Source organism: Neobacillus novalis NBRC 102450, from assembly GCF_001591805.1.
Lineage (GTDB): Bacteria > Bacillota > Bacilli > Bacillales > Cytobacillaceae > Neobacillus > Neobacillus novalis.
Genome location: NZ_BCVP01000011.1, coordinates 1 through 99,013, shown reverse-complemented (window position 1 = coordinate 99,013; position 99,013 = coordinate 1). Strand labels below are relative to the sequence as shown.

The following is a 99,013-nucleotide window of genomic DNA, read 5'->3' as shown; positions in this document are numbered from 1 at the left end:
TTCAATGATTTAAGTTCTGATAAGAAGAAAAAGGCACCCTGAGATTAAAAAATCTGGGCGCCTTTTTTTATTATTGATACATTTCAGCAACTTGTTTTTGAACATCTGCATTTTCAAGGTATTCATCATATGACATTTGCTTATCAACTAAGCCATTTGGTGTTATTTCAAACACGCGGTTGGCAATGGTTTGAATGAATTGATGGTCATGTGTAGCAAACAATAATGAGCCTTTAAAATTGATTAATCCATTATTGAGAGCAGTAATCGATTCTAAGTCAAGATGGTTTGTTGGTTCATCAAGTAGTAACACATTCGCGCCGTTTAGCATCATTTTGGAGAGCATGCAGCGAACTTTTTCTCCCCCTGAGAGGACGCTTGCTTTCTTTAACACTTCTTCCCCAGAGAAAAGCATTCTTCCTAAGAATCCCCTTAAGAAGCTTTCGCTATCATCCTTTGGAGAAAACTGGCGAAGCCAATCTACAAGGTTGAGCTCGCTGTTTTCGAAATACTCGGAGTTATCCTTAGGAAAATAAGCCTGTGTAGTGGTAATTCCCCATTTGAAAGTTCCGGCATCGGCTTCCATTTCACCCATTAGGATCTTGAAAAGTGTCGTCTTGGCAGCCTCATTGGTACCGACAAGCGCAATTTTGTCACCTTTATTCATTGTAAAACTAATATTATCAAGGACTTTTACACCGTCAATTGTTTTTGTTAACCCATCCACTCTTAATAAATCGTTTCCTATTTCACGATCTGGTGTAAATCCAACAAAAGGATACCGGCGTGAGGAAGGTCTTATATCATCAAGTGTTATTTTATCTAACAATTTCTTACGGGAAGTTGCTTGTTTTGACTTAGAAGCATTTGCGCTAAAGCGGGCAATAAAGGCTTGCAATTCCTTGATTTTTTCTTCTTTCTTTTTGTTCGCATCAGATGTCAGTCTTGTGGCTAACTGGCTTGATTCATACCAGAAATCATAGTTGCCGACATAGACTTGGATTTTTCCAAAGTCCAAATCAGCGATGTGCGTACAAACCTTATTTAGGAAATGACGATCATGGGAAACAACAATAACGGTATTTTCAAAGTTAATTAAGAAATCCTCAAGCCATTGAATGGCTTTAATGTCCAAGTGGTTTGTCGGCTCGTCGAGAAGCAGCACATCTGGTCTGCCGAATAATGCCTGGGCAAGCAAGACTTTCACTTTTTCTGAGCCGGAAAGGTCAGCCATTTTTTTATCGTGAAGGTCTTCGCCAATTCCAAGACCTTTTAATAGAATCGCAGCCTCTGGTTCAGCTTCCCAGCCATTTAATTCAGCAAACTCACCCTCAAGTTCGGCTGCTTTCATGCCATCTTCATCTGTAAAGTTTTCTTTCATGTAAATCGCGTCTTTTTCCTGCATGACTTCGTAAAGTCTTGTATGACCCATGATAACGGTTTTTAATACTTCAAATTCCTCATATTCAAAATGGTTCTGTTTTAAAACAGCCATTCGTTCATTCGGTCCAAGTTGTACTGTTCCGGTTTGCGCTTCGATTTCACCGGATAAAATTTTCAAAAAAGTTGATTTTCCGGCGCCATTTGCGCCGATAAGGCCGTAGCAGTTCCCGGGTGTAAATTTAATGTTTACATCTTCAAAAAGCTTTCGGTCTCCATATCGTAAACCTACGTTACTAACGGTAATCATATTTAAAACATCCTCCAAAAAACCATATTGCCATATATTATACCATGAAAATAGAAGAAGAGCGAATTCCTTAGTGAAGGATTAGATTTAGTAAGAAAAATTTTCTAAAAAAATTTTTCCATTTTCACACTTTATTCATAATTTTGGTGTAGAATTGTTTTTAAGAAGTCTTAAAGAGGGTGAAAAGTATGGCAAAAAAACAGCTTACTGAACTCGTTAACAAGTTAAAAAAAGCAGGTATCAAAGCGAGTCTAACCAAACCAAAGTCCAATTACCTTTTATCTTTACAGCAAATAAAAAAATTTCCTTCATCCGTGAATTGAATAAGAAAAATTGGTAATAAAAAGCGATTGATCCAAGGGACTAACCGCTTTTTTTTATTCACCTAATTTTCCCCATTATTTTGTTGTAGACCTCTTGTTTATTAAAGTCTTTTCCCATTGGAAATTTCGCGACAAATTTATTGTTTTGATCTACTAAATAAATAAAGGTGGAATGGACAAACTGCCCGTTTCCCGGGTCTTTGTATTGAAATTGCAAGGCATCCGTTACTTGGTTAATTTTGCTTTGGTCCTTTTTAATATTTTTCTTTTCCCCAGTTAAAAACATCCAATGATTGTCATTGTTAATTCCGAATCCTTGCATATAGCCTTGAAGAATCTCCGGGGTATCACGAAAGGGGTCAATGGTAATCGTGATAAATTCAATATCCTTACCGAAAACGCCGCTTTTTACTAAATCCTTTTTCAAGGCCACCATCTTTTGTGTGGTCGTTGGGCAAATGTCTGGACAATGGGTATAAATAAATTCAATTAGCTTTAATTTGGTCTTATCCTTACCAAAAATATAGCTATCGCCATTCTGGTTAATTAAGCTGACATTTGCTGGTATTGCCGCATTTGCATCCCGAATGAGAAAGAAAGAAATTCCTCCGGCAACCCCTAAGAACACGGCAAGACTGCAAATGAGATAGATTTTTTTCATTACTATCCCTCCTATCATTAAGATAAAGAAGTTTTTTAAAAAAAGATATGGATATTATGTGAACAAACATAATGCGTCTGATTTATCCTTCCTTTATACTTATTATTATTATTATTGGTTGTAATTTTGGGAAGACAGGTGTTTAACATGATTAGAAAGATAGGGAAATTTTCGATACAAATGGTAATTCTTATTGGTATTTATCAAATTGGCAATCTAACGGTACGGATTTTCCATTTGCCGATTCCTGGTAACGTCAGCGGAATTATTATTCTTTTCTTATTGCTTTGGCTACGTGTCATTCAGATTGACCATATAGAAATGGCAGCTGGCTGGCTGCTTAAGCATCTAGGCTTCTTTTTTATTCCGATTTCTGTAGGATTAATGACATTAGGGCCAGCTTTAATAAATAAAGGCCTATCATTACTTTTTGTTCTTATCGTCAGTGCTTTTATTGGAATTTTATCAGCAGGAAAAGCAACACAAGCTGTCATTATGAAAAAAGAAAAGGAAAAAGTGAATTATCATGATCACGCTTTATAGCATTCTCTTAACCGTATCTGTCTATCATCTTGCTCGTTTTTTAGCAGCGAAATATTCCTCTCCGTTAACAAGTCCGGTATTTATAAGCACGATCATCATCATTTTTATATTAGTTGCTTCAAATGTCTCTTTTGATGAATACATTCCTGCAAAAAACATCATGACCTATTTGCTTGGACCCGCAACGGTCGCACTAGCGGTTCCCATTTACAAAAATCGGCTTTTGTTTGCCAAATACTTTGGCGCAGCCATTATCGGAATATCAATCGGGATTGTGACCACGATAACATCGGCCATTCTAATAGCAAAATGCTTTCAATTTTCGAAACCATTTACGCTTGCTTTAACCGTAAAATCGGTTACCGTTCCGGTCGCAACAGAAATAGGGAAGATTATCCATGGCAATATTTCGTTAATTGCTGCCTACGTAATTATTACTGGAATGATTGGCGCGATGTTTGGGGCAAAGCTCCTGAACCTGATCAAGGTGGATCACCCATTTGCCAGGGGGCTGTCCATTGGTACGATTGCCCATGGCATTGGAACCGCTGAGGCTGTAAAAGAAGGGGAGGTACAAGGGGCAGTTGCGGGTGCGGCGATGGGAATTTCCGCTGTGATCACCTCGTTTATCATCCCGTATCTTATTCCTTTATTTTTTTAAACGAGGTTTACCTTTTAATATTGACAAATGGTTCCAAATATCATATTCTTTAGAAGAATTTAATTTTTCATGTAAGGGAGCATGTTTTATGTTAGGTGTCGTTCTTAACTAATCCAATCAATTGGATAGGTTCATTCCAGTTAACCTCGTTTTTTTTAATCTTTGTACGGGGGCTTATTTAGTCATGGAATGAAGTTAAGAACAATGGGCAAGCATAAGCATACATCTTTTTACCAATGTAGCTGTGTACACTCGTGTAGACAGTTTTTATTTTGGTTAAATTTGAGTATGAAAAATGAGTGAAACCACTCAGTATCCTTTAGCCGCAATGACATTGTTCATTGCGGCTATTTTTAATTTCAGGAGGAAAATAAAATGAACCAGCACACCATTAACACATTAGAATTCAATCAAATAAAAGAACAAATCGCACAATTTGCCTTAACAAAAGAAGGGAAAACAAAAATCGGGTGCCTGACACCTTCTACCAATAAAAGGCAAATAGAGGCTTGGCTTGATGAGGTTTCAGAGGCGGTTGAGATATTGAAAAAGAGTGCGAGTGTTCCTGTACATGGACTGGACGGGATGGGACAGCTGATAGGGAATATGAATAAAGGAGCTGTGCTTAGACCAGACCAGTTGACAAAGTTTTATGATTTTTTGGATTGCTGCGGCAAGATGCGCCGCTTTATGAAGGATAAAGTTTACTATGCTCCAAGAGTGTCTTCCTATATAGATGCAATTGATGAATTACCTGAGTTAGCAAATGAAATCATCCGCTGTATTCGAAATGGCAGAGTAGATGATTATGCGAGCAAGGAGCTATCAAAAATAAGAAAGCAAATAGCGATACTTGAGGAACGGCTGAAAGAAAAAACACTGCAACTGATTCGCTCGAATAAATATAAATCCTATCTGCAGGAAAATATAGTCAGCCAAAGAAATGGACGTTATGTTATTCCGATTAAGAAGGAATTTCGCAATAAACTAAAAGGAACGGTGTTAGATACTTCGGCTTCCGGTTCCACTCTGTTTATTGAGCCTGAAGAAATCGCCATTTACCAGGAACAGTTAACATGGTCCGTTGCCGATGAAGAAATCGAAGAGCAAAAGGTGTTGAGTTACTTAACCGGCTTAGTGGAGGAAAAGGAACAGCAGATCCACCTAGCAATGGAAACAATGATCCACTATGACTTCCTATTTGCAAAAGCAAAGTATTGTCGTTTTATTAATGGCTCTAAAGTGAGTATTAATGATACAGATGAAATTAACTTGATTCAAGCGAGGCATCCGCTTTTAGGAGAAAAAGCGGTGCCGTTGTCACTCCAGTTAGGTAGGGAGCTACAGGCATTAGTCATTACCGGTCCGAATACGGGCGGAAAAACGGTAACAATTAAAACTGTTGGTCTATTAACATTAATGGTTCAGTGCGGTCTTCATGTTCCTGCATCCGAAGAAAGTACCCTTTGTATCTTTGAGAAGATACTGGTGGATATCGGGGACGGACAGAGTATAGCTGAAAATTTAAGTACATTCAGTTCAAGGATTGTTAATATCATTGAAATCTTGCAGGACACTACTAACCGGACATTGGTTTTATTAGATGAACTAGGGTCTGGAACGGATCCCGGGGAAGGAATGGGACTGGCGACAGCGATACTGGAAACCCTTTATGAAAAAGGAGCGGCCATCCTGGCAACAACACATTATAGTGAGATTAAAGAGTTCGCCGAAATACATCACGGATTTATAAATGGTTCGATGGAATTTGATTTAAATACTCTTAGTCCAACCTATCGTTTGAATATAGGACGAGGTGGGGATAGTCAGGCGTTTGCTATCGCTCTAAAGCTTGGGATTCACCCGAAAATCATTGAGAGAGCCCATCAGATTACTTATAAGGAAGAGATGCAGTATACAACGGGAGTAACAGAAACTTGGCAATTGAAGGAATTAGATAAACAAGTGATGGTTAATAAATACAAGAACCGTAAAAGGGACACAAACAAAACCGAGATGAAAATGTCAATTTTTCAACAGGGTGATAATGTAAAAATCCCGTCAACAAATGAGTTTGGAATTGTTTATTCCGGTCCAGATACCGAAGGGAGTTATCTCGTCCAGATTAAAGGAGAGAAAGTTTCAATCAACCATAAAAGGATTACGCTATATATCGCGGCCAATGAGCTGTACCCTGACGATTATGATTTTGATATTATTTTCCAAACGAAAGAAAACCGCAAGAAAAGCAAACTTCTTTCCAAAGGACATGAGGAAAATATAACGATAGATTATAATGAATAAAAAAATGAAGGCTGGAACTTTTGTGAAGAAGTTCCAGCGCTTTATTATTTCTGTTTCATATAATTTTTAGCAATTAACGCTTTTACTTCATTATAGCTTAAACCAGACTGGCTGTTTAACCGTTTGACCTCTTCAATATCAGTTCCTACTACGGTATATCTTGTTTTAGCCGATAGGAAAGTATTAACTTTCCTATCAGGCATAAGTGCAACTACGCCTCTGTCTTCGCCTAACGGCTCGCCTAACGGCTCGCCTAACGGCGAGTTTTCTTTAATTTTCATTTTTAAATTCCTCCAAAGTTATAATCGTTTCCGGAAATGAAAAGGGACTTTTTGGACATACTATGAAAAAGGAGGCGGTTCTCATTTTTTATGGTAAACGTAAAGAAGAAGAAATTGAAGTAATACTGGTGGATACTGAAATCTATTCATGTATGGATCATTCGTGTATCGGTTGGATGAGAAAGGATTTTGTTGCGGACGACTTACTTTGCCCCATGTGCGGCAATGAAATGATGCAAGAAATAAGAGAGCTTCCGAAAATTTAACTACGGGATAATACAGAAGACTGTCACTGGAAAATGGACAGTCTCTTTTTTACCCCAAAAACCAAACTGCTATAGATTTTCGTTCTGCTGTCCAATTTCATCGCCTGCAATTATCGTGTTCGCTTCTTCAAGGAATTTATGTTCATCCACCGAATCCCCAGCAATATTTTTTAAATTAGGAAAAATAGCACCATTATTTATCGTCACTTGGGGTTCTCTTGGAGCAGTTGTTAAATACTCTTCCTTTTTCGCCATTCCCATCATCTCCTTTATTAAAGGTTTTGTTTCCAAAGCAAGGATTATCCCTGGCTAATCCTATCCAAAAAGGAAATAACGTGAAAAAACTCTCCATTACCTGGAGAGTTTTTTTCAAATATTACTCTTCTCTTTTCGATAAACAGCGATCGCATTCCATTAAATAACTTTCCGCTTGTTCCTCCATAATGTGCTGACCACATTCTGGACATTCTTTCTTTGGCAAATTTCTAAAAAATTCAACTGGACTCATTAACATAAAAAGCTCCCCCTTTATTAATACAGTTTATTTGAAGTGTCGTTGTTATAGTACAGTATAAACAAAAAACACAAAATTGTGTAGCCTTTTTTTGAAAAAACCGAAGAATTTTAAAAAATAAGACTTTTATCACAAAAACCAATAAAGGGTAATTTAAATGAATATTATTTTTAGGGCAAAATAAATTTGCCTTTCCTATTGATTTTATACTTCCATAACTTTCTTATTTACATTACAATCATAGTAGAAACAGATAAGGGAACGGGGGATGCTGGTTAATGAATGCATTGTTAGGAGCTTTTCATCCTTATTTTATTTTTATTGCTATTGGGTTAACCATCATGGCATCATATACAGCATTAGATATGTTTACCTTAATTAGAACATCCGACCAAAATAAACGGCTATTGTTCCTTGGTGGTACATTCTCAATGGGCATTGGAATATGGGTAATGAATTTTATGGGACTGATCTCCGCCGATACAGACCGATTTGCCAGCTATCACATACCACTAACGATTCTTTCCATTTTTATTGGGGTAGCTTTTACAGGAATGGCCTTTCTTTTGCTTTATGCTAAAACGATTCGATTTTACCATTTACTCGTCGGTAGTTTATTTCTAACGTTTGCCGTTATTGCGATTCAAGTAATTGGACTTTATGCGATGAACCTAAATGTAAAGTACAATCTACCTTTATTTACTTTTTCGGGGTTGTTAATCGCAGGGTCATTTTTATTTTCTTTATGGATTCTTTTTTCTTCAAAAAGCTACAATCAAAGTCATCAGGCTTGGTTAAAACCAATTAGTGCCATTATCATGTCGACCGCTATTGTCGAAGGACATTTCTTGTTAAAGCGGGCTACTGTAACAACAAGTGAAGTCCTAAATGGGTCAAACACAGAAAGTCCCTTTTTTATTTATTTAGTCCTAATTGTTTCAGTGTTAATTATTGGCGGACTCATTGTATCGAGTACTTTAATTAGTAAGCAGTTAGCGGCGACAGATACAAATTTAAAGGATATTAAGGCAGCGCTTGATGCGTCAACAATTGTTGCGATTACAGACCCTAGTGGAACAATCATCTATGTGAATGATAAATTTGAAGAGATTTCAAAGTATAAACAAGAAGAAATTATCGGTATGAATCATCGGATATTAAATTCAGGACATCATTCAAAGGAGTTCTTTAAGGATCTATGGAAAACGATCCAATCCGGAAAGATTTGGCGCGGAGAAATCCGTAATAAAGCAAAGGACGGCACATTCTATTGGGTTGATACCACGATTGTTCCTTTTTTGAATAAAAAAGGAAAACCAATCCAATATATTGCGATTCGGTCGGATATCTCTGACAGAAAAAGGGCAGAGGGGCATCTAAAGGAAACAATTAAAGAGAATAATGATATTAAATTTGCCCTTGATCAATCCTCGATCGTAGCCTTTACGGATGCAAGAGGGAAGATTACCAGTGTTAACGACAAGTTCTGTGAAATTTCCAAGTATAGCCGTGAAGAAATACTTGGAAAAGACCATAATATACTCAATTCAAGATACCACTCAAAAGACTTTTTCAAAAACCTTTGGAAGACGATTGGTGAGGGAAATGTATGGAAAGGTGAAATTAGAAATAAGGCAAAGGATGGGACGTATTATTGGGTGGACACAACAATTGTTCCCTTTTTAAATGAACAAGGAAGACCGTACCAATATTTAGCCATCCGTAATGATATTACAGAGCGGAAAAAAACAGAGGAGGTCCTGCACCGCCAGGATAAGCTTGCCGCCGTAGGGCAATTGGCAGCAGGTGTCGCCCATGAAATCCGCAATCCGCTTACCTCAATGAAAGGATATACAGAATTCTTACAGCTAGATGAAAAAGATCCGGAGCGGCAGGAGTTTTTGAATATCATTCTTGATGAAATTGAGCGGGTTAATACGATTGTTGAGGACTTTATGGTATTAGCAAAACCAAAGGCAGTCGAATTAGAAGAAAAGAATGTCATTCCTGTGATTCAAAATGTTGTTTCGCTGATTGAATTTGAAGCGCGCAAGAAGAATGTTCGCTTGTCATTTGACTGTGATCATGAAATTATCCAGATTGAATGTGATGAAAACCGCTTAAAGCAGGTTTTTCTAAATTTCATTAAAAACGGGATCGAAGCGATGCCAAATGGCGGGGATCTGCAGGTTAAAACATTTATTCACGATAATAATGTACAAATCTCGATTCAGGATTCAGGGGTTGGGATATCGAAGGAAAAATTGCAGAAGCTCGGGGAACCGTTTTTCACTACCAAGAAGAACGGGAACGGTTTAGGATTAATGGTTAGCTTCAAAATTATTGAAAGTCACAATGGTAAAGTATTTGTTGAAAGCGAGCCAAATAAAGGCACAACCTTTAATATTTTACTGCCGGCAAAAATTGCTTAAACGGAAATACCGTTTCACGGCACCACCTACTATTGAAATATAAATCATCCAAAGAACCTGACTAACTTAATAAAGGCGGTGTGAGCAGAGCTAAGCTTCACCTATTCAAAGAAAAAAATGTATATTTTCACATAGTTGGAATATGCAGATTCGTTTCTGCGGCGCTCCGCCCCTTTTCCTTAAAAAAACGAGAGATCTACTCTCGTTTTTTTTATATCCAAATTAATCCTTTTAAAAAAAGACAAAATATTTTCAAAAAAGGAATCTACAAAAGGAATAAATAGATTAATATGGTTATATAGGTATAAAAGTATTTTATGGGAGGGAACAAAGTGGCTGAAGCAAATTTTGTGAAAACAATCTGCGGATACTGTGGTACTGGGTGCGGCTTAGTCCTTGAAGTCCAGGATAATAAAATAATGAAAATCCGCGGGGATAAAGAAGCACCGGTGAACAAGGGACAAACATGTGTAAAGGGTGCATTTGCCTATGAATATGTCCATGCGAAAAATCGATTAACATCTCCACTTATTAGGACATCTGGTCAGCTAGTTGAAACAACATGGGAAGAAGCCTATCAATTCATTGCCAATAAATTATCCGCAGTTAAAACAACATGGGGTTCCAACGCGATAAGTATGTTTGCTTGTGCAAGAAGTACAAATGAATCCAACTTTATTACGCAAAAATTTATGAGAACGGTCATCCACAGCAATAATATTGATGGCTGTAACCGAACGTGACATGCTCCTAGCGTTGCCGGTCTGGCAACTGTTTTTGGAAGCGGTTTCCCTACTAATACTCTTGAAGATTTTGATAAGGCAGAAGTATTACTTCTAATGGGTTCAAATACGACAGAGGCACACCCAATTATCGCCAATCGTATGAAAAAGGCCGTAAAATCGGGTCTCAAAATCATTGTCATTGATCCAAGAAAAATTGATATGGTGAAAGTGGCCCATCGCCATTTACAAATCAATGTAGGCTCAGATATTGCGCTAATTAATGCATTCATTCACGTTATCATGAAGGAAGGCCTATACAATCAGGAATTTATCGAGCAATTTACAATCGACTTCGATAAATTAGCCAAACAAGTTGAGCCGTATACACCGGAAGCTGCAGCGGCAATAACCGGCTTAAAGGCGGAAGATATTATTGCAACAGCAAGGGAATATGCGAGTTCGAGCAGTTCAATGATCGCCTATACACTGGGTATTACCGAGCACCATTGTGGTGTGAACAATGTTTTTGATATTGCTAATTTAGCCTTATTAACTGGGAACATCGGGAAAGAAGGAACGGGGATTATGCCGCTTCGGGGACAAAATAATGTCCAAGGTGCAGGTGATATGGGCTGTTTACCAAACCAATTGGCAGGAGCAATGAGCCTAGCAAATGATGAATTCCGAGCTCGATATGAAAATGAATGGAAGGTAGAGCTGAATCCACAAGCTGGTGACACGCAAACCCGTACTTTTGATCGCTTAGAAATGGGCGAGTTAAAAGCTCTTTATATAATTGGCGAAAATCCGCTGCTTGCCGATGTTAATATGAATCATACGAAAAAGCTATTTGAAAAGCTCGATTTATTAATCGTCCAGGATATTTTTATGACGGAAACCGCGAAGATGGCCGATGTTGTTCTGCCTGCTCGTTCATGGGGAGAGGTGGAAGGAACGTATACCAACACGGATCGCAGAATCCAACGTGTTCGTAAAGCAATCGATGCACATCCTAATACAAAAGAAGACTGGGAAATCCTTTGTGATCTTTCTACAATGATGGGCTATCCAATGCACTATCATAATAGTGAGGAAATCTGGGATGAGGTTAGAAAGCTTGCCTGGGAGATGTATGGCGGCATTTCCTACGAGCGGCTTGAGAAAGAGTATAGCATCCATTACCCTTGCCCTGATGAAAGCCACCCAGGAACATTTATTATGCACGAAAGGTTCCATAACAAGCAGCCAATTGTGAAGAAGTCCCCATTTGTCCCTGTGGACTATACGGAACCATTAGAATTGCCAGATGCAGAGTATCCGTTTACATTAACAACTGGACGCCGCTATGAATCCTATAATACTCATACACAGACCCGCCACTATGCAGCAGGGGTCAAAGTGAAACAAACGGAGGAAACCGTCGATATCCATCCAGAAGATGCTGCTGTACTAGGTATTGCGAACGGAGATGTGGTACAGGTTCGTTCGCGAAGAGGGGAGCTTGAGGTGAAGGCAAAGGTTACAGAACAAGTGGTGCCTGGTCTTGTCTTTATGAGTTTCCATTGGAGTGAAACGCCTACGAATGTGTTAACCTTAAATGAATATGATCCTATTTCAGGGACTGCCGAGTATAAAGCCTGTGCAGTTGCGATTTCGAGGATATAAAAAATCTAAAGAATAGTGCAGGAAGGAAATTCCTGCACTATTCTTTTGTTCAAAGTATTTTGTTGCTTAGAAATATTATTGTAATATAATTGCCATTCTTGTAAATGAATTAACATCCATCTGTTCTTTGTTTCAGAAAAATCCATGTTATCATTGCTACAGTTAGCGTGAAATCATGGGAGGTAAGGAAATGATAAAAAAAATAAAAGCATTCATTGCTGTAGCTGCACTCTCAGGAACAGTAGGTGCTAATGTACAAGCTGCAGAGGTAACGGTGGAAAAAGGGGATACCCTCTGGGATCTTTCTCAAGAACATCATACTTCAGTGGAAAATATTCAAAAATGGAATCATCTTTCTTCAGCCCTTATTCATCCGGGAGATGTTTTAACAATTGCGACTGAAAAACAATATACTGTCGAGCAGGATGATACCTTGTCGGATGTGGCTGTGAAATATGAGGTTTCGGTTAATCAAATAAAAGAATGGAACAAATTAAATACAGACCTGATTCATCCAGGATTAAAGCTTGTCATCTATGATGAAATAGCTAATAATGCTAAAAACGCGGAGTCAGCACCAGTATCGAAAAAGAGCAATGCCAATCAAAGTGAAACTGGCCGTGATGAATCTTCTTCGCAACCAGCTGCCGCGACAAGTGAGAGCAAAAAACCCGCAGTAAAAGCGGCTGACAACGTTAGGGAATCTGCCGCAAGTGATAATAACAACTCAAAGGAAATTACTGTCAAAGCAACAGCTTATACAGCTTCCTGTGAAGGATGTTCCGGCACAACAGCAACGGGTGTTGATTTAAATGCTAACCCCGATGCAAAAGTCATTGCTGTGGACCCATCTGTCATCCCGTTAGGAAGTAAAGTATATGTCGAAGGTTACGGTACCGCTATCGCCGCCGATACAGGCGGAGCAATTAAAGGCAATCGAATTGATGTTTTTCTCCCTGAAAAACAAGACGCTTTAAATTGGGGTAATAAACACGTGACTGTAAAAATATTAAATAACTAATCAAAAAACCTGCCTAAACATTTAGGCAGGTTTTTTTGGTTAACCTTTTACGCTTGTTTTGCTAATGTTCTTGCAGCTGTTGCTTTTCGTTGGTAGAAGAACCAGTTAAGTCCAAAAGCAATTACATAGAACCCGATAAAGAAGTAAAATGCAGTAACTGGTGTACCAGTTGTTTTAACAGACCATCCGAAAAGCTTTGGAATGAAGAAGGAGCCGTATGCCGCGAATGCAGCTGAAAATCCGATTACAGGTGCTGCTTCTTTCGGAATAAAGATGTTTGGAATCATTTGGAATGTTGATCCAGAACCGATACCAGATGCAAGGAAAAGGACTAAGAAAGAAATTAAGAATCCGGCGAATTGTTTACCATTTAAGAAATAGATAACCCCTGCTGCTCCAATTCCCATGATCACTAAAACATATGCTGTTACCCTTGCGCCGCCTAGTTTGTCAGCCATCCAACCGCCGACTGGTCTTGCAGCAGCTGCCAATAAGGCGCCAAGAAACGCAAGTGAGATGTATTCAGGAAATTGAGATTTTAATAACAACGGGAATGCTGCAGAATAGCCAATGAATGATCCAAAGGTTGCCACATAAAGGGCAGTCATAATCCAAGTGTGTTTTCGTTTCACAATTACGAATTGATCTGCTACCGTTTGTTTTGCTCCTGGTACATTATCCATCTTAAACATAGCAAGGACCGTCATAATGATAATCGGAATGACCCAAATAAATGCTGCGTTTTGTAAATATACGGCCTGACCGTTTGCTAATACTTGTTTGCCGCCAACTAGTGCGAAAGTGCCTGAAGTAATAATTAATGGTGTGACGAATTGGACAACAGATACACCCATATTTCCTAACCCGCCGTTAATTCCTAAGGCTGTTCCTTTTTCTTTCTTAGGAAAGAAAAAGCTAATATTGGCTGAAGATGATGAAAAGTTACCGCCGCCAAGACCACAAAGTGCTGCCAGCAAAAGCATAATAGAGAATGGCGTATCTGGATTTTGAACGGCAAAACCGATTCCGATTGCTGGAATTGCTAAAACCGCTGTCGAGATTACTGTCCAGTTCTTACCGCCCATAGATCCGGCAGCAAAGGTATACACAAAGCGAAGTGTTGCCCCAACAAGACCTGGTACTGCTGCTAGGGTGAATAATTGTTCATCGGTAAAATGAAAACCGATATCGTTAAGTCTGATTGCCACCACTGACCAAATTTGCCAAACGATAAATGCGAGCATTAAAGATGGTACAGAGATCCATAGATTTCTTCTTGCGTGTTTTTTTCCTTCTGCGTTCCAGAACTTTTCATCTTCTGGATTCCAATAATTAATTCGGGCCATGATTGTTTCCCCCTATATGGTTTCTAATTTTAAATTAACAAGTTGCTGTTGTTTATGTTGTTACTATAATCCACATGGTAACATGATTTTTGTGACGTACGTCACAAAAATAGTGAAGGATTTGTGAATTCAAGTTAAATGACAAAAAGTTGTAATAATTATCTATTAATCAATAAAAAAGAGACCTTCTATGGGAGAAGATCTCTGGATTGATATTAATTTTTCTTTGAGTTTTCGGTCTCTTCGTTGAACATTCCAACATAATTTTTTGTTTCACCGGCGTCATCTTTGATGGCTGTAATCGTTAACCATTCTTTATATATTTCATTATTTTTGCGTTTATTCCAAATGTAGCCTTCCCACAATCCTGTTGACTTTAAACGATCCCACATTTTTTTATAAAAATCATTGTCATGTTCCCCAGATTGAAGAACACTTGGTGTTTTTCCGACTACTTCCTCCTGGCTAAACCCGGTTATTTTTGTGAATGCCGGGTTGACGCTTTGAATAATTCCATTGACGTCAGTAACGCAAATGCCGTCAACAGCATGGTTCACTATCTGAGCGGAAATATCGAGCTTATCTTGATAGTAAAGCCAAACAACGATAACAAGGCTTGCAAGTGAGAATTCAGATAGCGACATAAAACCAATCGCATAATGTCCAGTCCAATTAAAGAGTATCGTAAGTATGAGTGGCGGGAAAAAACCGCCAAGACCACCCATTGCGGCAACGATTCCATTGACAATCCCAGCTTGTTTTGAAAAATATAATGGAACTAGCTTAAAGATGGCCCCATTTCCAATCCCTGCGAAGAAGGCAACTAACAAACAACCGAAGGAATAAATCGGCAGCGATGGTGTGAACGAGAGCAGGAACCCTGCAAAGGTTAGGCTGAAAAATACTGCCATAAGAATAAGAAAAGGATTAATTTTATCACCAAGCCATCCGCCTACTGGCCTAAAAAAAGTAGCCAGGGCAATGAAACCTGCTGTTCTTAAGCCGGCGTCGACCTTATCTAATTCAAAATGATTAACTAAAAATGACGGCAGATAAATAGTGAACGCAACGAAAGAGCCAAATGTAATGAAATAAAATAAACTTAAAAACCAAAGTTTAGGATTTTTATAAACCTGTTTAAAGCTTGCCGAAAAGGAATTTTTTACTTTATGTTCTTTTTTGTCCCCAAATAGGAAATTTATAATCACAAAAATTAATACAACAATTAGATATATCTGTATCGTCGTTCTCCATCCAAAGGAATTAGCGAGTACTGGGGCAGAAAAGGATGTAATGGCTGTCCCGATATTACCTGCACCATAAATTCCATTAATAAAGCCGTGACGAGCTTTCGGATAATATTTCGGTAACGACGTGACCCCGATTGAAAAGACTGCCCCACCAATTCCTAGCAAGAATCCTCCTAGTATCAGCATGAAAATCGAATTTGCATAGCTAATAATGGCGATTGGCAGAAGCAAAATAATAAAACTAATCGTAAATAATATTCTGGCACCATAACGATTGGCCCAAAATCCAATTGGAATCCTGAGCAGTGAGCCAAGGATAACAGGCACTGCCGTCGCCCAGGCAATTTGCGTCGAAGAAAGGTTAATATCCTCTTTAATAAATGGCATTAGTGAAGAAATTAGTACCCAGACCATAAAGCCAGCTACAAGGCTTCCTGTTTGAATAAAAAGCTGTTTTGTTCCTTGATTCATTTTTATCCTCCTCAATTCCCATTCCCTCTAATTTCCTAACAAATCGTTATATAGATAGATATTGAATCATTATTAATTTACCCTTTTTTCTAGACTTGTGTCATAGCTCTTCGAAAAAAATCAGTAAATTGATCGATAACACATATGAAAAATTTTCCACGTAATATCATGATAATAATTTTTATTTATAGCTAGTTGAGTGGTATATTTTTCCTGTATTGACATTTCCCGTTATAGTATATCGAATTTTAACAAAAAGAGAAATAGAATGAAAGGAAAAAAGGGCCAGTCGAAAAAAAACCTAAATATTTAGGGTTTCTTTGGGAAAAGTAGAATAGACAAACCCTTTATTTAAGCATAAAATTATAGCCAAAATAATATGGGTTAGGAAGGAAATTATGCAGCGAAAAAAGTATTATCTAGATCCTCCTAAGATTCTAGTATTGGGATTTGCCGCGATTATTTTATTGGGCTGTTTATTATTAACTCTGCCAGTTTCAACTGTCAATGGACACGGGCTCTCATTCCTAAACGCCTTATTTACAGCCACATCGGCCACATGTGTTACAGGCCTTGTTGTCGTGGATACGGGTACTGCTTTTACGTTATTCGGCCAATTAGTTATCCTGTTTATGATTCAAATTGGCGGCCTTGGATTTATGACGTTCGCCACACTTTTTGCCTTTTTATTAGGAAAGAGAATTTCCTTAAAGGAAAGAATTTTGCTGCAGGAATCATTAAATAACCTATCAATGGAAGGAATTGTCCGGTTAGCTAGAAGGATATTAATTTTTACTGCTGTAATTGAATTTGTCGGGGCAGTCATTTTGGCTATTCGTTTTTCATATGAGATGCCTCTGGGGAAAGCAATTTATTTCGGAATTTTCCATTCAGTTTCAAATTTTAATAATGCGGGATTTGATCTGATAGGTCATTTTCAAAGCTTAACTACCTATGTCGATGACCCAACAGTTGTCTTAACAATTTGTGCCTTAATTACCCTCGGAGGAATTGGATTTATCGTCATGAATGAACTTTATGACTACCGACATTCTAAACGGTTATCCTTGCATACAAAAATTGTCTTGGTAACAAGTGGATTTTTGTTAATAGGCGGTACGATTGGAATCTTTTTATTAGAATTTTCTAATGAAAAAACATTAAAACCTTTAACTTTTTCAGGGAAAATACTCGGGGCGCTATTTCAATCCGTTGCAGCCAGAACTGATGGAGCCAATACGCTGAATCTAACCGATATGACCCAATCATCTTTATTGTTAATTGTGTTTTTAATGTTTGTCGGCGCTTCTCCTGGTTCGACTGGCGGCGGTATTAAAACAACTACCTTTACTACATTAATTGGAGCAGTTTGGTCGCAAATACGTGGAAAGGAAGATGTTATTTTTTATCGGCAGAGAATCGTTTATGAAACGATTTACAAAGCATTGACCGTAACTTTTAGTGCCTTGTTTCTTGTTATGACGATTACGCTGTTATTAACAATTACGGAGCGGGGGACCGATTTCTTAAGGCTTGTCTTTGAAGCAACGTCCGCATTTGGTACTGTTGGTTTATCAATGGACTTATCCCGCGAATTATCTCCTTTAGGAAAGGCACTTATAACGTTTACGATGTTCGCCGGCAGGGTGGGACCATTAACAATTGCCTATGCCGTCACCATTCGTAGAAATCCGGATTCATTCCGATACCCTAAGGGTAAAATAATGATTGGGTAGTTTTAACATCAAGGGGGCTCGATGAAAAAATGGCTAACCAATACGCAGTAATTGGTTTAGGTAGATTTGGGCTAAGTATTGCCAATAAGTTATTTGAATCTGGCCAGGAAGTACTTGGGGTGGATGTAAATGAGGAGCGGGTGGAAGAGTCGCATCCGTATGCAACCCATTCGATTATTGCAGATTCGACAGATGCTGAGGCATTAAAATCGATTGGGATCCGAAATTTTGATACTGTCATTGTGGCAATAGGAAATGATATCCAAGCGAGCATCCTTAGTGTTTTGCTTTTAAAGGAGCTAGGGGTTAAAAAGGTGATTGCCAAGGCACTAAACAAGCTTCATGGCCAAGTGTTAAAAAAAGTGGGGGCGGATTGGGTAGTTTTTCCGGAACGGGATATGGGCATTCGAGTTGCCCATCAGCTTTTATCACCCAATGTTTTGAATTTTATTGAGATATCAAAGAATTATAGTGTGGAGGAAGTGAAAATACCGGATCGGATGTTGAACAAAACCTTAAGGGAGATTGACTTGAGGGCTAAGTATAATTTGAGCGTTATTGCCATTCGCCATGGAGATGAAATTAATATTTCGCCGTCACCGGATAAAAAAATAGACCATGGGGACGTCCTGGTCGTGATAGGGGAGAATCGTGATCTCGAACGATTTGCAAATCTTAAATAAACTGAGAAAACCCTTTCTTCAAATAATGGCAGGGAAAGCTCCCTGCCTTCTACATATCTTCGTTTTCTTTTTCGATATCACTTGGCTGCGGCTGTTCCTTTGAAACAATACTCCCAAGCACCTCTCTGTTATAACTACTTGCATCTTTTCCCGCTCCCGGCGCTATATTGGCCATTGGAAGCTGTTCTAATTCTTTCCCTCTGGGCATTTTCCTCACTCCTTTTGCTTAACTTATCCAAACGAAGAATTAAAATTCATTTGGAAGTGCCAAAATGAAAGTGGTGTAACCGCCTTCTTCTATTATATATTCTTTTCATTTTAACGGTTGTAGGGATAATCAATTTCCACACCATTCATGGATCCGGGATCAGCTAGGACTTCAAGGCTGTTTAGATAATTTTCCAACTCCATTTGCAGTTCTTTTGGAGCCCCTGCCTTTAAATGCCAATTTCCAGGCTCATCAACAAAATATGGGCTCTTTGTAAATTCGGGTCTAATTCTCGGCATACTTTTAATCCCCTTTCAGGACATTTTTCTTCATTGCGGTTATCCAACCATCTTTCTTCCTATTATTAGTTTGTTCCATTTTTCTGTAAAAATAAGGCTAAATTCATATTGCATAGAAAAAGGTTCAGGTTTATGATAATTAGCAAATGAATAGTAGGTGAAACTTTTTCTTACTTTCGTCGTCTTATATTAATGATGATTGAAACTGGCTTGTCCACACATGACCCACACAAAAAATATGGCAGACTTGCCATCAAGAATTTTCATTTCTGTCGAATTAACTTGAATATTGACATAAATTATTGCTGTACATAAGACAGAAAATGGCATGATTTATGTTTTTATTTTCTATGAAAATGTGATATAGTAATTGAGGTTCGTTTACCGAAGCTTAATTGGTAAGTGAGAGGAGAATATAGAAATGAATAAACTAAAATTGCCTAAAAAATTAAACAATAGTCATATTACGTTTTTTGCAATTGCCGTAGTTTTATTTTGGATCAAGACCTATACGGCATATCAACTTGAATTTAAACTAGGAATTGATAATAGCCTGCAGAAATTTCTGCTTTTAATTAACCCATTGAGCTCTGCCCTATTCTTTTTTGGAATCGCCCTGCTGTTTAAGAAGCGTACAAAACTGGTCATGATTATCATAAATTTCTTTTTATCGTTCTTATTGTACGCAAATATAGCCTATTATCGTTTCTTTAATGATTTCATTACAGTACCAGTTTTAATGCAAACAAAGACTAATGCTGGTCAACTCGGAGATAGTGCCCTATCTTTAATGTCTCCGTTTGATATTTTATATTTTACCGATTTCCTTATTTTAATAGCATTAGCATTAACCGTTTTTAAGAAGGTTACGGTAACGAATAGAAAATCATTTAAAATTGTGCTTTTGTTTGCCATTACCACATTTTTATTTAATCTAGGTTTAGCAGAGAAGGATCGTCCACAGTTACTTTCGCGTTCCTTTGACCGAAATTACTTAGTTAAATATCTTGGTGCCTATAACTTTACGATTTATGATGCTATTCAAAACATAAAATCTTCAAGTCAGCGTGCTTTGGCTGACAGCAGTGATATTACCGATGTTGAGAACTATCGGAAAGCTAATTATGCTGCACCAAATTCAGAATACTTTGGTAAAGCAAAAGGGATGAATGTGATTTATGTATCAATGGAATCCTTCCAAACCTTTATGATTGACTATAAATTGCCTGACGGCCAGGAAGCAACACCGTTTTTAAATTCCTTGGCCCATGATAATAACACCTTTTATTTTGAAAACTTTTACCATCAAACAGGACAAGGGAAAACATCAGATGCTGAATTCTTAATGGAAAACTCTTTATATCCTATGGGTCAAGGTGCGGTATTCGTTAATAAGGCTCTGAACACCTTCCAAGCTGCACCGGCTATTTTAAAAGGCCATGGCTATAATTCTGCTGTATTCCATGGTAATATCAAAACGTTCTGGAACCGCAACGTGATGTATAAAGCTTTAGGCTATGATCAATTTTTTGATTCTGAATACTATAGCATGTCAGATGAAAATACAAAGAACTATGGAATGAAGGACAAACCATTCTTTAAAGAATCAATGCCGATGCTTGAAGGTTTGAAACAGCCTTTCTATACAAAGTTCATTTCATTATCGAACCACTTCCCATTTGCGATGGATCCGGGCGACACAGATTTTCCGGCCGGTGATTTCGGGGATACGGTGGTAAACCAATATTTCCAATCGGCCAATTACATGGATCAAGCATTTGAACAGTTTTTTAACGATTTAAAAGCTGATGGTTTATATGATAATACTGTGATTGTGATGTACGGTGATCATTACGGCATATCCGAGAACCATAATGAAGCAATGGCAAAAGTGCTTGGTGTTGACGAAATTACACCGGAAATCAATACGAAATTACAGCGCGTACCATTATTTATCCATGTTCCTGGTGTTAAAGGTGGCGTTCAAAAGCAAGTCGGCGGTGAAGTGGATGTCCGTCCAACGGTTCTTCATTTATTAGGTATTGATACCAAGGATTATATGGAGTTTGGTTCAGACCTTTTATCTAAGGATCACCGAAATTGGACTTTATTCCGAAATGGTGATTTTGTGTCTTCAGATGTCATTCAGATTAAAGATAAGTGCTACTCATCTGAGACAGGCGAATTACTGGAAAATGCTGAATCATGTAAGGATATTTCTGAAAAAGTGAATACTGAGCTTCAGATGTCCGATGAAATCGTCTATAAAGATTTGCTCCGTTTCTACAAACCAGAAGGGTATACACCTATTAATCCAGATAATTATAATTATTTAGGCCCTAAAGGAAGCAAAGGGGTAAAATCATCCGGAAATAATTAAAAACAGAGAGAAGATTTATTCTTCTCTCTTATTTTTTGATACATTAGGGGACTAGTACAGATAAAGAGGCGGAAGACGGCGGCTATCGAAAATCAAAGAGATGAAAAAAAGGCAGTGCTGAAATTTCAAGCACTGCCCCTTTTTTCGACTATTTTCTACTAAAGCCCTCTTCCTGCAAAAACGCTTCTGCTTCCCCGTATGTATCAAAGCTGGCATCGAGGTTTAATCCATAATAGATATTCCAGCTTTCATTTTCATTTATTAGTATTAGCTGATTGTTTTCACCGTCAATCCAGCGTTCTTCCGATGAATCTCCAATGATTGCTTCCTCAGATGCTGTTTTTTCAATTAGTGATAACCCTTCAATCGCAGATTGTAGTAATTTTCTTAGTTGGTCGGCGGAAAAATCACGGATATTTACCAAACCCTTTTCGTCCGTTTCATAGTCCCCTGACTTTCCAGCATAGACAAAGCCATTTCCATTCGGATGTAAATGATAAACAATATTTTTTTTATCCGAAATACTATTAGGGAATTGAAAATTTAAGCGGCCGAGGGAAACATTCTTTCTTTCTAATTCCGGGAACGATTCGATAATGGCTAATTTCTCATTAAATGTAAGCATAACTTCCTCCATCTTTAAATATCAACATTCTTATATCATACAGATTTTACCCTCAAACATACAACTTTATTTTTTTACAATGATTTTTTTAGAGAAAATCTTGAAAATATTTGACGTTAGTGTAAAATTACACTATAGAGGGAAAAACAGACAGTTGCTTAATAAATGCAAGGATCTGTTAACAATTAAAGGGTTGAATGTGGGGGGATATAATGGAGCCGAATAAAAGGGAAGCGAATAGACGGATTTTTAGGCAAGAGCTGTTTACCTTAAGAGAAGAAGGGTACCTATCTGAGGGTATTGTAGACACAGTCGCCAAGGCGCATCACCAGTACCATTTGGATTTAGTAGAAATAGAAGCGATTCCACTGCCAGCTGAAGCGAATGTACAAATCAAAATGGCGATACCTCCAGAACCGCCAAAAGTGAAAAAAACACTTACCCCGGAAGAGGTTCGTGAAAGGAACATTACGTGGTCGTTAAACATCGGAGTTATTTTTTTATTAATAGGCGGGTTATTCGTAGCTACAAGTAACTGGGAATCCATGACAAGCTACATGAAAAGCGGGTCGATTGCATTTGTAGCTCTATTATTTTACGGAATTTCAATGTTAACAAAGAAAGTATTGCATATCGATAAAACAGCCTTTGCCTTTATCGTCCTAGGAAGTTTATTTTTGCCGATTTTTATTCTTTCACTTGGATGGTTTGGCCTTTTAGGTTCGTATTTAGCGATAAACGGAGAAGGGCGTTACCTACTGGGGATGCTTGGCAGCTTTCTTCCAATGATTGTTTATTTTCTGTTTGCTAAAAACTTAAACTCGAGACTATTTGTCTGGTTTACCTTTGTTTCGCTATCTGCGGGGATGGCCTTTTTATTGGCAGGGCTGCACCTAAAGGTTGATTTCTTTTATCTGGGAATGACGGTATTTAATGCGGCGCTTATTTTTGGCTATCTTCAAGTAAGACAGAGGGAATCACTCAAATTATTTACAAAAGAATTTGTTCCGTATGTACAAATCAATTTGGTCCTTAGTACAATTTTCATGCTTTTTTTATACAACAACGAGGTGCTATACAGCTTTAACCTTTTATTGACTGCGGTTATATATTTATCGATGATGTATGTCAGCGGGCGAAAGGAATACCATTTTATTTTTAGTGTTATGCTTGTTTACGGAGCCTATCAGCTTATCGAGCATAGCTTCCTTAATTACTTTGGCGAGGTTGTCTACGCTTTAATCGGATTTGGAGTAGTATTTGTTCCAAGGTCGATGAATGGAAGATTTTCTCTCGATAAGGTTTTTCAATATACGAGTGCAGTGATCTCCGGATTCGCTTTTATTTATATTACCCTTGAAGGAATTCTGCTTCGAGCAGGCAATCCGTCGATTACCTTAATGCTGGCTTACTTTATCATTGCTGTAAACTTTATTTATCTATCCCATAACAGTCCAAACCGTCTGTTTACCTATTTGAGTTCGGTTTTTGCCGCTTCAGGCATCTATGAGGCTATTCTCTTACTGGTCAAACCAATTAATAGTATAAACTTTTCACTTACATTATTTTTGACTGGCTTTATCTTGTTTAGCGTGTTTGGGGTTGTACCATTAGCCAAATATTTAAGAATCGTTCAGAATAGTTCTAAGGACGTAGGAATCGCGATTATGGCCCTCGGACTTTTGGGTGCGGTTTCACACTTTCAATGGTGGGAAGCAGGGGTTATGCTTCTGCTCGTTACGATTATTGCCTTTTTGGTCATTAAAAGGGAAACAAGGAGCTATTATAAGGAAGCTGCCTTATGGGTCTTACCAAGTGCCCTAGGACTTTCCACTGCCGCTTTTGCTGAAGAAATGAATGTCAATTTCATTTACTACCGTGAAGAATTTGGTTATGCGATTAATTTTGCATCAGGGGCAATCCTCGTTCTAGTGACGAGCTTTGTCTGGAAAAAAGCAGGAGAAAGGGAATTGGAAAGGATTTCATTTTTTATATCCCAGGCATTATATACTTTGGCAATTTTCCATGCGCTAGTAAGCCCAATCAATCGATTGTGGGTTCAACCAATCGTATTGGCAGCCGGAATTGGGATGTATTACTATTTATATAAAAAGATTGGCACGAAATGGGTTCCATATCTTGTCAGTATCACAACCATGCTAGCCTATTTTTCATTGATTGATGCAATTAGGATGAAAATGCCATTTGGCGGCACAGTGGATTCATTAATTGCCACAACTAGTGCGATCGTGCTTCTGTTAACGGCGTTCTTTTGCCGGAAAAAAGATTCGGTTTTGGCCGATGCTTTTGCCTGGACAGGTCACAGTATATATCCAGCTGCCCTTGTGTTTACCTTGTTTGTTTATCATACTGACTCGATTTATAGTTTTATATTGGCATTGTTTGCTTATGGAATTAGTACAAAATTAGCCAATAAGGAATGGAAAATCAAAGTTTTCCTTTATGGAGGTTTTACAACTTTATTTTTTGCTGTTTCAACAGGAATCGATTATTTAAACATTCACTTTTCTGGACCGTATGAATTTCCAATCACAAGTGGTCTTATTCTGATGTTTGCACTTTTAGCCAAGAAGGAATTTAACAAACGGACAGCCTATTATATCGTACCATTTTCGATTATTGGAATTGGATCGATGCTATTGATTTATCCGTTTACATGGGTGCCGTACATGGTCATCTGTGGATATACTTTTGCTGTCCTGTTCTATTTGCATAAAATTAAATGGGATTTAGTAGGGCTTATTCCCTTATTCCTTACCTTTATGGCAACAGTTGTATTCTCGTACCAAAGTGAAATGGAAGCACTCCAAAAACTGCTTTTAGCTGGCGGGTTAGGAATACTGTTGGCCTTAATCGGACAGAGTGTTTATAAAAAACTGTTTCAAAGTGGAACAAAGCTTGCGGACATTAAAATAGATGGATATACTGGGGTCTCCTTCTTGTATTTTTGGCTGATGTACTTTTTTGAGCATCCGTCTATATGGAGTAAGGCGCTCCCAGGCGTTTTGATTGCTGTTTCTTTTTGGATGCAGAGAAAGCGAGTTCCCGTTAATCTTTCGGTCTTTATGTCTGTCCTTGGAGGCGCCTATTTATTACAGCCTTATTATTCAATTATTGCTAGGTTAAATATCCCGCCCTTGTGGGAAAGGGAAGTGCAAGTCCTTCCATTTGTTGGTTTGATTATTTTTATCAGAATCCTATTAAAAGGGCGGTATTCGAATATAACGAAAGCAATTCAATGGGGAGTCCTAGTTTGCGTTTCACTTGTCTTAATTCAAGATGGGTTAGCGAGCAATACTATTTATGATGCGGTTATCCTAGGGTCACTCTCCTTGTTATCGATGCTGGCGGGGATGTTCCTGCAAATAAAATCATACTTCTTCGTAGGGACCGGTGTGTTATTATTAAATGTTTTTCTGCAAACGAGACCCTATTGGGGACACATGCCATGGTGGTTCTATTTATTAGTTGCAGGTCTAATCTTAATTACCGTTGCCAGCTTCAATGAATGGAATAAGCAAAAGACATTGAAGGGAGAATCAACCTTTATCACTAAAATAAAGGAAAAGGTAATCGGCAAAATAAAACAGTGGGATTAATCTGCTTGAAATGGATGATAAACTATGGTATTAAAGTGTTAACTTAATGTTCGTCAAATGGAGGAGCCTGTCACCAAGGGGGAATTATGCCCTTTTGGTTTGACAGGCCTTTTTCTATTGTTTTGGGAAGAGTCTGTCAATGTTGTGACAGGCTCTTTTTAATTTTCTAAAAAGGGAATGGTGATTAGATGGAATTAATCTTTGAGTTAGCGATTATTTTATTTGCTTCTAAAATAGCAGGGGATATTAGTGTAAAGTTTGGCCAGCCCTCTGTTTTAGGGAAGCTCCTTGTAGGAATTATTTTTGGCCCAGCGGTTTTGGGGCTCGTTTCCGAAACGAAAACATTGGAAGAGCTAAGTCAAATTGGCGTTATACTGTTAATGTTTATTGCCGGTATGGAGACCGATTTAGATGAATTTAAACGCTCTGGGAAAGCATCGACACTCGTGGGCGTTAGTGGAATAGTCGTCCCGCTTTTTGTTGGATACTTAGCGGGAACCATGTTGAAAATGACGACAATTGAAGCGATATTTTTAGGACTGCTGCTGTCAGCTACTAGCGTAAGTATTTCCGTACAGGCGCTTAAAGAGCTTAATAAAATGCAGTCAAAAGAAGGGACGACCATTTTAGGAGCTGCGGTCATTGATGATGTGCTCGTCATTATTGCCTTAGCGTTTTTAATGAGCATGGCAGGCGGAGATGTAAATTTAAGTATGGTCATTATTGAAAAAGTACTCTTCTTTGGAGGTGCTATTTTAGTAGCTTGGAAGGTTGTGCCATGGGTCTTAAAGAAGTTTGCCCCGTTAAAGGTGACGGAATCGCTCCTATCATCTGCATTAATCATCTGTTTCCTTTTTGCCTATGTGGCTGAATTAACAGGTGTTGCTGCCATCATTGGTGCTTATATTGCCGGGGTAGCGATTAGTGTAACCAATTTTAAGCATGAAATAGTTGAAAAAGTAGAAACAATTGGTTATTCGATTTTCGTGCCGGTTTTCTTTACCTCTATCGGTGTGAAAGCAAGCTTCGCAGGTCTTTCGCAGCATTTAGGTCTTATTATTGGTCTTAGTATTCTAGCAATCTTAACCAAATTAATTGGTGCAGCAGCTGGGGCGAAAATGGCTCGCTTTTCGTGGAGAAACTCACTCGGAATTGGGGCGGCCATGGTTTCACGCGGAGAGGTTGCTTTAATTATTGCCACGATTGGATTAGAGACGAAGTTAATCAGTCCAGAACTATTTTCGATATTAGTCATCGTCGTTCTTGTAACCACGCTTGTTACTCCGCCGATGATGAAATACTTTTTTAAGCAGTCGAAAGTTCGAAAAGAAATGAAAAACACTGCTTAAAGATAGAAAAATCCAGCTGAGGTGGCTGGATTTTTCTTCTTATTAAGAAACCGATTTTTTTGGTTATTTTCTTAAAAACTACTTGTATTTATTGATTCTTTACTATTGATTTCCTTAAATACCCCCGTATTTACCATGAATAGTTCGAAATGTTTATTAAAGTGATATTCAACTAAAAAACTTAGGAGGTTAGAGAAGAGATGGGCATCGTTTTAATCGATATCGACAAATTACTTGAGGCGACAACAAATCTAACATCTGAGAAAAGCATTCATAATGTGAAAAAAGTTGAGATAGATCAATTACTCGAAAACACCCGTGATTGGTAAGATTCATATTTTTGTTCCTCCATTCATAATTTAATATACATGTATCAATGCCTTCTACTTGCTAGAAGGCATTTTTTTGGAAGAAGGGAGGTAATATGTTTCTTTTTAGGAGATTATGTCGCTTTAAAGCGGAAAAATATTTTTGCTATTTCTATTGCTTTTAAACCCAAAAAACACTAGAATAATTTTTAATATATTTAATTTTTAGAAAATTACTGCATTTGAAAAAATGAATAATAGTAGGGAGATGTTGGTTAATGAAGAAAAAAGTTCAAGCACTTTCAATTGCCTTGGCGGGGATGCTCTTGCTTGCCGGCTGCGGCAGTAAAGAATCAGTAGGGGGTTCAGAAAAGGGAGGAACTGATAAGGAGTTCAAGGTTGGAATAAGCCAGTATGCACCGCATCCGTCCTTAGATGCTGCGACAGAGGGCTTTAAGAAGGCTTTAAAAGACAAAGGAATTAAGGTAACATTTGATGATCAAAATGCACAAGGGGATCCGAACAACCCGCAAGTAATTGCCAAGAATTTTGTCGGCGACAAAGTAGACTTGATTTTTGCTAATGCAACCCCAAGTGCAACGGCTGCCTTAAATGCGACCAAGAAAATTCCGATTATCTTTACATCGGTGACAGACCCTGTTGGTGCTGGATTAGTAAAGGCTTTTGATAAACCAGGGGAAAATATTACCGGTACAACTGACAACCATCCTGAAGCTACCAAAAAGACGATTCATTTTATTACTGATGAAGTAAAAGCCAAAAAAATTGGTGTGATTTATAATTCCGGGGAACAAAATTCGGAAGTCCAAGTGAAAGAAGTGAAAAAATTAGCGGAAGAAAAAGGCGCTACTCTAGTCGAAGTTTCTGTTGCGAATACGTCAGAGGTTAAGCAGGCAGCCGAGTCACTAGTCGGTCGAGTCGATGCCATCTATATTCCAACCGATAATACTGTTGTTACCGCCCTTGATTCGGTCATTGCTGTAGCAAACAGCAAAAAAATTCCGCTTTTCGTCGGCGAGCTTGATTCGATGAAAAAAGGTGCCGTTGCGGCAAGTGGATTCAGCTATTTTGACCTCGGCTATCAATCCGGATTAATGGCCGCCGAGATTTTAACGGGGAAAAAGAAAGCTTCAGAAATTCCTGTGGAACTTCCAAGCAGCTTAAAGCTAGTCATCAATAAGGCAGCGGCTGAAGCACAAGGATTAAAAGTGAATGAGGAATGGGGCAAACTTGGCGAGTTTTATGATGGGAAATAATTAATAACTATTTCAAGGAGGGGCCAACTAAATGGTACACTCCTTGATTCTTACATAGGAATGAAATTTTGAAAGGATGATCTCAATGTTTACAGCCATATTTTCATCATTTGAAACAGGAATCATCTATGCGATTATGGCAATGGGCGTCTATCTTTCCTTTCGTATTCTGGATTTCCCAGATTTGACGGTGGATGGGAGTTTTGTAACAGGGGCTGCCATTTCAGCGATTATGATCGCGAGTGGGGTTAACCCTTTTATCGCAACAATCGTGGCCTTATTTGCTGGTTTTGCTGCAGGCTGTATAACAGGGCTTCTCCATACATTTGGAAGAATAAATAACTTGCTCTCCGGAATCTTAATGATGATTGCTCTCTACTCAATTAATTTAAGAATCATGAATCGCCCCAATATCTCGCTATTAAATACCGATACAGCATTTACTAAAATTAGCGGTTTTTTTGAGCGTACTGGAATGGATTCATTTTTCAATCGTTTTCTTTCAATGGTTGGTCTTGGTGATAGTCTTCCGGATACATGGGGCATTCTTATTTTTATGATTTTCGTCACCCTCGTTATCAAGTTCCTAACCGATCTGTTCTTACAAACGGAAATTGGTTTAGCAATCAGAGCGACCGGAGACAATAGGCGAATGATTCGCAGCCTTTCGGCTAATACAAACCTTCTTGTCATTCTTGGACTGGGGCTTTCCAACGCATTGGTTGCTTTCTCAGGCTCCCTTATTGCCCAGCAAGGCGGCTCCGCCGATGTCGGCATGGGAATCGGGATGATTATTATCGGCTTAGCATCAGTAATTATCGGTGAGGCCCTTTTCGGGACAAAAACCATTGCAAGAACCACGCTTGCTGTCATTGGCGGTTCGATTATTTACCGAATTGTCGTATCCATGGCCCTCCGGATTGATTTCTTGAAGCCGGGTGATATGAGGCTGATTACGGCAGTAATTGTCATTGTTGCTTTAACAACACCGAAAATGATTGAGCGATCGAAAGAGAAAAAGCGAAAAGCGCGGAGAAGGGCAGAACATCTATCTGCTATTCGTGCTTCTGCTACTGCTAAGGGGGACAAACATGCTGCACTTAAATCAGATTCATAAGATTTTTAATGAAGGGACACCTGATGAAAAAATCGCAATAGATCATGTTAACCTAACCCTTAAGCCCGGAGATTTTGTTACAATTATTGGCAGTAATGGCGCGGGAAAATCGACGTTAATGAATGTTATTTCCGGTGTTTTATTCCCTGATATTGGAGAGGTTCATATTGGTGAAAACAATGTTACCAATATGTCTGAGTTTAATCGCTCGAAAATGATAGGACGAGTCTTTCAAGACCCAATGGCCGGAACGGCTCCAAGTATGACGATTGAAGAAAATCTGGCGATGGCTTATTCCAGGAATAAATCTAGGACATTTCGAAAAGCAGTCACGAAAAAAAGACGCGATTTTTTCCGGGGCGTGCTTGAATCCTTGCATCTTGGTTTGGAAAACCGCCTTGGTGCAAAGGTCGGTTTATTATCGGGGGGAGAACGCCAGGCACTATCGTTATTGATGGCCACCTTCACGGAACCATCCATCCTTTTACTAGATGAACATACGGCAGCACTAGATCCATCAAGAGCAGAGTTGATAACCAATCTAACCAAAGAAATTGTTGATAAATACAAACTTACTACCTTAATGGTTACCCACAATATGCAGCAAGCTATCGACCTTGGGAATCGTTTAATTATGATGGATAAAGGTCAAGTTATTTTGGAGGTTGATGAGGATCATAAGCGGCAGCTGACGATTGAACGATTATTAGAAGAATTTAAACGAATTCGTGGTGTCCAAATGGTAAGCGACCGAGCGATTCTTTCGTAAAAATTTTTATCGGCTATAAATAGAAGGAATATTTTAGTGGAAAACATAATCCTTCCACCTATCGTAGAAACAACCTAGTCCTAGGTATGTTTCTTTTTTTATTTTCAGAAATAATTATTATGATGATAGAGTATTTCTTTACTGCCTAAAAGCGTTATTGCTTTACTTCCTGCTCTTGAGAGATTAAGAGCCTTCATTTAAGATTAATTCAGAATATTAATATTATTACAAATGGAGGTTTCTAGATGAAAGAACAAAGAGTAAGGGCAGATCAGCTTGTCGATGACTTTTTTCCAGTACGGGATGTGGATTATATTGAGATTTACACGGGGAATGCTAAGCAATCTTGTCATTATTTTTGCACCGCCTTTGGGTTTACGCCAGTTGCCTATTCAGGACTAGAAACAGGAAATCGTGAAACGGTCTCATATGTTCTTAAGCAGCGGAATATTCGTCTCGTGATTACAGGCTCCTATAACGAAGAAAGCCGGGTAGCTCAGTTTGTCAAGAAGCACGGGGACGGCGTAAAGGATGTAGCCCTGTTGGTCGAAGATGTAGACAAAGCATTCGAAGAGGCTGTAAATAGAGGAGCCATTGCCCATGTAGCCCCATTTGAAATGAGTGATGAAAAGGGAGTCGTTAAAAAAGCTGTTCTCGGTACATATGGCGACACAATCCATACGTTAATTGAACGCAAAAGTTATCAAGGGGCATTTCTACCAGGGTTTGAGCCATACTCAATCTATTTGCCAAATGAGGATGCCGGGTTAATCGGGATTGATCATGTGGTTGGTAATGTGGAGCGGATGGAAGAGTGGGTTGAATATTATTCGAAGGTAATGGGCTTTAAAGAAATGAAGCATTTCTCGGACAAGGATATTACTACAGAATACTCGGCCTTGATGTCAAAGGTCATGCATAACGGCGGACGCATCAAGTTCCCTATCAATGAACCGGCTGAGGGAAAACGGAAATCACAAATTCAGGAATTTTTGGAATTCTACAATGGTCCGGGCGTACAGCATCTGGCCATTTTAACCGAAGATATTGTCTCAACGGTTGCTGCTTTGAAGAAGAACGGTGTTGAATTTCTTAAAACCCCTAGTACCTATTACGAATCATTAGGTGAGCGGATAGGCGAAATAGACGAAGAAATTGAACAGCTTCGCGAATTAAATATTTTAGTTGACCGTGATGATGAAGGCTATTTATTGCAAATCTTTACCAAGCCGATTGTTGATCGTCCGACCGTTTTCATTGAAATCATTCAACGAAAAGGGGCTCGCGGTTTCGGAGAAGGAAACTTTAAGGCCTTATTCGAATCGATTGAGCGGGAGCAGGAAAAACGCGGAAACCTATAAGCGATCGAAAAGATAGAAAAGGTATAGTTAAAGGGGATAACTACCAAACAATAGCGGAAAAAGGGAGAAAAATTTCTCCCTTTTTTAAAAGGAAAAAAGGTGAACCAATGAAATTTGTTACATTTGAAAAAAATGATGGGACCATTAGGGCCGGGTTTCTGCTGGACCAAGCGCATGCAGTCGATATGTATGAAATGTCAGGTGGTGAGTTACCTGATAATTTAGTAGCCTTTCTTGATAACTGTGAAGTGAATTTAAAAAAAGCGGCATTAATGTCTCCAGCAAACAAGCAGCAAGGGGTTTACCCTTTGGATGAAATCCGTTTACTGGCTCCACTCCCTTTCCCCAGAAGCTTTCGTGATTTTTATGCCTTTGAGGAGCATGTGAAGACGGCAAGGGAAAACCGCGGTCTTGAGATGATACCTGAATGGTATGAAATTCCAGTCTTTTATTTCTCCAATCACCTTGCGATAAAGGGTCCTGGAGAAGAAATCATTAAGCCATTGGGATGTGACTGGCTTGATTATGAACTCGAAATCGCCTGCATCATTGGAAAGCAGGGAAGAAATATCCGGGCGGAAGATGTTGATGAGTATATTTTTGGCTATTGTATTTTGAACGACTGGAGTGCGAGAGACCTGCAGCGGAAGGAAATGAAGGTCGGGCTTGGCCCAGCAAAAGGAAAAGATTTTTCCACCTCGATTGGTCCATGGATTGTCACGAAAGATGAGCTGGAACCATTGAAGATGGGAAAGGGCTTTGATCTTTCCATGAAAGCGCGGGTTAACGGACAATTGCTTTCAACAGGAAATATGAGGGAGCTTTTTTATTCCTTTGGGGAGATGATTGAGCGGGCATCTGCAGGCGTTACCCTTTATCCTGGAGAGATGATAGGTTCTGGAACAGTCGGGACAGGATGCATCCTAGAGCTTGGCCAAGAAGTGCACCGCTGGCTTATGCCCGGGGATATCGTAGAGTTAGAAATAGATTGCCTTGGTGTATTACAGAATTCGATTACTGAAGGAACAGAGGTGAAATAATGTATTACCGGCAAATGGGAAAAGTCCCGCATAAACGTCATACGATGTTTAAAAAAGAGGATGGCGGTCTTTACCGAGAGCAGGTTATGGGAACACGAGGTTTTTCAGGCACCCAATCGATATTATATCACCATTTTATGCCTACAGAAGTGGTCAAATCGGAATTGGTTGGTCAATACTTGCCGGAATATGAAGAACAAAGGGAGCTTAATCACCGTCATTTTTTTACAAATAAGACAACCAAAAAAGGTGATGCCTTAAAAGCTAGGGAATATATAGTAGGAAATCAAGACTTGCTGATTGGAACTGCAAATGTCACTGAGCCAATGGAAAGTTTTTATCGCAACGGTGATGGCGATGAAATGTTTTATATCCACTACGGATCGGGAAAACTTGAAACGATGTTTGGGACGATTTCCTATTCTCCGGGTGACTATCTTATCATACCGATTGGAACGATTTATCGAATAATCCCTGATGCAAATGAAATAACGAAAATACTTATTGTTGAAGCATATAGTCAAATTACGACACCAAGACGCTACCGTAATGAATATGGTCAGTTATTAGAGCACAGCCCGTTTTGTGAACGAGATATCCGCGGTCCGGAAACATTGATGACTTTTGCTGAGAAAGGCGAATATGAGGTAATGACGAAATCGCGGGGGATAATTTCCTCCCATATGCTCGGACATCACCCCTTTGATGTAGTCGGCTGGGATGGGTACCTATATCCTTGGGCCTTTAATATTGAAAATTTTGAACCGATTACAGGAAGGGTTCACCAGCCGCCGCCTGTCCATCAAACCTTTGAAGGGAATAATTTTGTTGTGTGTTCCTTTGTGCCTAGATTGTATGATTACCATCCTGAGGCGATTCCTGCACCATACTATCACAGTAACGTTAATAGTGATGAGCTCCTTTATTATGTGAAAGGTAATTTTATGAGCCGTAAAGGGGTCCAAGAGGGGTCAATCACGCTCCATCCAGGGGGAATTCCCCATGGACCCCATCCAGGGAAAACTGAAGCAAGTATTGGGAAAAAGCAAACACTGGAATTGGCTGTGATGATTGATACCTTTCATCCTCTAAAAATTGTAAAGACAGCTCAGCTCCTCGAAGATCCTGCTTATATGTATTCTTGGTATGAAAAAAAGGAATAAGAATTTTTTCAGGGACAATCCAACTTAGTTGAAGTTGGATTGTTTTTTTTCAATAACAGGATAAAAATGTTATTGTAGATAGTATAGAAACTTGAAAATGAATAGAGGTGAAATCATGGAGCTGGAATCAGTTGTCGCAAAATTAAAAAGACATGCCCCTGTGATATTAGGGAGCGAGAAGTTCGCAAAATATGCTGTAATGCTGCCTCTTATCGAAAAAGAGGATGGGATTCATGTGCTATTTGAAGTTCGTTCGCTGGAGCTTAGAAGGCAGCCAGGTGAAATTTGTTTTCCTGGAGGAAAAGTGGATCCGGAAGACAAGGATGAAAAAGAAGCGGCTATTCGTGAAACAATCGAGGAATTAGGGATTAACAGGGAAAATATCACGGAAGTTTATCCGCTTGATTTTATGGTTTCTCCTTTTGGTATGTTGGTTTATCCGTATACAGGATTTATTAGTCATTCAGAATGTATTCAACCGAATCCTGCAGAGGTGGGAGAAATTTTTACGGTTCCTTTATCTTTTTTTATCAATAAAGACCCAGAAATCTATCATATAGAATTTAAGGCAGAGCCTGAGGAAAATTTCCCCTTTGATTTAATTGTCGGCGGTGAAAACTATAATTGGCGGACAAGAGGGATAGAAGAGTATTTTTATGTATATGAGGGGAAAACAATTTGGGGGATGACCGCAAGAATCCTTGCTCATTTTATAGAAATAATCCGTTAATTACTCCAAATGTTAGTGAAAAAAATGTCAGGAATAAATGCAGTGAGATACTGATAAAATCTCACTGTTTTTTTGTATTTGCAAATCGGTTGTCTTCCTGAGGAAAACAAATGTGCATGTACGGTGGAAAATCACTTGAATTTTTTTCTGAATTTAGATAAAATTTAGATTATATTTTTGGGATTAGGAGATGTTTGCATGAAGGTAGTAAAGTTTGGAGGATCCTCTTTAGCTTCCGGAAACCAAATTGAGAAGGTTTTCCAGATTGTTATTTCTGATCCCGACCGTAAAGTAGTTGTCGTATCAGCTCCAGGGAAACGGTTTCCCGAAGATCAAAAGGTCACAGATTTATTAATTGAATGTGCAGAGCGATGCCTGAGCAATCAGAATTCACAGGAAATAGCGGCATCCGTCATCAAAAGGTATTCGACGATTGCTGAGGAACTACAGCTTCCTTCTAAAATTATTAGTGAAATACAAGCTGATTTAGAAGCAAGACTAAATGGGGATAGAAGTAATCCTGAACGGTTTATCGATAGAATTAAGGCAAGTGGTGAGGATAATCATGCAAAATTAGTGGCTGCCTTCTTCGAAGAGCAGGGGGTAGAGGCCTCGTATGTTAACCCTGGGGAGGCTGGCCTTCTCGTTAGTGCTGAGCCGGGAAACGCTCAAGTTTTACCGGAATCGTATGAGCGGTTGCATTCCTTGCGCGAAAGAAGCGGTTTATTAATCTTTCCCGGATTTTTTGGGTTTAGCAAAGAAGGGGAAGTTTTCACTTTTTCACGGAGCGGCTCAGATATTACTGGCTCTATCCTTGCAAATGGCTTGAAAGCTGATTTATATGAAAATTTTACTGATGTGGATGCCGTTTATTCGGTCAATCCCTATATTGTCAAGAGGCCAAAGGAAATCAAGGAATTAACGTATCGGGAAATGCGTGAGCTTTCATATGCCGGGTTTACCGTTCTGCATGATGAAGCCCTTGTGCCGGCCTTTCGGGCAGGAATTCCCGTTCAAATCAAGAACACGAACAATCCGGCAGCACCGGGAACGAGAATTGTTTATGAGCGTGACAATACAAATGGTCCTGTCATTGGGATTGCCAGCGATCAAGGATTTTGCAGTATTTATGTGAGTAAATACTTAATGAACAGAGAGATTGGTTTTGGCCGTAAACTGTTAAGCATTTTAGAAGAGTTTGGCTTATCCTATGAACACACCCCTTCGGGTATTGATGATATCTCAATCATTTTAAGGGAAAATCAGTTTGAGGCCGAAATGGAGCAAGAAATAACCGGGCGGATTGTCGCAGAATTGCATGCGGATGAAGTGAAATTCGAGCACAGCCTTGCCCTTATCATGGTGGTTGGTGAAGGCATGCGCCATAATGTCGGGACAATGGCAAGGGCGTCCAAAGCCTTGGCAAGGGCGAGTGTAAATATTGAAATGATTAATCAAGGCTCGTCTGAAGTCAGCATGATGTTTGGCGTAAAGGAAGTCGATGAAAAAAGAGCCGTTCAAGCACTGTATGAAGAGTTCTTTGCAGCTGTTACGGTGTAATTGTGAATGAAAAAAGGCAGTTCTAAACTTGCGTTTAGAACTGCTTTTTCATAAATGATAACGAGCTTACCTAATTACCCCTAACTAAACCTTGTGTTTTCGAACGAGAGCATACAATGCGACAATGAGACCGCCGACTAAACCAAAGATCAGGTCATACATTGTATCCTTATTGCCGCCTCTTTGCATCGTGTGGGCAATGGTTAAATCGCCGACAAATTCATAAATCTCCCAGATTACACTAGCCAAAACGGAAAGTGATAGGACGAAAAGAAACAGTATCCAATGGGAGACATCATTGCGGACATTTTCTGGAATCCATCGTTTATATAATGATATTCCAATGCAGCCAATAAATATCCCCTTAAAAAAATGAAGGGTGGAATCCCACCAATTGAGATGAAGATAAAAGCTTTTAATCGAGCCTAAAAACAATGAACAAAATAAAAAAATAAAATAACTGACGATAATTGGAATGTTAAAGGGGTTATTTTTCAACCGTAATAGTAGAAGTGGGAGTGCGCCAGCAAAAATACCGCCGAGGGCAACCTGCCACCTTGAAGAATCCCCTTTCACTAGGTAATAAATACATAATGCAGCCATAAAGATGATGAATCCCACACTTAAAAAGATGATTAATTTCCGTTTCATACCCACACCTCGATAAAAAAAGACTCCTTACAATTATGTCCAATGTTCGTAAAAAAAAAGACAAAAGGTGTCAGTGGGAGCTTAATATTTTTTTCCTCGCAAACCTTTACGTAAAACGGTATAGTGAAAAGGTAATGCTATTGATTAAATGGTGGTGATGGTCTGCTATGCAAAGGGCACAAATCCCAACTTATGAACGAATTGCGATTGATTTGGCCAATCGCATTTATGACGGGAAATTTAAAGTAGGGGAAAAGATTCACGGCAGGTCTACGTTGGCGAGTGAATATAAGGTATCTCCAGAGACAGTAAGGAGAGCAATTAAGATTTTAGAGGACGTGGAAATTGTTCATTCTACAAAAGGGAGCGGCATCGTGATCTCTTCCCGGGAGAATGCTTTTAAATATATATCTCGTTTTTCTAACCTGGCCAGCATCAAAGATCTTGAAAAGCAAATGAATTCTCTAATGGTAGAAAGAGAAAGACTGGATGAAAAGGTTTTCGAAACATTGCGGAAAATCATGGATTATTCTGGGAAACTTCGGCACACGAATCCATTGGCGCCAATTGAAGTTGAGGTATATCCAGGAAGTATTCATATCGGCAAGACTATTTCCGAAGTGAAATTTTGGCAGAATACCGGAGGCACCGTAATTGGGATGAAGCGAAAGGAAGAAATGATCATTTCCCCAGGTCCGTATGCTCTAATCCTTGAAGGGGATGTCCTCCTTGTCATTGGTGATGAAAAAGCGTATGACAGAGTCGTTCATTTTTTAGAAGAATAAAAAAAGCCGGTAAATTGAACCGGCTTTTTCTAGTAGTAGCTATTTAGTTAATAATCCTTCTTTTTCTAAAAATTCTTTTGCCACTTTTTCAGGAGACTGTTTGAGGCTGTCGACCTTATAGTTAAGTTCCCGCATTTTTTCATCGTTAAGCTTACCGGATAAGGTGTTAATTGCCTTTTTTAATTCCGGATGTTCTTTTAATGTTTCTTGTTTAATTATTGGCACGGCATAATACGGTGGGAAAAAGTTTTTATCATCTTTTAACACCTTCAATTGAAATGCCTCGAGTAATCCATCGGTAGAAAAGGCATCGATAACATCACTTTTATGATTCTTAAGTGCAGTATAGCGCAATCCGCCATCTATGGCTTTGACATCTTTGAATTCGATATGATATGTTTTTGCAAGTCCAGGTAATCCATCTACCCGGTTGGGAAATTCAATGGTTGGACCAAAGACTAATTGATTGCTTACTTTGGCCAGATCAGATATCGTCTTTAAATTATACTCGTCAACAGTGTCTTGGCGTACAGCTAAGGCATAGGTGTTATTAAACCCAAGCGGGTTTAATAAGTCAATTCCATATTTTTGCTTGAATTCTTGTTGAACAAAATCATAGACTTTGTCCGGGTTACTTTCTGGAGGCTGATTTAAAATATTTACCAAACCTGTCCCCGTATATTCAACATATAAATCAATATCCCCATTTTTAATCGCACTAAAAGCAACCTGCGTACCACCAAGATTTAACTTTCTTTCTACTTGAATATCCGTCTTGTTTTCGATTAGATCAGCAAGCATATTCCCTAAAATTAATGACTCACTGAAATTCTTTGAACCAATGACTATTTTGTCTTCAGCATTGGCGATTGAATAAACTTTAAGTGAACCTGCAGCAATTAACAAAATAGAGGCCACACCAACTATCCATTTTTTTGCCTTTTTGCTTGACTTTGTTGCGGATTTTTTCTTGTTCGTATAAGAAAGGGAGGATTCAAGTTTCCCAACGACAAAGTCAATCAAGAGTGCTAATATACAGGCAGGAATCGCTCCGGCCAAAATCATATGATTATCGACGGTCTGCACACCCGAGAATACGAGGTACCCCAGTCCGCCTGCTCCAACGAAGGCAGCAATGGTCATCAAACCAACAGCTGTAACCGCTGAAATTCTGATACCCGCCATAATCATCGGGAAGGCGAGCGGAAGCTGAACCTTTCTCATTGTTTGACTCTTAGTCAGACCGATGCCTTTGGCGGCTTCCAGAATGTCTCCGTCAATGTTTGTTAAGCCCGTATACGTATTCTTTACGATTGGAAGGAGGGAATAAAGGACAACCATCACAATCGCGGGCGTACTGCCAATTCCAACAAAGGGAATCAGGAATCCGAGTAAGGCCAAGCTCGGGACGGCCTGAATAACGTTTGTCGTTCCGATAATCGGTTTTGAAAGCTTCTTTTCATTTGAAATTAAGATCCCAAGTGGAACACCAATGATAATGGCAATGACTACTGATACAATACTTAAATAAAGATGCTCTCCAAGTAAACTGAGTATTTGCTGGTAGTTACCAGTTAGATAATTCCAAAAATCACTCATTAAAACGCCACCTCCAAGTCAATTAATTGACTGCTTAATGCTGATAAAATGCTGCTTCTTGTTATCAATCCTATTAATTGTTTCGCACTGTTAACAACAGGAAGATAACCAATTTTATGCTCATTCATTGTTGCTAAAACGGAAATTAAATTAGCATCCTGTGAAACGGAAAGCACATTTTGCTCCATGATCATTTCAATTGAGGTAGTTCGATTGAGCAATTGAATAGCTTTTAAGGTTACAAGACCCTTAAGGACATTATTTTTATCTGTCACCATTAAGCTGTCTACCTTATTGTCCTTCATAATCTCAATTGCCTGCAATACGGTCCGCATCGGGGTAATTTTTACAGGCTGATGAATCATGATATCCTCTGCCATCAATAATTCAGGGTTGTTCCAAACCCTTCTTTTTCCAATGAAATCTTCAACAAAATCATTAGCAGGGTTTTTAAGAATATTTTCAGGAGTGTCATACTGGAGAATATCTCCGTCTTTTAAAATACAAATCTTGTCTGCTATTTTAATAGCCTCATCCATATCATGGGTGACAAAGATGATGGTCTTGTTTAATTCCTTTTGCATTTGGAACAACTCATCTTGAAGTGAACTTCTCGTAACAGGGTCTAGTGCACTGAAGGGTTCATCCATTAGGATAATATCGGAGTTTGTGGAGAAAGCTCTTGCTACACCAATTCTTTGCTGCTGACCGCCGCTCAGTTCTTTTGGAAAACGATGTAAGAATTCCTTTGGGTCTAAACCAACAATTTCAAGCAATTCTTTTGTCTTTTTCTCAATTGAAGCTGGCTCTTCACCTTTAAGCTTTGGTATCAACTCTAAATTTTCTTTAATCGACATATGTGGAAATAGTCCTGTGTTTTGAATCACATATCCGATATTCCTCCGTAGTTCAATCGGATTCATTGTCGAGATATCCGTCCCATTCACAAAAATTTTTCCTGAAGAAGGTTGGATTAGTTTATTGATCATTTTGAGTAAGGTGGTTTTCCCGCAGCCACTTGGTCCAATAAAAACAACCAACTGTCCAGCATCAATTTCCAATGAAAAAGGATTAATGATGGTTTTGCTTCGATACTTCTTTACAATATTCTTAAACTCTATCAAATTACATTCCTCCTAAATAAAAATGTACGTTCGCTAATGCAACAACCCGATAATAACATATAAGTTGTTGGTTTGTCGAATCCATTCCGGAAGTAATAAACGGATAGTATAAAGAAAATAAAATAAGAATTTTCTAAATCTCCGAGTTTAAATTTGCGATAGTTTCACTAAAAAATGTTAAAATGAGGTTAGAAATTTATAAAAGAGGAGAATCTATTTTGAGCTTTGTTCGCGAAAAATTAAGTACGAAGTTTTTCCTTTTCCTCGTGTTAGCTTTTTTGTTGATTCACGTACCGCTTCTCGGAAATTATGCAAAGGTCATTAATACGCTTATTCATGAATCAGGTCATGCTTTTATTGCCCTGCTTGGAGGCAATGTGGAAAGGATTTCTTTATTTATGAATTCAGAAGGGGCAACATATAGTAATCAGTCTACCTGGATTGGCAGCTTCTTTACGAGTCTTGCCGGCTATACCTTTTCCTCGTTTATGTCGTTTCTCTCATTCTTACTGATAGGAAGGAAGAGGCAAACCATTTTGATTGATATTTTGTTAGCTTTTATTTTCCTTAACCTTATCTTTTGGGTGCGGAACCCATATGGAATCTTTTGGCTATGTTCATTTGCTGTTGCTTTTCTCTTATTACTTATCAAGGGGAGCCAAACTGTACGGGATCATTTGTTACTTCTAATTGCCTCCATTCTATTAGTTGATTCGGTTCAAAGTGCCTATGAAATCCTTTATATAAGTGTTATTCAGCCGGATGGAGCAGGGGATGCTGCTAACCTTGCCCGGTTAACAGTTATTTTTCCAGCGCCAATCTGGGGCATGTTTTTCTTTCTCCAAGCCCTATGGTTTTGTTATTTCGCGCTAAAAAGAGGTTATTATAAACTAGGAAGTTAAAAGACTCCTGCGGCCGACCAAGGCGCTGGAGTCTTTTCTTATTAAGAGAGATTTTAATTAAACCTAGAGACTTTCTTTTATTGCTTCATCATATTCTGCAGTGAGGTTATCAATAATTTTTTGGACAGGGAGAATTTCTTTGATTTCATCCACTCTTGCACCCGCAAAAACGAGCCCGTTTTCCACATCACCGCCAACAGATGTTAGAAGCGAATCAAGCGTACAAAAGCGATAGGAACAATTCTTTAGGCAATCATGGCATTTAGCTATTTTTAACTTATCAGGTCCGCTGATTAATTTTGTGAAATTATTTTTGATGGCTCTTCCCTGCAGGCCGACAGTTGTTTTAACCAAAACCGTGTCATCTTTACCGGCATCGACATATTTCTGCTTAAACGAAAGAGGGGCATCACATTCCTCGCTGGCAACAAAACGGGTGCCCATTTGAACTCCAGATGCTCCCATGGCGAGTGCTTTGGCGATATCACTGCCCGTCATAATGCCGCCAGCTGCAATAACGGGGATTGAAACGGTTTCAACAATTTCGGGTAGTATTTCAAACATGGAACGCTCGGTTCCAAGATGACCGCCAGCCTCAAAGCCTTCAACGACAACGGCTGCCGCGCCTAACCGTTCGGAAATCCTTGCTAATTTAGCAGATGAGACAATGGAAATGACCGGGATTCCCGCTTGTTTCCCCCATGTATACATATCCCTGGAGATGCCGGCACCGGAAATAATAAAATCAACTTTTTCTTCAAGGGCTGCTTTCATTTTTTCGGCAAAGTCATTCATGGCAAATAATACATTTACACCTATGTAACCGGCACCTGCGACTAGTTCCTTTGCTCGTCTAATATGTGAACGCATTTCATGAACAGTAATTCCTGTACCGGAAATAATCCCAACCCCACCGGCGTTTGCGACTGCTGAAGCCAACTTGCTCAGAGAAATACCTACACCCATTCCGCCTTGCATAATGGGAACTGCAGGTTTCATATGTCCTATTTTTAGTTGTGGAAAATTCAATTCATAACCTCGTTTCGATTAATATACCTTCAAATGTATGGTATCACCTTCCCTTTCGTTTGTATGTGATTTCTATCACCTGGTCATAAAGGCAGGTTGTAATATTTCTGATACGCAAACATTTACTGACCAGTTGTTGCGACTTTTCTGTCTAGATATGGTAATATTATACTAAGATTTTCCTTTGTTAAAAGGGTAGGAAAGCTTTTCATTTTCGTATAGTGGTACTACGGCTCTGCCCTAAAATTAGGGTAGACCAAAGGATTTTCTATACAAATGGAAGGTTCATTTTTTTATTTGGGAGGAATTTGTAATGAAAATCTTTATGAAGTTCTGCAGGAAATTTGACACTAGCTTGGAGGCAATATACTATGAACCGTAGTTATCCATCCAAAGACTTTTTCAGTCAGCAGATAGTGTATATTGACGAGAATATTCAGGAATTAACCACTCTTTATTTTTCTTCAACCCCTGTCCAAGAGAGAATGAAGCATTTTTTTAGTTTGTACCTCTTAGAGGTTGATGATTTACTACAGCAAAATCGTAAAAGCACCTTCATTTCATCGATTCCTAAAGCTTTTATCGGAACAAAAGTAACTGTCCTTTACGACGATGACAATGAGACGGAAGATTATACAATCTGTTTTCCAGAACAGTCAGAACCCGATCAAGGCCTTATTTCCTTTTTATCACCAGTAGGCAGACAGCTGCTACTAAAAAATCTTGGTGAGCAGCTATCACTGAAGATTCCAACAGGCGAACTTCAGGTTACCATCAAGGAAATTTCGTATGTCGGCGATTTGTTTGACGTGCAAGAGAGATATAAAGAAGCCTGACAGCGACAGCGTGAAAAACAAAAAAGTGTAAAAAAAACATGGCTAAACGGGAAAAATCTGTTCGGTCATGTTTTTTATGCGTTGGTGGTTTTGTTTAAAAACCAAATAGAGAACTGACGATATTTTTCTTTTTACTTCTTACCTTGCCACCATCCAAAACCAGTGGTTTGTCGATTTGTGGGGGTGTGTTCATTTCCTTCATTTGAAATTGAAGCCGTTCAAGCTCTAGTGCTAATTGGGTTACCTGATTTTGTAAATCATCTATTTCCCGGCGATGCTGGAGGAGCTGATAGGATGCAACTGAATCGGCCTTGGTATTTAGATTCATTTCTAATTCGCTGACCTTCGTAACCAACCTTTCGATGGCTGTTTCCTTTTCCCCGCCTCTTTTAACTGAACCTTTTCGAATTCCCCTTTTTTCCACCACAGGGGCGATATCTTGGAGCAATATTCCATTTTGAAGCTGTTCATGAATTTTTTTTAAGAGCTCAATATCTTCGCTAGTAAAATGATAATGTCCTCGATCATTTTTTTCCATTGGCAGCTCCATCAGTTTAACCCAGCGCTGAACAGTGCTCGCAGACACCCCTAATAATTTCGCCACTTCACTTGTATTCATGTGAATTCCCCCTTAAAGACCAAAATTTCCACCTTTTCTTCTCTTTGGCCGCGGCAACATCTCTAAAGCTTACTAGCATTTGTTGGAAAGCTCGTTCCCTTTGGGTAATTTCTAGCCGATATTGATTACGCTCTTCAACAAAGAATTCCCGGTCGGTTGAAATAGCCTCAGTAAGACTTGAAATTTCATTATTTGTGATATCGGCATATTGAGATAACTCTTCAGAGGTTTCAGACAGCTTCCTTGAGAGGGTATGAATCTCTTCGGAAGTCTCAAGTGAAACATTTGCAATGCTGTTACTAAGGTACAGTAATGAGTCAGCAGTCAACTCCGAAGATTTTTCAAGTGTTTCGGATAACTCTTCGATATCAGCTTTTGTATTGGCTGTCGATTTGTAAATAGAATCTGAAAGTGATTTCACCGTATAAAAGGTGCCTTTTGATATTTCTTTTTTCAACTCATCTACTACCTCTTTACGAACAACATTTCGAATTTCCTCCTTGACCTCATTTAAGAAATTTTTTTTATACGTTTCCATTGCCTCAAAAAATAGGTCAGCATTATTTGGTGCGTTTTCATCAACAGCGATTGGAGGAACCGGTTCAGCCATGATTTCTAGTGACACTTCGGCATTTTTTGTAGTACGATCTTCACCCCCAGCTTTTTGTTCTTTTTTCATTGCTTGCCGTATCTGATCCTTACTTAACTTCTTGGCGGTCATTTGTTTTATTTCTACCAGTTGGTCAATCAACAAATCTGAATAGATTCTTGCACCTTGTTTGGAACGGGGAATTCCTAGTGTCTCTTCAAAATCTTTTTCCCATTGGCGTAACGTCCCCGGTGCAATATTTATTTTTCTAGATACTTCTTTCAAGGTATAGGTCTTCATTAATTTTCATTCCTCTCTATTGAATCTAGGAAATAATCATCTTTGTGATAGTTATTCACCAACTGGTATCCCATTTTCCTGCCTACTGACAAAAGCTATCAAAACAAGACTGAAATCACGAAATAACAACATATTTTTGCAAAATGAGCAATTTCAATTTCAGGAAAAAAAAGTTAAAAAATCAATTGACAAACCGACCGTCGGTTTGTATTATTAATTTAGAACATTTTGAAGGTGAAAAGGGGAGGAAACAAAGGTGAATGTTAATTCAAAAAAGAAATTGATTCAAACGATTGTGTTAAGTCTTGTGATTAATGGTGCCATTCCTGTTGTTGTTTATAATCTGCTTTTAAACTATTATTCAAGTTTTGTCTCGCTGCTAATTGCAACCTTGATTCCGTTGGGGGATAACCTGTTTCATATTGTGAAATATAAAAAGGCAGATGCGTTTGGCTTATTTATGCTAACGGGGTTTGTATTAAGCTTACTGGCATTTGTGCTCGGTGGAAACGAAAGGCTCATTTTATTAAGGGAATCAATGGTTACTGGATTATTAGGCCTAATCTTTATCGCCTCCTTGTTCTTTGCAAAGCCGCTGATTTACCACTTCGCAATCAGATTTAGTGCGCAGGATCAGTCAGAAAAGAAGGGGCAATTTGCAAAGAATTGGGAGCTGCCATATTTTCGTTTTGTCTTGCGGTTCATGACCGCTATTTGGGGCATTGCGCTTTTGGGTGAGGCTATAGTAAAAATCATTCTTGTCTATGAACTTTCTATATCAGCCTTTTTAGCTGTTTCACAATTGATTTTTTATGGTGTCATTGGTGTGGCCATTTTAATTACAATGGTGTATCGTAGGTATGCAAAGTCACGTTTAGACTTATTAACGAATGGTCGTTAACACAACTCGATGAACAAATAAGGAAGGTAGAAAAATGACTAGTTCAATCTCTAATAATCCAAGCTTTCAACATATTCTGTCTACAACTGAAGAAATCATATTAGAAAAAGGCTGCCGAAGTACAACTCTGAAGGATATCATTGAAAGGTCGGGGCTGTCTAAGGGAGCCATCTACCATTACGTTGACAGTAAAGATGAATTGTTTGGGCTGATTCTAAAATCAAAAATTGAAGAAATGAATGAAAAGTTTCATAGTACCATCACTCACTCTATTAAGGAAGAAAGCCCTGATCAAGGACGATTCGGCGTTGTCGGCCAGTTTTTTCATTCGCGGCAAAATAGCAATGATATCGGCAATTTAATTTTTATTTATTTGTTAAGTCAGGATAATGAAAAGGTCAAAAAAATTCTCCATGATATTTTCAGATACAGTAAAGAAACAGGTACACAATGGATTAAAATGGGGCAAGCGAATGGGGTGATTCCGAAAAATATTGATGCTGTAAAAATGGCAACACTGATGATGACCTTTTCATATGGACTACGGGTCACACAAATACTAACAACGGTAGAAGAGGATACAGTGGAAGCAAGTGATGTATTTAAAGTGATTATCAAGACATTGACGTAACGAATATTGCCCCTTTAAGATGGGGTTTTAGGACTTTAAACATACCGACAGTCGGTTTATAAAATGAGGTGAAAGGGATGGAGATTCACTCGATTGGACTAAAGGAATTAAAAGAGGTAAATCAATTTTATGCTGAGATTACTGCTGATTTAAGGAAAAAGGGGGTTAATCAGTGGGATCGGTTTTACCCCAATCGATTTGTCATAAAAACAGATTTAAAAAAAGGGAATCTTTTTGGGATACAAGCTGACAAACAAGTAGTTGGCGCGGTGGCTCTTGATACGAATGAAAGCAAAAAGTACCGGGCACTTTTATGGGAGGATGTAAATGGGACACCATTAATTATTCATCGCTTAGCGGTCCACCCCCAGTACCAGGGGAAAGGTTTTGGGAAAAAGCTGCTCCAATTTGCCGAAGATTATGCTATGACAAATGGGCATACAAGCATTCGACTTGATGTGTTTAGCGATAATCCCGGGGCTTTAACCATGTATGAACGGGCAGGATTTCAAGAAAGAGGAATAATTCGATTTCCATTTCGTAAAGTACCATATAAATGTTTTGAAAAAATTTTAGGATAGGGAGAAATGAACATGCAGGCTGAGAAGAAAAGAAAACTGACAATCGGGGGATTATATTTTACGATTGCCTTATTCGCAATCTATATCTTTATTATGTTTCTACTGAACGGAGTAGAATGGGCACCAATGGTTAAAGGGAAGATGAAAAATCCAGACTTTTCATTGGCAACGTGGAAGTTGTTTTTTTACCCGCATATTTTTTTGGGTACAATTGCACTTGCCATTGGACCCTTTCAATTGACGAAGATCAGCCGAAGGAAACCTAAGCTTCATAAAATGTTAGGGAAAATTTATGCAGTGGCGATTTTTATAAATATCCTGGTCGTACCCTATATTTCTCTTTCTGCAACAGGTGGGAGGGGAACAATGATTGCCTTTCTTGTCCTAAATGCGCTTTGGCTGTGGACGACTGCCATGGGTGTAATCAAAGCAACGCAGCGCAAAATCAGCGCACATAAAGAGTGGATTCTCCGCAGTTACGCGATTACCTGGGTGTTTGTCACGTTCAGAATTGTCGTCATTCCCTTTTCACTATTTTTGGACAGTTCAGTGGCCTTTCCAATCGCTGTATACCTTGGCATTGCCTTGAACCTTTTATTTGTTGAATGGCGGAAGCAGAAAAATAAAAAAACGACGTCGGGGCGTAAAATCAATAGTACCAATCCAGTCGTATAAACCACTTCTATTTGATTTATGGATTTCTTGCAAGTCATTGCGGAATAATAATTGGGAAATCTCATTTCAATGACAAAAAGCGAGGAATTCTATGAACAGGTTTTTAATGCTATTCCTATTTCTTCTCCTAGTAGGACATTCAGAAAAAGCATTAGCTATGCAAAAAGTTCCCATCTTAATTTATCACTCTATTGCCGATTATAGTGGTCATGGCTCTAAAGAGTTATATGTTACTCCGGAAAATTTTGAGAAACAAATGATCTATTTACGAGATCAAGGGTATACTTTATTAACCTTTGAGCGGTGGCAAGATATAAACAAGGTAAACAATCCAATATTTATTACGTTTGATGATGGCTATAAAAATAATCTAAACGCCTTCGCCATCTTTCAAAAACTTAAAACTGATCGGTTTAAGCCTACAGGCACTATTTTTGTTATTTCTGATTTTATCGGAAAATCCAATCGATTAACGGATACTGATTTAAAAATGATGGCAGACTCAAGGCTAATTTCCATTCAATCACATACTGCTACACATCCAGATTTGACGAAGGTGGAAAATTTAACATTTGAGTTAAAAGTATCGAAAGAAAAAATAGAAAAAATAACAGGGAAACCCGTTATTGCTCTTTCTTATCCATACGGAAACACCGATGAACAGGTGGTCGCGGAAACAAAAAAGTACTATTTGTTTGGACTTACCACCACGCCAGGTCCTTATTCGCAAACTGGAATTAAAAATGAGCTGTATTTGCTGCCCCGAACTTATATTAAATATTCAACCACCATCGAAGAGTTTGCAAAAGCAACGCAGGTTGAATAATGAATTACGGTTACCTTTAAAAAGGTAATCGTTTTTTTGTACATTTGTAATCTGAACGAAACCTTTATGTAAACAAACACCTTTATAATAGTAAAAACATTACTATTTACTCGATAAGGGCGGCGATATAAATGGAAGAAACTATGGTAAAATCCTATTTGCAGAAATCACTGGATGAGTGGAAGGATGATATTTCCTTAGTCCTTACTGAAATTGCTAAGGAATATGATGAAGTTGCACAGGAATTAAAGGTGTATTCCTATAAATATGGGATTACCAAGCAAGTGATTCAATCGACGGTAAATGAGGAAATCATTGAAAAAATTCGTGAGATGTACCATAAACCTTTTGAAGAAAGTTACAACCAGTTGAAAGAATACATAAAAGACCTAGAGGAAAAACGCCGAGTGTTTCAAATGTTTATCCAAAAAATTGATGAAGTAAGCAGGAAAGAATCTGCGAAAATCACCACTTATTAGGAATTATTTATCTTAAGACTTTTATAATAATTGAAAGGAAGTGAGGCAATTCTTTTTGAAGAATGCCTCCTTTTTGTGTTTATATTGGAAAGGGCGAACCACCGGAAAAGTGTCCTGCATATATTGATTAGCAGGACTGATTTGTGAGGTGTGAAACAAATGATCACCGCAACTATAGGAAGCAAAACCTATCGAGTTCCGAATAACCTCGAGAAATATTTTCAAACCTTCCGTTCACAGGTGATTGGGATGGATCAAGAATTTGAGTCCCCTTTTGGAAAAAAGAAAATTATTTATGCGGACTGGGTGGCAAGCGGGCGTCTTTACCGGCCAATCGAGCAGAAGATTTCTGAGGTATTCGGCCCTTTTATGGCCAATACACACACGGAATCAAATATAACCAGCTTAATGATGACAGGGATATATAAGCAATCGAAGAGCATTATTAAGGAACATGTAAATGCGGGTAAGTATGATGCTGTTATCCTCGATGGCTTTGGGATGACCTCTGTGATTAATAAATTTCAGCGGATATTAGGACTCAGGGTACATGAAAAGTGGAAAAAACGGTTGCTGCTTCAGCTTTCTGATAGCGAAAGACCCGTTATTTTCATAACGCATATGGAACATCATTCGAACCATACCATTTGGCTGGAAACGCTTGGAGATGTGGTGGTAGTAGGACCTGATGTGAATGGAGAAGTGGATGTCAATCAACTGGAGCAGCTCCTTCATCGCTATAAGGATCGCCGGTTGAAAGTTGGCTCCTTTACTGCCTGTTCGAATGTAACAGGGATTAAAACCCCTTATCATCAATTAGCAAAAATTATGCATCAGCATGGTGGAATTTGTTTTGTTGATTTTGCAGCATCAGCACCATATGCTGCTATTGACATGCATCCGAAGGATCCTTTGGAAAAACTGGATGCGGTATTCTTCTCACCACACAAGTTTTTGGGGGGGCCGGGATCAAGCGGTGTCTTAGTTTTTGATAAAAGGCTTTATACCAATAAGATTCCTGACCATCCCGGCGGGGGAACAGTTACCTGGACAAATCCATGGGGTGAACACCAATATTACACTGATATTGAGCTGCGTGAGGATGGAGGGACACCCGGGATCCTGCAAGCGATTCGTACTGCACTTTGCTTGAATTTGAAAGACCGAATGGGCGTTGAAAATATTTTAAATAGAGAGAAGGAACAGTTAAATTTATTATTGCCTCATTTAGAAGGAATTCCAGGATTTCACTTATTGGACGGTCATTTAAGGGACCGCTTAGGTATTATTTCGTTTTCAATTAAAGACATTCATTATAATTTAATCGTTCGCTTGCTAAATGATCGGTTTGGCTTTCAAGTAAGAGGCGGTTGTTCTTGTGCAGGTACTTACGGGCATCATTTATTTCATCTTAATAAAGAAGCTTCTAAGCAGATTACCGAAAAAATTAATCTTGGTGATTTGTCAGATAAACCAGGGTGGGTTCGATTCTCCCTGCATCCAATTATGACAAATGAGGAGATCCTGTTGTTTGTAAAGGCTATCAAAGAAATTATTATAAACATTGACGATTGGAAAAAGGATTATGTTTATGATAAAGCAAGTAATGATTATTTCTATACAAACCATATAAGGGAAGATATGTCACCATTATTTCGTTTCGAATGATAGTTTAAATGGGTGTAAGTATTCGCCTTTAAAAGACCGAAATACAATGAAAAAGGCTGATTTAAATCAGCCTTTTTTCGTTTTATTTAATTAATAAATTTTCCCCCTGTTTAAAAAGAACACAATATGGAGATTTTTATTGAAGGATGGGTAAATAATTGGACTAAATTTCCAAAGGAGGCTTTTCAATGCAATTGGTACCCCGCGAGATTGACAAGCTCATGATTGTTGTCGCAGCCGATGTTGCTAAAAGAAGAAGAGAAAGAGGCTTGAAATTAAATTATCCCGAAGCAGTGGCACTTATCACCAATGAAGTGTTAGAGGGAGCAAGGGATGGAAGAACTGTGGCGGAATTAATGGAATTTGGTGCCACTATTCTGAGGCGTGAAGATGTTATCGAAGGTATTGCAGATATCATTGATGACATTCAAGTAGAGGCTACTTTTCCGGATGGAACGAAATTAGTGACCGTTCATGATCCGATTCGATAATGGAGCGGGAGGTATAAATAATGGAAAATGAAATGGAACCAGGGCAATTGTTTTTAAAAGAGGAACCGATTATTTGTAATGAGGGAAGAGATAAATCTAGGCTAAAAGTAACTAATACGGGAGACCGGCCAGTCCAAATAGGTTCTCATTTTCATTTTTTTGAAGTGAATGAAGCCTTGCGATTCAATCGGGATGAAGCCTTCGGTAAAAGATTGAATGTCCCCGCTGGTGCTGCCGTTCGTTTCGAACCTGGTGATGAAAAAGAAATAGAATTGGTCTGTTTCGCCGGCGAAAGGAAAGTTTACGGATTTAATAATAAAACCGATGGTTCTGTAGAAAGCGGGTGTGGAAAATGAGCTTTAAAATGACAAGAAAACAATATGCCCAAATGTACGGACCAACTACAGGTGATTCCATTCGGCTTGCAGATACGAATTTATTTATTCAAATTGAGAAGGATCATACTACCTACGGTGACGAGGTCGTTTTTGGCGGCGGTAAAGTGATTCGTGATGGGATGGGGCAGCATCCGCTTGTAACTCGGGGGGATGGAATACCTGATGTGGTCATTACAAATGCTGTTATTTTAGATTACACAGGAATCTATAAAGCAGATATCGCGATTCGTGGCGGGAAAATTGCAGGAATCGGTAAAAGCGGAAACCCACTGGTGATGGATGGAGTCGATATCATTATCGGTGCCTCAACAGATATTATTGCCGGTGAGGGTATGATTGTGACTGCAGGCGGAATTGACACACATGTGCATTTTATTAATCCAGCACAAGTGGATGTTGCACTCACGGCGGGGATGACAACTTTAATAGGCGGTGGTACAGGAGCAACGGCAGGCTCAAGGGCCACTACAGTCACTCCTGGAGAATGGAATATACACCGAATGCTTGAAGCAGTAGAGGGGCTACCAATTAACGTTGGATTAACGGGTAAAGGACAAGCTGCAACCGAAGAACCTTTGGCAGAACAAATACAAGCAGGTGCAATCGGACTAAAAGTTCATGAAGACTGGGGCGCAACACCTTCAGCCATTGACCATTCATTGAAGGTGGCAGACAAATATGATGTGCAAGTGGCCCTTCATGCAGACACCTTGAATGAGGCAGGGTTTGTTGAAAACACGATGGCTGCGATTAAGGACCGGGTTATTCACTTGTATCATACGGAAGGTGCAGGCGGCGGACATGCTCCGGACTTAATCAAGGCAGCCAGCTATATGAATGTTCTGCCGTCATCAACAAATCCAACAATGCCCTATACCGTTAACACCGTCGATGAACATTTAGATATGCTAATGGTTTGCCATCACTTAAATCCATCGGTACCTGAAGATATAGCCTTTGCCGATTCACGGATTAGAAAAGAAACAATTGCTGCTGAAGACATCCTTCAGGACATGGGGATTTTCAGCATGACCAGTTCAGATGCACAGGCAATGGGGCGTATTGGCGAGGTGGTTATTCGGACCTGGCAAGTGGCAGATAAAATGAAAAAACAGAGAGGCTCGATGCAAGGGGATAGCAAGCTATCTGATAATCATCGAGCAAAGCGTTATATCGCGAAATATACGATAAATCCTGCGATTACCCATGGAATCGCTGATCATGTCGGATCTATAGAAGTAGGAAAAATCGCGGATCTTGTGGTGTGGTCACCGGCGTTTTTTGGTGTGAAACCAGAACTCGTTCTAAAGAGTGGATTCATTGTATATGGGATGATGGGTGATGCAAACGCTTCAATTCCAACCCCGCAACCGATAATATGCCGTCCAATGTATGCTGCCTATGGAAAAGCATTACAAAAAGGTTCCATAACGTTCATTTCCCAAGCCGCATTTGAAGGGAAAGTACATGAAAAACTTGGCTTAGAAAAAATCATCCTGCCCGTTCACGGAATTAGAAAATTAACCAAAAAAGACATGAAGCTTAACTCTGAAACACCTGAACTATCTGTGGATCCACAAACGTACGAGGTACGGGTCAACGGGGAACTAATCACATGTGATCCGGTGGATCAAGTACCAATGGCACAACGATATTTCCTATTCTGAGGTGAAGATATTGATTATTGAAAGAATCGAAACAAATATTGAAAGTTTGGAAAAAAAAGAGCTAATCAATCGTCATATTGAAAAGGTTTACCTTGAAAGTGCTCATCTAGTGAAACGGATTCAACGGGTTAAAACAGACCATGGCCGGGAAATTGGTATTCGATTAAAAGATCCACGGGACCTGGTTGCAGGCGATATATTGTATATGGATGAACACAATATGATTGTGATTGATGTGGTCGCCGATGACTTAATAGTGATTAGTCCGCGCAGTTTAACAGAAATGGGCACGATTGCCCATCAATTAGGAAATCGACACCTGCCTGCCCAATTTGCAGATAACGAGATGATGGTTCAATACGATTACCTTGTAGAAGAGCTTTTAAAGGAATTGCAAATTCCTTTTAAGCGGGAAGAACGAAAAGTGAAGCAGGCGTTCCGTCATATTGGACATAGTCATGGAGCATAAACTTTCGTTATTTCAGCTTTGTGATTCCAACTTTCCAACCGGGGCTTTTAGTCATTCCTACGGTCTCGAGAGTTATATTCAAGAGAATAAGGTACATAATCAAGAAACATTCTCCGAGTGGCTTCGGGTGTATTTGAATGAGCAGCTCATCTATTCAGATGGGCTGGCATGTCACCTTGTTTATCAAGCGTTGGAGGAGGAGGATCTTCAAAAAGTGTGGAAGTTGGACCGTTTATTGACAGTACAAAATTTACCCCGTGAAACCAGGGAAGGCACGCAAAGAATGGGCGAGCGGATGTTAAATCTGGTCGAGTCATTATATGATGACCCCATACTTTCAATTTACAGAAAAAGGATTGGTGCCAAGCAATCTTTTGGCCATCCAGCAATTGTTTTTACGATGATTGCACATTACCTTAAGGTTTCAAAAGCCGAGACCACTTTGTTTTACCTGTATTCTGTTGTTTCCAGTCTTGTTCAAAATGCTGTCCGGGCAATCCCATTAGGGCAGACAGCCGGACAAAAAATTATTCACCAGATTCAAGGTGATTTAGCCAAGGCCGCTACAACAATCGGGCAGCTAGATGAAGAAGATTTTGGTCTTGTCTCACCTGGTTTAGAGTTGTCACAAATGATGCATGAGCGAATTAATATTCGTATTTTTATGTCATAAATGAGGAAGGGAAGTGTGTTTTTATGGAACCAATTAAAATTGGCGTTGGAGGCCCTGTTGGCGCAGGAAAAACCATGCTAGTGGAAAAGTTAACTCGTCATTTTAATGATCAAATAAGTATGGCTGTGGTTACAAACGATATTTATACAAAAGAAGATGCAAAATTTTTAATCCAAAATGGTGTACTCCCCGCGGATCGTATTATAGGTGTAGAAACAGGGGGATGTCCGCATACTGCCATTCGCGAAGATGCTTCGATGAATTTTTCAGCAATAGATGAATTAAAAGAAAAACATCCGGATTTAGAACTTATTTTTGTAGAAAGCGGCGGAGATAATCTAGCGGCAACATTCAGCCCGGAATTAGTCGATTTTTCTATCTACATTATTGATGTTGCCCAGGGAGAAAAAATTCCGCGAAAAGGCGGACAGGGAATGATTAAATCCGATTTATTTGTCATTAATAAAACGGATTTAGCACCGCATGTGGGAGCAAGTCTTGAGGTCATGGAATCAGATACAAAAACTTTCCGCGGGGATAAACCATTTGCTTTTACCAATTTAAAAGACAACACAGGTCTTGATAATGTTATCGATTGGTTAAAGCAAAATGCACTATTAAAAGGATTGGCCTAAGATGGGGGATTGGACGGGTGCATTAAACTTAGAAGTGGAAGACAGAAAAGGAAAAACGGTCGCAAAGAAAGTATATTTTCAGGGCGCATTTAAAGTTATGCGCCCTATTTACCATGATGAATCCGGCCAAGCTTGTTATTATTTATTAAACCCGGGCGGCGGGTATTTAGATGGGGACCGTTATCAAATGAAAATCTCACTTGCGGAAAAGGCTAAGCTAACGCTAACAACACAGTCTGCTACAAAAGTGTATAAAACACCCAATAATTTTGCCTATCAAGAAGCAGAGATTTCCCTTCAACCGGGAAGTTATCTTGAGTATCTCCCTGATCCGCTGATTGCCTACCAAAATGCAAAATACAAACAAAAAAATGTGATTCGAATGGATAAGACAGCCACTTTCCTTTATTCTGACATTGTTACTCCAGGCTGGTCACCAGACGGAGAACGATTTAGTTATCAAACGGTCCAGTTATTAAATGAGATCTACGTGGATAATGAATTAGTGGTTTATGATCATATTAGATTAAATCCTGCTACGCAAAATATGAAGGGACTTGGATTCATGGAGGGATTTTCGCATTTAGGTTCCATGATTGTAGTAGGGAAACAAACGAACAGTTCCCTGCTCGATCAGTTATACTCCGCGATTGATATGAATTCAGATGATTATAAACTTGGACTATCCTTACTTGCGGTTCCAGGATTGATAATCCGTGTGTTAGCTCATTCGACACAAGTAATTGAAAAACTTTTTTCTGAATTACACCGTATGGTTAGTCAGGAATGGTTTAATACAGAACCAAGCTTTCTTAGAAAATATTAATAGTTACGACCCAGTGGATTAAATTTAGGATATCGGGGTTTTTGTGTAGATAATGGTCTATTTAGCCATGCGAATATCATATTAAGTAAATGGAAAAACTTAATAGTAAATATATATATAGGGGGTGCTTTATGTTTGAAAAATTTAAAGTAAACCATCTATTCAAAGGGCAAGTACATGAACGCCCTCACTTTTCTTTAAGGATACAAGGTCATGATTATAAGGGTATGGTCCATGGTGATAAAATACATTGGTATCATCCCCATCCTAAGCAAAAGCATGATGAAGGTTTTCTCGATGCTGTAGAGTCCAAGGTTTTTAATATGATGAAAGGTCATCTAGTAAAATGAAACAAAGCTCCCGAACTTTGGTCCGGGATGCTTTGTTTTTTCTTCAAATAGACCGGAGGGTTTTCATTGCACCGAGGAGAAGCCATGTACAGAAAACAAAAGGCATTGTCAGTGCTGGAAGTCCATATGGTAAAAGCCAGGTAACAACACTGGCAGTAAGGGGAACAGTTAAACAAGCTGCCAAAATGCCATATAAAAGTGCATATCGATGACCCTCTTTAAAAACAATAGCTACGGCGATCATGGTTAAGATCGCGTTATATCCATAAAACCCCATAAATATCAAATTGTGTTCTCCCCCGAGTGCATACGAGGTCAGTAATGCTACACCATTTCCTATAATTGCATAAAGCCCGAATCTCCACCCTGCCCAAAATATGGCAATATAAAGCAAAATTCCAGACCAGTTATTATCAAGAAAGAAAATTTGCCCCATTCCATTAACGGCTCCGTCAAGCCAATTTGTCTCGCCTTTTATTATTAGTGTCCAATTAGCTAATGATTGTGGTGCAAGCTTAGGATCAATTTTAAATGAAACTAAGCGGTAAGCAGTCAGCAATAAAAACCATGTTAAGATAATAAAAGGAAAAGTGAGAACTGGGAGCCCAAATTGCCTCATGATATGAATCATTGCTGCTGTAAATATGGCTGCGAGTGCGGCACCAGCTAAGGCAATAATCCAGCGGTTATCGCCTCTTAGAAACAAGGATAGGGCCATTCCGGTCAGCACTGAGTTATACCCATAAATTCCTTGGTTAACAGTCCTTCCATCTGCTCCCCCTAATTTTCCAATTAGCGTTCCAGTGATGGATGATAAAAGGGAAATAATTCCCATAGGCACGGAAGACACCATGATCGCAATTAATATTATGAATCCAGTGACTGCATTTTCAATCAAAATAACTTGAGAAATTCCTTTTAGAGAGGAAGATATCAACCAATTAAGCGTTTCTCTGCTAATTATTTTACCTATCCGGTAATGAATTTATTATCACTCCTTTGTGATGCTAATAGTAATTAATTTCCCTAAAATAAACAGAAATATGACCCGAACAATATTGTGGAACATCTTCACAAATCGCCAAAATCATTTTAGAATAAAAGGTACAATTGATTTAGGAAATAAGCCAGGCTGGTAATCAAGGTCCTGGCTGGAGAAGAAACAGTGCATGTGGGAGCACGAGGGGAGAATTTCATTTGAAAAAAGTATATATCATCCACGAAAATAGTGAATGGACCATTCATTTAACAAAGTGCCTCGATGAACTAGGTGTTCCATATGAAGAGTGGCATTTAGACAGTGGCCGTCTGGATTTATCAAAAGAACCACCGGAAGGGGTTTTTTATTATCGTATGAGTGCATCCTCACATACTAGGGGACACCGCTTTGCACCAGAGTTTACTGCGCAGGTCCTTGCTTGGCTTGAGACACATGGCCGAAAGGTAGTGAATGGTACGCGGGCTCTTCAGCTTGAGGTCAGTAAGGTGCTCCAATACTTAGAACTAAATAAATTTGGCATTCAAACACCACGAACAATTGCTGCAGTGGGGAAGGGGCAAATCCTGGAGGCGGCAGCTGAATTTTTGGATACACCGTTTATTACCAAACATAACCGTGCAGGAAAAGGGCTTGGAGTCCAGTTGTTTCAAACCATCGATGGGTTGAAAAACTATGTAGAAGGTCCTGCATTCGAAGAACCAGTGGATGGAATTACCTTGATCCAAGAGTATATTCAAGCACCGGAGAGTGTTATTACACGTTGTGAATTTGTCGGCGGGAAGTTCGTCTATGCAGTGGAAGTGGATACTTCTGAGGGCTTTCAGCTATGCCCGGCGGATGCCTGTCAAATTGGAGACTTATACTGTCCTGTAGGTGAAGAAAAAGAAGGAAAACCAAAATTCGAAATTATCGAAGGTTTTTCAGATCCCATCCTAAAAAAATATGAGCAGGCACTTGCTGCTAATCACATTCAAGTTGCCGGGATTGAATTTATCCGTAATTCAGCGGGAGAAATTTATACTTATGATATCAATACGAATACGAACTATAATTCAGATGCAGAAGCAAAGGCAGGAAAATTCGGCATGCTCGAGCTCGCAAGTTTTTTGAAATCCGAACTAAATAACTAAGAAAAAAAGCTCTCCTGAAAAGGAGAGCTTTTGCTATTATTCAGCTTTTGCTGCTTGAAGTTGCAGGCTGATTTTTACTTTTTCCGCAACAAGTACACCGCCAGTTTCAAGAGCTGCGTTCCATACTAGGCCATAATCAGAACGGTTAATGGTTCCTACTGCGCTAAAGCCCACTTTTTCATTACCCCATGGATCTTTTCCTTGACCTTCGAAAGTTACTGCAAAAGTTTCTGGTTTTGTGGTACCACGAAGTGTTAAATCGCCAGTCACGTTGTATTCATCATCATCTGTTTTTTCAATGTTCGTTGCTTTGAAGGTCATTGTTGGGTGATTTTCAACATCAAAGAAATCTGCAGAAACCAAGTGACCATCACGATCTTTACTGCGAGTGTCAACACTTGCTGTATCAACTGAAAATTCGATGTTTGCAGTCGTTAAATCAGTTGGATCTGCTTCAATCGTTGCATTGAAGCTATTAAAAGTTCCTTTCACGTTGGCAATCATCATGTGACGAACAGAAAAATCAACACTGCTGTGTGAAGCATCAAGAGCCCATTTTGTTTTTGTCATTATAAATCTCTCCCTTTTTGGTTTGAAATTATTTATCTCGAAATTAAAATAACCTAATTCAAGATAAATTATATGATGTTAGTCACTATATTGTCAATTGTTTTTTAAAAAAATATATTAGGGAATAGATAAAGCGGGTGTGTGTAAGAGAAAAAGAAGGGAAGAGTGTATTCGGAAATTTTTCAAAAAAAAAAAACGCCTATATGGCGTTTTTTTACTCGGATATTATTGAAAATAAAATAGGAGCATGATAAAATAAAATTTGGCACAAAATGTTATTATGTTCATTTGCATAATTGCTCTATAATAACATTAACACATCTATTTGTGGTTGTCAACCTATTGGATCAAAATTTTAGCTGGAGAGTGGTTTCATGAGCGATGTTCAAAGCAGAGACTGGCAATTGGAACAGCAACGAGTCAATTTAGTTGTTAATGAAATTGATAAAAAGGTAAGTAAATTAACACAAAATGCCGGCAAAGTCAGCTCAGACGTTCTCGAGATTCGGAAAACCTTTTGGGAAGATGTTACCGTCAATATGGATGACCCAGATGACGCAATAGAGACGGCGGCAAGTATTAAGCAACAAGCTGAATTCCTTTCAGAGCGTGAACGGACGCATAAACAATTAGATCACCATCTCAAAACCCTTGCTAGGCTAAAATATTCCCCCTACTTCGGCCGTATTGATTTTTGGGAAGAGGGGGAAAAGTCGGCAGACCAAGTTTATTTAGGGATTGCTTCGTTCATGGATGAACAGGATGAGAACTTCTTAATCTATGACTGGCGAGCCCCGATTTCGAGCCTGTATTATGACTATTCTCCGGGTCCCGCCAAGTATAAAACCTTAGACGGAAATATCGAAGGTGAAATGGAATTAAAACGGCAATTTATTATAAGGGGTTCGGAAATTAAGGGGATGTTTGATACAGGGGTAACGATTGGTGATGAAATGCTTCAAGAAGTACTTGGAAATAACGCCAGTACCCAAATGAAAAGTATCGTTGCCACGATTCAACGTGAGCAAAACCAAATTATCCGGAATGAGCGGAGTAAATTGCTCATTGTTCAAGGTGTGGCCGGAAGCGGTAAGACCTCAGCTGCATTGCAGCGAGTTGCCTATTTGCTTTATCGCTATCGCGATACGCTAAAGTCGGAAAATATTATGCTATTTTCTCCAAACCCAATGTTTAATAGCTATGTTGCGACAGTGCTGCCCGAGCTTGGAGAAGAGAATATGCAGCAAGCCACGTTCATGGAGTATTTAAATCATCGATTAGATCGTGATTTTGTTGCCCAGGATTCATTCAGCCAAATGGAGTACCTACTTAATGGGAAAGAAGACGAATTATATACAACTAGGGTTGCAGGAATTCGCTATAAGGCAAGTCTTGATTTTAAAAAGTTGATTGATCAATATGCCTCGTCTCTGTCAAAACATGGATTATTGTTTAAGGATTTATCGTTTAGAGGGGATGTTTTATTCTCGAAAAATGAAATCCATGATTATTTTTATTCTTTAGATGAAAGCTTTTCTATTTCTAATCGGATGGAGCTGGTTAAGGAGTGGCTTTTAAAGGAATTGAAGCGAGTTGTAAGAAGGGAACGGTCGCAAAGCTGGGTGGAGGAAGAAATTCAGTTTCTTGAAAAAGAGGATTATCTTGAAGCATTCAAGAAAATGCAGGAAAAAAACCGCTTTTCAGATAATACATTTGATGATTTTGAGCAAGAACAAAAGCTCCTAGCCCAAATGGTGTTGAAAGAAAAATTCAGGCCATTATTTAACAGGGTAAAGAGGTTGAAGTTTATCGACAAGTCAGGTATTTATAGTCATTTATTTGAGCAAGATTGGCGAAGCGTTGAAGGACTGCCACCGGAATGGGGTAATATTTGCAATGAAACAGTGAAGCGATTAAACAAGCTGGAAATTCCTTATGAAGATGCAACTCCTTACGTATACCTTCAAGATTTAATTGAAGGCCGGAAATCGAACACTGCCATCCGCCATATATTTATTGATGAAGCCCAGGATTATTCTCCGTTCCAGTTTGCCTTTATTCAATTGCTTTTTCCTTATAGCAAAATGACGATGCTCGGTGATTTTAATCAAGCGATTTTTTCAGGTGCGACGGGATCTGCGACCGTTTTAACGGATTTGGATTTGAGAGGTGAGGAAGTTGAAACGTTTGTTTTGACAAAGACCTACCGTTCAACAAGGGAAATAGTTGAGTTCACAAGCGGTTTGATTGATGGAGGGGGAAAGATCGAACCATTTAACCGAAAAGGAAGGAAGCCTGTTATTGAACGAACAACAAGGACAAGGATCAACCATTTGATTTTAGAAAAAATGAAGGAATATCTAAATGAGGGCCATCGCACTATTGCTGTTATTTGTAGGACTGCTGCAGAAAGTAAACTAGTTTTTGAAGCACTTAAAAGTGAAGTTCCCGTTTATTTAATTGAAAAAGGAACGGTTTCTTATGAAAAAGGAATTCTGGTTATCCCATCCTATCTGGCAAAAGGGATTGAATTTGATGCGGTCATTCTTTACGATTGTTCGGAGTATAAGCGTGAAAGTGAACGGAAGTTATTTTATACTGTCTGTACTCGTGCCATGCATGAATTGTATATGTACGCAACAGGTGAAATTAGTCCGTTATTAAATCTCGTATCGATGGATGCGTATGAGTTAAAATAAATACTTACAGAATAAACAGAAAACAGCGGCATATGCCGCTGTTTTATTTAACCAATGGTAAACTGTTATTTTTTCCATTGTTTTTGAACTTGTTCATATGCAAGACGAAGGATTTCTTCATCTGATGTGTCCTGATTCGTAATGACATTTGTTAAATAGTTTCTTCCTTCAAACGTTATTGTAACTTCTACTTGTACCATATTAAATCACCTTTCTTAACAAATTAAATATTATTTGTTTGTCAAAAATTTCATAACAATCTATTGTATTAATCAAACTTATAAAATATGCTGATTGAAAAAAAACCTCCATAAAGGAAGCTTTAAACCTCGATGACCATAAATTCCTCGGCAAACAATTGCACCTTGTTTTTGTCTATTTTGTTCTTTTTTAGTAAGGATTCTGCAACGACCAGATGGGCTTGAATCGAAACATTTCTTTTTAATTCACGAATGGATACATCGCCATTCAATAATTGAATGGCTTTATCTTGGATGTCTTGATTCTTAGAAGACTTGTAAAGGAGATACGCAATACAGGTAACTTTGTCCACGACAAACACTCCCTATTAATCAAGAATCGAACTTCTAATTACAAATTCGCCACAATAGTTGATATTCCTGCCAATTTTCTGAAAAAAATTGAAAAAATCTGACAATAGCTATACCTGAAAATTTGTTGAATATTGCTTATTTGTTGTGCATTTTATATAATATTGTAGGGATAAAAGAAAAACGATGAGAGATCCATGGAAATTTACCTTTCGTCCCAATGGGGTGGGAGGTATTTTACTTTTTTACATATGATTTAGGAGGATAACTAATGAAACAGGCCTTAATTAAGGATTTGTACAGAAATACCGACAGCTTTATTGAACAAAAAGTACAGTTAACTGGATGGATTCGTACCATTCGCGATTCCAAAACCTTTGGATTCATTGAATTAAATGATGGCAGCTTTTTTAAAGGTGTCCAGATTGTGTTTGATGAGCAATTGGAGAACTTTAAGGATATTGCCAAGCTTCCTATTAGTTCATCGATAATGGTTGAGGGAGAGTTTATTTATACTCCTCAAGCAAAGCAGCCTTTTGAAATCAAAGCAACTAATATTGTCGTTGAAGGAACTTCAAATGTTGATTATCCTTTACAAAAGAAAAAGCATTCATTTGAATATTTACGAACAATTGCGCATTTAAGACCGAGAACGAATACTTTCTCAGCCGTATTCCGCGTGAGATCACTTGCATCGTATGCGATTCATAAATTTTTCCAAGATAAAGGTTATGTTTATGTGCATTCACCAATCATTACAGGCAGTGATACAGAAGGTGCGGGGGAAATGTTCCGTGTAACCACTCTTGATTTGGATAATCCCCCAAAGAGTGATGAAGGTAAAACGGATATAACAAAGGACTTCTTTAATAAAGAAACCAATCTGACCGTTAGCGGGCAGCTTTCTGCAGAATCCTTTGCGTTAGCTTTCCGGAATGTCTATACATTTGGACCCACTTTTAGGGCAGAGAATTCAAATACAGCGCGACATGCAGCAGAGTTTTGGATGATTGAGCCAGAGCTAGCCTTTGCTGAGCTTCCTGATACCATGGATTTAGCTGAAGAAATGGTGAAATACGTAATTGGCTATGTTCTAGAACAAGCTCCTGAGGAAATGAATTTCTTTAACAGCTTTATTGAAAAGGGGTTATTAGACCGTCTTAATAATGCCTATACGGCAAACTTTGGCCGTGTGACATATACGGAGGCCATCAAGTTGTTAGTCGAATCAGGAGAAACGTTTGCCTACCCTGTGGAATGGGGAGTGGATCTGCAAACAGAGCATGAACGTTATTTATGCGAACATGTCTTTAAACGCCCAGTATTTGTCACCGATTATCCAAAAGAAATTAAAGCCTTCTATATGAGGTTAAACGAAGATAACAAAACAGTGGCTGCTATGGATTTACTTGTGCCTGGAATCGGAGAATTAATTGGCGGCAGCCAGCGTGAAGAACGTGAAGAAATTTTAGCTGGAAAAATTAAAGACCTTGGCATGAACGAGGAAGATTATTGGTGGTACCTTGAACTCCGAAAATACGGCGGTACAAAACATTCGGGCTATGGGATTGGTTTTGAGCGCTTAATTATGTATTTAACAGGTATGTCAAACATCAGAGACGTTATCCCATTCCCAAGAACACCTGGAAATGCAGAATTTTAAATCAAACAGGAAGAAGACCAATTCAGCGAATTGGTCTTCTTTCTGGTGCTGCTGCAAACTTCATATTAAAGATCTTGTAATTCTTCCTCGAAATAAAAGGTTTCCGGGTGCTCTTTAACGGTATAAGAATATCTCTTCATATTTTTTACATATTGCCATTTCAGAATTGTGACAGCCTCTCCCGTTTCAATAATATTAACAGTCTGGCCGGATTTGTATCGATTATTTGCGTTTTTCAAATTTAACACCCCTTTTATATTCCCTTCTTAGTATAACACAAATGAATGAACTACTATGTATTCATCTGATACTAGAAAAATGGTAAGGATAAAGGCATTCATTTTGAATTATTACCTAACTATGGTATGCTTTATTAAAGTGAGGTGTCGTTTTGACAAATTTTAAAGCAAAAAAGAGTAACCTCAAAGAATTATTAGCAAAAAGAGGAATGGACCTGGATAGTTTGGAATTAAATACAAATATACCCAGGGATCAGCTCAATGACTACTTGTCAAAGAGAGTTATGAATTTAAATAATGCGATGACAATCTCCAAAGAATTAAATTGCCGAATTGAAGATTTATATGTTTGGACGGCAGAAGAAGCATAAACTTGAAAAAGCAGACTCGAATCATGAGTCTGCTTTTTTTTAGCGAAAAAATATCGGAATCACTAAAATTAATTGCATGATAAATAAAATTAAGTTTTTGTATTAATTTTATAATATATTTTAATGTTTATATTTAAATATTTGGGTAAATGATGTATTATATGGTTAAAGAAGGAAAGGAGAAATAAATGTCATATCCGGTTATTACAAATTGCCCTGTGTGCAGTAAGCAATTAAAAATTATGAAGCTACAATGTACCCATTGCCAAACGACAGTGGAAAATGAATTTCAGTTTTCAAAATTAGCAGCACTAAGTCAGGAGCAACTCCATTTTATCGAGATTTTCCTAAAATGCCGTGGAAATATTAAAGAAGTTGAAAAAGAATTAGGTATTTCGTATCCAACTGTTCGAGGGAAATTGGATGATATTATTTCTTCTCTTGGTGTTGCATTAAGTAAGAAGACGGAAGTCGATAAGCGGAAAGTTGTTTCTATGCTAGAAAAAGGTGAAATTACTGCTGAAGAGGCCATTCATTTATTAAAAGAGGGGGAAGCGTAAATGAAGGAAGAAATTTCAAGGGTGTTAACAATGGTGGAAGAAGGGAAGCTGGATAAGGAAAAAGCAACTGAGCTGATTAATGTTTTGCAGGGGAAGGATCAGCCCGTCAAACTACAAAAAGAAATCCCCTACGGTAACAAAATATTAAAAATCCGAGTCGCCTCAGAGAAAGGTGACAATGTAAACGTAAATCTGCCAATTAATTTGGTCAAGGCAGTACTTAAAGTGGGAACGAATATCGCTGAAAAAATTCCCGAAGCAGCAAAATACGTAAAGGATATTAACGTAGATCTCTTAATTGAAGCCATCGAAAATGAATTAGACGGACAAATTGTCGATATCACCTCGGCAAATGGTGATAAAGTGTTCGTAGTGATTGAGTAACTGATGCTTATGGTGCGAGTGAAGGTAAAAGATAAAAGGTTTACTGTACCTGTTCCCTACCCAGTTCTAAATTTAGTAAGTACTGTTATCACTTCAAAAAGATTTAATCGTTTTGTAAATCAGGCAATAGAAAAAGAGGGGAGGAAGTTCAAAGTCCCCCAAATAGAAAGGAATGACCTAAATCTGCTGCTTAAGGCATTCGTGGAGCATAAAGGGTTAACGTTAGTTGAAACAAAATTAAACGATGGTACAGAAGTGACGGTCAAGTTGTGAAGCATTATCCGAAATTTAGGGATAGTGCCTTTTTTTTCTTAATTTTATAAAAAAAACACGCAATTTCGCGTGCTTTTTCAAAAATAGTTAATTTGTTAAATCACAATTCTCTAATGGAATAACCTTGGTCTTTTTCGTGAACTTATAACCTAGCCATAATATTACGAATAGAGGCAGGCCAATATAGGATACCAGCACACCGTTCCAGTCGATATGGCCGCCAATGAAGGCTGAATAGTTTTGCCCTAAAACCACAAATCCACAGACAGAAAAGGCGAATATCGGACCAAAAGGGAAGAACTTGGATTTATATGGTAACAAACTAAGATCCTTACCCTGTGCGGCAAACGCTTTTCGGAAACGATAATGACAAACCGCGATTCCAAGCCACGCAATAAAGCCGGACATACCTGAAGCGTTTAACAGCCAATTGTATACTTTCCCATCTCCGAAAAGGGAAGCAAGGAAGGCTAGGGTACCCACTAAAGATGTAGCGATTAGAGCATTAACCGGAACACCATTCTTGTTTAATTTACCCAGGAATCTTGGAGCTTTACCTTGTCGGGCCAAATCCCATAGCATCCTTGTCGAGGCATACATCCCGGAATTGCCTGCAGATAATACCGCAGTTAAGATAATGGCATTCATGACAGAAGCGGCGAAGGCGATTCCAGCTTTTTGAAAAACAAGTGTAAACGGGCTGACCCTGACACTCTCAACGGCCAAATTACCATTTGTATAAGGAATGATAAGCCCAATAACTAGAATGGCCAATATATAGAATAAAAGGATCCGCCAAAAAACTTGTTTGACGGCACGTGGAATAGCTTTTGCCGGATTGTCAGTTTCACCCGCTGCAATACCAAGAAGCTCTGTTCCTTGAAAGGAGAAGCCTGCGGCCATGAAGATTCCAAGCATGGCCATAAAGCCCCCGTGGAATGGGGCATCGCCGATTGTGAAATTTTTAAGGCCGATAACGTGATCGCCCATAATACCAAAAATCATCAACGTACCAATAATAATAAAGATAACAACCGTAACGACTTTAATCAGAGAGAACCAATATTCAGCTTCCCCAAACCCTTTCACAGAAAGATAATTTAAAAGAAACATAATAGCTAAGAACACGGCGCTCCATACAATTGAGGGCGTATGGGGAAACCAGAATTTCATAATCATCGTCACTGCGGCTAATTCAGCGGCAATCGTAATCGCCCAGTTAAACCAGTAATTCCACCCGAGAGCAAAACCAAGAGAAGGATCAACAAACTTAGAGGCATATGTGCTAAAGCTTCCGGCTACAGGCATATAGGCACCCATTTCTGCTAAACTTGTCATTAAGAAGTAAACCATGATACCAATGATAAAGTACGATAGCAGGGCACCGCCCGGACCAGCTTGATGGATAGCACCGCCACTTGCAAGGAAAAGGCCTGTACCGATTGTTCCGCCCAGTGAAATCATTGTAAGGTGGCGCGATTTTAAACTGCGTTTTAATTCAGATGGTTCCTTTTTTGCTGATATTTCACTAGTATATTCATTATCTTTTAATACTCGTGCTGATTGCATTGTCATGACTCCTTTTATACTTATTTTGTGGACGAGAAGGAGTTTGGAATAAAAAATGCCATCGAAGTAGAATCGATGGCATTGTTAATACCCCGCATCATACCTTCCGAAAGATAGCTCAACACGCTGGGCTGGTAAAGCCTCACGTGACAGTTCTGTTCCTATTTGGAGACAGCCCCAGCATGCTTTTCTAGAGATGAAAAACACACTTCGGCAGCTTTTCCTTTCAAACGGAGTCAGAGATGTCTCTTCCATCTCGTCCGCTTTACTGATAAAAACCGCGACCTCTACCTCATCGGTTTGATGAGGATTTTTTTTATGAAGTTTATTATATTACTAAAGTATAATTAATCTTTTATTATTGTCAATATCAACAGACAATTAATTACTATTGTGAAAAAACTATCAATTTACATTGGATGAGAGAATCGGTATGATTTTAAACTATATTAGTTCAGGTATGGGAGGAAACATAAAAATGCGGTTTCTGGGAATAATTACAGGTTCTCTTATTATTGTGATCGCCTTTAACCTATTCTTAATTCCTCACGAGGTGTTAAGCAGCGGCTTGAGCGGAATATCAATGGTTTTGGGGATGATTTCCCCTCTAAATACAGGCTTGGCCAATTTGATATTGAACCTTCCTTTATTGATTATCGGTTATAAAATGCTTGGAAAAAAATTCATCATGAATTCTATCTTCTCGGTAGCAATCATTTCCTTGGGACTTTATTTAGTACCAGTATTTCCAATCGCGAAAGACTCGATTCTTTCCTCGATATTTGGCGGCGCTTTAACAGGTCTGGGGGTAGGAATTGTCTTCCGTTCTTCGGGGTCAACAGGAGGATTCGATGTTATTGGTATGATTGTTGCGAGGAAAAAGGACTTTCCCATCGGTGTGCTGTTATCAGGGATGAATGCAGTTGTCATTGTTATAAGTGGATTTTTGTTTGATTGGGATTCCGCGCTAAATACGTTAGTATCCATCTTTGTCACCGGAAAAGTAGTGGATGCCATTTATACGGATCATGCAAAATTAACGATAATGATCATTACAGAAAAAGGTCAAGAAATGAGAGCCCATTTACTGACCAATTTGTATCGGGGCTTGACGATTCTAGACGGAGTCGGCGGCTATTCAAATGATAAACGAAATGTTTTGGTTACAGTCATTTCGAGGTATGAATTGAATGAGGTAAAAAACCTAATTACGGAAGTAGATCCAGCCGCATTCGTCAACATTACTGAAACCATTGAAGTGATGGGACTGTTTCACAGACCGAGCCCGCAATAAAAAAAGCTTGCACATCTAATTTATGTGCAAGTTTTTTATTGCAAATTAAGATTATTGTTTCCCGATTTATCCGAAGATTTGCTATAATAGAGAGAGAATTAGGCGTTATGAACGGGAGGCAATCCGATGTAAAATCCTTTACTTTTATCCATATCAATTGAATAAAAAGTGAGGGTGTTTTATGTCAAATATTGTCGGAAAACAGACTTCTTTCCGGTTTCTTTGGTTTGGGCAAATGTTTGCCAACTTGGGAGATATCTTATTTATAGTCTGTTTAATTAAGTTGATTTTTGATGCGACCGGTTCTGTTACCTATATGTCACTTGTTCCGTTTTTTAATACGATTTCCGCTTTGATAAGCGGTTTATTGGCACCATTGGTGATTAATAAATACAGACTCAAGTCAATCCTGTTTTATTCACAAAGTGGTAAGACCATTTTGCTGCTTTTATTGACTATAAGTGCTGCCACGATTAAAACGGGAGGCTTATTTTGGGTCTATTTGTTCATATGTCTTATTTCTTTTTTAGATGGCTGGGCTTCACCTGCCCGAAATGCACTTGTACCAAGTCTGGTGGAAGAGGGTAAACTCGTGAAAACGAATAGTTTACTGTCAATATCCGATCAGATTGTCCAACTGATTGCCTGGCCAATCGGCAGTATTCTGTTAGTATCCATGGGAGCAGGTAATATTCTTTGGTTAACCTTTAGCTTATATTTCATTTCAACGGCTTTAATGGGGGGAATTGAACAAACTGTACACATCCAAGCTCAAGAAAACCAAACGCGTTTGGAAGCCTTGAAAGAGGGCTGGGGAATCATTTGGAAATCTAAACAGCTTCGGACTGTCAGCTATATGAATATTCTTGAAACCTTTGCAAACGGGGTATGGATTGCAGCCATTTTGTTTGTTTATGTTTCCGAAGCATTAAATAAAGGGGAGGACTGGTGGGGGTTTATTAATGGCTCTTTTTTTGCCGGAATGCTTTTTGCCGGGCTGCTAATTTATCGTTTTTCCCACTTAATAGAAAGGAATTTAGGAAAAACAATTCTTTGGTCCACCTTTAGTTTAATTGCCATCACCTTTATGTTTGGCATGACATCGATTCCTTGGTTTGCTCTTTTCGTCTCCTTTTTGTTTGGTCTGCCGCAAATGGCCCGTGATGTTGCCGAGACAACAATTATTCAAAAAAGCGCCAGGGAACAGCTGCTTGCCAAAGTCTATTCTGCCCGGGGAACTCTTGTTTTTGCTGCATTTGGGATTTCTTCGCTCGTGATGGGCTGGATTACTGATGAATTTGGAGTACGAACGACATTTAAGGTTGCAGCTGCCCTGTTCATTTGCTCCTTTTTTATTGCTCTAAGGGGCAGTAGGTATCTTTTTGGTGAGTCCAATATGGAAAGAAATTAATTTTTAGCGGGAAACTACTTGATGGTTTCCCTTTTTTCATAGAAAATAACACTATATTCATAGTAAGAAGGGGATTGTTTAATGCGGCCGATAATATTAGGCATCTTTGCTGCTTTCTTTTTTGCCTTTACGTTTATTTTAAACAGATCGATGGATTTAGCAGGCGGCAGCTGGATATGGAGCGCATCTCTACGCTATTTCTTTATGGTACCCTTTCTGCTTATTATCGTAATCGCAAGAAAAAACTTTACACCATTGCTTAAAGAAATGAAAAGCCGTCCTTTTACATGGCTGTTATGGAGTTCGATTGGCTTTGGCTTGTTCTATGCACCGATTTGTTTTTCTGCGTCCTATGCACCTGGGTGGTTAATCGCGGCTACATGGCAAATTACGATTATCTCTGGATCATTGCTTGCGCCGCTCTTTTACGAACAGGTTATGACTGAAAAGGGTCCGATTCAAATGAAAGGAAAAATTCCTTTTAAAGGAATGGCGATGTCATCCATCATTTTGCTGGGGATCATCTTAATGCAGCTGCAGCAGGCCAATCATTTATCCATTGCGGCAATTTCTTTGGGTGTGCTTCCTGTTATCCTAGCCTCCTTTGCTTACCCGCTTGGAAATCGTAAAATGATGGATGTGTGCGGGGGGCGCCTTGATGTTTTCCAACGTGTATTAGGAATGACGCTGGCGAGCATGCCTTTTTGGCTGGTTCTATCCGTGTATGGTTTACGAACTGCTGGACCACCCAGCATCGGACAAACGATACAATCCAGCTTGGTTGCCATTTCGTCTGGTGTCATCGCAACGATTCTATTCTTTCATGCCACAGATCTTGTGAGAGGGGATATGCAAAAATTAGCTGCCGTTGAAGCTACTCAATCGATGGAGGTTTTATTCGCAGTTATCGGCGAATTGTTACTTTTGAATTCCTTATTCCCAAATGGGTTATCATGGAGCGGGATGGTATTAGTTATGCTTGGTATGGTGCTGCACAGCTATTTATCAAACAAAAGCAGTACTGCTTCTATTTCATTAACCACAACCGATAATACAATAAACTCTTAAAAAACGTAAATCCTTATCAGCCTAAGTTGATAAGGATTTTTACATCATCCATTAAGAAAAGGGGCCAGTTTTTCAATTGTCTCCTCAAAAATCGCTGCATTTTTTTTATACATTGCTTTTGATTGGTCACAATCCGTTGAAAGGGAAAATATTTCTAGATCGGCTTGTGTTTTTTTAAGTGTCGCAAGTAAGAGGGGACGCTGTGCTGCCTGTGGCACTTTGATTTTATCATCATAAAGGTCAACGGTTAATTCACCGTATGAATCCACTTGGCCAAAAAAGACATTATCTAGCGTTACTCCCTGTTTTTCTAATTCTGTATAAAGCCAGCCTCTGCCTTTTCCAGAACATCTTAATGGTTCATCCATAATATTTCCGTCCATAATGACGGTTTGCGGTTCCTTTTCTTTCGCCATTTTCATTTGTAAATCTTTTGGTGTAAGTGGACGGTTTTCTTTTTTTAATAACGCGCTTAAATTTCCTCTTGGTTCCAAAACGGCAAATTCAACGTCTGCGACTCGAAAAATATCCTTTGCCCGAAGGAGGGCAGAGAGTTCATCAATGGTATACTTTTCTTTTTTTAGATTATTCTCTAATATTTTTCCGTCCTTAATAACAACAGTCCCTTTACCTTCAACGAGATCACTGAACTTTTTGCTTTTTATTGATAAAAAATTTACCAAGAAAGTAATAAAGCCAAATACACAAATAGCTAAAGCGCCATGATACATGTTAGACTCAAGGCCGGTAACTACTTCACCGGCGATACTTCCAATTGTAATTCCTGCTACGTACTCAAAGAAAGAAAGCTCTGAGATTTGTTTCTTTCCAAGTATTTTTGTTGTAATAAATAAGAGCAGCAAAAAAATCAACGACCGAGTTATTATAAAGAACCAACCTGGCATTATTTTTCACCTCAGAATTATTATGAACCTTGGTACTGCGGTTCTTGGCGTTCAAGTTCCAAAACACGGTATTGAAGGTCTTTTTTAACATCAGCCATTGTTAAGGCTGTTTCATGGAAAACGGCCTTTGCTTCCTCATCAAGAGAATTTAGTGCGAGGGAGGATAGCTGTGCTTCGATCCCTTTTATGGTCGAAAGGCATTGTTTTACATTTGAAGAAACGGTCACATCGGGGAACTCCTTTCTTATGTGCTGCTTAAGATTTGTTGGAAAATGAAAAATGGGTTGGCAGAATCGCCAACCCATTCTTAGCCATTATTGATTGTATTGTGGTTCTTCAGCCATTATTTCTTGAATACGCGGTTCTAGGCTGTCAAGAACAGATTGAGTTTGCTGTGCTGCCTGTTGATATAGTTGTTTAGCATTTTGGTTATCTGTTGCCAGTGCAAAGCCTTCAAAGCTTGCTTGTGCGCTTTTTAAGCCTGCTAATGCTTGTTTTACTTGAGTTCCTACTGTCATTATAAATTCCTTCTTTCTTTAAAAAATTTCAATACAAAAGTAGTATGCCAAGATAATGAATGGATATGTATTTATGAACCGGTTCTTTTCCTACCAGTTTTTCCAATCTGTAAAACTCCACAAAAATTAGTATTTTTATTATGTAGCATTTTGTCAAAATTCTCGTAAAATAATTTAAATATTGGAAATTATAAGGTAAAATAAAAAGAGTGGGAACTAAAACATAAGGGGAGATTTTTTTTGATAGTATTAAAAAGAAGAGAAGTATCAGAGGATCATCATGTAAAATTAGTAGCCTATACGATTATTTTATACATAAGCAGTTTGTTTGTTCCGTTTGTGGTGGTGGCATCGTTTCAAAGTCTGGTTTACTATTCACGGTCTCATTGGTTTTTTTCGACGCCGTTTTCTGCCTATATAACCTTTATGTGTGGAATGTTATTTATCGCGGTTATTTTTACCGTTTATTTACTATTTAGGGAGCGCTTTGAAGGACGTACTTTTAAATGGCTAATAGCTGTTTTACTGATTGCCACGATACCGGCTTTTGTCCTAAGCCTTACCAATTATTATTACTTGGATGAAGCTGGAATTCATTATAATTCCTTAACAAGCATCAAGGAAAAAGAGTATAAATGGGAAGAAATAATCAAAGTAGATGTTGTCTATCGAAACCACCAAGGGACCACTAGTTTATATCAGTATAAATTTGAGGATAGGGATGGCAGTAAAGTAACCCTTCAGTTCGATGACTACCTGTCGGATCACAAATGGCAAATTGAGGAGAAAATAAAAGAGAACAATATTCCCGTTAAGGACAATTTCAAAAATCCGATTGTGGACTAAATAATAGCCGCCAGCGAATTTGGCCCCTAAGCTGTTAATATTACTAAGAAGTTACTTCAATAAAGAGGTAGCTTCTTTTTATTATTGAAAAAAATTACTCGGTATATTACCCAAAGTTTTTGGGAAAATATTCTCGGAAAGGAGTGTTTAAAATTGCCTAAAAGGAAAGACAGCCAAAATGATCGGCCATCACTTGCTCCGGGTATCGATGACCAGGAAGAATTAGAGCAAAGTGCCTCAGAGAAAGAGATTGACAACGGAGAATATACGAGAGTTATCACACTATCATACGACGAGGTTGACCCAAGTTAATGAAGCAAACCTGCTGCCTGAATTCAGGCAGTTTCTTTTCTTATCGAATATAAAGCATATTATTATAAATCAAAGGCAAAATTCGCTATACTGTAGTTAGAATACCATTCGAAAGGGGCAAGATAATGACAGGAACACAAGAATTAACTTTACTCGAAAAGCAGGAAGCAATTATCGCAAAAATCCAGCATCGAAGATTGACGAAACGAAAGCTTTTTCTACGGATACTTTTAATAACGATTGGTGCCACGCTGATGTCAGTAGGACTCGAAATATTCCTCGTTCCCAATAATGTTATTGATGGCGGGATTACCGGGATTTCTATCATGCTTTCCTATATTACAGGCTGGAAACTAGGAATTTTCCTATTTATTCTTAATATCCCTTTCTTCTTTATTGGTTACAAACAAATCGGAAAAACCTTCGCCTTATCAACCCTATATGGCATTATAGTCCTTTCAATAGGTACTACCCTACTTCACCCGGTTCCAGCCTTTACCCAAGATATCCTGCTTGCAACTGTTTTCGGTGGAATCGTACTCGGGATTGGCGTGGGTATGGTTATTCGCTACGGCGGCTCTTTAGATGGTACTGAGATCCTTGCCATTCTTTTTAATAATAAACTCCCTTTTTCCGTCGGGGAAATCATCATGTTTTTTAATCTCTTTATTCTAGGCTGCGCCGGTTTTGTTTTCACATGGGACAGGGCGATGTATTCGTTGATTGCTTATTTTGTAGCTTACAAAACGATTGATGTTACCATTACAGGACTGGATGAATCCAAATCGGTATGGATCATAAGTGACAACGCCAGACAAATTGGCGATGCGATTATGAATCGACTTGGGCGCGGTGTTACTTACATCAATGGAGAGGGTGCCTATTCTGGTGACGATAAAAAAGTAATTTTTTGTGTCATCAATCGTCTTGAAGAAGCAAAATTGAAGGAAATCGTTACTGAAAATGACGATAGTGCCTTTTTAGCCGTTGCGGATATTGCCGAGGTTCGCGGCGGAAGATTTAAGAAAAAAGATATTCATTAGCAGCTCAATGGGAAGCGGCTTGTCGCATTTAGGCTAAATTAGCAAATAAACAAGATTGGTTCTTGTAATTTCAAGGCATTTTGTGTCACTTAATAGGGAAATGAGCACAGTATATCCATCTTCATTTGTCGTACTGTGCGCTTACCTCGGAAATATTTTTCGCAAAAAATGAAATATGGCTGATAAAGATGGCAGAAATTCTGCCATCTTTCTTAACTTAAAATAACAGTTCATACACCTCATTTAGCTGATAAGCTCTTTTTTCGTCCTGTTCCTCTTTCGCATAGCTAATTTCAGTTGGGAGAATTTTATTTAAAAAATGACTTTCTTTTTGGTTTAAATCACGGACAAAAGCTCCTTCAGAGGCATAATGGCCTTCCAGTAATTTCCGGTATAGTTGTCTGCCTTCTATATGTTCATCGGTATAATTTGATAAAATTTCCCTAAGATAGCCTAATGTTTTATCCATTGTCTTCACCCATCCTTTCAGCATTATTTTCCGACGGAATGTCAATAATATTCACTTAAATAAACAAGTCCATCCTATTAACTGTCGGGAAGGGGAGAGCCGAAGCTTTAAAACAAAAAAAAAGCAAGTATAAAGCTATACTTGCTTACCAAAAGAAGAAAGGAAAACCAATAAATGGGACAAAGAACGGTCTGAAAAACGGTCTACGACCCCAAAAGCCGTAACCGTATCCATCATTCGAGCTTGTGGAATTAACTTCTTCGAGCTCAAGGCCATCTTTTCTTACCTTGACCACCCGTCCCATTACCCATTTTCCTTCATGATTTTGAACCTTGATGACTTTTCCCTCTAAACCACGTGCTTGCTCATAATTTAGATTCATTCCAAATTCCTCCTTTAACGGTACTTGCTATAAAATATGAAAGGAGGTTGTTGGTTGCACAGGCAAATGAACTAGATCTTGTCCTTTTCTTGAAAAGGGGCGGGATGTATTAATTGATAAAGTAAAAAAGCCCCATCAAAAAAATATGGGGCTTTGATCCATTACAATTTTGTACAGAAAATAGTACGATAGCTTAAAATATCATGATACTTGATGACAATATTTCCATGCTGATTAAGAATATCAAAAAGCTCCGGTTCAAAGTTCTTTGAAAAATTAAATTCCTGGGCCGGGTTACCTTGACTCATGGTTTGTGGCTGGCTTTGTAATTCAATATTTTGAAACCCGGTGGTTTCTAAAATTCGCTTCCAATCTTCCTCCAGTAATAAAGAATCTAAGCCATAAAATTTCTTAATTTCTGCTTCTTCAAGCGGACTTAATTTTGTATTTATGGTCATTTCGTTGGCAATTAAGCGGCCGCCACTTTTTAATACTCGGTAAAATTCCCTTAATGCTGTCGGTTTATTAACAAAAGCTAAAACAGACTCAGACAAGATAATGTCGAAAGTCTGATCTTCAAACGGAATATCTTCAATTGAACCTTGGAATAATTGAATTGGAAGCTGTAAGGTTTCAAATCGGGTCTTCGCCTTTTCAAGCATAATTGGATTGAGCTCCAATCCGTATACGTTTGCGTTATACTGCTGGGATAAATAAGCAGTAGTTTGTCCCGTACCGCAGCCTGCATCCAAAATAGCAGTGTTCTTAGTAATATTTTCTCCGGTAAGCATATTTTTGGTTAAAGGAATTCCACCAGGATGGGCTCCGCCAACACCAAACTTGGCTAAGAAATCAATATACGTTAATCCTCCCATAGACTCCACCTACTTATCTTTTTTTTGCATAGTATGATAAGAAGCGGAGAGAGGTTCTTTTTATTACGTTTTAATTTTTATTTACTATAATGATATTATGTAAACTAATCTTCCCATCAACTACCACTATAAAGTATCAGCACATCCTACTATACTCAGTAGTGGGAGGGGATATCTTTGATTTTTCTAATTAGCATCATCATTCTATTCGTTATTTTCTATCGGGCTTATAAAAATACAAAGAAAGTAGCCATTAATACAATTCGAATTTCTCACTCAAAATTAGCGCATCCGGACTTGAATATTCTTCATCTTTCTGATATTCATCTTGAAAATATATCGATTTCACCGGAGGAATTGTATCAATCCGTTTCGAAGGAATCGATTGATTTGATTGCCTTAACGGGTGATTTTCTTGACAGAAAAAAAAGTATTCCGAAATTAATTCCATATTTAAACGTGTTAGGCAGAATAAATCCGAAACTTGGGATTTACGCTGTCTTCGGTAATCATGATTATTACCTTAAAGGTGAAAATTTCGATTGCTTAAAACAAACCTTAGAGGAAAATGGCTGTATCACACTTCAAAATCAGCATGTATCATTAAACATTAATGACGATACACTTAATATTATCGGAATTGATGATAATCATTCAGGCCGAAGCAATATTGAAGAATCTTATCGAAATTTACCAAATGGTTACAATCTTGTTTTGACACATGATCCAAACGTGGTTCTGCAAATGAAGGACTACGCTTTTGATTACCTCTTATCTGGCCATTTTCATGGCGGACAAATCCATTGGCCAAAACCATTTCACTTAATGAAGATGGGGAAACTTGTTCAGATGAACATTATTAAAGGACTGCACTATCACAACGGTAAGCCATTTTATATAAGTGAAGGCCTTGGTCAGACAGGTGTTAATATCCGTATTGGCAGTCGTCCTGAAATTACCTTTCACCAAATTTCTTAAAGCCGGGCTAATTACCGGCTTTTTTTCATGTCCGATACATATCCTTAGATTACCAAACTAAAAACGAAACATCTTTATCATCCTATGGATGTAGACCGTTAAGGGAGTGAGTCTAAGATGATTTTACGGCTAACAATATTATGGATCTGGAAGCTTATAGACCCGCTATTTTATTTATGTTCCCGTTTGCATTATATTAATGATGACCAAAATAACCAATCGGTATTTCGGGTTCGAATTACCAAATACAAAGGAGGGAATTTCACTCTTGCCGATGGTACAAAGATAAACAGAAACGATTGTTTATTAAAAATTCATTTGCATAATATTAGGCTATTACATGAATTTAAAAAAATAAAAAATGATTTAATGAGGGCAAGGCTGATGTATAAGCTAGTTCTAAGTTCTATGCCTTTGCTTGCAAGTTATCTGAAAGACCACCCTGAGGAGTCTAATATTAAAGGGATTATTGGAATTACTACAATAAATAAGGGGATTAGGTCATTAGGCTTTGAAAGTTATCCTCCGAGTAACAGCTGGTATAAATATTTTAAAAAGCTGGGCCAGCTGCCTATTTCCTTAATCTCTAGTTCCTCCATCAAAAACTTTCGTACCAATAGTCTCAATTATTTATTTTTATCCAAAGAAAAACTTTACCACCTATATGGTCAAAATCCTTCCAGTAAGTAACAAAGCAAAAACAGTTTTTAAATCATATTTTCAGCTGTAAATGCACAAATTAAGCAAATGGAAAGGGGTAAAATCCAATTTCCATATTTGTGGAAGGAGTGCTGTTGATGAGGGACATTAGGAGGCAGCCGTTTATTAAATTATTTGCACCGAAACGAAAAGGCAGGGGCGCCATGTGGGCATCTCTCGTAGGGATCGGCCTAGGCGCGGCCGTTTTTGGCGCAGCTAGAGGAAGAGGAAGGCGTAAAGACTTAGCACTTCCTTTACAAAATGCAGTAAAAAACTTTTCCTCAAAGATTAATTTTAATAAGATGGATGATACAGCCTTAACCGAATTTTCAGAAGAGCTTTTAACAAGCGCCTTAAATAAAAATAATCAATAATTAAAAAAGTCCGCATTCTTAGCGGACTTTTGTCAATTTATGGCGGCGGGTACTTTCCGCGGTATGTACTCGATGTTTTCTGCAGAATAGAGCTTAATGATTAATAAATGTCCAAGTGTCCTTGCTTGGATTAACACTGGCTGATTATAACTATTTTTAAATCCAAAGTCTGGTCCATACCAGCTGACAGTGGCATCACGCCCGGGTGGAATATAGGGAACCGACCGACTGTGAGAAAAACGTTCGACAATCTTAAGCCCGGCATTATCAACAGCATTAAAGAGTGTTGAGGAAACTTGGCAAATACCCCCGCCAATGTCCTCAGCATACTCACCTCTGACAATCACTTTAGCCCGCAGGTAGCCCCGTGCACCTGTCCTTTTACCTACTACTTTGTTAAAAGAAAACACCTCTCCAGGAAAGACGACATGATTATTAATCGCTTTTGCTGCTAATTCAATATTGGTAGAGCGGTTTTTATTATGCGAATTAAAAGAAGTAACATAACGGCCAATACGCAAACTGCGGATATTACTGAGTAATTCACTATCTACTTTTGGATAAACGGTAAGCATAGGAATTTCCATCTGGGATTGTTTATGTGAAAAAAAGTAAATATAGAATTGTTCCGTGAACGCCTGGCGATGAATTCGAAGGCCTGTTTGTTCTGCTAAAATATTTCCATTGTTATCTAAGCGGGCATTTTCAGGTTCAACCGCAAATTGTTTATCTAATTTGTCTAAAAATTGATTGTATTTGTTGGAATCAATAATTGGCAAATCAGTATATGGCAAGGAAAAATCTAACCGATTGATGTTTGTCACATTGTTGCCGTCTTTGGTAATGGTTAAACTATCTGGTACATGGATTTGTTGGCCAGCGAGCACTACTGCAAATATCCAAGGTAAAATCATTCCAGCATACACCTCCCTCGTTATAATATTGCTAGAAGTTTGCCATTTCATGTAACCAGGAAGGGAAGAATTTAAATGAGGGCCCTTTTTTTATTTTAATGAAAAATTTGTAGAATTATAGTATATTAACAATTAATAACAATGAAATAGTTAACTGCTAGCAACTAGCTAACAGTAGAATAGGGGTGTCTATCATGAAGGAAACCGAGAGAATTCAATTAAATGTGAGGATCACGAAGGAAACCTCAGCAAAACTTGATGAAATTGTCGTGTACTACCAACAGGGGTTGAAGCTTGGGAGAATCTACAAAGGCGATGTCTTAACGGATATTATCGAAAAATCGCATGAAGTGATGAATAAGCAAAAGAAGTCATTTAAGAGATATCCGTAAGATTTTTTAGAATATTTAGAAATGAATTTGAATATTTACATTTTGGGATGTATAATTGTTGCAATGAGATACCAACCGGTTAGTATAAATATGGATTGTGAGGACATAAAGGTGAAAGAAAAAATAACGGAACAAAGCATCCGCTTATTTGAAAAAAAGGGATTTAGTGAGACATCAATCCAGGATATTGTCGATTCTCTTGGCGTGACAAAGGGGACATTTTACTATTACTTCTCGAGTAAAGAAGAATTATTAATGGATATTCATCTAGGCTACATCAATGAATTGCTTGTTCAGCAGGAACGGATATTTAAAGATGAAAAGAATTCCTGCAAACAAAAATTATTTGAGATTGTTTATATGCTGCTTTCCGACATTAAACCCCGGGGCTCTGCAGCAAAAATATTTTTTAGAGAATTAAAAAATTTGAGCCCTGAGCGCCTCGCCTTAATTGATCTTAAGCGTGACCGTTTTCGGCTGAACGTAGAGGAGTTAATCGAAGCCGGAATGAAGAATGGTGAATTGCGCCCTGATTTAAATGCCGCGATTATTACATTTGGAATTTTGGGGATAACAAATTGGAGTTACCAGTGGTTTAATCCAAACGGAAGCTGTACTGACAGGGAAGTAGCAGAGATCTTCGTCGAAATGATTTTAAGGGGAATTCAAATGGATTGAAAAAAATGTGAGAGCGGGTTTTTCAGTCGAAATACCCTTCTCTTTTTTTAAAATAAAATACCAACCGGTTAGTATAAGAGGAGGGGGCCAATGAATAATCAAATGAGTAAAGATACCATTCCTGTTCGAAAAGGAGAAGAATTGAATCTAACGGTATTAGAAACATTTTTGCGAGAGAATATCGATTCACTTCCTGCGGGATCGCTGGAAATCCTGCAATTTGCCGCCGGTCATTCAAATTTAACCTATCAATTAAAACTGGGGGATTGGGAGGCGGTGCTACGGCGTCCGCCGCTTGGACCTGTTGCACCAAGGGCCCATGATATGGAGCGCGAATATAAAATCCTTTCCGAACTGAACCCTATCTTTCCTTCCGCTCCAAAACCTTACCTTTTTTCGACCAAACACGACATTGTTGGGAGCCCGTTCTTCCTGATGGAAAGAAAAAACGGTCTAGTGTTGGATACATCCTTTCCAGACGGAATCGCAGTAACGAAAGACCTATGCCGGGGCCTTTCAGAGATAATGGTTGATAAGCTGGTGGAATTACATGCCATCGATTACAAGCAGACGGGACTGGCAGAAATCAGCAAGCCAGATGGTTTTATGGAACGGCAGGTACATGGCTGGATTGGCCGCTATGAACGGGCGCAGACTGATGAAATTGCTGACGCTGATTCTTTGAAAACATGGCTGCTTGACCATATCCCTAAAAAACACGAAGCAACTATTATTCATTACGACTTTAAGTTTAATAATGCGATGTTTAACGAAGATTTAACGGAAATCGTCGGTTTATTTGATTGGGAAATGACGACCGTCGGCGACCCGCTTGCAGACCTGGGCGCGGCGATGAGTTATTGGAACCAGCCAGATGATCCGGATCTTTTAATTAAGGGCCTAGGCAAGGCACCTGTTACCGCGGTTCACGAAGGATTTTTAACGAGAAAACAATTTGTCGAGCTATACGCGAAAAAAAGCGGCCGCGATATTGCCAACTTCACCTTTTATTTGACGTTTGCCTATTTTAAGCTGGCGGTGATTGGCCAACAAATTTATTATCGCTATAAAAAAGGGCAAACAACTGATACCCGGTTTGCTAACTTTAATTATTTTGTCAAAAACTTAATTCTGCATGCAGCAGCAACTGCTGAGATAAGCATCACCAGCAGGCTGACTTAAAGGTGGCTGCCGCAAAAGGGATTACCTCGATTGTGTCGATATTAAAAGCTGGAAAAGTTGTGATTGAAACAACCACTGAAGGAAAGGAAGATGAAAATGACGCAAGAGCATTTATTAATTGAAAAATTAGGATCAGTGTTGTCATTAACATTAAATCGCCCAGAAAGCCTAAATGCCTTTAGCCCTGAGATGATTACGGGTTTGATGGAATCTCTTCAAAACGCATAACATGATGAAGATATCCAGGTCATTGTTTTGTCAGGTGCCGGTCGTTCATTTAGTGCAGGCGGCGACGTTAAAACGATGGGGCAGGCAGGGCCGGTCCAAGTGTATGAGCATATTGGCAAGCTAAATGAATTGATTTTATCGATGAAAGCAACAGAAAAACCAATTATAGCGGCGGTCCATGGCTTTGCGGCCGGTGCCGGATTTAACTTAGCCCTTGCCTGCGATTTGATTGTAGCGGCGGAGGACGGTAAATTTGCCCTTAGCTTTTCCCAGGTGGGATTAATTTCGGATGGCGGCGGTTCCTATCTGCTGCCGCGATTAATCGGTCCGCACTTGGCAAAACAATTCTTCTATACTGCTGAGCCTATTCCGGCTGAGCGTCTCTATCAATTGGGTGTCATCAATTACCTTGTTCCATTAGAAAAGCTCCAAGAAGAAACGACAAAGCTGGCGTTGAAATTAGCTCATGGGCCAGGAAAAGCATTTGGAAAACAAAAGAAACTCATTGATCAATCGTTTACAGCCACACTTGAGGATATCCTTGAGCAGGAACGTCTTGTCCAAACGTTAATGGTGCAAACGGCTGACCATCAAGAAGGAATTGCCGCATTCAAAGAAAAACGAAAACCATTATTTACAGGGAAGTAGGAGATGACCGTTATGAAAGCTGTACAGCTGAAAGAATTCGGGGGGCCAGAGGTTTTAAAGTTGGTAGAGATGGAAAAACCGGTTCCCACTGGACATGAGGTATTAATTGAAATCAAGGCAATTGGTGTCAATTATGCGGATACAGCACGAAGGGAAGGCCGGTATGTTGTAAAAACACCACTTCCGTTCATTCCCGGTGCTGAGATTGCCGGCGTTATCGCTGAGGTGGGTGATTATGTAACAACGGTGAGACCGGGTATGAGGGTGGTCACTTTAATTGAATCAGGCGGATATGCGGAATATGCCGTTGCTGATGACCGTTCATTGATTCCTGTACCGGAAACATTAGACTTTCACCATGCGGCTGCACTGCCGCTTCAAGGCTTAAGTGCCTACCATATTTTAAAAACGATGGGTCGTTTGGAAAAGGGTGAAACGGTCCTTATTTCTGCGGCAGCTGGCGGAGTAGGAACCATTGCAGTCCAGCTGGCTAAGCTATTTGGTGCGTCAAAGGTAATTGCTACTGCAAGTTCTGCAGAAAAATTGGAATTTGCCCGTGAAATGGGAGCTGACATTCTCGTAAACTATACCGAACCTGACTGGGAGCAGCAGGTTCTGAAAGAAACAGGCGGCAGAGGGGTAGATGTTGCGCTTGAAATGGCAGGCGGGAGTATTTTTCATCAAACACTAACATGCCTTGCTACTTTTGGGCGACTGGTTATCTTTGGAGCAGCAAGCGGAGAGCAGGCTCGTTTTTATCCGTCCACACTGATGGCTAGAAATCAATCGGTCATTGGTTTCTTCTTACCGCAAATCATGAGAAAGCCAAAACTGCTTCAGCCTAGTTTAGTAGAATTACTTACCTACTTGGAAGAAGGAAAACTGAAGCTGACGAATGGCGGTGTGTTTCCATTAGAGGAGGCGGCAAAGGTTCATACGTTAATGCAATCACGGAAGACAAAAGGGAAGCTGATTTTAGAACCGTAAATCGTCAGGAAAAAGGTCTTGAGGTCATTCAAGGCCTTTTTTCATGTAAATTATTAATAAACCATGAATAAAGTGTTAAATTGCAGAGAAGTTTTAGGCAGATGGTTTGATATAGCTGAAAATTCGATTACACTAAAGATGTGAGTTTTTATGCTGGGAGTTGAAGAATGTTGAAAATACTAGTGATTGAAGATAATAAAAGTGTCTGCTCAATGATTGAAATGTTTTTTGCCAAAGAAGGGATTGAAGGCGAATTTGTTAATGATGGTGTCCAAGGCTATAACCGCTTTAAAAGCGGGACATGGGATGCCCTTATTGTTGACTGGATGCTTCCAGGAATGGATGGAGTGACGATTTGCCGGAAAATACGAGAAGAAAAGTTTGCCGTTCCAATAATTATGTTAACAGCGAAGGATAGTGAATCTGATCAGGTGCTTGGACTTGAGATGGGGGCGGATGATTACGTGACGAAACCGTTTAGTCCGCTTACGCTGATGGCAAGAATTAAGGCGGTTACCCGCCGTTTCCAAAACCAGGCGCCGAAGGAGATGGAGGGTTTACTGCAAACTGAACATTTTAACGTTAATAGAATCACACGAGAAGTGTTTGTTGACGGAACGCCGGTTACCAACTTAACGCCAAAAGAGTTCGATTTACTTTATTATTTGGTCGAGCATCCAAAGCAGGTATTCTCTAGAGAGCAGTTACTTGAAAGAGTGTGGGGATATCAGTTTTACGGTGATGAACGGACCGTTGATGTGCACATCAAGCGGCTCAGAAAAAAAGTTGAAACGGCGTCGCAGCCATTCTTCCATACTGTTTGGGGAGTAGGGTATAAGTTCGATGAATCAAGCAAAGCAGATGAAATTTAAGTATTTTTATCAGCAGTTTTTCAGTCATATTAGCATCATTGTGGTTGCGTTTTTAATCTTAAGCCTGTTGTTTGCCCATTATCTTGAAAATTTAGTTTATGAGAACAAAGCAGAAGAGCTAATCACTTATGGAAAGGCAATCTTGTCAGATATTGAAGAGAGCCGTATTGATTATCAGCCGGAAATTTTTAAACAATATAGTAATGTATTAGCTGCAAGAAAAATGAGTTTTAGTGTGTTTGATCAGGATGCAGTTCTTTATAGCGTTGGAAGACCATCTAAGACGATAAGCGGGTTATCCTCTTCTGATTGGGATAAAATATCCAAGGGCCAAACGCTAGTGGTAAATAGTGATTTTAAAAGGTTTGGCCAAGAAGGTGTGACCTTTGTTGTCTTACCCTATGTAGACCTAGACCAAGGGACATTTATGGGCGGCATTTTATTAACTTCCCCGATAAGCGGGTCAAGTGCGATGATCCACCGTATCAATCAATTTTTGCTTTATACCATCTTAATCGCCCTTGGTGTATCGTTCTTGTTTAGTTGGTATTTATCAAGAATTCATGTGAACCGGATTAAACGTCTGCGTGAGGCAACCTCGCTTGTCTCGGCGGGGAATTACCATGTCCATGTACATTCTTCCAATTTTGATGAAATCGGTGAATTGGCCAATGATTTTAATCATATGGTCGATAAAATAAACGCCTCGATGGAGGAAATTGAGAGTCTTGAAAATCGCCGACGGCAGTTTATGGCCGACGTGTCTCATGAGATGCGGACACCGTTAACGACGATTAGCGGTGTCATTGAAGGATTGAAGAATAATATGATTCCCGAAGAAGACAAAGAGCGGGGAATTAACCTAGTTAGTCACGAAGCAAAAAGATTGATTCGCCTCGTCAATGAAAATTTAGACTATGAAAAAATCCGCTCGAATCAAATCCAGCTTTTTAAAGAAGAGATTCAGCTTTTGGAAGTGCTGGAAATCATTCAGGAGCAATTGATGCTTCAGGCGGAAGAGAAGAATAATCAAATTGTTGTTGATGCCGCACCAGATGTAATGGTGAACGCCGATTATGATCGCCTTGTGCAAATATTAATTAATATCACCAAAAATAGTATTCAATTTACAGAAGACGGGACCATCTGGCTGCGGGGACGAACCGAGCAGAACGAAACGATTATCGAGGTGGAAGACACGGGAATTGGCATCAATTCAACCGAAATTGAAAATATTTGGCGTCGATTCTATAAAGCAGATATTTCCAGAACCAGTAATCCCTATGGTGAATTTGGGCTGGGTTTGTCGATTGTAAGACAATTAGTTCTCCTTCATAACGGCGACATTGAAGTGTCTAGTGAAGAGGGAAAAGGAACGAAATTTGTCATCCGAATTAAGAAAAAATAATTACCTGAAAGCCGTGGGTTAGAGCCCGCGGCTTTTTACTGTGCTAATTCAAGATAATTTCTTATTAAATTCCTAAAGTCGTTATAGTTTGTTAATAGTTTGTTAAGATTTGTCGGTTAAAGTAAGGATTATAGAATAACAAATAGCAATCATAAGGAGATTGATGAAGATGGATTATAAAAATGAAAATGAATTCGAACAAGATCAAACAAATTCATCTGAGATAACGGATAGTACCCATACAGAAGCATTTTCTAATGATACAAGCGATTTCGAGAACAGGGAGGGAAATAGGAATGCAGTCGATGTTGAGTTCACAGTCGAGCCAGTGGATTCCGTCAATGCAGACAAGAGTGCAGACTCAAAAGCAGCGGATGGATTAGAGGAAGCAGCGGTTCCGCCAGTTTTCGAACAAACCAAAATAACGAACCAGGTTGAGGAGAAGAAACCTAAAAAACGGAATCTAAAAGGATTTGCCTCTACACTTGCAGCCGGAGTAATTGGCTCTGTATTGACGTTAACAATTCTTCCACATACAGATTACATAAAAAGCTTTTATCCGAATGCGGAGAATCAAGTGACGAGTAATTCTGTGTCCTCACTTAAGCAAGTCACAGCGCAGCCAACAATGGCATCCACTGGTTCGATTGCTGATACCGTAGAAAAAGTATCCAAGGCAATTGTTGGCGTTGTTAATTTCCAGCAGCAGCAAAATAACGATTTTTGGGGAAATTCTAGTTCAGGGCAAAGTGTCCAGGCAGGTTCCGGCTCAGGGGTTATTTTTCAAAAAAGTAATGATATTGCCTATATTGTTACAAATAATCATGTAGTCGAGGGCGCTTCAAAGCTGGAGATTTCTTTATATGATGGTCAAAAAACAACGGCGGAAGTGGTTGGAACCGACGCCTTAACTGATCTTGCTGTTTTAAAAATCGATGCGAAATACGTTACCGGTACGGCTGATTTTGGTGATTCGTCTACACTTCGCCCTGGTGACCAGGTTTATGCGATTGGGAATCCGCTCGGACTTAACTTATCAAGAACGGTCACACAAGGGATTGTAAGTGCCATCGACCGCAGCATTGCGATTTCGACATCGGCAGGAAACTGGGAGACAAATGTTATTCAAACGGATGCAGCAATTAACCCTGGAAACAGCGGCGGTGCATTAATCAATCCACAGGGACAGGTAATCGGCATTAATAGTTTAAAAATTTCCGAGAGTGGTGTCGAAGGATTAGGTTTTGCGATCCCTAGTAATGATCTGATCCCAATCGTGAATCAATTAATTAAAAGCGGCAAAGTTGACAGACCGTATCTTGGTGTCGGCTTAGCCGATTTAGACCAAGTTCCGCAAGTTTATTGGCAAAACCTTCCCGAAAACGTAAAGCAGGGTGTGCTGGTGATGAATATTGATCCTAATTCGACCGCCGCCAAGGCCGGATTCCAGCCGAAGGATGTAATTATTTCGATGAATGGAACGAAAATAGCCAACTCATCGGAATTACGAAAATATTTATACTCAAAAGTGAAGACCGGTGATGAAATCAAATTTGAAGTGTACCGTGACGGAAAATTGATTACTTTGAAGGCAAAATTAGCTGCTAATAAAGGGGCTTGATTCCTCTAAAAATTCAATAATACCATTACACGAAAGGGCGAACAGTTATGTTCGCTCTTTTCGCTATTTAATTTGAAGTTTTAGATTATTCCGCTTAAGGGGTCTTGCAATCTATCACGGAAAAATTTACAATGAAACTAACTTATTTGGAAACGGAGGTGGATAAGAGATGAAAAGTTCTATTTTTGCACGGTTACAGTGGCTTGAGGCTCTTACTATTTATCGTGCAATTTTTCATGATGTAGTTTTCAAAGGGGGAAGTCTGCCCTTTTTTCGAAACTTTATTGTGAATATGGAACGATAACACATCTCTTTACCCACTATAATTAGGTATGTAAAGAGTGCGTCCGATGCACTCTTTTTTCATGCTCAAATTTAAAAGCCGCGGGTGATTAAAGATACCTGCGGTTTTTTTATGTTGGAGAGATGTTCATCTTAATTTTTATTCGTGAGGAGAATGAACATGATTATTTGTAGTGTAAATCATATAGCGAAATCATTTGGCGGTACTATCATTTTTAAAGATTTATCATTTGAAGTGCTAGAAGGAAGCCGGATTGGCCTTGTCGGTCGTAACGGCGGCGGAAAAACGACATTATTAAAACTGTTAGCCAATCAGGAAACTGTAGATGAAGGGGTTATTCATTGGAAAAAGGGACTGAAAATCGGCTATTTAGCGCAGATTCCTGACTTTCATGATTTAACTGCTAAGGAAGTTTTAAAAACTGCCTTTGAACAGTTGACAGAAACGGAAACGAGGCTGCGACAATTAGAAAGGGAAATGGGGCATGAATTGAACCCTGATTTGCTCCAAAGATTAATGGAGCAATATGGAAAGCTCCAGGATGATTTTATCCTTAATGGCGGCTATGAAATGGACGCGCAATTAGAGCGGATTGCTAACGGTTTGAATATTACCAGCCTTCTGGATAAAACTTTCGCCACCTTAAGTGGTGGCGAAAAAACGAAGGTCGGGCTTGGGTTAAGTTTATTAAAAAATCCAGAATTACTATTACTGGATGAGCCGACTAATCACCTCGACCTCATGGCGATTGAATGGTTGGGTTCTTTCCTTAAGGACTACAAAGGAACAATAATTTTGATTTCCCATGATCGTTACTTTTTAGACGAGGTCGTGACAAAAGTGCTAGAGATGGAGGATGGGGAAATTGAGTTGTACCATACGAATTTCAGCGGCTATGTAACGGAGAAAGAGGAGAAACTTTTACGCGAATTTCAGGAGTATCAAGAACAACAGCGCAAAATTAAAAAGATGAAAGAAGCAATAAAGCGGCTGCGAGACTGGGCTAACAGAGCGAATCCGCCAAGTGCAGCCCTTCATAAACGGGCAACTAATATGCAGCGGGCGCTTGATCGTATTGAAAAACTTGATCGCCCTAAAATCGATGTTAAAAAAATGGCGATTGATTTTGAAGCGAATAATCGGAGCGGTAAAGATGTTATCGTTCTTGAAGATGTTTCGAAGCGGTTTGGGAGTCGAACCCTATTTGACCATGTGAATATGCTCATCCAATATAAGGATCGAACGGCGATTGTCGGTGAAAACGGTACAGGAAAATCCACTCTTTTAAAAATGATTCTTAAAGAATGCGAAGCAGATGATGGAGTCGTAAGGGTTGGAAGCAATGTAAAGGCTGGCTATTTATCACAGCATGTGTTCGAGGATATTGGCGATGAACAACTCATTGACGTATTTCGCTCTGAAGTTGTCGTAAATGAAGGAGAGGCCCGTCATATTTTAGCACGATTTTTATTCTACGGCACAGCAGTGTTTCGTAAGGTAAACCAGCTTAGTGGCGGCGAAAGGATGCGGCTGCGACTAGCGCAATTAATGTACCAGGATTTGAATCTGCTAATTTTGGATGAACCAACGAACCACTTAGATATTGATTCCTGTGAAGTGCTCGAGGAAGCACTTGAACAATTTAATGGCACAATATTAGCTGTTTCCCATGATCGTTATTTTCTGAATAAATTGTTTCAGAAAATTTATTGGCTTCAGGATGGGACCGTCCATTTTTTCAATGGAAACTATGATTGGGCAAAAGCAAAGCTGAATGAGCTTGAGGTAAAGCCGATTGAACAGGCTGTACAAACTAAAATCAAGCCGCAAAAAGTGAAGAAAGTGGAAGAAGATATAAGTTTAAATAAGATTGAAGACAAGATAGAGCAAATCGAAGCAGAAATTTATAAACTAAAACAACAGCTTGAAGTCGAAAATGAATGGGAATTGCTGCAAAAAATTTATCATGAAATAGAGCTTAGGGAAAGTGAATGTGAAGATCTTTACCTTCAATTAGATGAATTTTAACCTTTTTAATTTATATGGAGCCGCCAAATGCGGCTCTATTTTTCTTAAATCACCCCGACATCGAATGAACTAGCTATTTATTACATATAAGTGGTAATAAAGAACGTGGACAAGGGATGATAATATGTTGAAGAGACTGGCAATAATCGGATTTGGAAGTACACTGATTGGTGTAGGAATAAATGGTTTCATTCTCCCTTTTCATTTGATTAATGGGGGTTTTTTTGGCATCAGCCTTTTGCTGAACTATTTATGGGGTTTGAAAGCTGGCGTAATGTTTATTCTTCTAAATATACCTGTGTACTTATTTGCTTATAAGGCAGATCCCTTTTATTTCGTTAATGGATTGATTGGAGCCATCATTTCCGGTATGATGTTTGAAATTTTGATGCCATTAAACGGGACCATCCAGCTGCCGATTATCAGCAGTGTGATTATTGGTGCTGTTATCATTGGAATTGGGGTGGGGGTCATGTTACGATTCCATATCAGTCCGGGCGGCATGGATCTGCTCGCGCTACTAATCGCAAAATGGTCAAAAGTGAATGTAGGTGTGATTATCTTTGCCACTGACACGGTGATCATCCTAACCGGGCTGCTTCTCCTCCAGAATGCACGATTTTTTTATTCGTTGATCATTGTTGCGATTGTTGGCTTGCTGGCCACTATTATTACTTCCTTTTGAAATGGGATTACTCCAACAACTTGAATAGGGTAAAATAAAAAGAAATCCTTTCTGGAGGAAAAGAGGGAGAAATCATGAACCCGGTCAGTGATCATCTAAAAGAAGGTTTGCAGATTTTATTTGTTGGATTTAACCCGAGTATTCGTTCCAGTGAACTTGGGCATCATTATGCCAATCCTAATAATCGGTTTTGGAAAATTATTCACTTATCGGGCTTGACGGACCGCAAGTATGAGCCTCATGAGGATGCAACGCTATTAGGCTTGGGATTTGGCTTTTCTAATATCGTTCAAAGACCAACCAAAGCGGCCGATGAAATTACCAAGGAAGAATACATAGCGGGAAGAGAGATTTTAAAGGAGAAGATCCACCGATTTATGCCCAAAGTCGTTTGTTTTGTCGGAAAAGGGGTTTATCAACAATATAGCGGCCGGAAAACAGTTCCATGGGGATTCCAGGCAGAAGTGGTTGTGCCGGGAACGGTTGACTTTGTTGCCCCGTCTTCAAGCGGGTTAGTTAGGATGCGGCTGGAGGAAATGGTCGAAATCTATAAGCAGCTCACAGCCTTTATATCAAAATAAACACATCGACGGACATCAAGCCGTCGATGTGTTTTCTTATCGTTCAAATTTCTTCTGATAGTCTGAGAGGGTAAGCAGCGGAAAAATATAGCGGTAGCCGTGATAGTGAATATAAAAGGCGCCGCCCATGCCTTGCCCTTTTGGATAGGCAGTGGTCCAATCCTCTTTATCGAGAGAATCTACTAAATATTGAATTCCCTTGCGAATTTCAGCTGTTGGTTTGTCTGACACGGTAATCAAGGCATCCAGCGCCCATGAAGTATGGGTTAAAGTGCTCGTACGTAACGGTATATACCTTTTCTCACTATCACTATGACACGATTCACCCCAGCCGCCATCCTCGTTTTGGATGCTCCGTAACCAGCTGGCCGCCTTTTGAATGCTCGTATTACTGTTCGGTACCCCAACAGCTGATAGTCCTGTTAAAGCGCCCCATGTTCCATAAAGATAGCAAATCCCCCACCGTCCATACCAAGAACCATCCCGCTTCTGATCCTTCATCAGCCATTTGACACCTTTTTTAATCGCAGTGTGGTCTCTTGGGAGATTGGTATAATTCCCGAAAAACTCTAATGTTCTCCCAGTAAGATCGGCACATGAGGGATCCATCATTAAGAATTCAGCCTTTTCAAGAGGTAAAAATTCAATCAGCTTTGAATCCGCATTTCTTTCAAATGCCGGCCAGCCGCCGTCATCGTTCTGCATCGAAAACGTCCAATTAATACCCCGTTCCCAGGCAGCAAGTTCAGTCGGAACGATTCTCGAAATCGATCTTAGAGTGGCGGTGGTATCATCAACGTCAGGCAGAATGGTATTTACGTTGGAAAATCCCCAGCCGCCCGGTAAACTATTGGGATTATGAATCACCCAATCGCCGAATTTATGGTGCTGACGGTCGAGGAGGTAACGATTGGCCTTCACTATCATCGGGTCTGTTGTCGGTATTCCCGTTGCTTGCAGGGCAAAGCCTATCAATGAAGTGTTCCAGACGTTGGCTGTTGTATATTGCATATGGGGCAAACCGTTGATCTCAGATTTCATCGACTTTATACCCTCAATTGCCTTTATGATAACAGGATCGGTTTTCTTATACCCTAATGATAGCAAGGCGAAGATCATTAAAAAGGTGCAGCTGTAATAACTGTAAAAGGTCCCATCTGCTTCAATGTGATCGAGCATATACTTTTTTGCCCGCTCAATCGCTAACCGACGAAGTTCTTTAGGAATGCCAATTAAACTTTTCGCACCATCGTCAAGAAAAGATAACAACGAGCGCATTTCGGTGGAGCGAACCCATGAGTCCTCTTCATCCCGGTGTAAATGTAATTCTGAGAGGTCCGGACTGTAAGCCGTCCTGATCGATAATTTTTTATCTGCAAGAATCATGATTGGTGTTAAGTTTGCTCTCCCAAATGCAGAGAAGGAATAGAAATTGAGCGGGAATACCTCTGGTAAAAGAATGACCTCAATTGGAAACGGGGAAAATGTCGGCCATTTTTGTTGTCCGGTTAAGGCAAGCATGATTTTTGTATACGTGCTGGCCTCTTTTATCCCTCCATTAGCTAAAATAAATTTTTTCGCTGCCCGAAGCCGTTTGTCACTTTTGGGGTAATACCCTGAATAAAGGAGTGCGTAATAGGCCTCCAATGTTGCCGTAAGATTTCCGTCGCCTTCATCAAAAAATAACTTCCAAGCCCCATTTTTTTCCTGTCTTGTTAAAATTCTCTTTGTAAGCCCTTGAATTAATTCCTCATCATTTATCTCCAATGTCCGTAATAAAATGATCATATAAGCATCAGTAGAAATCCCTGTATCAAATGGATAGTCCCACGAGCCGTCGGGAGATTGGTCTTTCCTAAGCACGTTAATGATCCAATCCATGCCTTTCCTTGTATCGAACATCTCAGGTAATCATTCCTCTCCCAAATAATATTCTCAATTAATACATATTCCCGTTAGGCAAGGAGAATTCATAAGGGGGGGAAACTGTCATTTTTTTTGCGAGAAGTCACGGAAAAACACCACTTGATGGCATAAGGGATGAATTAAAGAAGAAAAACAGCAACAACTTTGTTACCTCTCATCATTTAACTTTGAGTGATCGGAGGTTATTAGAAAAAATAAGAGGTGTGACGGCGGAACACAATCTAAACAACGTCACGAGAACGAAGGCCTATCTGGACTTTTATCTGCACCATTCGGAAATTCAATGGGCGTTTTTAGGGCATATGGTTTCCCGGAACGGCGGCTGGAATATGACTGATTTAAAGGGGGAGTTTCTTACTCGGTTGCTGTCTAAAAAGGAGCAGAATTCGTTTTATAAATTTTTAGAGCGCGGCAACTGGCTGATTTTTCAAGACGTCTATCCACAATTCCTGTTATATAAGGAAAGCTTAAAACAAAATAAACCCTTGTTTTACTTATTATCTTATTTAAACATCTCGACGTTCATGGAGACAATTTGGTACCATTTTTGGAAAAATCAAGATACCTATATTCTTTGTATCGCGCTCGTCATCAATGAACAAAGCTACTTGGAAAAAAGAGTTGTTCAGAATCCGGTTTATCAAAAGGAAGTGTTAAATAAATTTGAATTCATGCTCCAGGATTGGCTGTCATTTAATCACATTCTTTTTCCGTATGATGACGGGGAGCTGGCGGGGCAGACACTTCATCATTTTGAATCAGTAAACGAGCGAATATTACTTGGAAAAAGGTTATATTCTGTCCTCTTTAAAAATAATGATTTTCTAAAGGGGGCTGTGGAGTGGGCCAAAAGCCATCCGCATACTGGTTCAAGGAAAGATTACTGGCCGCATCTCTTTAATAATATCAAGGAAGGACTTCCAGGCTTCACCTATCCGATTCGGTTAAAAGCATGCCAGCTTAGAAAAGGAGCGAAAAGGTTTTATAGCCCAAAACTTGAAAATGCCTGGAAAAATGTCAGCCAGCGGGAAGCGGAAAAGGGGGATTGGTTTGATGACTGGCGGATTGTGGATTATTTAGTGGATGGTGACGAACCGATAGATGGGGAGATAAGAAATGAATACTGTAAAACACTTGAACGGCTCGAGGTTGCAGCCCTTGCAAAAAAAACGATTAACTTTTTGGAATAAGAATTATTTTGCTTGTATGGTCCTCGGCACTTTGTTTGGTACCTATTTAGACCTTTATTTTGTTGGGAAGCAGATGTATCAGTTTCCGCTAAGACCACTCCCTGAGATTTTTTCCGTCAATATTGCATTTACGCTAATTGGACTGCCTATTTTCGTGCTTGTTTTTGTTTATTGCACCTCTCAGGTAAATAAATGGGGAAGGGCAGGTCTGATCTTATTTGCCAGTTTATTAATGCCCATTTTTGAAAAATTTGCGGAAGAGCTTGGCTTCTTTGTTCATTCCAATCAGTGGGAGCATTTGTACACGTTTTTCGGGTACTTCCTGTTTCTGTCAATTATTTCTGGGTTTTATCAATGGTTAGAAAAATAAAACAAAAAGCCGGGAAGAGTCCCGGCTTTTTGTTGGGGCTCCCTTCCGTCCGTACAGTGGTTAAGTGTCCCGCAACAAGCGAATGTTCGGAAGGGAGCCTTATTTATATTTTATCACAACCACAGTGAAAATATAACAATCAAAAGTGCCATTACTTTCTTTTCTTTTTCGAAAAGTGTATGATTAAAATGAATTTTTTACATAAGGAGTGTTGGAAATGGCGAAAAAAGGATACATATTAATGGAAAACGGAGATAAGATTGAATTTGATTTATTTCCAAATGAAGCACCTGGAACAGTAGAGAACTTTGAAACATTAGTAAACAAAGGTTTCTACGATGGATTAACCTTCCACCGTGTTATTCCTGGTTTTGTAAGCCAAGGCGGATGTCCAGAAGGCCGTGGAACAGGCGGTCCAGGCTACACAATTAAATGTGAGACAGAAGGAAATCCGCACAAACATATTCCTGGATCACTATCTATGGCTCACGCAGGAAAAGACACAGGGGGAAGCCAATTCTTTATCGTCCATGAATCACAGCCGCATCTAAACGGTGTTCATACCGTGTTTGGTCAAGTGACATCTGGTTTAGAATCTGCAAAGGCAATGAGAAATGGCGACAAAATGGTCGAAGTTAAGGTTTTTGATGCTGAATAAGTAAGGATAAGGGAGCTGAAATAGCTCTCTTTTTTTTAGATACATCCTTAGAATGTATGCAGCATATTGTGGGCAAATTAACTTGAAAAGATTACTATTGGAGGTATTTATGAAAAGGCTTTCGTTCATGTTTATTCCAATGCTTTTGATAACATTTCAAGTAAATGCTGCCGAAAAAAGTGAAACCAAAGAATTGAGAGCTGCCATTATCATTGATGACTTTGGCGGCGGTACCGGTGGCGTACGCGACTTTTTAGAAGGCGATATTCCAATTACTGCTGCGGTTATGCCATTCACCGAAAACTCAAGGAAACATGCCGATTGGGCCCATAAAAATGGTTTTGAAGTCATGATTCACTTGCCAATGGAGCCAAAAAGAGGGAAACGATCATGGCTTGGACCAAAGCCGATAACAGTGGACCTTTCTCCAACAGAAGTTAAACAGCGCGTTAAAGAGGCAATCAAGACTGTGCCACATGCGGTCGGGCTTAACAATCATATGGGGTCTCTTGCTGTTGAAAACAAAGAAATTGTCCGTGCAATTGTCGAAGTGGCAAAGGAAAAAAATCTTTATATTATCGATAGCGGCACAAGTCCTAAATCAAAGTTCCCCGAAATGGCGAAAGAACTTGGAGTACCTTTATTAAAAAGAGATATATTCCTTGATGATATCTCGTCGTCTTCTTATGTATTTAGACAAATGATTCGCTTGGCAAAGGTAACTGAAATGAAGGGGACAGGAATTGCGATTGGGCATGTAGGGGTGACTGGAAAAGTTTGCTCCCTTGGAATTTTTAAGTCAAAAGATGAGCTTGATAAGCGGAATATCAAAATTGTGCCAGTCTCAGAGCTATTTTCATACAGATTAACGGAAAAGTTATTATCTCCACAGTAAAAAGCGGCCGCGAGTCGCTTTTTTTGCTGAAATTTATTATTTAAATTAAAATGAATTTAATTAATGACAAAGTCAGCAAGGGAGAAGGAACGGAAAAAATGAAATTAGTTTCATGGAATGTTAATGGCCTCAGGGCATGTGTGAAAAAAGGATTTTTGGATTATTTTCATGAGGTTGATGCGGATATTTTCTGTATACAGGAAACAAAATTACAGGAAGGACAAATCAGCTTGGAATTAGAAGGGTACCATCAATTTTGGAATTATGCCCTCAAAAAAGGCTATTCCGGAACGGCTGTTTTCACCAAGATTGAACCACTTTCTGTCAAATATGGTGTAGGCACAGATGAAAGTGAGGCAGAAGGAAGAATCCTAACGCTAGAGTTTGCTGAGTTTTTCCTTGTCAATGTTTATACACCGAATTCACAGCGAGATTTGGCCAGAATTGGCTATCGTCTGGAGTGGGAAGAACGCATTCTCGAGTACTTGCAAGAATTAAATGCGGTAAAACCCGTTATCCTTTGCGGGGACTTGAATGTTGCCCATCAAGAAATCGACTTGCGAAATTCAAAGTCCAATATCGGTAATTCAGGGTTTACTGATGAAGAACGAGGAAAAATGACCGCCTTGCTTTCTGAAGGATTTGTGGATAGCTATCGCCATTTTTATCCAAATCAAGAAGGGGCCTATACGTGGTGGTCGTACATGAATAAGGTACGCGAGCGGAATATTGGCTGGCGGATTGATTATTTTATTGTATCCGAATCAATGAAAAATAGACTAAAAAATGCTGATATTCATTGCGAGATATTGGGAAGTGATCATTGTCCGGTTGTTCTGGAAATCCAATAATGTTCGTCGATAACTTTTTCTTATGTTAAATTATAAAAAACCTGTAATTTTCTTTAAGTAATTTCTATTTTATAGTTACATTACAAAGGAAATTTTAGGGAGTGATTAAACATGGATATCAAAAATGACGTCCAGCAACAATTTGGAAAAAGTGCGGCTTATTATGTCAGCAGCAAGGTTCATAAGGATGGGAAGGACTTACAAACGTTAGTTCAGATGACGACAATTAATGGAGAGGAAGAGCTGCTTGATATTGCGACAGGCGGCGGTCATACAGCAAACGCCTTTGCTCCATTAGTAAAAAAAGTGACCGCGGTGGATTTGACGTCTGAAATGCTGCAAGCGGCAGAAACATTTATTAATGAAAATGGACATCAAAATGTTGAATTCAAACAAGCTGATGCGGAACAGCTCCCATTTGCAAATGAAGCCTTTGCGATTGTGACCTGCCGGATTGCCCCGCATCATTTTCCGAATGTAAATAAATTTGTCGAAGAGGTCTATCGCGTTCTAAAATCCAATAGTCAATTTTTGCTTGATGACAATGTTGTTCCCGAAAATGATGAGTATGATCTATTTTATAACACAATAGAAAAATGGCGGGATTACAGTCACTTTCGGGCCTGGAAAAAAACCGAATGGCTTCGAATGCTTGAAATAACTGGTTTTGAAATAAGCGAGTGGCACCGTTTTGAAAAAACCTTCCTTTTTGAACCATGGTGTAAGCGGATGAATTTATCTCAAAGTGAAATGGACAAATTATCCGAATACATCCTTGGTGCTTCCCAAAAAGTAAAAGATAAATTTAGGATTGTGATTAAAAATAATCATGTGATTTCCTTTCAAGGGGAAGCCATCGTGTTAAAGGCGATAAAAAGATAAAAAAAACCTTTGCAAGAAGTGAGCAAATACTTTTGCAAAGGATTTTTTTCAACCTAGATATCGTTAAGGGCGGTACCGATTACATCGAATTCAGGTGATTTCTCCTTTTGTCCCGAATTCTCTACTTCGTCTTGGCCGGCAGAATTGACAGACCAAATGTCATCCTCATTTCCTGGCTGAATTAAAGTCACAGTAGCGGCATCTCCTTTTAGTTTGATATACGATAGTATTTTTTCCATAAAAAAAGGAAATAAACCTTTTTTAATCCCTGCGGAATCTCCCCATCACTTCAATCGCTTTTGTAATATGAACGAATGCGCAGGGATCACTTTTTTTTATCGTTTCTTTCGTCTCGGCTAATTCATATTTTGTGATAACGGTAGTTAAAACTTTTTTTGGATGATGAGAGTATACACCCTCGGCATCGGTCATCGTAATCCCCCGTGGATGCAATTTGAGTAACGCTTCGCTCAATTCTTTCCATTTATCTGTGACAATCGTGACCGTTAGTTTTGTATGATTGGTGTGCACGGCATCAACCGCCCTGCCAGACGCAAAGATGGCAAAAAGCGTATAAAGTGTTTTATCTACACCAAATACGAGTGCCGAAACGAATACAATGGCAAAATTCAAACAAGTTATGATAAAGCCAACTGACATATCCTTCTTTTTTGCCAAAATTAAACTAATAATATCGACTCCGCCAGCTGAAGCACCGACACGAATATTTGCTCCAACACTTAAACCGAATAACACACCTCCAAATACGCTGGAAAGTAAGATGTCTTCGCTAAAAGCATGGATGGGAATCAGCTTCATCGAAACTGACAATAGAACGACGGAATAAACAGTTAAGAACATAAACTTTTTTCCTAAATGAATATAGCCAATAATAAATAAAGGAAGATTAATAGCAAGTATTATCCAGCCCGTGTTAATAGAAAGATAATTATTAATTATGATTGCTACTCCGGCAATTCCACCAGTTAAGACTTTATGGGGAATTAGGAAGTTATTCAAAGCATAGGCCATAATTAATGTAAAAAAGGTAACAGAAATGGTTTGAACAACAGTTTGTTTCACTTTATAACGCACCTCTTTGAATTCATTTTGTTTTTGAACTGGTATACTATCTATTTTGTAGTTTATAAGCTTTAGTAGGTATTGACTAGAGAATAAATTGTGACATAGGATTTGTGAAATGAGATATTCTTTATAGGAAGAAGAAAGTGTTTAGGGAAGGACCTTAAAAGCATCAAAATTAATGGTTGACGAAAGAGATTTATGATAGTATGATAGTAAATGTCGCTGTTACGAAATGATAAATTATTGATGAATTAAAAAAGCAATCAATTTTTTTAACTAGCTTGACATGATAGAAATATTATAGTAAGATAATAAACGTCGCTGATTGATAGATTAGCAGGCGGGATAGTAGAAGTTTTGTT

Annotated in this window: 104 protein-coding genes, 1 pseudogene and 1 riboswitch; of the genes and pseudogenes, 73 read left to right on the top strand and 32 right to left on the bottom strand. The window is 39.0% G+C overall.

What is annotated here, in order from left to right; translation table 11 throughout:
- Nucleotides 1-70: 70 nt before the first annotated feature.
- On the bottom strand, nt 71-1,690 hold the full coding sequence (locus tag BANVL01_RS10225; protein ID WP_066088741.1) for an ABC-F family ATP-binding cassette domain-containing protein: 1,620 nt from the start codon (nt 1,688-1,690) through the stop codon (nt 71-73).
- Between the two features lie 381 nt (nt 1,691-2,071).
- On the bottom strand, nt 2,072-2,674 hold the full coding sequence (locus BANVL01_RS10220) for an SCO family protein (RefSeq protein ID WP_066088736.1): 603 nt from the start codon (nt 2,672-2,674) through the stop codon (nt 2,072-2,074).
- 147 nt (nt 2,675-2,821) lie between these two features.
- Between BANVL01_RS10220 and BANVL01_RS10215 the strand changes: the two genes are divergently transcribed.
- From BANVL01_RS10215 to BANVL01_RS10205, 3 genes are all read left to right on the top strand, one after another.
- The gene (locus tag BANVL01_RS10215; RefSeq protein ID WP_066147855.1) at nt 2,822-3,217 is read left to right on the top strand and encodes a CidA/LrgA family protein; all 396 of its coding nucleotides are present in this window, start codon (nt 2,822-2,824) and stop codon (nt 3,215-3,217) included.
- Nucleotides 3,201-3,878, top strand: a complete 678-nt coding sequence (locus BANVL01_RS10210; protein WP_066088733.1) for an LrgB family protein — start codon at nt 3,201-3,203, stop codon at nt 3,876-3,878. The genes BANVL01_RS10215 and BANVL01_RS10210 overlap by 17 nt, the downstream gene beginning before the upstream one ends.
- Nucleotides 3,879-4,253: 375 nt before the next feature.
- Nucleotides 4,254-6,182, top strand: coding sequence for an endonuclease MutS2 (locus BANVL01_RS10205; protein ID WP_066088730.1), 1,929 nt, complete (start codon nt 4,254-4,256; stop codon nt 6,180-6,182).
- 44 nt (nt 6,183-6,226) lie between these two features.
- Here BANVL01_RS10205 and BANVL01_RS10200 read toward each other — a convergent pair whose 3' ends face one another.
- Nucleotides 6,227-6,463, bottom strand: a complete 237-nt coding sequence (locus BANVL01_RS10200; RefSeq protein WP_066088727.1) for a hypothetical protein — start codon at nt 6,461-6,463, stop codon at nt 6,227-6,229.
- Between the two features lie 62 nt (nt 6,464-6,525).
- Between BANVL01_RS10200 and BANVL01_RS10195 the strand changes: the two genes are divergently transcribed.
- Nucleotides 6,526-6,729 carry a cold-inducible protein YdjO-related protein gene (locus BANVL01_RS10195; protein ID WP_082804945.1) on the top strand — a complete coding sequence of 68 codons (204 nt, stop codon included), beginning with the start codon at nt 6,526-6,528 and terminating at the stop codon, nt 6,727-6,729.
- A gap of 69 nt (nt 6,730-6,798) precedes the next feature.
- Here the strand turns inward: BANVL01_RS10195 and BANVL01_RS10190 are convergent, their stop codons facing one another.
- Both BANVL01_RS10190 and yhfH read right to left on the bottom strand, forming a co-directional pair.
- A complete protein-coding gene (locus tag BANVL01_RS10190) occupies nt 6,799-6,984 on the bottom strand; it encodes a hypothetical protein (RefSeq protein ID WP_066088723.1) in 186 nt (61 codons plus the stop codon).
- A 121-nt stretch (nt 6,985-7,105) separates the two neighbouring features.
- A complete protein-coding gene (yhfH, locus tag BANVL01_RS26705) occupies nt 7,106-7,243 on the bottom strand; it encodes a protein YhfH (protein ID WP_007086707.1) in 138 nt (45 codons plus the stop codon).
- Nucleotides 7,244-7,521: 278 nt separating this feature from the next.
- Between yhfH and BANVL01_RS10185 the strand changes: the two genes are divergently transcribed.
- From BANVL01_RS10185 to BANVL01_RS10170, 3 genes are all read left to right on the top strand, one after another.
- A complete protein-coding gene (locus BANVL01_RS10185) occupies nt 7,522-9,675 on the top strand; it encodes a PAS domain S-box protein (protein WP_066088720.1) in 2,154 nt (717 codons plus the stop codon).
- Between the two features lie 317 nt (nt 9,676-9,992).
- Nucleotides 9,993-12,065 (top strand): formate dehydrogenase subunit alpha, encoded by a 2,073-nt coding sequence (gene fdhF, locus BANVL01_RS10175; protein WP_235845529.1) that lies wholly within the window; start codon nt 9,993-9,995, stop codon nt 12,063-12,065.
- A gap of 190 nt (nt 12,066-12,255) precedes the next feature.
- Nucleotides 12,256-13,086, top strand: a complete 831-nt coding sequence (locus tag BANVL01_RS10170; RefSeq protein WP_066088711.1) for a LysM peptidoglycan-binding and 3D domain-containing protein — start codon at nt 12,256-12,258, stop codon at nt 13,084-13,086.
- Between the two features lie 47 nt (nt 13,087-13,133).
- Here the strand turns inward: BANVL01_RS10170 and BANVL01_RS10165 are convergent, their stop codons facing one another.
- The gene (locus BANVL01_RS10165) at nt 13,134-14,432 is read right to left on the bottom strand and encodes an MFS transporter (protein ID WP_066088708.1); all 1,299 of its coding nucleotides are present in this window, start codon (nt 14,430-14,432) and stop codon (nt 13,134-13,136) included.
- Between the two features lie 215 nt (nt 14,433-14,647).
- A complete protein-coding gene (locus BANVL01_RS10160) occupies nt 14,648-16,153 on the bottom strand; it encodes an MFS transporter (protein ID WP_066088706.1) in 1,506 nt (501 codons plus the stop codon).
- 398 nt (nt 16,154-16,551) lie between these two features.
- On the opposite strand from BANVL01_RS10160, the gene BANVL01_RS10155 reads away from it, so the two are divergent.
- The gene (locus BANVL01_RS10155; RefSeq protein ID WP_066088703.1) at nt 16,552-17,889 is read left to right on the top strand and encodes a TrkH family potassium uptake protein; all 1,338 of its coding nucleotides are present in this window, start codon (nt 16,552-16,554) and stop codon (nt 17,887-17,889) included.
- Nucleotides 17,890-17,918: 29 nt separating this feature from the next.
- On the top strand, nt 17,919-18,572 hold the full coding sequence (locus BANVL01_RS10150; RefSeq protein ID WP_066088702.1) for a potassium channel family protein: 654 nt from the start codon (nt 17,919-17,921) through the stop codon (nt 18,570-18,572).
- Nucleotides 18,573-18,621: 49 nt separating this feature from the next.
- On the opposite strand, the gene BANVL01_RS27750 is transcribed toward BANVL01_RS10150, so the two are convergent.
- Both BANVL01_RS27750 and BANVL01_RS10145 read right to left on the bottom strand, forming a co-directional pair.
- The gene (locus tag BANVL01_RS27750) at nt 18,622-18,780 is read right to left on the bottom strand and encodes a hypothetical protein (protein ID WP_169803164.1); all 159 of its coding nucleotides are present in this window, start codon (nt 18,778-18,780) and stop codon (nt 18,622-18,624) included.
- A gap of 110 nt (nt 18,781-18,890) precedes the next feature.
- Nucleotides 18,891-19,079: a hypothetical protein gene (locus BANVL01_RS10145; protein ID WP_066088699.1), complete on the bottom strand. Its 189-nt coding sequence runs from the start codon at nt 19,077-19,079 to the stop codon at nt 18,891-18,893.
- Nucleotides 19,080-19,500: 421 nt separating this feature from the next.
- On the opposite strand from BANVL01_RS10145, the gene ltaS reads away from it, so the two are divergent.
- Complete coding sequence (gene ltaS / locus BANVL01_RS10140) at nt 19,501-21,459, top strand: lipoteichoic acid synthase (RefSeq protein WP_066088696.1); 1,959 nt, start codon at nt 19,501-19,503, stop codon at nt 21,457-21,459.
- A gap of 148 nt (nt 21,460-21,607) precedes the next feature.
- Here the strand turns inward: ltaS and BANVL01_RS10135 are convergent, their stop codons facing one another.
- On the bottom strand, nt 21,608-22,084 hold the full coding sequence (locus tag BANVL01_RS10135) for a hypothetical protein (protein ID WP_066088690.1): 477 nt from the start codon (nt 22,082-22,084) through the stop codon (nt 21,608-21,610).
- A gap of 212 nt (nt 22,085-22,296) precedes the next feature.
- On the opposite strand from BANVL01_RS10135, the gene BANVL01_RS10130 reads away from it, so the two are divergent.
- The 11 genes from BANVL01_RS10130 (at nt 22,297) to BANVL01_RS10085 (ending at nt 36,378) form a co-directional block, all read left to right on the top strand.
- The gene (locus BANVL01_RS10130) at nt 22,297-25,704 is read left to right on the top strand and encodes a hypothetical protein (protein ID WP_066088687.1); all 3,408 of its coding nucleotides are present in this window, start codon (nt 22,297-22,299) and stop codon (nt 25,702-25,704) included.
- 188 nt (nt 25,705-25,892) lie between these two features.
- Nucleotides 25,893-27,053, top strand: coding sequence for a cation:proton antiporter (locus BANVL01_RS10125; protein WP_066088685.1), 1,161 nt, complete (start codon nt 25,893-25,895; stop codon nt 27,051-27,053).
- A 200-nt stretch (nt 27,054-27,253) separates the two neighbouring features.
- Complete coding sequence (locus BANVL01_RS28580) at nt 27,254-27,382, top strand: hypothetical protein (protein ID WP_268874922.1); 129 nt, start codon at nt 27,254-27,256, stop codon at nt 27,380-27,382.
- 257 nt (nt 27,383-27,639) lie between these two features.
- Nucleotides 27,640-28,638 (top strand): ABC transporter substrate-binding protein, encoded by a 999-nt coding sequence (locus BANVL01_RS10120; protein WP_066088683.1) that lies wholly within the window; start codon nt 27,640-27,642, stop codon nt 28,636-28,638.
- Nucleotides 28,639-28,723: 85 nt separating this feature from the next.
- Nucleotides 28,724-29,755 carry an ABC transporter permease gene (locus BANVL01_RS10115; protein ID WP_066088680.1) on the top strand — a complete coding sequence of 344 codons (1,032 nt, stop codon included), beginning with the start codon at nt 28,724-28,726 and terminating at the stop codon, nt 29,753-29,755.
- A complete protein-coding gene (locus tag BANVL01_RS10110) occupies nt 29,730-30,524 on the top strand; it encodes an ABC transporter ATP-binding protein (RefSeq protein WP_066088678.1) in 795 nt (264 codons plus the stop codon). Before BANVL01_RS10115 ends, BANVL01_RS10110 begins: the two co-directional genes overlap by 26 nt.
- Before the next feature lie 245 nt (nt 30,525-30,769).
- The gene (gene hppD, locus BANVL01_RS10105; RefSeq protein WP_066088675.1) at nt 30,770-31,885 is read left to right on the top strand and encodes a 4-hydroxyphenylpyruvate dioxygenase; all 1,116 of its coding nucleotides are present in this window, start codon (nt 30,770-30,772) and stop codon (nt 31,883-31,885) included.
- A 107-nt stretch (nt 31,886-31,992) separates the two neighbouring features.
- On the top strand, nt 31,993-32,925 hold the full coding sequence (locus BANVL01_RS10100; protein ID WP_066088672.1) for a fumarylacetoacetate hydrolase family protein: 933 nt from the start codon (nt 31,993-31,995) through the stop codon (nt 32,923-32,925).
- The gene (locus tag BANVL01_RS10095) at nt 32,925-34,088 is read left to right on the top strand and encodes a homogentisate 1,2-dioxygenase (RefSeq protein ID WP_066088669.1); all 1,164 of its coding nucleotides are present in this window, start codon (nt 32,925-32,927) and stop codon (nt 34,086-34,088) included. The genes BANVL01_RS10100 and BANVL01_RS10095 overlap by 1 nt, the downstream gene beginning before the upstream one ends.
- Nucleotides 34,089-34,203: 115 nt before the next feature.
- The gene (locus tag BANVL01_RS10090; RefSeq protein WP_066088666.1) at nt 34,204-34,818 is read left to right on the top strand and encodes an NUDIX hydrolase; all 615 of its coding nucleotides are present in this window, start codon (nt 34,204-34,206) and stop codon (nt 34,816-34,818) included.
- 198 nt (nt 34,819-35,016) lie between these two features.
- Nucleotides 35,017-36,378, top strand: coding sequence for an aspartate kinase (locus BANVL01_RS10085; RefSeq protein ID WP_066088662.1), 1,362 nt, complete (start codon nt 35,017-35,019; stop codon nt 36,376-36,378).
- An 84-nt stretch (nt 36,379-36,462) separates the two neighbouring features.
- On the opposite strand, the gene BANVL01_RS10080 is transcribed toward BANVL01_RS10085, so the two are convergent.
- Complete coding sequence (locus BANVL01_RS10080; RefSeq protein ID WP_066088659.1) at nt 36,463-37,029, bottom strand: DUF2238 domain-containing protein; 567 nt, start codon at nt 37,027-37,029, stop codon at nt 36,463-36,465.
- Nucleotides 37,030-37,196: 167 nt separating this feature from the next.
- On the opposite strand from BANVL01_RS10080, the gene BANVL01_RS10075 reads away from it, so the two are divergent.
- Nucleotides 37,197-37,814 carry a GntR family transcriptional regulator gene (locus BANVL01_RS10075; RefSeq protein ID WP_066088656.1) on the top strand — a complete coding sequence of 206 codons (618 nt, stop codon included), beginning with the start codon at nt 37,197-37,199 and terminating at the stop codon, nt 37,812-37,814.
- Between the two features lie 39 nt (nt 37,815-37,853).
- On the opposite strand, the gene BANVL01_RS10070 is transcribed toward BANVL01_RS10075, so the two are convergent.
- Nucleotides 37,854-39,413 (bottom strand): ABC transporter permease/substrate-binding protein, encoded by a 1,560-nt coding sequence (locus BANVL01_RS10070; RefSeq protein ID WP_066088652.1) that lies wholly within the window; start codon nt 39,411-39,413, stop codon nt 37,854-37,856.
- On the bottom strand, nt 39,413-40,537 hold the full coding sequence (locus tag BANVL01_RS10065; protein ID WP_066088649.1) for an ABC transporter ATP-binding protein: 1,125 nt from the start codon (nt 40,535-40,537) through the stop codon (nt 39,413-39,415). The genes BANVL01_RS10070 and BANVL01_RS10065 overlap by 1 nt, the downstream gene beginning before the upstream one ends.
- A 218-nt stretch (nt 40,538-40,755) precedes the next feature.
- On the opposite strand from BANVL01_RS10065, the gene BANVL01_RS10060 reads away from it, so the two are divergent.
- On the top strand, nt 40,756-41,439 hold the full coding sequence (locus BANVL01_RS10060; protein WP_066088646.1) for a M50 family metallopeptidase: 684 nt from the start codon (nt 40,756-40,758) through the stop codon (nt 41,437-41,439).
- A gap of 63 nt (nt 41,440-41,502) precedes the next feature.
- On the opposite strand, the gene BANVL01_RS10055 is transcribed toward BANVL01_RS10060, so the two are convergent.
- A complete protein-coding gene (locus BANVL01_RS10055) occupies nt 41,503-42,438 on the bottom strand; it encodes an NAD(P)H-dependent flavin oxidoreductase (protein ID WP_172800903.1) in 936 nt (311 codons plus the stop codon).
- 401 nt (nt 42,439-42,839) lie between these two features.
- On the opposite strand from BANVL01_RS10055, the gene BANVL01_RS10050 reads away from it, so the two are divergent.
- Entirely contained in the window at nt 42,840-43,304 is a 465-nt protein-coding gene (locus BANVL01_RS10050) for a GreA/GreB family elongation factor (RefSeq protein WP_066088640.1), read from the top strand.
- A gap of 94 nt (nt 43,305-43,398) precedes the next feature.
- Here BANVL01_RS10050 and BANVL01_RS10045 read toward each other — a convergent pair whose 3' ends face one another.
- Together BANVL01_RS10045 and BANVL01_RS10040 are read right to left on the bottom strand one after the other, a co-directional pair.
- Entirely contained in the window at nt 43,399-43,923 is a 525-nt protein-coding gene (locus tag BANVL01_RS10045) for a MerR family transcriptional regulator (protein ID WP_066088637.1), read from the bottom strand.
- On the bottom strand, nt 43,910-44,812 hold the full coding sequence (locus BANVL01_RS10040; RefSeq protein ID WP_066088634.1) for a MerR family transcriptional regulator: 903 nt from the start codon (nt 44,810-44,812) through the stop codon (nt 43,910-43,912). Before BANVL01_RS10040 ends, BANVL01_RS10045 begins: the two co-directional genes overlap by 14 nt.
- Before the next feature lie 256 nt (nt 44,813-45,068).
- Here BANVL01_RS10040 and BANVL01_RS10035 point away from each other — a divergent pair, with 256 nt between their 5' ends.
- The 15 genes from BANVL01_RS10035 (at nt 45,069) to BANVL01_RS09965 (ending at nt 56,082) form a co-directional block, all read left to right on the top strand.
- Nucleotides 45,069-45,713: a VC0807 family protein gene (locus BANVL01_RS10035; RefSeq protein ID WP_066147853.1), complete on the top strand. Its 645-nt coding sequence runs from the start codon at nt 45,069-45,071 to the stop codon at nt 45,711-45,713.
- Between the two features lie 34 nt (nt 45,714-45,747).
- On the top strand, nt 45,748-46,344 hold the full coding sequence (locus BANVL01_RS10030) for a TetR/AcrR family transcriptional regulator (protein ID WP_066088631.1): 597 nt from the start codon (nt 45,748-45,750) through the stop codon (nt 46,342-46,344).
- 77 nt (nt 46,345-46,421) lie between these two features.
- Complete coding sequence (locus tag BANVL01_RS10025; protein ID WP_066088628.1) at nt 46,422-46,925, top strand: GNAT family N-acetyltransferase; 504 nt, start codon at nt 46,422-46,424, stop codon at nt 46,923-46,925.
- Between the two features lie 12 nt (nt 46,926-46,937).
- Entirely contained in the window at nt 46,938-47,600 is a 663-nt protein-coding gene (locus tag BANVL01_RS10020) for a DUF2306 domain-containing protein (protein WP_066088625.1), read from the top strand.
- 91 nt (nt 47,601-47,691) lie between these two features.
- Nucleotides 47,692-48,426, top strand: a complete 735-nt coding sequence (locus tag BANVL01_RS10015) for a polysaccharide deacetylase family protein (protein WP_066088623.1) — start codon at nt 47,692-47,694, stop codon at nt 48,424-48,426.
- A 131-nt stretch (nt 48,427-48,557) separates the two neighbouring features.
- Nucleotides 48,558-48,905 carry a hypothetical protein gene (locus BANVL01_RS10010; RefSeq protein ID WP_066088620.1) on the top strand — a complete coding sequence of 116 codons (348 nt, stop codon included), beginning with the start codon at nt 48,558-48,560 and terminating at the stop codon, nt 48,903-48,905.
- Between the two features lie 159 nt (nt 48,906-49,064).
- Complete coding sequence (locus BANVL01_RS10005; RefSeq protein ID WP_066088617.1) at nt 49,065-50,573, top strand: aminotransferase class V-fold PLP-dependent enzyme; 1,509 nt, start codon at nt 49,065-49,067, stop codon at nt 50,571-50,573.
- Between the two features lie 188 nt (nt 50,574-50,761).
- On the top strand, nt 50,762-51,064 hold the full coding sequence (locus BANVL01_RS10000) for an urease subunit gamma (protein WP_066088614.1): 303 nt from the start codon (nt 50,762-50,764) through the stop codon (nt 51,062-51,064).
- Between the two features lie 32 nt (nt 51,065-51,096).
- Nucleotides 51,097-51,420 carry an urease subunit beta gene (locus BANVL01_RS09995; RefSeq protein ID WP_066096668.1) on the top strand — a complete coding sequence of 108 codons (324 nt, stop codon included), beginning with the start codon at nt 51,097-51,099 and terminating at the stop codon, nt 51,418-51,420.
- Nucleotides 51,417-53,129: an urease subunit alpha gene (ureC, locus tag BANVL01_RS09990; protein WP_066088611.1), complete on the top strand. Its 1,713-nt coding sequence runs from the start codon at nt 51,417-51,419 to the stop codon at nt 53,127-53,129. Before BANVL01_RS09995 ends, ureC begins: the two co-directional genes overlap by 4 nt.
- Nucleotides 53,130-53,139: 10 nt before the next feature.
- A complete protein-coding gene (ureE, locus tag BANVL01_RS09985; RefSeq protein ID WP_066088608.1) occupies nt 53,140-53,598 on the top strand; it encodes an urease accessory protein UreE in 459 nt (152 codons plus the stop codon).
- A complete protein-coding gene (locus BANVL01_RS09980; RefSeq protein ID WP_066088605.1) occupies nt 53,588-54,271 on the top strand; it encodes an urease accessory protein UreF in 684 nt (227 codons plus the stop codon). The genes ureE and BANVL01_RS09980 overlap by 11 nt, the downstream gene beginning before the upstream one ends.
- Before the next feature lie 23 nt (nt 54,272-54,294).
- Nucleotides 54,295-54,906: an urease accessory protein UreG gene (gene ureG / locus BANVL01_RS09975; protein WP_066088602.1), complete on the top strand. Its 612-nt coding sequence runs from the start codon at nt 54,295-54,297 to the stop codon at nt 54,904-54,906.
- 1 nt (nt 54,907) lies between these two features.
- Nucleotides 54,908-55,732, top strand: a complete 825-nt coding sequence (locus BANVL01_RS09970; RefSeq protein ID WP_066088599.1) for an urease accessory protein UreD — start codon at nt 54,908-54,910, stop codon at nt 55,730-55,732.
- A 131-nt stretch (nt 55,733-55,863) separates the two neighbouring features.
- Nucleotides 55,864-56,082, top strand: coding sequence for a hypothetical protein (locus tag BANVL01_RS09965; RefSeq protein WP_066088596.1), 219 nt, complete (start codon nt 55,864-55,866; stop codon nt 56,080-56,082).
- Nucleotides 56,083-56,125: 43 nt separating this feature from the next.
- Here the strand turns inward: BANVL01_RS09965 and BANVL01_RS09960 are convergent, their stop codons facing one another.
- Nucleotides 56,126-57,019, bottom strand: a complete 894-nt coding sequence (locus BANVL01_RS09960; protein ID WP_235845528.1) for an urea transporter — start codon at nt 57,017-57,019, stop codon at nt 56,126-56,128.
- Between the two features lie 260 nt (nt 57,020-57,279).
- Here BANVL01_RS09960 and BANVL01_RS09955 point away from each other — a divergent pair, with 260 nt between their 5' ends.
- Nucleotides 57,280-58,212 carry an ATP-grasp domain-containing protein gene (locus BANVL01_RS09955; RefSeq protein WP_066088590.1) on the top strand — a complete coding sequence of 311 codons (933 nt, stop codon included), beginning with the start codon at nt 57,280-57,282 and terminating at the stop codon, nt 58,210-58,212.
- Nucleotides 58,213-58,248: 36 nt separating this feature from the next.
- On the opposite strand, the gene BANVL01_RS09950 is transcribed toward BANVL01_RS09955, so the two are convergent.
- Nucleotides 58,249-58,782 carry a YceI family protein gene (locus BANVL01_RS09950; RefSeq protein WP_066088586.1) on the bottom strand — a complete coding sequence of 178 codons (534 nt, stop codon included), beginning with the start codon at nt 58,780-58,782 and terminating at the stop codon, nt 58,249-58,251.
- A gap of 374 nt (nt 58,783-59,156) precedes the next feature.
- On the opposite strand from BANVL01_RS09950, the gene helD reads away from it, so the two are divergent.
- On the top strand, nt 59,157-61,481 hold the full coding sequence (gene helD / locus BANVL01_RS09945) for an RNA polymerase recycling motor HelD (protein ID WP_066088583.1): 2,325 nt from the start codon (nt 59,157-59,159) through the stop codon (nt 61,479-61,481).
- 65 nt (nt 61,482-61,546) lie between these two features.
- Here the strand turns inward: helD and BANVL01_RS09940 are convergent, their stop codons facing one another.
- Together BANVL01_RS09940 and BANVL01_RS09935 are read right to left on the bottom strand one after the other, a co-directional pair.
- A complete protein-coding gene (locus BANVL01_RS09940; protein WP_034724229.1) occupies nt 61,547-61,681 on the bottom strand; it encodes a BA3454 family stress response protein in 135 nt (44 codons plus the stop codon).
- Between the two features lie 122 nt (nt 61,682-61,803).
- Nucleotides 61,804-62,034, bottom strand: a complete 231-nt coding sequence (locus tag BANVL01_RS09935) for a hypothetical protein (RefSeq protein ID WP_066088580.1) — start codon at nt 62,032-62,034, stop codon at nt 61,804-61,806.
- A gap of 269 nt (nt 62,035-62,303) precedes the next feature.
- Here BANVL01_RS09935 and asnS point away from each other — a divergent pair, with 269 nt between their 5' ends.
- Nucleotides 62,304-63,695 carry an asparagine--tRNA ligase gene (gene asnS / locus BANVL01_RS09930; RefSeq protein ID WP_066088578.1) on the top strand — a complete coding sequence of 464 codons (1,392 nt, stop codon included), beginning with the start codon at nt 62,304-62,306 and terminating at the stop codon, nt 63,693-63,695.
- Nucleotides 63,696-63,760: 65 nt separating this feature from the next.
- Here the strand turns inward: asnS and BANVL01_RS27745 are convergent, their stop codons facing one another.
- Nucleotides 63,761-63,934: a hypothetical protein gene (locus tag BANVL01_RS27745; RefSeq protein WP_024028940.1), complete on the bottom strand. Its 174-nt coding sequence runs from the start codon at nt 63,932-63,934 to the stop codon at nt 63,761-63,763.
- Between the two features lie 152 nt (nt 63,935-64,086).
- Between BANVL01_RS27745 and BANVL01_RS09925 the strand changes: the two genes are divergently transcribed.
- The 4 genes from BANVL01_RS09925 (at nt 64,087) to BANVL01_RS09910 (ending at nt 65,522) form a co-directional block, all read left to right on the top strand.
- Entirely contained in the window at nt 64,087-64,305 is a 219-nt protein-coding gene (locus tag BANVL01_RS09925; RefSeq protein ID WP_066088576.1) for a helix-turn-helix domain-containing protein, read from the top strand.
- Nucleotides 64,306-64,493: 188 nt separating this feature from the next.
- Nucleotides 64,494-64,865 carry a DUF2089 domain-containing protein gene (locus BANVL01_RS09920; RefSeq protein ID WP_066088574.1) on the top strand — a complete coding sequence of 124 codons (372 nt, stop codon included), beginning with the start codon at nt 64,494-64,496 and terminating at the stop codon, nt 64,863-64,865.
- On the top strand, nt 64,866-65,249 hold the full coding sequence (locus tag BANVL01_RS09915) for an SHOCT-like domain-containing protein (RefSeq protein WP_066088572.1): 384 nt from the start codon (nt 64,866-64,868) through the stop codon (nt 65,247-65,249). It begins immediately after the preceding gene.
- A gap of 9 nt (nt 65,250-65,258) precedes the next feature.
- Nucleotides 65,259-65,522 (top strand): hypothetical protein, encoded by a 264-nt coding sequence (locus BANVL01_RS09910; protein ID WP_235845527.1) that lies wholly within the window; start codon nt 65,259-65,261, stop codon nt 65,520-65,522.
- 87 nt (nt 65,523-65,609) lie between these two features.
- Here BANVL01_RS09910 and BANVL01_RS09905 read toward each other — a convergent pair whose 3' ends face one another.
- On the bottom strand, nt 65,610-67,091 hold the full coding sequence (locus BANVL01_RS09905) for an amino acid permease (RefSeq protein WP_066088567.1): 1,482 nt from the start codon (nt 67,089-67,091) through the stop codon (nt 65,610-65,612).
- Between the two features lie 106 nt (nt 67,092-67,197).
- A riboswitch (Lysine riboswitch) is annotated at nt 67,198-67,389 on the bottom strand.
- A 180-nt stretch (nt 67,390-67,569) separates the two neighbouring features.
- Here BANVL01_RS09905 and BANVL01_RS09900 point away from each other — a divergent pair.
- From BANVL01_RS09900 to BANVL01_RS09890, 3 genes are all read left to right on the top strand, one after another.
- On the top strand, nt 67,570-68,385 hold the full coding sequence (locus BANVL01_RS09900; protein ID WP_066088564.1) for a YitT family protein: 816 nt from the start codon (nt 67,570-67,572) through the stop codon (nt 68,383-68,385).
- Between the two features lie 181 nt (nt 68,386-68,566).
- Complete coding sequence (locus BANVL01_RS09895) at nt 68,567-69,796, top strand: MFS transporter (RefSeq protein ID WP_066088562.1); 1,230 nt, start codon at nt 68,567-68,569, stop codon at nt 69,794-69,796.
- Between the two features lie 81 nt (nt 69,797-69,877).
- Nucleotides 69,878-70,864, top strand: a complete 987-nt coding sequence (locus BANVL01_RS09890; protein WP_066088559.1) for a DMT family transporter — start codon at nt 69,878-69,880, stop codon at nt 70,862-70,864.
- Nucleotides 70,865-70,908: 44 nt separating this feature from the next.
- Here BANVL01_RS09890 and BANVL01_RS09885 read toward each other — a convergent pair whose 3' ends face one another.
- The 3 genes from BANVL01_RS09885 to BANVL01_RS09875 all read right to left on the bottom strand — a co-directional run bounded on the left by BANVL01_RS09885 (nt 70,909) and on the right by BANVL01_RS09875 (nt 72,287).
- Nucleotides 70,909-71,769, bottom strand: a complete 861-nt coding sequence (locus tag BANVL01_RS09885) for a DUF421 domain-containing protein (protein ID WP_066088556.1) — start codon at nt 71,767-71,769, stop codon at nt 70,909-70,911.
- 20 nt (nt 71,770-71,789) lie between these two features.
- Nucleotides 71,790-71,996 (bottom strand): DUF1657 domain-containing protein, encoded by a 207-nt coding sequence (locus BANVL01_RS09880; protein ID WP_066088553.1) that lies wholly within the window; start codon nt 71,994-71,996, stop codon nt 71,790-71,792.
- A gap of 87 nt (nt 71,997-72,083) precedes the next feature.
- Nucleotides 72,084-72,287 carry a DUF1657 domain-containing protein gene (locus BANVL01_RS09875; RefSeq protein ID WP_066088550.1) on the bottom strand — a complete coding sequence of 68 codons (204 nt, stop codon included), beginning with the start codon at nt 72,285-72,287 and terminating at the stop codon, nt 72,084-72,086.
- A gap of 240 nt (nt 72,288-72,527) precedes the next feature.
- Here BANVL01_RS09875 and BANVL01_RS09870 point away from each other — a divergent pair, with 240 nt between their 5' ends.
- The 3 genes from BANVL01_RS09870 to BANVL01_RS09860 all read left to right on the top strand — a co-directional run bounded on the left by BANVL01_RS09870 (nt 72,528) and on the right by BANVL01_RS09860 (nt 74,488).
- Nucleotides 72,528-73,133, top strand: a complete 606-nt coding sequence (locus BANVL01_RS09870) for an SRPBCC family protein (protein ID WP_066088547.1) — start codon at nt 72,528-72,530, stop codon at nt 73,131-73,133.
- Between the two features lie 153 nt (nt 73,134-73,286).
- Nucleotides 73,287-73,445 carry a hypothetical protein gene (locus BANVL01_RS27735; protein WP_169803162.1) on the top strand — a complete coding sequence of 53 codons (159 nt, stop codon included), beginning with the start codon at nt 73,287-73,289 and terminating at the stop codon, nt 73,443-73,445.
- Nucleotides 73,446-73,570: 125 nt separating this feature from the next.
- Nucleotides 73,571-74,488, top strand: coding sequence for a YitT family protein (locus BANVL01_RS09860; RefSeq protein ID WP_066088541.1), 918 nt, complete (start codon nt 73,571-73,573; stop codon nt 74,486-74,488).
- Nucleotides 74,489-74,705: 217 nt separating this feature from the next.
- On the opposite strand, the gene BANVL01_RS09855 is transcribed toward BANVL01_RS09860, so the two are convergent.
- The 3 genes from BANVL01_RS09855 to BANVL01_RS09845 form a co-directional block, all read right to left on the bottom strand.
- Nucleotides 74,706-74,957 (bottom strand): sigma-G-dependent sporulation-specific acid-soluble spore protein CsgA, encoded by a 252-nt coding sequence (locus tag BANVL01_RS09855; protein WP_066088537.1) that lies wholly within the window; start codon nt 74,955-74,957, stop codon nt 74,706-74,708.
- A gap of 145 nt (nt 74,958-75,102) precedes the next feature.
- On the bottom strand, nt 75,103-75,339 hold the full coding sequence (locus tag BANVL01_RS09850; RefSeq protein WP_066088535.1) for a hypothetical protein: 237 nt from the start codon (nt 75,337-75,339) through the stop codon (nt 75,103-75,105).
- A 161-nt stretch (nt 75,340-75,500) separates the two neighbouring features.
- A complete protein-coding gene (locus BANVL01_RS09845) occupies nt 75,501-76,214 on the bottom strand; it encodes a class I SAM-dependent methyltransferase (RefSeq protein ID WP_066088533.1) in 714 nt (237 codons plus the stop codon).
- A 171-nt stretch (nt 76,215-76,385) separates the two neighbouring features.
- Between BANVL01_RS09845 and BANVL01_RS09840 the strand changes: the two genes are divergently transcribed.
- The 3 genes from BANVL01_RS09840 to BANVL01_RS09830 all read left to right on the top strand — a co-directional run bounded on the left by BANVL01_RS09840 (nt 76,386) and on the right by BANVL01_RS09830 (nt 78,265).
- Nucleotides 76,386-77,192, top strand: a complete 807-nt coding sequence (locus BANVL01_RS09840) for a metallophosphoesterase (protein ID WP_235845531.1) — start codon at nt 76,386-76,388, stop codon at nt 77,190-77,192.
- Between the two features lie 117 nt (nt 77,193-77,309).
- Nucleotides 77,310-77,882: a YkoP family protein gene (locus BANVL01_RS09835; protein WP_066088529.1), complete on the top strand. Its 573-nt coding sequence runs from the start codon at nt 77,310-77,312 to the stop codon at nt 77,880-77,882.
- A 107-nt stretch (nt 77,883-77,989) separates the two neighbouring features.
- Nucleotides 77,990-78,265: a hypothetical protein gene (locus BANVL01_RS09830; protein WP_066088525.1), complete on the top strand. Its 276-nt coding sequence runs from the start codon at nt 77,990-77,992 to the stop codon at nt 78,263-78,265.
- A gap of 32 nt (nt 78,266-78,297) precedes the next feature.
- Here BANVL01_RS09830 and BANVL01_RS09825 read toward each other — a convergent pair whose 3' ends face one another.
- Entirely contained in the window at nt 78,298-79,179 is an 882-nt protein-coding gene (locus BANVL01_RS09825) for a VanW family protein (protein ID WP_066088521.1), read from the bottom strand.
- A 194-nt stretch (nt 79,180-79,373) separates the two neighbouring features.
- On the opposite strand from BANVL01_RS09825, the gene BANVL01_RS09820 reads away from it, so the two are divergent.
- The 12 genes and pseudogenes from BANVL01_RS09820 (at nt 79,374) to mug (ending at nt 90,793) form a co-directional block, all read left to right on the top strand.
- On the top strand, nt 79,374-79,571 hold the full coding sequence (locus BANVL01_RS09820; RefSeq protein WP_066088518.1) for a hypothetical protein: 198 nt from the start codon (nt 79,374-79,376) through the stop codon (nt 79,569-79,571).
- 111 nt (nt 79,572-79,682) lie between these two features.
- The gene (locus BANVL01_RS09815) at nt 79,683-80,249 is read left to right on the top strand and encodes a TetR/AcrR family transcriptional regulator (protein WP_066088515.1); all 567 of its coding nucleotides are present in this window, start codon (nt 79,683-79,685) and stop codon (nt 80,247-80,249) included.
- Between the two features lie 90 nt (nt 80,250-80,339).
- On the top strand, nt 80,340-81,431 hold the full coding sequence (locus tag BANVL01_RS09810; RefSeq protein ID WP_066088512.1) for a phosphotransferase family protein: 1,092 nt from the start codon (nt 80,340-80,342) through the stop codon (nt 81,429-81,431).
- Between the two features lie 96 nt (nt 81,432-81,527).
- Nucleotides 81,528-82,307 (top strand): annotated as a pseudogene (locus BANVL01_RS09805) (enoyl-CoA hydratase/isomerase family protein).
- 12 nt (nt 82,308-82,319) lie between these two features.
- Complete coding sequence (locus BANVL01_RS09800; protein ID WP_066088509.1) at nt 82,320-83,294, top strand: quinone oxidoreductase family protein; 975 nt, start codon at nt 82,320-82,322, stop codon at nt 83,292-83,294.
- A 170-nt stretch (nt 83,295-83,464) separates the two neighbouring features.
- Nucleotides 83,465-84,166 (top strand): response regulator transcription factor, encoded by a 702-nt coding sequence (locus tag BANVL01_RS09795; protein ID WP_024028965.1) that lies wholly within the window; start codon nt 83,465-83,467, stop codon nt 84,164-84,166.
- On the top strand, nt 84,156-85,574 hold the full coding sequence (locus BANVL01_RS09790; protein ID WP_066096664.1) for an ATP-binding protein: 1,419 nt from the start codon (nt 84,156-84,158) through the stop codon (nt 85,572-85,574). The genes BANVL01_RS09795 and BANVL01_RS09790 overlap by 11 nt, the downstream gene beginning before the upstream one ends.
- Before the next feature lie 169 nt (nt 85,575-85,743).
- Nucleotides 85,744-87,195 carry a S1C family serine protease gene (locus BANVL01_RS09785; RefSeq protein WP_235845526.1) on the top strand — a complete coding sequence of 484 codons (1,452 nt, stop codon included), beginning with the start codon at nt 85,744-85,746 and terminating at the stop codon, nt 87,193-87,195.
- Between the two features lie 169 nt (nt 87,196-87,364).
- Complete coding sequence (locus tag BANVL01_RS28575; protein WP_268874921.1) at nt 87,365-87,499, top strand: RAxF-45 family protein; 135 nt, start codon at nt 87,365-87,367, stop codon at nt 87,497-87,499.
- Between the two features lie 159 nt (nt 87,500-87,658).
- Nucleotides 87,659-89,527 (top strand): ribosomal protection-like ABC-F family protein, encoded by a 1,869-nt coding sequence (gene abc-f / locus BANVL01_RS09780; protein ID WP_066088506.1) that lies wholly within the window; start codon nt 87,659-87,661, stop codon nt 89,525-89,527.
- Nucleotides 89,528-89,651: 124 nt separating this feature from the next.
- The gene (locus BANVL01_RS09775; RefSeq protein WP_066088503.1) at nt 89,652-90,212 is read left to right on the top strand and encodes a YitT family protein; all 561 of its coding nucleotides are present in this window, start codon (nt 89,652-89,654) and stop codon (nt 90,210-90,212) included.
- 74 nt (nt 90,213-90,286) lie between these two features.
- Nucleotides 90,287-90,793, top strand: a complete 507-nt coding sequence (gene mug, locus BANVL01_RS09770) for a G/U mismatch-specific DNA glycosylase (RefSeq protein ID WP_066088500.1) — start codon at nt 90,287-90,289, stop codon at nt 90,791-90,793.
- A gap of 36 nt (nt 90,794-90,829) precedes the next feature.
- Here the strand turns inward: mug and shc are convergent, their stop codons facing one another.
- On the bottom strand, nt 90,830-92,695 hold the full coding sequence (gene shc / locus BANVL01_RS09765; protein WP_066088497.1) for a squalene--hopene cyclase: 1,866 nt from the start codon (nt 92,693-92,695) through the stop codon (nt 90,830-90,832).
- 89 nt (nt 92,696-92,784) lie between these two features.
- On the opposite strand from shc, the gene BANVL01_RS09760 reads away from it, so the two are divergent.
- From BANVL01_RS09760 to BANVL01_RS09735, 6 genes are all read left to right on the top strand, one after another.
- Complete coding sequence (locus tag BANVL01_RS09760) at nt 92,785-93,909, top strand: DUF2515 domain-containing protein (RefSeq protein ID WP_066088494.1); 1,125 nt, start codon at nt 92,785-92,787, stop codon at nt 93,907-93,909.
- Entirely contained in the window at nt 93,878-94,279 is a 402-nt protein-coding gene (locus BANVL01_RS09755; RefSeq protein ID WP_235845525.1) for a CBO0543 family protein, read from the top strand. Before BANVL01_RS09760 ends, BANVL01_RS09755 begins: the two co-directional genes overlap by 32 nt.
- Before the next feature lie 217 nt (nt 94,280-94,496).
- Nucleotides 94,497-94,937 (top strand): peptidylprolyl isomerase, encoded by a 441-nt coding sequence (locus tag BANVL01_RS09750; RefSeq protein ID WP_066088490.1) that lies wholly within the window; start codon nt 94,497-94,499, stop codon nt 94,935-94,937.
- Nucleotides 94,938-95,046: 109 nt separating this feature from the next.
- Nucleotides 95,047-95,832 carry a divergent polysaccharide deacetylase family protein gene (locus tag BANVL01_RS09745; RefSeq protein WP_066088487.1) on the top strand — a complete coding sequence of 262 codons (786 nt, stop codon included), beginning with the start codon at nt 95,047-95,049 and terminating at the stop codon, nt 95,830-95,832.
- Between the two features lie 98 nt (nt 95,833-95,930).
- Complete coding sequence (locus tag BANVL01_RS09740; RefSeq protein ID WP_066088482.1) at nt 95,931-96,683, top strand: exodeoxyribonuclease III; 753 nt, start codon at nt 95,931-95,933, stop codon at nt 96,681-96,683.
- Nucleotides 96,684-96,794: 111 nt separating this feature from the next.
- Nucleotides 96,795-97,565, top strand: coding sequence for a class I SAM-dependent methyltransferase (locus tag BANVL01_RS09735; RefSeq protein WP_066088479.1), 771 nt, complete (start codon nt 96,795-96,797; stop codon nt 97,563-97,565).
- A gap of 53 nt (nt 97,566-97,618) precedes the next feature.
- Here the strand turns inward: BANVL01_RS09735 and BANVL01_RS27220 are convergent, their stop codons facing one another.
- Both BANVL01_RS27220 and BANVL01_RS09730 read right to left on the bottom strand, forming a co-directional pair.
- On the bottom strand, nt 97,619-97,804 hold the full coding sequence (locus BANVL01_RS27220; protein ID WP_156487446.1) for a hypothetical protein: 186 nt from the start codon (nt 97,802-97,804) through the stop codon (nt 97,619-97,621).
- 22 nt (nt 97,805-97,826) lie between these two features.
- Complete coding sequence (locus BANVL01_RS09730; RefSeq protein WP_066147849.1) at nt 97,827-98,648, bottom strand: YitT family protein; 822 nt, start codon at nt 98,646-98,648, stop codon at nt 97,827-97,829.
- Nucleotides 98,649-99,013: the final 365 nt, after the last annotated feature.

Excerpts from the sequence above, each read along its gene's own strand:
- BANVL01_RS10225 (WP_066088741.1), bottom strand. The coding sequence starts at position 1,690 with ATGATTACCGTTAGTAACGTAGGTTTACGATATGGAGACCGAAAGCTT.
- BANVL01_RS10220 (WP_066088736.1), bottom strand. The coding sequence starts at position 2,674 with ATGAAAAAAATCTATCTCATTTGCAGTCTTGCCGTGTTCTTAGGGGTT.
- BANVL01_RS10215 (WP_066147855.1), top strand. The coding sequence starts at position 2,822 with ATGATTAGAAAGATAGGGAAATTTTCGATACAAATGGTAATTCTTATT.
- BANVL01_RS10210 (WP_066088733.1), top strand. The coding sequence starts at position 3,201 with ATGATCACGCTTTATAGCATTCTCTTAACCGTATCTGTCTATCATCTT.
- BANVL01_RS10205 (WP_066088730.1), top strand. The coding sequence starts at position 4,254 with ATGAACCAGCACACCATTAACACATTAGAATTCAATCAAATAAAAGAA.
- BANVL01_RS10200 (WP_066088727.1), bottom strand. The coding sequence starts at position 6,463 with ATGAAAATTAAAGAAAACTCGCCGTTAGGCGAGCCGTTAGGCGAGCCG.
- BANVL01_RS10195 (WP_082804945.1), top strand. The coding sequence starts at position 6,526 with ATGAAAAAGGAGGCGGTTCTCATTTTTTATGGTAAACGTAAAGAAGAA.
- BANVL01_RS10190 (WP_066088723.1), bottom strand. The coding sequence starts at position 6,984 with ATGGCGAAAAAGGAAGAGTATTTAACAACTGCTCCAAGAGAACCCCAA.
- yhfH (WP_007086707.1), bottom strand. The coding sequence starts at position 7,243 with ATGTTAATGAGTCCAGTTGAATTTTTTAGAAATTTGCCAAAGAAAGAA.
- BANVL01_RS10185 (WP_066088720.1), top strand. The coding sequence starts at position 7,522 with ATGAATGCATTGTTAGGAGCTTTTCATCCTTATTTTATTTTTATTGCT.
- BANVL01_RS10170 (WP_066088711.1), top strand. The coding sequence starts at position 12,256 with ATGATAAAAAAAATAAAAGCATTCATTGCTGTAGCTGCACTCTCAGGA.
- BANVL01_RS10165 (WP_066088708.1), bottom strand. The coding sequence starts at position 14,432 with ATGGCCCGAATTAATTATTGGAATCCAGAAGATGAAAAGTTCTGGAAC.
- BANVL01_RS10160 (WP_066088706.1), bottom strand. The coding sequence starts at position 16,153 with ATGAATCAAGGAACAAAACAGCTTTTTATTCAAACAGGAAGCCTTGTA.
- BANVL01_RS10155 (WP_066088703.1), top strand. The coding sequence starts at position 16,552 with ATGCAGCGAAAAAAGTATTATCTAGATCCTCCTAAGATTCTAGTATTG.
- BANVL01_RS10150 (WP_066088702.1), top strand. The coding sequence starts at position 17,919 with ATGGCTAACCAATACGCAGTAATTGGTTTAGGTAGATTTGGGCTAAGT.
- BANVL01_RS27750 (WP_169803164.1), bottom strand. The coding sequence starts at position 18,780 with ATGCCCAGAGGGAAAGAATTAGAACAGCTTCCAATGGCCAATATAGCG.
- BANVL01_RS10145 (WP_066088699.1), bottom strand. The coding sequence starts at position 19,079 with ATGCCGAGAATTAGACCCGAATTTACAAAGAGCCCATATTTTGTTGAT.
- ltaS (WP_066088696.1), top strand. The coding sequence starts at position 19,501 with ATGAATAAACTAAAATTGCCTAAAAAATTAAACAATAGTCATATTACG.
- BANVL01_RS10135 (WP_066088690.1), bottom strand. The coding sequence starts at position 22,084 with ATGCTTACATTTAATGAGAAATTAGCCATTATCGAATCGTTCCCGGAA.
- BANVL01_RS10130 (WP_066088687.1), top strand. The coding sequence starts at position 22,297 with ATGGAGCCGAATAAAAGGGAAGCGAATAGACGGATTTTTAGGCAAGAG.
- BANVL01_RS10125 (WP_066088685.1), top strand. The coding sequence starts at position 25,893 with ATGGAATTAATCTTTGAGTTAGCGATTATTTTATTTGCTTCTAAAATA.
- BANVL01_RS28580 (WP_268874922.1), top strand. The coding sequence starts at position 27,254 with ATGGGCATCGTTTTAATCGATATCGACAAATTACTTGAGGCGACAACA.
- BANVL01_RS10120 (WP_066088683.1), top strand. The coding sequence starts at position 27,640 with ATGAAGAAAAAAGTTCAAGCACTTTCAATTGCCTTGGCGGGGATGCTC.
- BANVL01_RS10115 (WP_066088680.1), top strand. The coding sequence starts at position 28,724 with ATGTTTACAGCCATATTTTCATCATTTGAAACAGGAATCATCTATGCG.
- BANVL01_RS10110 (WP_066088678.1), top strand. The coding sequence starts at position 29,730 with ATGCTGCACTTAAATCAGATTCATAAGATTTTTAATGAAGGGACACCT.
- hppD (WP_066088675.1), top strand. The coding sequence starts at position 30,770 with ATGAAAGAACAAAGAGTAAGGGCAGATCAGCTTGTCGATGACTTTTTT.
- BANVL01_RS10100 (WP_066088672.1), top strand. The coding sequence starts at position 31,993 with ATGAAATTTGTTACATTTGAAAAAAATGATGGGACCATTAGGGCCGGG.
- BANVL01_RS10095 (WP_066088669.1), top strand. The coding sequence starts at position 32,925 with ATGTATTACCGGCAAATGGGAAAAGTCCCGCATAAACGTCATACGATG.
- BANVL01_RS10090 (WP_066088666.1), top strand. The coding sequence starts at position 34,204 with ATGGAGCTGGAATCAGTTGTCGCAAAATTAAAAAGACATGCCCCTGTG.
- BANVL01_RS10085 (WP_066088662.1), top strand. The coding sequence starts at position 35,017 with ATGAAGGTAGTAAAGTTTGGAGGATCCTCTTTAGCTTCCGGAAACCAA.
- BANVL01_RS10080 (WP_066088659.1), bottom strand. The coding sequence starts at position 37,029 with ATGAAACGGAAATTAATCATCTTTTTAAGTGTGGGATTCATCATCTTT.
- BANVL01_RS10075 (WP_066088656.1), top strand. The coding sequence starts at position 37,197 with ATGCAAAGGGCACAAATCCCAACTTATGAACGAATTGCGATTGATTTG.
- BANVL01_RS10070 (WP_066088652.1), bottom strand. The coding sequence starts at position 39,413 with ATGAGTGATTTTTGGAATTATCTAACTGGTAACTACCAGCAAATACTC.
- BANVL01_RS10055 (WP_172800903.1), bottom strand. The coding sequence starts at position 42,438 with ATGAAACCTGCAGTTCCCATTATGCAAGGCGGAATGGGTGTAGGTATT.
- BANVL01_RS10050 (WP_066088640.1), top strand. The coding sequence starts at position 42,840 with ATGAACCGTAGTTATCCATCCAAAGACTTTTTCAGTCAGCAGATAGTG.
- BANVL01_RS10045 (WP_066088637.1), bottom strand. The coding sequence starts at position 43,923 with ATGAATACAAGTGAAGTGGCGAAATTATTAGGGGTGTCTGCGAGCACT.
- BANVL01_RS10040 (WP_066088634.1), bottom strand. The coding sequence starts at position 44,812 with ATGAAGACCTATACCTTGAAAGAAGTATCTAGAAAAATAAATATTGCA.
- BANVL01_RS10030 (WP_066088631.1), top strand. The coding sequence starts at position 45,748 with ATGACTAGTTCAATCTCTAATAATCCAAGCTTTCAACATATTCTGTCT.
- BANVL01_RS10025 (WP_066088628.1), top strand. The coding sequence starts at position 46,422 with ATGGAGATTCACTCGATTGGACTAAAGGAATTAAAAGAGGTAAATCAA.
- BANVL01_RS10020 (WP_066088625.1), top strand. The coding sequence starts at position 46,938 with ATGCAGGCTGAGAAGAAAAGAAAACTGACAATCGGGGGATTATATTTT.
- BANVL01_RS10015 (WP_066088623.1), top strand. The coding sequence starts at position 47,692 with ATGAACAGGTTTTTAATGCTATTCCTATTTCTTCTCCTAGTAGGACAT.
- BANVL01_RS10010 (WP_066088620.1), top strand. The coding sequence starts at position 48,558 with ATGGAAGAAACTATGGTAAAATCCTATTTGCAGAAATCACTGGATGAG.
- BANVL01_RS10005 (WP_066088617.1), top strand. The coding sequence starts at position 49,065 with ATGATCACCGCAACTATAGGAAGCAAAACCTATCGAGTTCCGAATAAC.
- BANVL01_RS10000 (WP_066088614.1), top strand. The coding sequence starts at position 50,762 with ATGCAATTGGTACCCCGCGAGATTGACAAGCTCATGATTGTTGTCGCA.
- BANVL01_RS09995 (WP_066096668.1), top strand. The coding sequence starts at position 51,097 with ATGGAACCAGGGCAATTGTTTTTAAAAGAGGAACCGATTATTTGTAAT.
- ureC (WP_066088611.1), top strand. The coding sequence starts at position 51,417 with ATGAGCTTTAAAATGACAAGAAAACAATATGCCCAAATGTACGGACCA.
- BANVL01_RS09980 (WP_066088605.1), top strand. The coding sequence starts at position 53,588 with ATGGAGCATAAACTTTCGTTATTTCAGCTTTGTGATTCCAACTTTCCA.
- ureG (WP_066088602.1), top strand. The coding sequence starts at position 54,295 with ATGGAACCAATTAAAATTGGCGTTGGAGGCCCTGTTGGCGCAGGAAAA.
- BANVL01_RS09970 (WP_066088599.1), top strand. The coding sequence starts at position 54,908 with ATGGGGGATTGGACGGGTGCATTAAACTTAGAAGTGGAAGACAGAAAA.
- BANVL01_RS09965 (WP_066088596.1), top strand. The coding sequence starts at position 55,864 with ATGTTTGAAAAATTTAAAGTAAACCATCTATTCAAAGGGCAAGTACAT.
- BANVL01_RS09950 (WP_066088586.1), bottom strand. The coding sequence starts at position 58,782 with ATGACAAAAACAAAATGGGCTCTTGATGCTTCACACAGCAGTGTTGAT.
- helD (WP_066088583.1), top strand. The coding sequence starts at position 59,157 with ATGAGCGATGTTCAAAGCAGAGACTGGCAATTGGAACAGCAACGAGTC.
- BANVL01_RS09940 (WP_034724229.1), bottom strand. The coding sequence starts at position 61,681 with ATGGTACAAGTAGAAGTTACAATAACGTTTGAAGGAAGAAACTATTTA.
- asnS (WP_066088578.1), top strand. The coding sequence starts at position 62,304 with ATGAAACAGGCCTTAATTAAGGATTTGTACAGAAATACCGACAGCTTT.
- BANVL01_RS09920 (WP_066088574.1), top strand. The coding sequence starts at position 64,494 with ATGTCATATCCGGTTATTACAAATTGCCCTGTGTGCAGTAAGCAATTA.
- BANVL01_RS09915 (WP_066088572.1), top strand. The coding sequence starts at position 64,866 with ATGAAGGAAGAAATTTCAAGGGTGTTAACAATGGTGGAAGAAGGGAAG.
- BANVL01_RS09910 (WP_235845527.1), top strand. The coding sequence starts at position 65,259 with ATGGTGCGAGTGAAGGTAAAAGATAAAAGGTTTACTGTACCTGTTCCC.
- BANVL01_RS09905 (WP_066088567.1), bottom strand. The coding sequence starts at position 67,091 with ATGCAATCAGCACGAGTATTAAAAGATAATGAATATACTAGTGAAATA.
- BANVL01_RS09900 (WP_066088564.1), top strand. The coding sequence starts at position 67,570 with ATGCGGTTTCTGGGAATAATTACAGGTTCTCTTATTATTGTGATCGCC.
- BANVL01_RS09895 (WP_066088562.1), top strand. The coding sequence starts at position 68,567 with ATGTCAAATATTGTCGGAAAACAGACTTCTTTCCGGTTTCTTTGGTTT.
- BANVL01_RS09890 (WP_066088559.1), top strand. The coding sequence starts at position 69,878 with ATGCGGCCGATAATATTAGGCATCTTTGCTGCTTTCTTTTTTGCCTTT.
- BANVL01_RS09885 (WP_066088556.1), bottom strand. The coding sequence starts at position 71,769 with ATGCCAGGTTGGTTCTTTATAATAACTCGGTCGTTGATTTTTTTGCTG.
- BANVL01_RS09875 (WP_066088550.1), bottom strand. The coding sequence starts at position 72,287 with ATGACAGTAGGAACTCAAGTAAAACAAGCATTAGCAGGCTTAAAAAGC.
- BANVL01_RS09860 (WP_066088541.1), top strand. The coding sequence starts at position 73,571 with ATGACAGGAACACAAGAATTAACTTTACTCGAAAAGCAGGAAGCAATT.
- BANVL01_RS09855 (WP_066088537.1), bottom strand. The coding sequence starts at position 74,957 with ATGGATAAAACATTAGGCTATCTTAGGGAAATTTTATCAAATTATACC.
- BANVL01_RS09850 (WP_066088535.1), bottom strand. The coding sequence starts at position 75,339 with ATGAATCTAAATTATGAGCAAGCACGTGGTTTAGAGGGAAAAGTCATC.
- BANVL01_RS09845 (WP_066088533.1), bottom strand. The coding sequence starts at position 76,214 with ATGGGAGGATTAACGTATATTGATTTCTTAGCCAAGTTTGGTGTTGGC.
- BANVL01_RS09835 (WP_066088529.1), top strand. The coding sequence starts at position 77,310 with ATGATTTTACGGCTAACAATATTATGGATCTGGAAGCTTATAGACCCG.
- BANVL01_RS09830 (WP_066088525.1), top strand. The coding sequence starts at position 77,990 with ATGAGGGACATTAGGAGGCAGCCGTTTATTAAATTATTTGCACCGAAA.
- BANVL01_RS09825 (WP_066088521.1), bottom strand. The coding sequence starts at position 79,179 with ATGATTTTACCTTGGATATTTGCAGTAGTGCTCGCTGGCCAACAAATC.
- BANVL01_RS09820 (WP_066088518.1), top strand. The coding sequence starts at position 79,374 with ATGAAGGAAACCGAGAGAATTCAATTAAATGTGAGGATCACGAAGGAA.
- BANVL01_RS09810 (WP_066088512.1), top strand. The coding sequence starts at position 80,340 with ATGAATAATCAAATGAGTAAAGATACCATTCCTGTTCGAAAAGGAGAA.
- BANVL01_RS09800 (WP_066088509.1), top strand. The coding sequence starts at position 82,320 with ATGAAAGCTGTACAGCTGAAAGAATTCGGGGGGCCAGAGGTTTTAAAG.
- BANVL01_RS09790 (WP_066096664.1), top strand. The coding sequence starts at position 84,156 with ATGAAATTTAAGTATTTTTATCAGCAGTTTTTCAGTCATATTAGCATC.
- BANVL01_RS09785 (WP_235845526.1), top strand. The coding sequence starts at position 85,744 with ATGGATTATAAAAATGAAAATGAATTCGAACAAGATCAAACAAATTCA.
- BANVL01_RS28575 (WP_268874921.1), top strand. The coding sequence starts at position 87,365 with ATGAAAAGTTCTATTTTTGCACGGTTACAGTGGCTTGAGGCTCTTACT.
- abc-f (WP_066088506.1), top strand. The coding sequence starts at position 87,659 with ATGATTATTTGTAGTGTAAATCATATAGCGAAATCATTTGGCGGTACT.
- BANVL01_RS09775 (WP_066088503.1), top strand. The coding sequence starts at position 89,652 with ATGTTGAAGAGACTGGCAATAATCGGATTTGGAAGTACACTGATTGGT.
- mug (WP_066088500.1), top strand. The coding sequence starts at position 90,287 with ATGAACCCGGTCAGTGATCATCTAAAAGAAGGTTTGCAGATTTTATTT.
- shc (WP_066088497.1), bottom strand. The coding sequence starts at position 92,695 with ATGTTCGATACAAGGAAAGGCATGGATTGGATCATTAACGTGCTTAGG.
- BANVL01_RS09750 (WP_066088490.1), top strand. The coding sequence starts at position 94,497 with ATGGCGAAAAAAGGATACATATTAATGGAAAACGGAGATAAGATTGAA.
- BANVL01_RS09745 (WP_066088487.1), top strand. The coding sequence starts at position 95,047 with ATGAAAAGGCTTTCGTTCATGTTTATTCCAATGCTTTTGATAACATTT.
- BANVL01_RS09740 (WP_066088482.1), top strand. The coding sequence starts at position 95,931 with ATGAAATTAGTTTCATGGAATGTTAATGGCCTCAGGGCATGTGTGAAA.
- BANVL01_RS09735 (WP_066088479.1), top strand. The coding sequence starts at position 96,795 with ATGGATATCAAAAATGACGTCCAGCAACAATTTGGAAAAAGTGCGGCT.
- BANVL01_RS27220 (WP_156487446.1), bottom strand. The coding sequence starts at position 97,804 with ATGGAAAAAATACTATCGTATATCAAACTAAAAGGAGATGCCGCTACT.